This is a genomic window from Hamadaea sp. NPDC051192 (assembly GCF_040682475.1).
In the GTDB taxonomy this organism is placed as follows: domain Bacteria; phylum Actinomycetota; class Actinomycetes; order Mycobacteriales; family Micromonosporaceae; genus Hamadaea; species Hamadaea flava.
This window is the reverse complement of the sequence record NZ_JBFBAZ010000009.1, coordinates 1-108,975: the sequence shown is the minus strand read 5'-3', so window position 1 is coordinate 108,975 and position 108,975 is coordinate 1. Positions and strand designations below refer to the sequence as shown.

The window sequence follows — 108,975 nt, the reverse complement described above, 5'->3', positions numbered from 1 at the left end:
GTGTCACGGACGGCCGAGGCGCTGAGGGACTGGGATCTGCTGTGCGGTGACCTGGCCGCCGCTACTCCGATGTGGACACCGGGTGAGGTGGCCGCCGAGCACGCGCTGACCTACGGCCACCTCCTCGGCGAGCTGGTACGCCGCATCGACGGGCGTACGCTCGGCGCGTTCCTGCGGCAGGAGGTCGCCGGACCCTGGGAGCTGGATCTGGGGTTCGGGCTTTCCCCCGCCGACGAGGCCCGGTGCGCCGATCTCGCGTACGGCGATCCGGACTGGCCCGTGACGATCCTCGGCGAGCCCGGTTCCCTGAAGGCGCAGGCGCTCGGCAACCCGGCGGGCTGCCTCGATCTGGCCGTGCTGAACGGAGAACTCTGGCGGAGCACCGAGGTTCCGGCGGTCAACCTCCACGCGACGGCGCTCGGCGTGGCCCGGTTCTACGCCGAGCTGATGCGCAGCACGAAGGAGGTCGTCGCCGAGGCCGTCCGGGTGCAACACGACGGTGTCGACCGGGTGCTGGACCGGCCCGTGCTGTGGGGGCTGGGCGTACAGGTGGAGGACGACGGCAGCTGGGGCATGGGCGGCATCGGCGGGAACTGCGGGTTCGCCGACCCCGTGCGCGGGTACGCCTTCGGCTACGTGACGAGGCACCTGGCCGGGTTCGAACGGGTCGACCGCCTGGTCGACGTCCTCAACGACTGCCTGTGAGCCGACTACCGGTGAAACGACTCCCCGTGAGACCGCTCCCGGTGGGATCGCGCTCGGTGAGACCGCTCCCCGTGAGCCGGCTGCCCGTGGGACCAGTACCGGTAAGGGTCGCGTACACGATCACGTTGTCCAAATAGGACCGAGTCGCGCCGTCGAACCGGCCGCCGCACGTGATCAGCCGTAGCAACGCCGTCGACGCCACCCGATGCACCTCCGGGGCCGGGAACTCGTCCTTGGCGACGAGGCGTACGCCGTCCACCGTGAACACGGCAGTCGTCCCGTCTCCCCGATCCACGAAGACGTCGTCCCCTTTGCGCAGTTCGCCGAGCCGGAAGAAGACGGCCGGCCCGGACGCGCGGGAGTCGACGTGGCCGACGAGCACCGCGCTACCTGCCTCCCCGGGGCTCGGCCCGTAGCGGTACCAGCCCGCGAGGTCGGGCGTGTGCAGCGGCGGCACTTCGATCGAGCCGTTGGCCGCGACACCCGTCTCGACGATCCGCGCGTCCACCCCGATCACCGGTACGCGCACCGCCACCGGCGAGGACCGGCTCAGCAACCGGCCCGACCCGTCGACGGTGTATCCGCCCGGAATCTGCGCCGGGCTCGGCAGCGGCGGCCGGGCGGGCATGACGACGAAGGCGGCGGCCAGCGTGCCGACGCCGGTGAGCGCGAACAGCCAGGCGAGCAGCGGGAGGAGCCGTCTCATCGACGGGCCAGCCGCCACACGGCCACCGACGCCGCGAGCAGGAGGATGCCGACGACCAGCAGGGTGTCGGACGGGCCGCCCATCGTCGAACCGCCGCCGCCCATCGGGCCGAGGACGGTGGCGACGACCACGGAGGCCGTGAAGCCGGTGCCGTCGCCGCACGTGCCGCCGAGCGCGTACGTGCCGGGCTGGGTCTCGGCCGGAATGGTCAGCGTCACCGACCACTCCCTCGGATTCTTCGCTGAGGCGAGCATCGGCATGTTGGACGCCCCGTCGAGGGTCGTCGCCGAGATCGACGCGCTGGTGGCGGCGGCTGGGCAGGTCGCGACCACGTCGACCTGCGCGCCCGGCCGCACCGGATTCGGATCGACCTGCGCCTCCGCCGCCGACCCCGCCGACCCCGCCAAAGCCGTCGAGCCCACGGACCCCGCCGAGCCCGCGCGCGCCGACAAAGACGACGCCGACGCCGCGGTCCCAGCCGACGAAGCCGACAACGACCCCGCTGAACGGGCAGGAGAAGCGGCCGCGGGAAACGCGTACGCGAGGAACAGACCGAACAAGGCGGCCGCGACGAGCCGGAAAGGCAGCCCAGCGCTCATAGCGGTCCCCTTCGCCATGGACACGTCGGCCCCGAACGAGCTGGCACATCCGACAGTAAGCGCAACAACCGCGCCAATACCGCGTTTCGCGAGAAATCCTCGACGGTGACAGCGACTACGATCATCTACGTGCCCCGTACAGTGACGCTGGCCCTCCTGGACGCCGACGGTGCCCTGCTGGGCGCTCTGCCGCCGGTCGAGGTCGAGGTGCCGTGGTGGCAGGAGACCGCGAGCGTGATCGCGGCCGTCCAGGAGCGCTTCGGCCTCGACGTCTCGGTCCTCCGGCTGCTGCACGCCCCGGAGCACTTCCCGGGCGGCGAGGTCACCTATCTGGCCCAGACGACCGACCAGCCGGCCGACCTGCCCGCCACCAGGGCTGTCGACGTCGATCTGAGCGATCACCCGTTGCGGCCGGACTACGCCAAGCCCGGCGGGCCGGACCGCAGTCTCGACTGGGCCGCCGAGCGGCTGCACGAGCTGGAGTTCGGGCCGATCGGCGCCGCGACCCAGATGCGTACCTGGAATCTGAGCGCGATCTGGCGGCTGGAGGCGGCCGCCGGGACGGTCTGGCTCAAGCAGGTCCCGGCGTTCTTCGCGCACGAGCCCGTGGTGCTGCGCTGGCTCGCGGCTGAGGGCTTCGGGCTGTCCGTGCCCATCCAGCTCGCCACCGACGGCAGCCGGATGCTGCTCGCCGAGCTGCCCGGGGTGGATCTCTACGCGGCCGGCCTCGGCGTCCGCGCGTCGATCGCCGCGACCCACCACCACATCCAGATCGAGGCGGCGGCGGAGGTCACCCGGCTCATCGGCCTCGGGGTCCCCGACCTCCGCGGCCCGCGCCTGACCGAGGTCGTCACCCGGGTCACCGACTGGTACGCCGAAAGCGATCCGGCGCTCGAAGCGCTCGTCGCGGGTCTGCCCGAGCGGTGGGCCGCGATCGACGAGTGCGGGCTGCCCGACACCCTCGTCCACGGGGATCTGCACCCCGGCAACGCCCGCGGCGACGAGGTCCACCAGGCGATCCTGGACTGGGGCGACTCGTTCGTCGGCCATCCGGGCTTCGACATCCTCCGGATGACCGAGCGCGTGACCGAGCCCGACGCGGCCGCGCTGATCGAGGCGTGGGCGACGCGCTGGCAGCACGCCGTGCCCGGCTGCGACCCGGTGAAGGCGATCGACCTGCTGCGCCCGGTGGCCGCGCTGCGCAACGCCGCCACGTACGCCCGGTTCCTGGCCAACATCGAGCCGTCCGAGCACCCGTACCACGCGGGGGACGTGCCGTTCTGGCTCGGGCAGGCGGCTCTCGCGGCTTGACCGATCCAGCTGCTATGGTTGATCACATGGACTCTCGCGTCCTCATTCTGTATCGATGGCGGCTGTCGACGTTCTCCAGCTGATCCGTCCGTACCACCCTTTTCTCTTTTTCCTTTTCCCGCGTGGCCCCACTGCGCCCGCGTGCCTCCGAAAGGCTTCTGCCATGTCTGAGAACGTCATGCCCGAAATCGTCATGCCCGCGAACGTCATGCTCACCGGCGACCGCCCGACCGGCAAACTCCACCTCGGGCACTACGTCGGCTCCATCGCCAACCGAGTCCGCCTGCAGCACGCGTACAACAGCTTCTTCATCATCGCGGACCTGCACATGCTGACGACCAAGAACAGCCGCGCGGACATCGAGCGGTCGGCCGGCAACGCGCGGGACATGGTGCTGGACATGCTCGCGGCGGGGATCGAGCCGGAGAGCGCGACCTTCTACCTGCAGTCGGCCATCCCCGAGGTCGGTGACCTGAACACGCTGTTCCAGAACCTCGTGACGGTGCCCCGGTTGGAGCGGGTGCCGTCGCTGAAGGACATGGCGCGCGACTCTGGCAAGGACGAGATGCCCTACGGCCTGCTCGGCTACCCGGTCCTCCAGGCGGCCGACATCCTATGTGTCAAGGCGACCGCCGTCCCGGTGGGCAAGGACAACGCGGCGCACGTCGAGGTCACCCGGGAGATCGCCCGGCGGTTCAACCACCTCTACGGCGACACGTTCCCGGTGCCGGAGCTGATCCACGCCGACGTCCCGACCCTGGTGGGCACGGACGGGCAGGCGAAGATGAGCAAGAGCATCGGCAACACGATCCTGCTGTCCGACGACGCCGCAGCGGTACGCCGTCGCGTCATGGGCATGTACACCGACCCGGATCGGGTGCGAGCCGACGTCCCGGGCAAGGTCGAGGGCAACCCGGTGTTCATCTACCACGACGCCTTCAACGACGACAAGGCGCAGGTCGAAGACCTGAAGGAGCGGTACCGCACCGGCCGGGTGGGCGACGTGGAGGTGAAGGAGAAGCTGGCCGCCGCGCTCAACCGGTTCCTGGACCCGATGCGCGAACGCCGCGCCAAGTACGCCGCCGAACCCGGCCTGGTCGACCAGTTGATCGTCGAGGGCACCGAGCGTACGCGGGAAGTGGTGCGGCAGACCGTCTTCGACGCGCGTAAGGCGATGGGGCTGACCTCCACGTTCCAGGCGATCCGCCGCAAGGCGCAGGCGACCACGAAGTCACGGTGACCTTGACGGTTCGGGGCGTGGCGAGTTCACGCCCCGAACCGGTGCCGCTGTTCTCCACCGTCAGCTTCACGCGCTGTTCATGTGGCTGTGAACCGTCGGTACCCCGGGTGCCGAGTCGCTGCTGGAACGTGACGGACGTGACTTCCTCCGTATCCCGCCGCGGCGTACTGCGGGCCTCCGCCGCGGGCGGCCTCGGGATCGCCCTGGCCGGCAGCATCCCCGCCATCGCCGGTCCGGCCGCGGCGCACGCACCCGCCGCGGGCTACGGACCTCTCGTACCCGACCCGGCCGGCCTGCTGGCGCTGCCCGCCGGATTCGCTTACACCGTCGTCGCGTACGCCGGCCAGACGCGGCTGGAGACCGGCCAGCTCACTCCGAGCGACGCCGATGGGACGGCGTTCTTCCGGGGTCATCGGGGTGCGGGCGCGCTGGTCAACAACCACGAGATCGGCGGCAGCGAACCGTTCCGCGTACCGGCGCTGGCCGGGCTCGCCTATGACCCCGGCGCGGGCGGCGGGACGACCACCATCGACGTCGACCACGACGGCAACCGGATCGGCGATTACGTCTCCCTCGCCGGGACGCACAACAACTGCGCCGGCGGGCGTACGCCCTGGAACACCTGGCTGACCTGCGAGGAGACCGAGCAGCGCAAGGGCGGGATCTTCCTGCGGGATCACGGCTACGTCTTCGAGGTCGACCCGTTCGACCGGGAGGCGAACTACGATCCGGTGCCGCTGAAGTTCCTCGGCCGCTACTCGCACGAGGCGGTCGCGGTGAACCCGCGCAACAACGAGATCTACCTGACCGAGGACGCCTCCGGCCCGCTCGGGCTCTACTTCCGCTGGAGGCCGCCGCGCGGATTCCGGGGCCGCAAAGGCGCGCTGCGCGAGCTGGCCCTCAGCGAGGGCGGTGCGACCGCGGGCCGGCTCCAGGCGATGCGGGCCCGCCACGGCAAGACGCACATCACCGATCTCTCCGCCGCGACCAGACCCGGTACGCGATACCAGGTGGACTGGGTGGACGTGCCGGACCGCGACGCCCGCACGACCTCGGTACGCCAGCAGTTCACCGACGACGAGGTGACCCGCAGCCGCAAGCTGGAAGGCGCGTGGTGGGGCGACGGCGGCGCGTATTTCGTCGCGAGCTACGCCCGGGCCGCCGACGGCAGCGTCAACGAGCACGACGGCCAGGTCTGGTTCTACGACCCCGAGGACGAGACGATCACGCTCAAGACGATCTTCGGCGTGAACCCCGATCCCAGTGCCGAGGGGAACTTCGACGGGCCGGACAACATCACGGTCTCCCCCTACGGCGGGGTCATCCTCGCCGAGGACGGCGAAGGTCTGTCGCACCTGGTCGGGGTGGACGAGCACGGCGCCGCCTTCGCGCTCGCCCGCAACGAGCTGAACGACAGCGAGTTCACCGGACCGACGTTCAGCCCGGACGGCCGGATCCTGTTCGCCAACATCCAGTCGCCCGGGATCGTCTTCGCCATCACCGGCCCGTGGGGCCGCGTCCGCTAAACCGGCTGCCGCTCCACGTCGGCGTCCTCGGCGAGGTCGGCGAAGGCCAGCTTCATCGGCGGACCGAGCTTCGCCGGCTGCCAACCGCGGGCCAGGGCTTCGCGGATGCTCGCGGCCACCATCGCCGGGCGTACCGCGCCGGTGGGATGGCCGAGCCAGTTACCGGGATGCGCCCACGGCATGGACACGACCAGGAGACCACCCGGTCCGGCGGCCGGCTCCGCCACGAAGATCAGCGGCGTCCAGCCGTTGCCCTGGCAGTAGGTGGGCCGACGGCGGACCGTCCAGCGGAACTGGACGCCGTCGACGACGATGCGCCGGGATCCCTTGCGGGCCACCGTCATTGCGCCTCCTACCAGCATGACCTAGGGACGATCAGCACCGTACGCGGCCGCCCGGCCGACCGCGACGGAATTCCGCGCCCTACAGGGCTGCTTGGCAGTCGTGGCGCGGCTCGACGCGGGTGGCCAGGCCGCGCAATCCGTTGGCGGCGGCCCGCCGGAGCCCGCCGAACCGGGGCTGCCGGGGCGTACGGATCCGTTGTGGACGGTCGGGGACGACGGGCGCGTCGGGCCGCGCCGAGGCGAGGTGTTCTTCGGTCTGCTGACGGGCGAGAATGAACGCAGCGGGGAACTGCATCAGGACCTCCTGGAAGAGACCGGGCCGGTCGAGGCCCGGACGATCAGTTCGGTGGGCAGCACGACCTGCCCGGTGGGCGGCGCGGATTCGGGGTCGAGCAACAGCTCCCCCGCGATCCGGCCGCGGTCGGCGGCGGGCTGGCGTACGGTCGTCAGCCCGGCGGTGGCGGCCTCGGGGATGTCGTCGAACCCGATCACCGAGATGTCCCGGCCCGGCACGAGCCCGCGCTGGGTCAGGGCGTCGAGCACGCCGAGCGCCAGCAGGTCGGTCAGCGCCACGATCGCCGTCGGCCGCTCTTCGCGATCCAACGTGTACGCAGCCGCAGCGGCCCCGTCCGCACGGGCGTTTCCGGCCGCGTTGATCGTGATGATCTCGTCGAACGGGACCCCGGCCTGGCCGAGCGCTTCGGCGTAGCCGCGCAGGCGTTCGCGGCTGACGTAGTAGGGCACCGCATCTGGATCGGTCAAGGAAACCGGATGATTCTCCCGTTCGGGGATCAACCAGTCGCTGACCACGGCGATCCGGCGGTGGCCGAGGCGGACCAGGTGCTCGCCGGCCGCCCGGGTCGCGGCGGCCTCGTCGATGCCGACGAACAGCCGGCCCTCGTCCCGGTGCTCACCGGTGACGATGGGCAGCCCCCGCGCCTCCGCCGCCGCCCAGGCGGCATGCCAGTCGGGGATGCAGTAGGAGCAGAAGCCGTCCACGACCGCGCTCTGCACCATCGACGCGGCAGTCTCCTCATTGCTCGCCGACAACGGGAGCAGCAGCAGCCCGGTGTCATGGCGTTGGGCCGCAGCGGCCAATCCGGCCAGGAACTGCACGGCGAACGGGTCGGTGAAGGCGAACCGCAGGTCGTCGGTGAACAGCACGCCGATCGCGCCCACCGTCCCGGTACGCAACGAGCGCGCGCCCGGGTGCGGGCCGGCGTACCCGAGGCGACGGGCGGTCGCCAGGATCTTGTCGCGCAGATGCGGGGACAGCTGATCCGGGCGGCTGTACGCGTTCGACACCGTGCTGCGGGAGACCCCCAGCTCGTCGGCGATCGTCTGCAACGTCGGCTTCACCACGGCTGCCCTTCTGCGATGCCTTCTGTATCGATCCAGTGCTCTCTGAATCGATACAGTACGCTCACCGCCGAAGCTTGGCAACCACCCAGGTCAATGCGGCCGAGGCCGCCACCGCGCAGAGCACGCCGATCCCGTCGTTGCTCAGATCGCCGACGGTCAAGGCGGCGATCTCGGCGATCGGCGGCACCAGGGCCACCAGCGCGAACGCCCCGGCCGAGGCGGCGAGCAGCCCGACCTTCCAGCCGTTCAAGGGGCGGGCGACGAGCAGCAGCACCCACCAGGCGACCAGGAACAGCGTCAGCGTCGCCGTCGACCGGTCGGCCTCCAGCGAGGTCCCGCCGACCGCCCGGGCGAGGGCGTACGCCACGAAGGTGGCCGTCGCGCAGGCGATCCCGGCCGGGATGGCGAACCGCAGTACGCGCGGCACGAAGCCGGGCCGGGCGCGTTCGTTCGACGGCGCCAGGGCCAGGAAGAAGCCGGGGATGCCGATGGTCAGCGACGCCACGAGGGTGACGTGCCGGGGCAGGAACGGAAAGGGCAGCTGAGCCACCCCGACCGCCAGCGCCAGCAGGATCGAGTACGCCGTCTTCGTGAGGAACAGGTTGGCGACGCGCTCGATGTTGGCCAGCACCCGGCGGCCCTCCCCGAGGACCGACGGCAGCACCGAGAAGTCGTCGTCGAGCAGCACCACCTTGGCCACCGCCCGGGTCGCGCCGCTGCCGGAGCCCATGCCGATGCCGAGGTCTGCCTCCTTCAGCGCGAGCGCGTCGTTGACCCCGTCACCGGTCATCGCGACGACGTGGCCCCGGCCTCGCAGCGCCTCGACGAACTCCCGCTTCTGTTGCGGCGTGACCCGGCCGAAGACCGCGTGCTGCTCGACGGCGGCCACCAGGTCGTCCCCGCCGGCCGGCAGCGTCCGGGCGTCGCAGGGATCCCCCGACCCCGGTACGCCCACCTGCCCGGCGATGGCCCCGACCGCCGCCGCATTGTCCCCGGAGATGACCTTCACGGTGACGTCCTGCTCGGCGAAGTACTTCAGCGTCGCCGGGGCGGCCGCCCGCAGTTTCTGTTCCAGCACGATCAGCGCCGCCGGCGTACGCCCGTCCGAAGAGGACAGCGACGGCGCGGTGGTCAGCACGAGCACCCGCAACCCCTGCGCGGCCAGCTCGCCGGCTCGCTCCGCAGTCGAGGAACCGGCCGGGAGCAGCACCTCCGGCGCACCGAGCAACCAGGCGCCCTGACCGTCGAAGTCCGCCCCCGAATATTTGCGCGCCGACGAGAAGGCCTGCTTCTCGCGTACCCGCCAGGACGGAGCTTGACCCACCGCCTCGCCGACGGCCTGCAGCGTGGCGTTGGGCCGTTCGTCCGCCTGGACCAGCGCGGACAGGACGGTACGCAGCCGGCCCTCGTCCTGGCCGTCGATCGGCTCGATGGTGCTCAGCCGCATGCCGGGCTCGGTGAGCGTGCCGGTCTTGTCGAGGCAGAGGGTGTCGACGCGCGCGAGCACCTCGACGGCGGGCAGTTCCTGGACCAGGCAGCGGCGGCGGCCCAGCCGGATCACCCCGACCGCGAACGCGACGCTGGTCATCAGCACGAGGCCTTCGGGAATCATCGGCACGACCCCGGCGACCGAGCCGATGACGGCCTCGGAGACGCTCGACCCCCGGGTGAACTGGGCGATCACCAGCAGCGCGCCCACCGGGATGATCACCCAGGTCAGCAGGCCCAGGAACCGGTTGATGCCCTGATACAGCTCCGACCGAGCCAGGCTGAACCGGCCCGCGTCGGCCGCGATCTTCGCCGCGTACGCGTCGTCGCCGACCTTCGTCGCCCGGAACGCGCCGGACCCGGCGACCGCGAAGCTGCCGGACAGGACGCGATCGCCGGTCGCCTTGTCCACGGGGTCCGACTCGCCGGTGAGCAGCGATTCGTCGATCTCCAGATGGTCGCTCTCGACCACCTCGCCGTCGACCGGGGCCTTCTCCCCCGTCGCGAGGAGCACGACGTCGTCCAGCACGACCTGCTCCGGCGGGACCTCGGCCTCCTTGCCGTCCCGGCGTACGCGCACCGGCGCCCGCCCGACGAGGGCCAGCTGGTCGAGGGTGCGCTTGGCCCGCAGCTCCTGGATCACGCCGACCGCGCTGTTGACCACGATGATGAGGCCGAACAGCGCGTCGATCGGCGACCCGAAGACCAGCACCAACGCGCACAACGCGCCGATCAGCGCGTTGAACCGGGTCAGGACGTTCGCCCGGACGATCTGCCCGACCGTGCGGCTGCCGCGACCCGCGACCCGGTTCACCCGGCCGTCAGCGGTCCGCTCAGCCACCTCCCGCCCCGTCAGCCCCGTCAGCCCCGTCAGCCCACCCAGCCCACTCCGCCCATCCTGCCCCGTCAGCCCACCCTGCCCACTCCGCCCATCCACGCCCCCATCCTGCGGCATCCCCGCCCCGATTCCGTTGATCATGGAGTTAACTGCGGTGTCGGCGGTGTGTCGCGACCGGAAACTCCATGATCAACGGTAGATCGGATCTCCCTGCGGCTCGGCGCTCGTCCGGTAGACCGGCTCCTCCCCGGGCTCGCGGAAGATCGGCGTGGCGGCGTCGGGCGTATCCCCGTCCGGCGGGGCCAGCGCGGCGACGGGCGCCTCGTCGTCCACCGCCTCCGCGGTGTTCTCGTCTTCTTCGATCGGCTCGATGGCATCGCGGCTCATGGCATACATCCCTTCTGCCGTCCTTCACCTCAATCTTGCACAGGTCCGGCCGCCTCGCGACCGACGTTGACCATGCTCGGCCGGGGCGCTTGACCTCAACCTTGGTTGAGAAGGCAGGCTGGGGAACCATGAGAGCAGTCGTCTTCGACCAGTTCGGCCCGCCTGATGTGCTCCGCATCGTGGAGTTGCCCGATCCGTCGGCCGGACCCGGCCAGCTGCGCGTACGCGTGCAGGCCGCCGGGGTGCAGCCGTTCGACGTCGGCGTGCGTACCGGGACGATGCCCTGGGTGCAGGCCGGCTTCCCGCAGCAGATCGGCCAGGAGTACGCCGGCATCGTCGACCAGGTTGGCGAAGGGGTCACCGGCTGGGCTGAGGGAGACGCAGTCCTCGGGTCGACCATGCTCAACGGCGTCGCCGAGTACGTCGTCGTCCCGGCGGAGAACGCCGTCCGCAAGCCCGCCGAGCTGGACTTCCCTAGCGCGGCCGCACTGGTCGCCGCGTCGCAGACCGCCTCCGGGGCGCTGCTGGAACTCAAGGTCGCCGCGGGCGAGACTCTGCTCGTGCACGCCGCCGCCGGATCGGTCGGCACCATCGCCGTCCAGCTGGCCCGGCTGGCCGGGGCGACCGTGGTCGGCACCGCCGGCCCCGCCAACCACGACTATCTGCGTACGCTCGGCGCGCTGCCCGTCGCGTACGGGGAGGGGTTGGTGGAGCGAGTCCGGGCGGTCGCACCGCAGGGCGTCGACGTGGCGCTCGACGCCGCCGGGCGAGGGGCGATCGCGGCCTCCGTCGAACTGGTCTCCGACCGGGATCGAATCGGCACCATCGTGGACGACGCGGCGGCGGCCGAATTCGGCACCCGGGTGGTCCGGGCCGGTCGCTCCCCACAACGGCTGGCCGAGGTGGTCGCCCTCGCCGCGGCGGGCAAGATCGTGCTGCCCGTCCGCGCGTACTCAGTGGACGATGTGGTCGCCGCCCACGAAGCGGTGGAGTCCGGCCACGGCCGAGGCAAGGTCGTGGTCACCCTCTAGCACCGGCCCCCGCAGCCCACACGAGCCACCGCTGCCCCGCCGACCTCACGAGCCGCTGCCCTGCTGACCTCGAAAGCCGCCGCCGGCCCACGCCGACCTCACGAGCCGCCGCCCCTGCAGATCACGGTTATGCATGCTTCCGACGCCGTAGATGGCATGCGTAACCGTGATCTGCATGAGGCAGCCGGCGCGAGCCTGCGAGCCGACGAGCAAGCGAGCCGGCGAGCCGACCAATGAGCCGACCTAGCAGCGTCACACTCGCGGCAGGCCGATCGGGTTGATCGCCGGGATGGACCGCGCCGCCGCCCGGGCGAGCGGGGTGAGCAGTTCGACGAGCCGGTCGGTCGAGCCGAGCGCGTGCCAGGGCCGCATCGCGGCCTCGTCGGTGAGCGCCTCGATCCGCCGGTACGCCTCGACCGCAGTGGTCGTAGCAGTCCCCGCCGACGTCAGCCAGCCCCGCTGATGCAGGCGGCCGATGGCGGACGCCCATTCCTCATCGGTCCAGCCTCGAGCCGGTTGCAGCGTCTCGCGGGACAGGTCGAGCCCGGAACGCCAGGCGAGCGCCTCGCAGCCGTCGAGTCCGGCCGTCACCAGGGCGGCCACGTGCCCGTCGCCGCGGTGCTCGCGCAGCACCGTCGCGGCCTGCCAGAGTCGGGCGTACGGGTCGTCCGGCATCGGCAGGGCGAGGTTGGCCGCGCCGAGGACGCGTCCGGCGGTGTCGGCTGCGAGCGCGGCCTGGCTGAGCAGCTCGGCCGCCTCGGCGATGTGCTCGGTGCCGACACCGGCCAGCAGGCCCCGAAGTGCCGCGACCGCTCCGGCCTGCCGTGCCTGCAGGGCGGCGGCCGGAGTGGCCCGGCTCCACACGTCGGGCAGAGCGCGGGCCACCGTCGTCGGGGCGAACCCGAAGAACGCCGCCACCACGGGGGCGGGGCCGACCGGGCCGAGCACGGCGGCCCGCCCGGCGAAGTAGCCCCGCCAGAATCCGCGCAGGCCGGCCGCCTCGAAGTGCTCGCGCGCCTCGGGCGCGAAGTAGGTCACCGCGTGGAGCGGTTCGAACAGTGTCCACATGCGACGCGCGAGATGCATGGCGCCGGCCCTAGTCGGCGTCCAGGGCGTGCTTGCGCCGCAGGTACTTCTCCCGGAACTCCAGCGGCACGAAGACCAGCGTGATCACGACGTCGGCGACGATCGCCCACAGGATGACCGTCCACGGGTCGAGGTGCGGCAGGCCGGCGCTCTCAGCCCAGCTCGTCTTGAGGCCGAGCGGCGGGAAGCCCTCCCAGAACAGGAACCACAGCAGCGGGCCGAGGCCGACGGCGAGCCCGTACGCCGTGTAGTGCCCGGCGTGCGAGAACCCGATGCCGAGCAGGACCGCCAGGATCAGGAAGACCACGACGGCGACGCGCTGGCCGCTCTGCGACGGGAAGCCGTCGGTGATCACCTCGCCGAGCGACTTGCCACTGTTGAGCACCTGCCGCCAGAAGACGGCGAGAAGCACGATCGCCCCGACGATGACGACGGCGAAGAGCAACCCCCGGAATATCTTCGCGCCGCCGCTGGTCTCTGTTTCGGACATGCCTTTGTTCTCCTCCCCTTGGGGGCCGGCACGAGGGTCCCGGCCCCGAACGCCGACACGGTACTGGAAAGAGTCCACTCAGGCAGCGCGTCGCTGAGTGCCGCCGCGGCGGGCCGCCGATGCGCCCACAGATCGTCTCATCGAAGTAGATGCGTTGCGACGCCCGGCCGAACCGAAGTCGGCGACCGAAGGGGTGACGTCGGCGTCGCACCCGGACGAGACCACATGCAGCTCATACGCGGTGTCGTCGAGTTCGGCCGCGCACTCGTGCCGCGTCGCCGCGAGGTCGTCGACCTCGCCCACGCCGGCCGCCGTGCGAACCGCGTACGCCGCGAGCCGCTGGGCGCTGTCGTTGATCCGATCCTGCCGGGCGCGGATCGCCGTGGCCTGGGCCGCCAGCGCCGCCCGCTCCCGGCGGCGTCCTTCCAGCCGCAGGTGCTCCGCCCGGCGACGCGCTTCGGCGGCGATGCCCCGTGCCCCGGAGACCAGGGCGGCGTCGGGGTTGATCGGCCGCGCCGCGACCTCCGCCCAGGCCGCGTGCGCGGCCCGCTGCCGCTCGTGCATCCGGTCGCGGCGGCGGGCCGCCTGCTGCGAGATGGACGCCAACGGCTGCCCGTCGGCATCGCACCACGCGGCCAGCAGGTTGAGGACCCGCTGCTCGACGCGAGCGGGCAGGTCGCCCGCGAGCGGTACGCCCCGCGCCGAACTGCCGTCCGGGTCGTGGTCGAGGGCGTGGACGACGTCCAGCGGAGTCCACCCGGCCTCGAAGAACCGGCTGAGGCGGCGGCGCAGCTCGGGCGGCTGCAACTCGCGCAGGCTCACCAATTCGTAGAGCAGCCAACGGACGGCCTGCTCCTGCGCGGCCCGCCCGACCGGCACCCGCGCGGGATCGATCGAGGAGTGGCCGAACGCCCAGTAGGGGTGGCACTCGGGACAGCGGCGTTCGCTGTCGCCCAGGTCGAACCTGCGCGTCTGCTGATCGCATCGGCCGCACCAAGGCGGCATCTCCATCGCCATGACCGGAACTCCCTGCTGTCTGTGGCAGCGGCTAGGGGTGAAGCACCTGTCATGGCCGACGATAACGGTGAGGTACGACAAAAACTCCGAGCGTTACCCGAACACGTGTCCCAACTGGACGTTCCGGCTGGTCAGAGATTCGCGAGCAGATCGGCCAGATCCGTCGGGCGGCTGTACATCGGCCAGTGGTCCCCCATCAGTTCGACCACATCGGCCCCCTGCAGCCGGGCGAAGAACGGATGGCCCGCCGCGACCATCCCGCGTACCTGATCGGCCGGGAAGGAACAGGTGACCAAGGTCTGCGGGAGGGTCGCGTACTCCGGCGTGTAGTGGACGCCTTGCGTCACCGAGGCGAACGGGTGCGGCCGCCCTTCGGCGCGCACCGCCTCCGGCACTCCGGCGGGCACCGGCACCAGGCCGTCGACCACCGACGCCCGGGTCTGCTCCTGCTCCTCCGGCGCGGTGGTGTCGAACTGCGACACCCCTTCCGGCAGCGGCCCACTGTCCACATAGACCACGCGGCCGATCCGGTCCGCGGCCTGCCCGGCCGCCGTCGACACCACCATGCCGCCGTAGCTGTGGCCGACCAGCACCACGTCCCGCAGATCGTTCTTCTCCAGGACCGCGATCACCTCGGCCACGTGCGCGTCCAGATCCGTGCCCGGCTCCAGGCTCAGATCCAACGGGTACGCCGAATGCCCGAGCGCGGTCAGCCGGCTCACCACGTCCCGCCAGGCCGAAGCGCCGAGCCACATGCCGGGGACCAGTACGAATGTCGTCATGTCTGCCACGCTAACCCCCATTGCGGACAGCTCCTGTCCCCATTAGGCGAGCAAAGTCCGTTCGAGATCGCTGTGGCGACGGCCGCGCGGCGCGATCCGCAGGTCCCCGAGCCAGCCCTGCAACCGGCCGACCGCCTGCTCGATCTCGGCGATCTTGGCCGCGCCCACGTCTTCGAGGAGCCGGAACACGATCTCGCCGTCCGACCGCTGCGCCCAGCCGCCGACGATGCGCCCGTCGCTCCACACCGTCGGGCCGACGTTGCCCGTCCGGTCGAACACCGCCCCGGAGTGCTCGCCGAGGTACCACTCCCGCGCCGACCAGCCCATCGGCGTCGGGTCGAGCGCGGGCAGCAGGGCGACCCACGGCTCCGGATCCGCGACCGGATCGACGTCCTCCGGCAGCACGAAACCGGCCTCGCCGTCGAGGTCCACTTCGACCGCGCCGATCGCGGCCAGCGTCTTGCGGGCCTGAGTGAGCGTCCAGCCGGCCCACCATTTGAGGTCGGCCGCGGGTGCCGGGCCGAACGCGGCCAGCCAGGTCCGGGCCAGCTCGGCGCGGGCCTGCTCCTCGGACACCTCCGGTACGCCGCCCGGCAGCCACTGCTGGATGGGCGACCAGGTCCACTGCGTGTTCGTCCACGTGCCCCCGCTGGGGCGGCCCCGAACGATCCGGCCCTCGGCGGCGAGCAGGAACAGGATCCAGGCAGTGATCGTCTGCTTGGCCTCATACGGTTTGCCGGGCGCGACGGTGATCTGCGTACGCAGTCTCGGCTCGTCGACGGACAGCTGCGCCGCCGTCGCCTCGCCGCGCGCGGCCAGCGCCGTCTCCGCGGCCCGTTCGAGTTCCGCCAGCCAAGCGGCGTCCCCCGCGCCCGCCTCGGTGATCAGCTTGACGTAGGTCTTCCGCGACTGCGCCGCCACCGCCAGCGCACAGGACCGCTGGATCGCCGGGACGAGGTCGACCGGGGCGACGAACAACGTACGCCGCATGCCGTGCAGGCGTAGAAGGGTGCGATCGGCGTACAACGCCTTGTCGAGGGCTTCCACGGTCAGGCCGGGATATCGGGCGAAGACCGACAGATACACCGTCGCCGGATCGGTGGCGTGCAGTACGCCCACCGCCCGCACCGCCTCGTCGATCGACGCCGCCGGGGTGCTGAGCCGGTGCCGCCGAGCCAGTCTCGCCCGCCGCTCGGCCACGGTGATCTTCCGCATGCCCCCGTTGATACCAGACGCCACCGACACCACCCCCGATTCGCCGTTGATCATGGGCTTTCCGGTCATGACACACCGACGACACCACAGTTAACTCCATGATCAACGGGGCGAGGTGCAGTAAAGACGGAGCGGAAGGGGGTATGCAGGAGGAATGGCGAAGGAAGAGAAGTCCGCCGCGCTCGACCGCCTCCTCGACCGCGCGTACCGCGACGGCGGCGAGAAGAGCACGGCCGAGCTGCGGGCGGAGGCGGAGCGGCAGCACGCCCCGTCCGGCCTGCTGGCCCGGCTCGACCTCGTGCCGGAGGGCCGGTACACCCGGGAGGGCCTGCTCATGGCGCTGCCGGAGGAGGACGCCGACCTGTGGCGCGATCCCGAGTCGTTGCCGTTGTCCGAGCTGGACCGGGCGCTCGCGACCTACTCCTCGGACGGTCAGGCCGACGATGTGACCGGGGAGGACGCCGGGGCCGAGGAGGAGTTCGGCGAGACGCCCTGGGCGCTGCAGGATCACGAGAAGGGCGATCCCGACCCCACCTCGGTGGAGGGCCGCCGGTTGCGTCCGTCGCCGGAGGGCCGCACCGGTCCGGGCTGATCGGGCGCATACCCTCGGACGCATGCGCACAGCGTTCGAGCAGGCGTGGACGGCGCTCGGCGGCGGGCCGGCGCCCGCGTACCGCGTCGCGGATCAGCCGGTGCTGGCGGCCGCGCTCCCGGTCGCCGACCTCGCGTTGGCGACCGTGACCGCGTGCGCCTGCGCGGCCGCCGAGTTGGCGCAAGCCCGTGGCGCGAGGACACCCGAGGTGGAGATCGACGCCGCACGCGTCGCGACCGCCTTCACCAGCGACCGGCACCTGCGCCGCGCCGGGCACGGCTTCGAGTCGTTCGCGCCGGACTCGGCGTTCTTCCGCGCCGCCGACGGCTGGGTGCGTACCCACGCGAACTATCCGCATCACCGCGAACGGCTCCACCGGGTCCTCGGCCCCGACGTCCGCGCGGCCATCGCCGAACGGTCCGCGCAGGAGGTGGAGACGCAGGTGCTCGCCGCTGGCGGGCTCGCGTTCGCCGTGCGTACGGCCCAGGAATGGGCAGCCTCCGCGCCGGGCCAGGCCGTCGCCCGGTCGCCGCTGATCGTCCATTCCGATCCAGGTCCAGCGATACGCCGAAAGCAGCGACCTGCGCTCACCGGTGATCGCCCGGCGGCCGGATACAAGGTGCTGGACCTGACGAGGGTGATCGCCGGTCCGGTCGCCACCCGGACGCTCGCTTTCCTGGGCGCCGACGTCCTCCGGATCGATCCGCCGCAGTTGCCCGAGCTGGAAGGCCAGTGGCTCGACACCGGGCTCGGCAAGCGGTCCACGCAGCTCGACCTGGCCCGCCCCACCGATCACGCCGCCTTCGCGGAGTTGCTGGCCGACACCGACGTGGTGGTGACCGGCTACCGGCCGGGTGCCCTGGACCGGTTCGGCCTGTCCCCCGCCGCCCTCCTCGATCGGCGCCCGGGCCTGGTCGTCGCGCGGCTCTCAGCCTGGGGCGTCGACGGGCCCTGGTCCGGCCGGCGCGGCTTCGACAGCCTGGTCCAGGCGGCCACCGGCATCGCGCTCATCGAGGGCGCCACCGAGGACACTGTGGACCGACCGGGGGTGCTGCCGGCACAGGCGCTCGACCACGGCACCGGCTACCTGCTCGCCGCTGCCGTGTTGCGCGCGTTGGCCGCCCAGCTCAGCACGGACGCCGGTCACGTCGCCGAGTTGTGCCTTGCGCGTACCGGTAAATGGCTCTTGGACCTGCCCCCGCGCGAACACCTGGCGGGCCGCGAGCCGGAACCGACGCTGACCACGGTGGGTGACTTGACCGTGGCCCAGCCCGCGTTCGGTTCCGGCTCGTGGCCCGCGACGCCCTAGCCGGGAGATCTAGCCCTGGTATTGGGCGACGATCTTGGTGAAGTCGTAGGGCTGTTGGGAGATGCCGCTGCACGCGTCGGCGTCGGTCCCGCTGCCGCAGGCGCGGTCGCGGTTGATCGACCAGTACGCGAACCGGCCGAGGTGCTTGCTCTTGGCGTAGGCGAGCATCTGCTGGAAGTCGGCGATGGTGACGGTCTCGCCGGCCTCGTCCGTCTTGCCGTTCATCGACGAGAACCCGACGTGCGAGTACGCGACCGCGTCCGAATACCCGTACGCGTTCTTGACGGCGTTCTTGAGCCCGTCGGTGGCGGCGATGGTCGCGTCGCCCATGTCGCCGGAGAAGCCGCCGTAGTCGAAGGGCATGATCGCCCACACGTCGTTGGCGAGCCCGGAGTTCGCGCCCCGGGCGATCATGTCGAGTCCGGTGCTGTCCGGGCCGGTCGGCGTCGTGCCGAAGGTGATGATCGTCTTGACGCCCGGGTTGTTCGTCTTGACGATCTTCAGAGCGTCGATCACCCGCTGCCGGACGGTCGCGCTCGACCACTCCGTGGCCTCGATGTCGATGTCGATCGCCTTCAGCGCGTACGCGTTGATCACCTTCTGGTACGCCCCGGCGAGCGCCGACGCGCTGGTGCACTTCTCCCCGAGTTTGTCGCCGGACCAGCCGCCGATGGAGACCATGACGTCGCCGCCGTTGGCCCGGATGCGGTTGATCTGGGTCTGGTCGTTGCCGCCGGTCAGCGGCCGGCTGCCGTCCCAGGCCGGGTTGCAGGTGCCGTCGGACAGGATGAAGGCGAGGGTGAACCACTTGATCCCGGTGGTGTTCATGACGGTGACCGGGTCCTGCGGGCTGCCCCAGCCGAGGTACTCGTAGGGCGCGGCGGCCATCGGGTTCGCCGGCGGCGTCGTGCCTCCACTGGAGACGGTGATCTTGTCGAGGTTGGGTCCGCCGTTGGCCGTCGTCGCCATGGCGCGTACGACGTTGGCCCCGGCGGTCAGGGTCACCGTCTGAGGCACGTCGGCCCAGGTGTCCCAGTTCGTCGTGGACGCGAAGGCCAGCGAGCCGTTGACGGTCGAGCCGTTCACGGCCACCGACAGCGGCCGGCCGGCCGTGGTGCCGTTCGACGCCCGGAAGGTCAGCGTGTAGGTCCCGGCGCTCGCCACGCTCACCGAGCACTCCACATAAGAACCGGTCGCGTTGTCGTAGTTCACGAACCCGGCGCCGGTGTACCCGACGTGGTTGGCCTCGACGACGCCCTGCGCGATCGTGCAGTCCTCGGCCTGGTAGACGGTCGCGATGGGGGCCGGCGTGACCTCGACGTCGAGATAGTCGACGTTGGCGTCGCCGGTGGCGGTGGTCGCCGCCAGCTGGATCGTGTTCGACCCGGCGACGACGGGGACGGTCACGGTCTTGGTGACCCACGTCGTCCACGCGCCGGTGCCGGGGAAGGAGACGGCGGACGCCGCTGTCGCACCGTTGACGACGACGTTCGCCGGACGGTCGGTGGTCGTGCCGTTGGCGTACCGGAGGCCGAGGGTCGCGGTGCCGGCGGCGGTCGCGGTCACCGTCCAGGTCACCGAGCCGCCGACGGCGTTGGCCGTGTTGCAGAACCCGGTCCCGGAGTACCCGGCCCAGTTCGAGTCGATCGTGCCGTCGCAGACGCCGTTCTCCGCCTCGTACCGGGTCGGGGCGGCCGACGCGCCGGGCGCCCAGATCGCGGTGGCCAGCAGCGCGGAGGTGAGGACGGCCGCCCGCACGAGGGCGTGTCTCTTCATGCGCTTCCCTTCTAGTTTCTGTTAGGTAATCTGACTAACCGTCGCATCACGATAGAGCAGTTCCGTTTTCTTCGAAAGACCGGAATAGAGCGATGGATCGTTGACGTGCGCTTAATACCGTGGATATCTTCACGTGAACCACGGACGCCTGAGCAACATCCGTCCACATACGTGAATCGAATCCCGCGCCCCGAACACTTCCCCCTCAAGGAGTGACCGTGAAGAGACTCCGGTACGCCGTCGCGCTCCTCGCCGTGATGGCCACCGCGCTGTCGGCCACCGCGTGCGGCGGCGACGACGGCACCCAGCAGAACGCCAAGGGAGAGCTGGAGATCTGGATCCGGCAGGCGGCCGGTTCCGACTCGGCCAAGACCGCCGAGCGCCTGGCGCAGGCGTTCACGCAGGCGAGCGGCGTCCCCACCAAGGTGGTGGCGATCTTCGACGACTTCGAGACCAAGCTTCAGCAGCAGGGCGCCCAGCACAAGCTGCCCGACATCGTCATCAACGACACCGCGCAGCTGGGCAACATGCAGTCGCAGGGCTGGCTGCGCCAGGTCGACAAGTCCACTTTCGCCGGCGCGGACAAGATCTCCGAGCGAGCCTGGAAGGCGGCGACCGCCACCGACGGCAAGTACTACGGCGTACCGTTCTCGGCGCAGGCGTTCCTGCTCCTGGTCCGGGCGGACTGGCGCAAGAAGCTGAACCTGCCGGAGCCGAAGACCTGGGCCGATCTGGCCGCTCTCGGCGCGGCGTTCACGAAGAACGACCCGGACGGCAACGGCAAGGCCGACACCGCCGGGTTCGACATCCCCGGCACCACGCAGCGCGGCTACATGTCCTGGTACGCCTCCTCGTACATCTGGGGCAACGGCGGCGACTTCGTGGCGCCGGCCGGAACCGGCAAGTGGAAGCCGGCCGTCGGCGACGCGAAGTCCGTCGAGGCCGTGAAGTGGCTGCAGGACCGGTTCTGTGTGGACAAGTCCGTGAACCCGGGCGCGGTGAACGTCAACACCACCACCGCGCACGAGGTCTTCGAGAAGAACCAGGCGGGCATCTACCTGGTCGGCCCGTACGTGCTGGCCCGGTTCGTGAAGAGCCTCGGCAGCGACAAGGTCGAGGCGATCGCGTTGCCGGCCGGCCCGTCCGGCGGCCCCGGCGCGCTGGCCGAGGGCGAGAACGTCTACCTGATGGCCGGTTCGGATCACGAGGCCGGGCAGCAGAAGTTCGCCGAGTTCGCGACCTCGGTCGACGGGCAGAAGGTGGGCATGAACGCCGACAACCCCGGCGCGATCGTCCGGCTGCCCGTCAACACCGGCGTCGACATGGCCTCGGTCCGTCAGGACCCCCGGTGGCTCGCCTTCCAGAAGGTCTACGACGAGGCCGGGGTGTACAGCCCGCCGGTGCCCAACTGGGCCCCGTTCCGGCAGACCGCGGCCGACGCCATCAACGCCGTGATGGCCGACTGCGGCGCCGACGTGCAGGCGGCCATGGACAAGCTGGCCGGCCAGCTCGGTGACCTGCTCTCGAAGCAGAACGCACTCGCCTGATGGTTCTTCGCACCGCGGAGTCCCGCCGCGCCATCGGGACCACCGAGGACCGCCGCACGATCCTGGAGCGCCGCCGGCCGCGGCGGCGCTCCCCCGTCGTGCCCTGGCTGTTCCTGGCTCCGGCCCTGATCCTGCTGTTCTACTTCAAGTACCTGCCGATGGCCGACGGGCTGCGGATGAGCTTCTACGAGATCCGCGGCTATCTCGGCGACCGGTGGGTGGGCGGCCAGAACTATCAGGAGATCGTCACCGACGACCAGTTCACCGCCGCGCTCTGGCACAGCGCGGTGCTGGCTGTCGGCACGACCGCGGGGTCGATGTTCTTCGGGCTGATCCTCGCACTGCTGCTGGAGGGCAGTTCCCGCGTGCTGTGGTTCGTCCGCACCGCCGCCTTCCTGCCGGTCGTCACCACCATCGCGGTGGTGGCCGAGGTGTGGCGGATCCTCTATCACCCGGCCGCGAACGGCCCGCTCAACACGATCCTCGGCTGGTTGGCGATCTCGCCCCAGCCGTTCCTCGCCGACGAGCACAGCTCACTGCTGTCCATCATGGCGGTGGGCGTCTGGCGGGGCGCACCCTACGACATGATGATCTTCCTGGCCGGGCTGGCCGGGGTGGACCGATCGCTCTACGAGTCGTCCGCGGTGGACGGCGCGGGCACCTGGCGGCGGTTCCGCCACGTCACCGTGCCCGCGCTGCGCCCGGTCTTCGTCATCCTGATCACGCTCGCCGCGATCCGGGGCATCCGCGTGTTCACCGAGGTCTTCCTGCTCACCAACGGCGCGCCGAACGGCTCGACCGAGGTGCTCATGACCCTCATCTACAAGCTCGGCCTGCAACAGGGCGAACTCGGCATCGCGGCGGCCGGGTCGATCGTGCTCTTCGCCGCGACCGTCATCCTCACAGTCGCGGTCCGCGCGCTGCGCCGCCGGGAGGCCTGAATGAGCGCCGAACGCTTCGACACCGTCCTCGGGCTCGCGCATCGCCGCGGGATCGGCGCCCGGATCGGCGTCTTCGTCTTGTACGCGTTGATGGTGGTGGTCTTCGCTGGACCGCTGGTGGCCCTGATGATCGGCGCCTTCTCCAAGGTCGTCGACCCGACCGGGTTCTCCCTCGTCCCCGACGGCGGCTTCACCGTCCGCAACTTCGTGGCCGCCGCGGACCGCGACGTCTACCGCTACCTGATCAACTCGTTCGTCGTGGTGGGCTTCGGGCTGCTGCTGCAGATGCTGGTCAGCGTCTTCGCCGCGTACGCCCTGGCCCGGCATCGGATGCGGTTCGCCGCGCTGATCATGCTGGCGATCCTGGCGACGATGATGCTGCCGGAGGAGGTCATCGCGATCCCGCTGTCGGTGGTGCTGGCCGACGTGCCGCCGTTCGACGTCAACCTGATCGGCACGTACGCCGGGATGATCCTGCCGGTCGGCGCGTGGGGCTTCTCGATCCTCGTCATGACGGAGTTCATGAAGGAGGTCCCGGTCGAGTTGGAGGAGGCGGCCCGCATCGACGGGGCGGGCGAGCTGCGTACCTTCTTCTCGATCATCCTGCCGTTGTGCCGTCCGGCCCTGGGCGTCATCGGCGTCTTCGGCTTCACGATGATCTGGGACCAGTATCTGCTGCCCCTCATCGTGGCGACCGAGCCGTCGCAGTACACGCTGCCGATCGCGCTGCGTACGCTGCGGTCGGACGAGGAGGTCGGGATCGGAGTGCTGCTGGCCGCCGCGATGCTGGCCCTGCTGCCCTCGGTGATCGCCTTCCTGGCCTTCCAGCGCCAGTTCGTCCGTGGCCTGACCAGCGGAGCGATCAAGGGATAGCGTCGTAGCGCACCCGTGCGTGCGCGATGTCCTCCGCGTGCCGCTCCGCCCAGTCGATCAGCTCCCAGGCCGTCTTGAGCAGGGTCTGCCCCATCTCAGTCAGCTCGTAATCGACGCGGGGCGGCACGACGGCGTGCACCGTACGCTCGACCAGGCCGTCCCGTTCCAGGTTGCGCAGCGTCACGGTGAGCATCCGCTGGCTGATCCCCTCGATGGAGCGTTTGAGGTCGGTGAACCGGCGGCTGCCGTCGCGCAGCTGGTAGACGACGTTGAGCGTCCACTTGTCACCGACCCGGTCGAGCACGTCCCGGACCTGGCAGGTCAGGTCGTCCCGGACGGACAGGTCCATGGTTACCTCCAGGTCACTGAGGCAGGGGTTCGTCACTGAGGCAGAAAATAGTGCCTTCTTCCGCTTCCGTCCAGAGTTCCCGACGATGGGGTCAGTTACTTCGGAGAACCACCCGGAAGGAAAACCCAGATGTCTCAGGAAGCACCCGCCCTCGACGAGGCCTTCGGCGTACCGGCGTCGGCGGAGCAGCTCGATCGCGCGGCCGAAGCCTTGCGTACCAACGGTTTCGTCGTCCACGTCGTCGACACCGCCGAGGACGCCCGCAAACTCGTCGTCGGCGAACTCGTCCCCCGGGACCAGGCCGTCTTCACCGCCAGCAGCGAGACTCTGCGGCTGTCGGGCATCCTCGCCGACCTCGACGAGTCCGGCGGCTTCCAGTCCGTCCGCGCCGAGGCGGGCGAACTGGGCGACGACATGTGGGCGCGGATCCGCCTCGGCGCGCTGCCCGACGTCGTCGTCGGCAGCGTGCACGCCGTCACGGAGGAAGGTCACCTCGTCATCGGCTCGGCCAGCGGCAGCCAGTTCGCCCCGTACGCCTCCGGCGCGAAGAAAGCGGTGTGGATCGTCGGCGCGCAGAAGGTCGTCCCCGATCTCGCGACCGGCCTGCGGCGACTGCGTACGCACAGCCTGCCGAAGGAGTGGCGGCGGCTGAACGAACTGGCCGGGCAGACCTCGTTCCTCAGCCGCATCCTCGTCATCGAGCACGAGTGGTTGCCCGAACGCGGTGTGGTGGTGCTCGTCCGGGAGCCGATCGGGTTCTGAGTTCCAGGCGGTGTTCTACGCGGTCGGGAGGATGAGGAAGCCGGTGTCCCCCACCGGGTCTTCCTCCTCCACCGTGAAGGTCTTCACCACGGCGTCCTCCGGTCCTCGCCGCGCCCAGCGCAGCAACCGGTCGACGTCGTCGGGCGCCCCCTCGAAGGCCGCCTCGACCGCGCCGTCCCGGCGATTGCGGACCCAGCCTGCGACATTGTGCGCGAGTGCCTTGCGACGGCAGGTGTCCCGGAAGTAGACGCCTTGGACGAGGCCGGCGACCACGACCCGCCTGCGGATGATCTCACTCATCAGCCGAGGTCCACCACGATCGGGGCGTGGTCGGACGGGCCCTTGCCCTTGCGGGCCTCCCGGTCGATGTAGGCCCCGGTCACCCGGTCGGCCAGCGGCTTGGTCGCGTACACGAGGTCGATGCGCATTCCCTTGTCCTGGTGGAACATCCCGGCCCGGTAGTCCCAGTAGGTGAACGGATTCGGTCCCTTCATCGGCTTGGGCACGATGTCGTGCAGGCCGAGGTCGAGCAGATGCCGCAAGGCCTCCCGCTCCGGCGGCGTCACGTGGGTCGCGCCGACGAACTGCGCCGGATCCCAGACGTCCGCGTCGGTCGGCGCCACGTTGAAGTCGCCGCACACCGCGAGCTCCGCGTGCCCGCCCAGCTCGTCGCCGAGCGCGGTCCGCAGCGCCGCCAGCCAGTCCAGCTTGTACGCGTAATGCGGGTCGTCGGGGGTCCGCCCGTTCGGCACGTACACCGACCACACCCGTACGCCGCCGCAGGTCGCGCCGAGCGCCCGCGCCTCCGGGCCGGGGAAGCCCGGCTCGCCGGGGAAGCCAGGCGACACGTCCGCCAGGCCGACCCGGGACAACAGGGCGACCCCGTTCCATCGGTTGAGCCCGTGCGCGGCCGTCTCGTAACCGAGCTTGTCCACCTCGGCGACCGGGAAGTCGGCCGTCTTCGTCTCCTGCAGGCAGACCACGTCGGGCCGGACGGTCTCCAGCCAGTCGAGCAGCCGCGGCAGGCGGGCATTGACCGAATTGACATTCCAGGTCGCCAGTCGCATGACCCCACCGTAGGCCATAGGGCTGACACCCGGTGGTCGTGGGATGATCGCGTCATGGCGAAGTTCGGGGTTCTCCTGCGAGGCATCAACGTCGGCGGCAGCAACAAGGTCTCCATGGCCGACCTGCGGACGCTCCTCGAAGGCCTCGGCTTCACGAACGTGAAGACGCTGCTCCAGAGCGGCAACGCCGTCTTCGACGCCCCGAAGGGCACGCCGGCGCAGCTCGCCGCGCAGATCGAGCAGGCCTTGGAGGACCGCTACGGCCGGGTGATCGGCTGCGTCGTCGTGACGCGCGCCGATCTCGACCGGATCGTTGCCGCCAATCCGCTGGCCGGAATCGCCGACAAGCCGTCCTACCAACTCGTCACTTTCCTCAACGGCGAACCCGACCCGAAGCTCTTCACCGCCGACGACACCACGGCGTACGCGCCGGAGGTGGTGCTCGCCGGCGATCGCGAGATCCACTCGTGGCACCCGAACGGGCAGGCGAACACCAAGCTCACTCCGGGCTGGTGGAAGAAGCGGCTGCCCGGCCTGGTCGCGACCGCCCGGAACTGGAACACCGTCCTGAAACTGCGCGACCTGCTGGACTGACGGCCCTGCTGGACTGACGGCCCTGCTGGACTGGCCGCACTGCTGGACCGACCGCGCGACTACCCGCGCGGGTGCCGGGCGACGAAGTCCGCGACGTACTCGTCGAGCTTCACCGTCGGCTCCCAGCCGAGGGTGGCCGCCTTGCTGGTGTCGGCCCGGCCGCGCGTACGCTCGCCGCGCAGCGCGGGCACCATCTCGATCTCGGCGCCGAACATCCGCGCGACCTCGAGGAGCGGCCACTCCCGGCCGGTGCCCAGCAGATAGCCGTCGCCGGAGCCCTTCGTGGCGGCCAGGACGACGCCCCGGACGATGTCACTCACGTGCGTGAAGTCGCGGGTCTGCGTACCGGGGTCGACGACGGTCAGCGGCTCGCCCGCGAGGTACTGGCGCTCGAAGATGCCGATGACGGTCGCGTAGCGGCCCTCGGTGATGTGCCACGGCCCGTACGCGTTGTAGAAGTACGTGATCGCGTAGTCCAGCCCGTACCAGGACGCGAAGTTCTTGATGTATTCGATGTTCTTCGCCTTGGTCCAGGCGTACGGGTTGAGGTTCTCGTCCGCCCCGTCGTTGCCGAACTTCGAGCTGGACCCGGCGTACACCAGCTTCGCGCCGTGCTCGTGGGCGAACTTCACGACCTCCTTGGTCCCGTGGAGGTTGAACTCCCAGGTGAGGTCGACGTCGTCGAAGGACTGCACGATCCGCGAGTACTCGCCGAGGTGGAAGACCGTGTCCGGGGAGCCCAGGCCGTGCTCCGCCCAGATCTTGCGGATGTCGACGGTCGACCCGGTCAGGTAGCGGACCCGGGGGTCGGTGACGTGCTTCTCGACCGACCCCGTGAAGTAGTTGTCCACGGAGATGATCTGGGCGTCGGGGCGCTCGGTCAGCAAGAGCTTGATCAGGTTGCCGCCGACGAACCCGGCACCGCCGGTCACAAGGATCGTAGAAGTCACCCGGCTACTTTAGTTGCGGACGCCGCCGACCAGGCAACCGGCCCGGCGGCCGCGCGTGGGCCTTCCCGAGAAGGCGTCTCCTCACTACCATGGCGTGCTGTCGACAAAGCGGTCAGACGGAGGGTACCGGTGCAAGACGCAGAAGTAATCGCGTTCACGCAGGGCGAGGACAAGCACTGGTGGTACCGCGAACGCCGGGCCATCATCGCCAAGGAGGTCCGGGGCCTGCGCCCCGGCAAGGCGGTGGAGATCGGCGCGGGCGGCGGCGGCAACTCCCTCGTGCTGAAGGAACTGGGCTGGGACGTGCTGGCCACCGAGTACACCGAGGCGGGCGTACGCATCGCCAAGGAACGCGGGCTGAACGCCATGCAGGCCGACGCCACCCAGCTCCCGCTCGACGACGGATCGCAGGATCTGTTCCTGGCGTTCGACGTCCTCGAGCACATCGAGGACGACCAGCGGGCCGCCGCCGAGATCTTCCGCGTCCTGCGCCCGGGCGGCACGGCACTGATCGCCGTACCCTGCGACATGGCGCTCTGGTCCGCCTACGACGAGGCCAGCCATCACTTCCGGCGGTACACCCGGGAGACGCTCACCGAGCTGATCTCCGGCGCCGGCCTGACCATCGACTCCCTGCGCAGCTGGAACGTGCTGCTGCGGCCGGTCGTGAAGATGCGCCGCAAGACCGCCGCGGTCGACGACACCGTCGGCGACGTGACGGCGGTGTCTCCGGTGGTGAATCTCGGCCTCGGGGTGATCATCAAGGCGGAGCGCTTCCTGCCGGTGAGTTCGCTCCCGGGCGTCTCCCTGATGATGCGGGCGCACCGCCCCGCCTGACGACCTGTGCGCGCCGCCCCGCCTGATCCGGCGGGGCGGGCCGGCGCGGTCAGCGCCGGACTTCGAAGACCAGGGTGTCGTGGTCGGTGTACTTGAGGTCGGCGACCGCGGCCAACCCGGTGACGTCGGCGGGGACGCGGCGGTCCACCGCCAGCCACCGGACTCCGTACTTGTCTCGCAGTACGGCGACCGATTCGGCGCTGGGCGCGGTGAAGACCCGGTCGTTCGCGGCCAGGATCTCGGGCTCCCAGTAGGGCGTCCATTGATAGTCCTTACGCGTACCGGCCGCCTTCATCGCCGAGTCCGTGTAGACCCAGCCTTCGACCAGCACCCGGCGCTCGGCGTACGCCGACACCCAGAAGCTGCGGCTGTCGCAGATCGGGACGGTCGGCCGCAGGCAGTGGACGTTGGTCGCGACCAGATCGTCCGGCGACGAGTGGTCCCGCAGCCAGCGCATCGCGTCGATGCCGCCGCGCGGGATCTGCCCGGTCGTGCCGCGCGGGTAGCCCCGGAGACCGGTCTTCGTGGCGTTCTCGATCGGCTTCGTGTACGCGTCCAGGTTCGTCAGGGCACCGCCGAGCATCACTGCGACGAGCACGAACGCGAGCCCGCGACGCCACTGCCGCACCGGTTCGCCCAGGAGCCCGGCGATGCCGGCCACCGCGGCGATCACCAGGTAGGGCTTGGCCGACGACAGGAAGTACATCTGGCTGCCGCCGGGCTGGGAGGTCAGTAACACGACCCCGATGGCGGCCGCGCCCAGTCCCAGGCAGAACAGCACGGCCTGATTCAGCGCCCGCCGGCCCGCCACGACCAGTCCGAGCACGCCGGCCCAGACGCCGAGCCAGCCGACGACGATCCGGAGCGCCATCTCGGCGTAGGACTCCGCCGGGTCGCGCATCGCGAACGGCACGATCCGCATCCCGGCCGAGCCGCCCCGGAACAGCAGCAGCATCGCCCCCACGAAGACCACCGCGGTCAGCACGGTCGCGATCAGGGCGGTGCGATCGAGCCGGCGGCGGAAGACCAGGCCGACCGCGGCGACGAAGGCCGCCGCGGCGAGCAGCATCGGCACGAACGTCGCCTTCGCCCCGGCGACGCCGGCCGCGAGCAGCACGAACAGCAGCCACTCGCCCTTCGTCGCGGTCCGGGGCAGGAGGTCGACGACCAGGTACGCCAACGCGCCGAAGATCATCGCGGCGAAGATCTGGGTGGGGCTGATCCAGAGGTTGATCAGCATCCACCCGGTGCCGACGGTGTTGAACCAGGACACGCCGACCAGCGTGAAGAACACCGCGACCGGCCCGGACCACCAGGTCTTGACCACCGCCTTGGCGGTGTACGCCGTCAGCACGACGAAGCCGGCCAGCACGGGCATGAGGCCCAGCCGGAACAGCAGAGTCTGCAGCTCGACGCCGCTGCCCCAGCTCGCCGCGGCCAGGTGGGCGTGGTAGTACCAGTGATAGTGCAGGGGCTCGTCGATGACGTACGGGATCATCGCCGGGAAGTGGTGCTTGAACTCGGCGGCCAGCGCGAGGTGGAAGACCATGTCCTGGTAGGGCTGGCTGTTGCCGGGCCAGCTGGTCCCGTTGCGCCGGAAGAAGTCGATCGCGGTCCAGCAGAACAGGGCGACGACGAACCCGGCCAGGATCCAGGACCACCACATCGGCGCGCGCTCGCCCGATCCCCGCCAATGCCGGCGCAGCCCGGGCACGAGCGCGAAGGCCGCCACCACCAGGATCGACGGCACGACCGCCAGCTGCGGTACGCCGATCGCCCGGAATCCGATGTAGACGAACACGCTCAGCGGGTAGCCCAGCGCGAGCCCGGCGGCGATGTCGAGGGCGATCGGGCCGGCCTTGCGGCGCAGCGCCCGCCACAGCAGCAGGCCGGGCAGCGCCACGACGACGAGAATGTAGCCGCTGTACAGGGCGAGGTCGGTCAGCCCGACCCCGTACGCCTTGAGCAGCAGCACGGCGAAGAGCGCCGTCAACCCGGCGGGAACCCAGCCGGAGGCCAGCAGACGCCACGCGGATCGCGGGGCGTCGGTGGACACCGGGCTCACCGGCGGCGGGCCGATCTGGAGTCGGCATGCATCTCGGTGACCACGGCCTGGTGCGTCACGCCGTCGACCTCTCGTTCGAAGACCGGACTCTCGGTGAAGCCGAATCGCTTGTGCAACTGACGGACCACCGAGTTGTCGATCAGCGTCTCGCCGCGCAGCCAGGTCAGCCCGAGCACGTCGAAGGCGTGGTCCACGGCTTCCTGCTCCATTTGCAGCCAAGCGCCCAGCAGTTCCCGGCGCTCCTCCAGGCCCTCGATGTCCAGGAAGAAGCCCCAATGGGCCGAGCCTTCCGCCTGATCGAATTGCCCGAAATGAACGACTCCGGCGGGCCGGTCGCGATAGTGGAAGATCAATACCTTGCGCTCGCCGCGCTCGACCGTGGCCCACCAGCCGAGATGTTGCTCCGGCGTGATCTCGCGCGTGTAGAAGTGGGTGTCCCGGACGCGAGGATGATTACGCCATGTCCGGATCAAGGCGAGGTCGGCCTTGGTCGCTTCCAATAACATGATCATCTCCCCATCAGGTCAAACATCGCAGGATGCTACCTCTCACTTCGCCAAGATTGTTGCTAGGGTCCATACCCGTGCAGGACAACCCTTTGCCCATCCCGTTCAACCGGCCCTTCATCACCGGTCAAGAGACGGCGTACATGACCGAGGCGATGACCAACGGGCCATTGTCCGGCGACGGGCCGTTCACCAAGCGGGCGTCGGCCTTACTGACCGAGATCGTCGGGGCGCCCTCGGCCTTGCTGACCACGTCGTGCACACACGCGCTGGAGATGTCGGCCATCCTGCTCGATCTGCAGCCGGGCGACGAGGTGATCCTGCCCTCGTTCACGTTCTGCTCGACCGCCAACGCGTACGCCCTGCGCGGCGCGATCCCCGTGTTCGTGGACTGCCGCCCGGACACCCTCAACATCGACGAGCGCCTGATCGAGGCGGCGATCACCGAGCGGACGAAGGCGATCGTCGTCGTGCACTACGCCGGGGTGGCCTGCGAGATGGACGCCATCGGCGACATCGCGCGGCGGCACGGGCTGGTCGTGATCGAGGACAACGCGCACGGCCTGGGCGGCTTTTACCACGGTCAGCCGCTCGGCTCGATCGGCGCGATGGCCACCCAGAGCTTCCACGAGACCAAGAACGTCCACTGCGGCGAGGGCGGCGCTCTGGTCTTCGGCGACGCCGAGTTCCACGACCGCGCGGAGATCATCCGGGAGAAGGGCACCAACCGGGGCCAGTTCTTCCGCGGCATGGTCGACAAGTACCGCTGGATCGACGTCGGCTCCAGCTACCTGCCCTCCGACCTGCTCGCGGCATTCCTGTGCGCGCAGCTGGAGGAGTTCAAGGAGATCCAAGCGCAGCGCATGGCGGTCTGGAACCACTACCACGCCGAGCTGGCCGGCTGGGCCCGCGAACAGGGCGTCACCCAGCCGACGGTCCCGGCCGACCGGGTGCACCCGGCGCACCTCTACTACCTGCTGCTCCCGGACCTGGGCAACCGGCAGGCCATGCTCGCCCACCTGAAGGAGCGGGGCGTCCAGGCGACGTTCCACTACCAGCCGCTGCACTCGGCCCCGGCCGGCGTGCAGTACGGCCGGGCGCCGGAGGAAGGCTGCCCGGTCACCGACGCGACCGCCGACCGACTGCTTCGCCTGCCGCTGTTCGCCGGGTTGCGGCCGGAGGAGCTGACCCGGATCACCGAGGCGGTCCTGGAGTTCCGGGTCCGCTGAGGACACTCCGGCGGGTCGTGCGATCATTTCGCGCGACCCGCCACCTGGGAGTAGGGTGGGCGCGCTGCGCCGCGAAAGGTTGTTGCATGTCCGTTTCCGTCGTCATTCCCTGCTACCGGTCGGAGAAGACGCTCCCCGCGTTGGTCGAGCGGCTCCACCCGGTCCTGGCGCAACAGCCGGGCGACTACGAGATCATCCTCGTCGTGGACGGCAGCCCCGACAACACCTGGCAGGTCGCGGCCGACCTCGCCCAGCTTCACGAGCGCACCCGCGCGATCCGGCTCGCCCGCAACTACGGCCAGCACAACGCGATCGTGGCCGGCGTACGCGCCGCGCGGTTCGACGTGATCGTCACGATGGACGACGACCTCCAGCACCCGCCGGAGGAGATCCCGCGCCTGCTCACGGCGCTGGAAGACGACGTCGACCTGGTCTACGGCGTCTCCGTCGAGGAGGAGCACAAGGTCGGGCGCAACATCGGCTCCCGTGGTCTCAAGGCGGCCCTCACGCTCGGGCTCGGCGTACCGGACGCCCGCAACCTCAGCGCCTTCCGTGCTTTCCGCTCCTTCCTGCGCGGCGGGTTCGACCTCATCACCGGTCCGCACCTGTCGATCGACGTAGCGCTGTCCTGGACGACGACGCGGATCGTGGGCGTCGCGGTCCGGATGGAGCACCGCCAGGAAGGCGAGTCCGGCTACACGCTGCGTACGCTGATCGCCCGGGCCGTCGACATCGCGGTGGGCTACTCGGTGCGGCCGTTGCGGATCGTCACCTATGTCGGATTCCTCGTCGGCCTCGCCGGCCTGGTCCTCGTCGGCCGTCTGCTCTGGCTCTACTTCACGGGGAACACGACGGTCGCCGGATTCACCACGATCGCCACGGTGGTCGCCATCTTCGCCTCGGTCCAGATGATCGCCATCGGCGTACTCGGCGAGTACGTCGGGCGCATCCACTCGCACGGCATGGGCCGGCCCACCTACGTGATCCGCGACCGGGTCAGCCTCGCCGCGACGCCCGCGCAGCGCGAGGCCGAGCAGCAGACGGTCGTCCGCTGAGCGAGGATCAGGTGACTCAGACCAGCCCTCCGATGGAGGCCGCGCCACCAGCTCAGGAACGCCATCCCTGGATTCCGGCGTGGCTCGACGACGTGCCCGGCGTCGGCCGGCTCGCCGTCACGCTGCTCAACGACTCGCGAGTGCGCTACCTGCTCGCGGGTGGGATCACCGCCGTCATCTCGTACGCGTACTTCTCGGTGCTGTTCCTGCTGGTCGGCCACCACGTCCACTACCTGGTGACGCTGACGATCGCGAACTTCCTCACGACGGTCACGGCATACCCGATCTATCAGCACGGCGTCTACCAGGCCGGGCAGGGCGGGTTCGCCCAGTTCCTGCGGTTCTACGCGACCTGCCTCTGGGCGCTGGTCTTCGGCCTGGTCACCATGCCACTGCTCGTCGAACTGGTCTCGGTGCCGGTGCTGCTGGCCCAGGCCATCGTGATCGTCGTGTTCCCGTTGATCAACTACCCGCTGCAACGGCGCTGGGCATTCGGCGGCGGGCGCCGCTGAGCGCGGCGTAGCTTCGCCGAAACCGGGTACGCACCACGAGTGCTCCTCATCGGCACGTCCGGCTGGCAGTACCGGGACTGGCGCGGCCCGTTCTATCCGGACGACCTCGCCCAGGCGCGCTGGCTGGAGTACTACGCCGAGCGCTTCGCGACCGTCGAGGTCAACAACGCGTTCTATCGCCTGCCCGAGCGGTCGACCTTCGAGCAGTGGCGGGCGCGTACGCCGGACGGGTTCTGCGTGGCGGTGAAGATGAGCCGCTATCTGACCCACATCAAGCGGCTGGCCGACCCCGCCGAGCCGGTCGCGAGGTTCCTGAGCCGGGCGGACGCGCTGGGCGACCGGCTCGGACCGGTGCTGCTGCAGCTGCCGCCGACCCTGCGGGCCGATCCTGAGGCGCTCACCGAGACGCTGCGCCGCTTCCCGCAGGACGTGCGGGTCGCCGTCGAGCCTCGGCACGCGTCGTGGTGGACCGACGACGTCCGGCGTGTCCTGGAGAAGTACAACGCCGCGCTGAGCTGGGCGGATCGCGGTGGACGCCCGGTCACGCCGCTGTGGCGTACGGCGGACTTCGGCTATCTGCGCCTGCACGAGGGGACGGCCCGGCCTCGACCACGCTACGGGCGTACCGCGTTGACATCGTGGCTGGACCGCGTCCAGGACGCGTTCAGCCGGCAGTGCGTCTACGTGTACTTCAACAACGATCACGGCGCGGCCGCGATCGACAACGCGCGCACGCTGGAGCGCATGGCTAGAAGGTGAGCACGACCTTGCCCGGCAGGCCGCCCGTCGCCATGATGCGATGTGCCTCGGCAGCCCGCTCGAACGGGATCGTCGCCGCCACCCGCGTACGCAGCCGCCCGACCGCTGCGGCCGTCACCAGATCCCGCAGGACGCGCTGGTCCGGCCGGATGAGCACGACCTGCTGGCGTACGCCTCGCGCCGGGTCGACCGGATCGGTCGGCCGGGTCGTGACGAGCACTCCGCCGTCCTTCGTCGCGTTCGCCGCCGCCGCGCCGATTGGAACGGCGTCGAACACCGCGGGCACCTGACCCAGCGCGGCCGGCCCCGCCGACCGCGTGACGACCTCGTCCGCGCCGATCTCGCGTACCCAATCCTGATCATGATCGTTGGCCACGGCCAGAACGCGCTGGCCGGCCTGGCGGGCGAGCTGGACCGCGAAGCCGCCCACTCCCCCGCTCGCGCCCACGACCAGCAGCGGGCCGTCGCCCGCGAGCATGCGCACGGCCTGGCTCGCGGTCTGGCCGTTGAGCGGAAGGGTCGCCGCGGTCGCGTAGTCGAGCGCGGTGGGCAGTTCGGTGAGCCAGTCGACGTCAACCGCCACGAGCTGGGCGTATGAGCCGGGCGCGCCGCGGGTGAGGTGCCACGGCACGAGCCCCACGACGCGGTCGCCGACGTGGAACCGGCTGTCCGTCGCGCCGACGGCGACCACGTCGCCGGCGAAGTCCCAGCCCGGCTGGAACGGCGGCGGAACCGGACCGCCCGGGAGCCGGCCGACCCGGGCCGCCGCGTCGGCCGGTTGTACGCACGCCGCCCGCACCCGAACCAGCACCTGGCCTGGCCCGGCGGCCGGATCGGGCAGGTCCACGACGTGCAGAACCTCCGGTCCGCCCAGCGCAGTCACCGCGATCGCGCGCATCTCCCACCTCCGAAGCGTCCAGTGTGGACGGGCCCACCCGGTGGCGCAAGCATCGACCTCCATCGCAGGAACGTGACCTACGTCGCACTTCACTGGGCGATCCGGACCGCAGTCCGTTACAGTCGGACAGGTAATCGGACTGCGGTCCGAATCTGAGGAGGGTTTCCGTGAGCAAGCTTCTGCACATCTCCGCCTCGCCCCGGGGCGACCAGTCCGAGTCGCTCGCCCTCGGCGAGACGTTCCTGGCGACTTATCGCGAGGTGAATCCGGGGGCCGCGGTCGACACCTGGGACCTCTGGGACGGCACGCTGCCGCAGTTCGGTCCGGCCGCCGCGCACGCCAAGATGACGATCTTCGCCGGCGGTACGCCCACCGGCGCCCAGGCCGAAGCCTGGGACGCCGCCCGCGCCGCGTTCCAGCGCTTCGACGCCTACGACCGGTACCTGTTCACCGTTCCGATGTGGAACAGCGGGGTGCCGTACATCCTCAAGCAGTTCATCGACGTCGTGAGCCAGCCGGGCATGGTCTTCTCCTTCGACCCCGAGGCCGGCTACACCGGCCTGCTGCGCTGGAAGAAGGCCGCCGTGATCTACACCGGCGCGGTGTACGGCGACGACCGCGGGCGTGCCTTCGGCACCGACCACCAGCAGCCGTTCTTCCACGACTGGCTCGAGTGGGCCGGGATCACCGACATCACCGAGGTCGCCTTCCGCCCCAACCTGGCCACCGCCGACCCCACCACCGGCCGAACCCAAGCCCGCGCCACCACCACCGACCTAGCCAAAACCTTCTAACCCCACCCGGCGCCGCCCACCCCGCGGCCCGCAGCGGATCAGGGTTCTAAGTCGAATCTTGTCCCAAGATTCGACTTAGAACCCTGATCCGCCCCAAACCAACCAGCACCGCGGAGCCAGACCACCAGACTGCCCATCCAGTCGAACCATGCCAACCCAGTCCAACCCCACTAGCCCCAACCCCCCACGCCCGATACCAACCCAGGCCGGACACTGGCTGACCCACGTCGGGATCAAGCCTGACCGCCCAGAGTGGGTCAGCCAGTGTCCGGCCGCCCTTGACACGAAGACCAAACGCATCGATGATCGTGCCAACGAAACGGCTCGGCGCGGCGCAAAAAACAGCGTGACGCGCTCAGTGATGAACTGACCCGGCCGGTGATCCTCCCGTACCCCTAGGAGCCCACCGTGCCCACAAAACGACATCTCGCCGCCCTAGCCGCCGTCCTGCTCGCCTCGTCGATAGCGATAGTCGCCCAGCAGGCCGATGCCGCCGACATCTTGCTCTCCCGGAACAAGCCCGTGACCGCCTCGTCCGTCGAGTCGTCCGCGTACGCCGCACAGTTCGCGGTCGACGGGGACGCCGCCTCCCGGTGGGCCAGCGTCGAAGGTTCGGATCCGCAGTGGATCCGAGTCGATCTCGGGTCAGCCGTCCCGATCTCCCGTATCCGGCTCGTCTGGGAGGCCGCGTACGCGTCGGCGTACCGGTTGGAGGGGTCGGCCGATGCCTCCACGTGGACCACGATCAAGTCGGCGTCCGGGGAGAACGGTGGCACCGACGATCACTCCGGTCTGACCGCCACCACACGGTACGTCCGGGTGTATGGAACTCAGCGCGGCACCGCGTACGGGTATTCGCTGTTCGAGTTCGAGGTTTACGGGCCCGGTGGCCAGTCCGCCACGGACTATCAGGCCGAGGACGCCTCGTTGGCGCAGGCCGCCGTCGCCACCAACCACACCGGGTTCACCGGCACCGGTTTCGTGGATTACGTGAACGTCGCCGGTGGCTGGATACAGTGGACGATCACCGCCACCTCGGCCGGTCCCGCGACCCTCACCGTCCGGTACGCCAACGGCACCACCGCGAACCGCCCGCTCGACGTCACGGTCAACGGGGCGGCCGCCGCGACCGGTGTGGCCTTCGCCCCGACGGCGACGTGGGACACCTGGGCGACGCAGACGATTCAGGTCACCCTGGTCGCCGGGAGCAACACCGTTCGCGCGACCGCCACGGCGAGCACCGGCGGACCGAACGTCGACAGACTCACGGTCGGAGCCGCCGGAAGCCCGGGCCCGACCAGCAGCCCGAGTCCGACGGGCGGCACGGGAACCCAGTTCACCGTGGCCGCCGCCGGTGACATCGCCGAGCAGTGCACGGCGTCGACCAGCTCGTGTCAGCACCCGAAGACGGCCGCCCTGGTGACGGCGATGAACCCGGCGTTCGTCATCACCATGGGCGACAACCAGTACGACGACGCCCGGCTGTCGGACTTCCAGAACTACTTCGACAAGTCGTGGGGCGCGTTCAAGGCCAAGATGCACCCGGCGCCGGGCAACCACGAGACCTACGACCCCGCTGGGTCCATGGCCGGCTACAAGTCCTACTTCGGGAGTATCGCGTACCCGCAGGGCAAGTCGTACTACAGCTACGACTACGGCAACTGGCATTTCCTCGTGCTGGACTCGAACACGCTGACCGATTCGGCCCAGTTGACCTGGCTCCAGAACGATCTGGCCGGCACTACGAAGGGGTGCGTGGCGGCGTACTGGCATCATCCGCTGTTCAGCTCCGGTGACCATGGCAACGACCCGGTCAGCCGGCAGGCCTGGCAACTCCTGTACGCCGCCCACGCCGACCTGGTCCTCAACGGGCACGATCACCACTACGAGCGGTTCGGCCCGCAGAGCCCGACCGCGGCCGCCGATCCGAACGGGCTCGTCGAGGTGCTCGGCGGCATGGGCGGGGCGTCCCCGTACGACATCGTCAACGTGCAGCCGAACAGCCAGAAGCGGCTGTCCGGGACGTTCGGCGTGCTGAAGCTCTCGTTCACCGACACGACGTTCTCGTGGCAGCTGATCGGGACCGACGGCACGGTCAAGGACACCAGCCCGACGTACACCTGCCACTGATGTACGTAACCGTCGACCGGGATCTCCCGGCACCGGGACGGCGTGCGCTGCGCGCCGTCCCGGCCACCGTGTTCGCCCTCGGCGCGGTCAGCCTGGTCACCGATGTCTCCTCGGAGATGGTCACCGCCGTGCTGCCGCTCTATCTCGCGCTCACGCTCGGCCTCACCCCGCTGCAACTCGGCCTCGCCGACGCGCTCTCCTTCGGGGTCACGGCGGTGCTCCGGCCGATCGGCGGCCGGATCTCCGACCGGTGGCGGGCCAAACCGGTGGCCGTCTTCGGCTACGCGCTCTCGGCGGTGGCGAAGGTCGGCGTACTGCTGGCGGGGGCGGCGATCGGGCCGCTGGCCGCTGCCATCGTCGCCGACCGCACCGGGAAAGGCCTGCGTACCGCGCCTCGGGACGCGATGATCGCCGCCGCGGTGCCGGCCGGGCGGCAGGGGACGGCGTTCGGCGTACACCGGGCGATGGACACGCTGGGGGCGTTGCTCGGCCCGCTGGCCGCGCTCGCCGTCCTGGCCGCGACGGGTGGCGCGTACCGGGCGGTGTTCGGCGTGAGCTTCTGCGTCGCCGTGTTCGGCGTCGGCGTACTGCTCCTGCATGTCCGAGACAGTCCACGGCGGACCGAGGCTCCGCGTCCGATGTGGGCGATCCTGCGCGACCGGTCGCTGCGGCGAATCTGCCTGGCCGCGGCCGGGCTCGGGCTGTTCACCGTCAGCGACTTCTTCGTCTACCTCCTCCTGCAACGCTCCGGCGCGGTGCCGATCCACCTCTTCCCGCTGCTCCCGCTGGGCACGGCCGCGATCTACCTGCTGTTCGCGGTACCGCTCGGCAAGCTGGCCGACACCCGTCGCGTGCGGGTCCTGCTCGGCGGCCATCTCGCCCTGGTCGCCGCCACTGTCCTTCTTGCGGGTACGCCCAGCGCAGCGGTCGCGCTGGTCGGTGTGCTCGCCCTCCATGGGCTCTTCTACGCCGCCACCGACGGAGTGCTCATGGCGTTGGCGGCTCCACAGTTGCCCGCCGATGGGCGTACCACTGGACTGGCGATGATCCAGACGGTGCAGGCGGCCGCCCGGTTCCTCTCGTCGCTCGCGGTCGGCGCGTTGTGGACCGCGTGGGGCGAGCGGACGGCGCTGCTGGTGATGGCGGTCGGACTGATCGGCGCGATCGCGGGCGCGGCGCGGGTGCTGCGATGAGGCGGGCCTGGATCACGGCGGCCGTCGCGCTCGTCCTCACGGGCGGAGCGACCGCGTATGCCGTGAGCGTCCGGCAGCCCGCCGCCCCGACTGGGTCCACCACGTTGGCCGACGACCGGATCTACTTCCGGGACTCGGCGGGCCAGGTCGCCTCGGTACGCGCGACCGACCCGAGCGGCCCAAGGCAACCGCTCGGCTTGCGGTGCGACCGCTTCGCCGTCGCCGCGTCCAGCGCGATCTGCCTGACCGGGGATGTCGGCGCGAGCCTGCCGACGGCGACCGCGCTGATCCTCGACCGCGACCTGCACGAGACCCGGCGGATTCGGCTGGCGGGCGTGCCGAGCCGGGCGCAGGTGTCGCGCAGCGGGCGGATGCTCTCGTGGACGGTGTTCGTGACGGGTGACTCCTACCGCACGAGCGGCTTCTCCACCTGGACCGGCATCCTCGACACCCGCACCGGGTACGCCGTGATCAACATGGAGAACATCCAGCTCTATGTCGACGGCCGCCGGTACTACTCCCCCGACGTGAACTACTGGGGCGTGACGTTCGCCGCCGACGACTCGACCTTCTACGCGACCGTCTCGACGCGTGGCCGGACGTACCTGGTCCGGGGCGACTACGCGAAGTGGGAGGCGCACACCGTGACCACCGGCGTCGAGTGCCCGTCGCTGTCGCCGGACGGCACCCGGATCGTCTACAAACGACGGGACGACGCCGCGCCGGGAGCGCCGTGGCGGCTGGCGGTCCTGGAGTTGGCCGGGCTGCGGTCGGTCGACCTGGCCGAGACGCAGGGCGTGGACGACCAGGCGGTCTGGCTCGACCCCGCGACCGTGGCGTACGCCCGCAATGGCCGGATCTTCACCGTCCCCGCCGACGGCACTGGTACGCCGCGCGAGCTGATCAGTGGCGGGACGTCTCCGGTACTGCTCCGAGCACCCGGGTGATCCCCTCCGCCTCGACCCGGCTCGCCACCACGGCCGGGTCGAGATTCGCGCACAGGACGACGGACGCGCCGACGGTCATCGGGGCCAGCAGCCACTTCACCGGGTGGTCGTGCTCGGCCGCGTCGATCAGGACCCGGTCGCCGGGCTGGATGCCCATCGCCGTCGCCGTTCCCCGGGCCAGCTGTTCCCAGGCCCCGTACGTCGTGCCGTCGACGCTCGCGGCGTCGCTGCCGAGGATCTCCTGATAGGCCGGCGTCACCGCGTCGCGCTGCTCGACGAGCGCGACGAAGTCCAGGTAGCCCTCCGGCACGGGCGATCCCACGACGAACTGCCAGTTCGCCTCGGGCACATCCTCCAGGATGCTGCGTACGCGATCCGGGGCGGCGAAGACGACGTCGTAGGGACCGCCGGGATCACCGAGCCCGGCGGTCGCGTACCCGCGATAGTCCACGCTGACCCCGACCGACCAGGCGCCCAGCAGCACGGCGGCGGTCAGCCAGTGCGGTGGGAGCAGTACGCCGGCCCGGTCGCCCCGGCGCAACCGGCACTCGCCGGTGAGCAGATCCGCCGTACGCCCGGCCCAGACCCCGAGGTCGGCCGCCGACAGCGAGACCCGCTCACCGGACTTGTCGTCGTAATACGTCAGCACATCAGACATCGTCCCACTTGAAGAGCAGGGCGGCCGCGCCGGTCACCACCACGGTGAAGCCGAGCAGGATGCCGATCGCGGGCAGCGTCACCGACGGGGACTGCCCGCGGACCATCACGTCCTGCATCGAGGTGACCAGGTGCTTCAACGGCAGCAGGTTCGAGACCGTCTTCAGCCAGCCGGGCGCGGAGTCGAGCGGGAAGAAGGAGCCGGACAGGAACGCCATCGGCAGCACGACCAGGTTGGCGATGGCGCTGGCCGACTCCGGGGTCTTGGACACCGCCCCGGCGAGCAACCCGATCGAGAGGAACGCCAGCGTGCCCGCGATCATGATCGGAATGAAGGCCCACCAGTAGGACGACAGTTGTAACCCGAAGACCGGTAGCAGGGCGACGCCGATGAAGATGGCCGACTGGAGCAGCGCGATGCCGATGCTGACGCCGACCCGGGCGGTGACGATCGACGCGACCGAGACCGGCGACAGGCGCAGCCGCCGCAGGATCTTCTTCTGCCGCCAGGACACCAGCGTCAGCGCCGCGCCGAAGGTCGCGCCGCTGGCGATCGCCCAGCCCAACAGGCCCGGCGTCATGTACTGGATGGTCTTCATCGACTTGTCCTCGACCGGTTCGGCCGACAACGACAGCGCGGGCGTCGAGACCCCGGCCGCCGCCAGGTTGCCCTGCTGGACGATGCTCTCCATGATCCCGCGTACGGTGGCCGCCTTGACCTGGTCGGCCGCCGAGAAGTGCACGACGATCTTGCCGCCCTGCTGCTCGATGGCGGCGTCGGAGTCGCCGGCCCGGACCTTCTCGAGCGCGCCCGCCAGGTCGTCCGTCTTCGTGATCTTGAGAACCTGCTCCACGTCGCCGCGGGCGTCCGCCGGGATCTGGTCCAGCACCGCGACCGAGCCGACCTGGAGCACCTCGGTCTTCGACGTCCCGGTGTCCTTGAACAGCGCGCCGAAGACGATGAGGAACATCAGCGGGAAGAGGATGGTGAAGAAGGTGGCCGTCTTGTCGCGCACGAAGCCGAGCGCCATCGCCTTGGAGAGGCTGACGAAACTGGTCACGCGCGGTACTCCCGTCCGGTCAGGTTGAGGAAGACGTCTTCGAGGGTCGCGCCGCGGACGGACAGCCCGCGCAGGGCGTCGCGCTCGGCGAGCGCCGCGAGGATCGGGGCGGGCTGCCGGGTGGCGAAGGTCAGCGAGACGCCGTCGTCGTCCAGTTCGGCCCCGTTGGCCAGCGCCTGCGCCTCGGCCAGCGTGATGGTGCCGCTCTCGATGGCGATGCGGGTCGGCGCGTCCAGCTCGCGTACCAGCACCGCGGGCGGCCCCGACTGGAGGATCTGGCCGTGGTCCATGATCGCGACCCGGTCGCAGAGCGACTCGGCCTCGTCGAGGTAGTGCGTGGTCAGCACGACCGTCCGGCCCTGCTCGTTGATGCCGCGCAGGACGTCCCACAGATTGCGGCGCGCCTGCGGATCGAGGCCGGAGGTCGGCTCGTCGAGGAACACCACGTCGGGACTGTGGGCCAGCGCGCACGCGATCGACAGCCGCTGCTGCTGGCCGCCCGAGAGCTTCTCGTGCGGCAGGTTGCCCATGTCTTCGAGGCCCACGATCGCCAGCCACTCGTCGGCCTGCTTCGCCGATACGCCGTACAGCGACGCGAAGGTCCGGATCTGCTCCCGCGCGGTCAGCCGCTCGAAGAACGCGCTCGCCTGGAGCTGTACGCCGATGCGGGGCAGCAGCTTCGGGTTGCGCGGCCAGGGGCTCTCGCCGAGGACGGCGATCCGGCCGGAGTCAGGCTCCCGGAGACCCTCGATCATCTCCAGGGTGGTGGTCTTGCCAGCGCCGTTCGGGCCGAGGATGCCGAAGAACTCCCCCGACTGGACCTCGAAGGAGACCCCGTCGACGGCTTTCACCTCGCCGTACGCCTTTCGCAGGTCGCTGACCTCGATGGTGGGTGTTGACATGCGGTGCACTCTACTGACTTTGAGCAAACGTTGATCTTTACAGTGATGCGGTGCACCTTGAGCTGATCGCCCTCATCGTGGCCGAGTACGACCCGGCCATCGCCTTCTTCGTGAACGTGCTCGGATTCGACCTCGTGGAGGACGTTCCATCGACCACAAACGACGGTCGGCCGAAGCGCTGGGTCGTGGTACGCCCGCCCGGTGCGCGTACCGGGATCCTGCTCGCGCAGGCCGACGGCGAACGGCAGGCCGCCGCCGTCGGCGATCAGGTCGCCGGGCGCGTGGGGTTCTTCCTGCGCGTCGACGACTTCGACTCGGCGTACGCCCGCATGGCGGCGGCCGGCGTCGAGTTCGTGACGGTGCCGCGCGACGAGGCGTACGGGCGGATCGCGGTGTTCCTCGACATCGCCGGGAACCGCTGGGACCTCCTCGGTCCTAGCTCCCCGAACGGAGCGTCAGCAGGGTGATCTCGCTCGGCGCGAACACCCGGAACGGCGGTCCCCAGAATCCGGTGCCCCGGCTGGTGTAGAGCTGCGTACGCTCGCCGTGCCGGCTCAGCCCCGCGACGGCGGGCTGGTCGACCCGGACGAGGTAGTGGAACGGCCAGATCTGGCCGCCGTGCGTGTGCCCGGACAGCTGCAGGTCGACACCGTGCTCGACGGCGTGCCGGATCTGCTTCGGCTGGTGGGCGAGCAGCAGCACCGGCAGCGCCGGGTCGGCCCCGGTGAGGGCGGCGCCGAGGTCCTCGCCGTGGCCGGGCAGCCCCGAACCGGCGGCGGTCACGTCGTCGACGCCCGCGATCACCAGCCGGTCGCCGTTGCGCTCGACGACGACGTGGCGGTTGCGCAGCGCCTCCCAGCCCAGCTCCCGCATCCGCTCGACCCAGCCCTGGGCCTGGCTGTAGTACTCGTGGTTGCCGGTGACGTAGGTGCGGGCCAGCGCCGCGCGGATGCGGCCGAGCGGCTCGGACTGCTCCCGGCGCGCCTCGGCGGTGCCGTCGGCGATGTCGCCGGTGTGGCAGACGACGTCCGCGTCCAGCGCGTTGACCGCCTCGGTCACCCAGCTGGACCAGCGCGCCCGGTCGATCGGGCCGTAGTGCGTGTCGGTGATCAGGACGACCTTGGCCCCGTCGAACCCGGCGCCGAGCCGCGGGATCGCCACGTCGACGCGGCGCACTCGGGGCACGCGCATCGCCTCGGCGTACCCGTAGAGGAGAAGCAGGAGCGCGACGGCCGCGACCGACCCGGCGACCACCCGCGCGCCCGTCTGGCTCTCGATCCCACCGAGCGCGAGTGCCCCGCGCAGCAGCGTGCCGACCACGGACCAGGTGAACAGCACCCAGATCACGCCGAGCATGACGTCGCCGGCGCGGGCGGCCCAGTCGCGGCCGCGGCCGTGCCCGAGGAACATGAAGCCGGGGAACGCCGCGAGCGCGACGACGAAGACGACGCTGCCCAGCACCTCGACCGGGGTCGACCAGCCGGGCGCGGCGACCAGGGTCCACCACGGTACGCCGAACAGCAGGGCGAGCACGACGACCAGGGCGGACACGAAGAAGAGGGCGCGCGAGGACCGGCGGGGCTCGACGGCGGCTTCGCCTGCGGTCATGAGGGCAGCTCCTTAGCGATCAGGTCCCTCGATTGTGGCCGCCTTCGGCGCGATCGCCCACTCCGCCGTCGCCCGGTTTCCGCCGGAAGCGCGGATGGTTCGAGCCATCCGCGCTTCACCGGGGAGGCCTAGCAGCGGTTCGGGCTGCCGTTGTCCTTCAAGTGGTTGTCCCAGATCCAGCCGGACAGGTCCCGGCCCTTCACCTTGACGTGGGTCCACGTGTTGCCGTAGCTGTTCGTGATGAAGCAGTGGTAATTGAGTGCTGTCGACGTCGGGAGCGTCGTGATGGCAGAGCAGTCCTCGTACGGGCCCGTACGCAACGGCGCGGACTCTTCGGTGTACTCGTTCGCGCCCGCGGGGTCCTTGTCAGACCACGAGTGGGTGCTACAGGCGGCGGCAGCCGGCGAGCTCACGGCGAACACGACTGCCGTGACGACGGCGGGCACCACGGCCAGGGCGGCGCCGAGCTTTCTTCCGAGCATCGATCCTCCTCGTCAGTGTGGGCGATCTGCGACCACACTCACAGCTCGGAGTACATACCACCTACACGAGACATACATATCGACATGTCTGATCTTGAATCGAGGCGTGGTTCACGGTGACACGGCCAGGACCAGGTACGCCGCCAGGATGGACAGGTGCACCCCGCCCTGCAACGGCGTCGCCCGGCCGGGGATGACGGTCAACGTCCCGACGACGACCGTCAGCGCCAGCAGCACGATGTGCGTCGAGCCGAGCCCGAGCAGCAGCCGGTCGTTCAGCCAGAACGAGGCGACCGCGACCGCCGGGATGGTCAGGCCGATGCTGGCCATCGCCGAGCCGAGGGCCAGATTGAGACTGGTCTGTACGCGATCCCGCCGGGCGGCGCGTACGGCGGCGATGCTCTCGGGCAGCAGGACGAGCATGGCGATGACGACGCCGACGACCGACGCGGGCAGCCCGGCCTCGGCGACGCCGGACTCGATCGCGGGCGAGATGGACTTGGCCAGGCCGACCACCGCCACCAGGGCGACCAGCAGCAGACCCAGGCTCACCCAGGTCTGGCGGACGGTCGGCGGCTCGGCGTGGCTCTCCTCGTCGATGACCTCGCCCTTGGAGGTGATCGGGAGGAAGTAGTCGCGGTGGCGGACCGTCTGCGTGGTGACGAACAAGGCGTACAGGATGAGGGCCGAGCCCGCGGCGAAGACGAGCTGCGCGGTCGAGAACTGCGGCCCGGGAGCGCTCGTGGTGAACGTCGGCTCGACCAGGCTCAGCGTGGCCACGGTCGCGACGCTGGCCAGGGCGGCGCCGGTGCCCTCGGGGTTGAAGACCGCGACCCGCCGCCGCAGCGCCCCGACCAGGAGACACAGCCCGAAGATGCCGTTGCAGGTAATCATCACGGCGGCGAAGACGGTGTCCCGGGCCAGCGCGGCGTTCTTCTCGCCGCCCCCGATCATCAGCGAGATGATCAGCCCGACCTCGATGATCGTGACCGCGACGGCGAGGACGAGCGACCCGAACGGCTCCCCGACCCGGTGCGCGATCACCTCGGCGTGATGCACCGCGGCGAGGACGGCGCCGGCCAGCACCAGCCCGGCGAGCGCCACGGCGAACCCCGGCAGGTCCCGGTGCCACACTCCGACCAGGACGACGATCGCCACTGGCGGCATGAGCAGCGTCCAGTACTCCATCAGCCGGGTGAACATGTTTCCGAGTCTGACGGATGATCTGCGGCAATTGTGGCAGAAAGGCCGGTAAAGAGCAGGTCAAGCCCGCCCGCGAAGGCCTCCCGGGCGATCGCCTCCAGCGAATAGGGCTGGGCGTCGCGCGTACTCAGCCAGACCGACTCGGGGAACCGGGCGGCGAAGTCGGGCACCTCCGCCAGGAGGCGGGCACTGCGGGCGGACCACCACTGCTCGTCGGGCGTACCGGTGACCTCGGCGGCCTTGCGGCCCTCCGTGATCGTCTGCGCGCTGCCGCGGACGAGGTGGTAGAGCGCGGTCACCAGCGGGCGGCACCGATCGGCCGGCAGCCCGGTGGCGCGCAGGATCGTCGCCAGGTTCTCCAGCACGACCTGCTCGTTCGGCCCGAGCACCGGCCGCGCGAACGAGACCTGCACGGTCCACGGATGACGGAGATGGAACTCCAGCAGGTCGCCGGCCCAGGCCGTGATCGCGGTACGCCAGCCGCCGGCGAGGTCGTAGGCGACCGGCAGTTCCGCGTGCGCTCCGTCGTACATGACGTCGATCAGCTCGTTCTTGCCGGGGACATAGGTGTACAGCGACATCGCCGTCCGGCCGAGCCGCTCCCCCACGGCGCGCATCGACAGCCCGGTGAGGCCGTCCCGATCGGCGATCGCGGTCGCGGCTCGCACGATCTCGTCCAGGCTGATCGCCCGCTTCGGACCTGGCTGCGTACGCGCTACCGGCCGTTCCCGCCACAGCGCCGAGATCGACCAAGCCGGATCGCCCTGGCCCGCGTACACACCCACTTGCATCTCCTTACGCCGTAAACTAATCTGGAACACCTTACAGGATAAGGAGATCTTGCCATGGTCGCGTACGAGGTGCACGGAACCGGCCCGGCCGTGCTGATGCCGGTGAATCCGCAGCCCGTCGAGGGAACGCAGGCTGACGAGATGCGCGCCTGGGGCGTGAACCCGGCCAACGGCCGCGATCTCATCGCCGGGCTGACCGACGCCTACCGGGTGGTCGCGTTCGACTACGAGGGGCACCGGCTCGCGCATCCCGTACCCCTGACGCCCGATCGCCTGGCCGAGGACATCTTGGCGGTCGCCGACGCGGCCGGGGTGGAGCGGTTCGCGTACTACGGCTATTCGTGGCTCGCCCTCGCCGGCCTCCAGCTGGCCCTGCGCACCGACCGGCTCACCGCGCTGGCCATGGGCGGTTTCCCACCCCTCGACGGCCCGTACGCGTCGATGCTGGCCGTCACGAAGGCGACCCACGACCTGGCCGTCGACCCGTCCTCCCAGCCACCCTCGTCGGAGTCGGACTCGGTCTGGGACTCGGCCGAGCTGACCTTGTCGCCCGAGCAGACGGGCCAGTTCGTCGTGCTCTACGTGGCGTTGCAGTCGTTCTCCGACGCCGCCGCCTCACTGTCGGTGCCCCGGCTGTGCTTCGCGGGCTCGAAGGACATCATCGAATACGGCCCGAAGTGGGGCGGGGTGACCGTCGACATCGCCGGGCCGCTGCTGCGCCGGGGCGACGACCTCGCGGCCGCCGGTTGGGGCGTACGCGTCCTCGACGGGCTCGACCACACCGGAGCGATGCAGGCCACCAACGTCCTGCCGGTGCTGCGCCCGTGGCTCGACTCCGTCCACCTCGCCTGACGAAGCCGTCGGACGGATCAGCGGTCGTTCGATCGCTTCCAGGGCAGCCGGCCCTCGATCTCGACCTGGAGGGAGAAGCTGAGGAAGGTCCGGATCAGCACGATGATCCCGAGCACCGCCACGTTCTCCACCGTCGGCGACACCGCGACGGTCCGGATGAGGTCGGCGGCGACCAGGATCTCCAGGCCGAGCAACAGCACACCGCCGAAGGTCGCCCGCACCTTCTGGTACGCCGCCGCCCCGCCCTCGCGCCGCCAGGCGTCCACGGCCACCACGACCGACCACAGCAGACCGGCGCAGAGCACCCCGACGCCGATGTACTCGAAGATCTGGGCGACCAGCTCCATCCGGGTCAGCCCAGCAGACGGGCTTTCGCCGTGGCGAACTCCTCATCGGTCAGCGCACCGGCGGTATGCAGGTCGGCCAGCTTCTTCAGCTCCGCCGTGAGGTCGACGCCCGGTTGAGGAGCCGCCGGCATCGCGGCAGCCGCCTGTTGCTGCTGCATCTCGGCGACCGCCTGCTGGGTCGCCGCCTGGTCGGCGGCCGCCTGCGCCTTGGCGGCCTGCCGGTTCCGGATGCCCCCGGAGACGGCGGTCGCGGTTCCGGCGACGACAGCGGTTCGGGCCACTGTGCCCAGCAGCCCGGGGCGGCGGCGGACGACGGCGGGACGGAGCAGCATGGCGACCTCCGCGGACTGAGTCGGAATGAGTCGGAATGAGTCGGGATGAGCGTCAGACGGTTTCGAGAGCCTCGACGACGTCGGCCGGAATGCGTTCGGCCAGCGCGATCCGCCCGCCCGCCGCTTGGACCTCGCTGCGCAACTCGGCGGCCCAGAGGTTCTCCCACAGCAGTACGCCCGCCGTCGAACCAGGACTGAGTTCGGCCCCGATGGCCGCTAGATCGTCCTCGCCGATCAGCCCGTCGACGGCTTGGATCGTGCTGTCGAAGGCCTCGTACGCCGCCTCCCCCTCGCGCTCGGTGAGTTCGAAGGAGCCGACATTCCCCTCGGCGTCCTTGCGGACGAAGGCGACGTCGATGATCCGGATCGCACCCTGGTCGACCAGGCGGGCGATCTTCGGCGCGAGCGTACCGGGCAGGTCGTCCGGGAACTCGACGACGACGAGGTCCAGCGGTCCTCTGCTCATCTCGGTCCTTCCCGGTCAGGCGGTCGGGCGCGGCGCGACGGTCAGCGCCCAGATCACGAAGACGTCGAGCGCGATGATGACCAGCGCCCAGATCGGGTAGTACGGGAGGAAGAAGAACTGCGCGATGGCGGAGAGCACCGCGAGGCCGATGCCCACGCCGCGCGCCCAGGCCGCCCCGGTGAACAGGAAGAAACCGGTGACCGCGACCAGGGCGCCCAGGATCAGGTGGATCCAGCCCCAGGCGGTGGTGTCGATCTCGTACACATAGTTCGGCGCGACCACGTAGAACGAGTCCTTGATGATCGCGGCCAGGCCCTGGAAGAACTGCATGACGCCCAGCAGGACCATCATGCAGGCGGCGAACACCATGCCACCTTCCGACCAGGCCCGCTTGCTAGAGGACATTTCCGTCATTGGCCCACCGTACGGAAATATCTCTCGGGTCGTCGGCGGTTTCGCCAAGATCTGCCAGCCTCGCCACCCGTGACATCCCCGGCCGCACACGTGACGCGCCCGCGACGCCGGAGTGAGTGAAAGCGCCACGATTCACAGTCGCGATGCTATTCACCGGCGCGCGCCAATGGTCTACTTACAGTCAGTAAGGCGCGACGGTCGGTGATTTACATCGGCGCGGGGACTCTGACAGGGGCGCTTGCGATGACCGATTACGACGGACCACCGGTCCCGGCCTGGGACCTCGACGGCACCTGGCTGTTCGTCGGCGACGAAGTCGTGCTCGCCGGCCATGGCGCGGAGGCGTACGGCCGCATCGTCGGGGTGGACCCCGACGGTTCGGGCCTGCCGATCGTGCTGATCCTGGCGGGGCAGGGCCGGGGCGGACAGGCCCCGCTGCCGCTGGCCCGGATCAACGGCAAGCGGGTCCCGGCCGACGCCGCCGCGCGGGCGGGCGGCGGCCGGGAGGATCGACTGTGGAGCAGCAGCCTGCGCGACAACGAGGGTCGCGGCTGGCTGTGAGTCAGTCTTCGTCCGGCTCGACCAGCAGCCGGGCGTAGTTGGCCATGGACCGCTGATAGCGCGGCAGGTGCTTGGCGAGCGCGCCGACCGCGAGCGACACCGCCTCGCGTTCCCGGCCGACGCTGGTCAGCGCGAGGGCCAGGGTGGCGCTGAGCGCGTCGTCCAGTTCGTCGGAGCCCTGCGTACGCTCAGCGGTCAGCAGCCGCACGCTCTCCTCGGCCTGCCCCATGTTGCGCAGGGAACTCGACATCTGGATCACCGAGCGCCGCCGCCGGATGCCGTCGATGCCCAGCTCCAAGGCCTCGCGATACGACGGGATGGCCCGGTCGGAGTGCCCGGTCGAGTCCCACGCGCAGGCCCGTTCGAACGCGGCGACCGGGTGGCCGGGTCCGAGTTCGTCGGCGAGGTCGCCGACCCGGGCGCGGAACTCCTCCTCGTCCCACTTGTCCGGCGCGGCGTTGAAGTCCGCCCAGAGGGCGTCGCTGCGCTGCTCCCAGTCCCGATTCATCTTCGTTCTCCTCGCTGTCGTTCGTGCGGTGATCACTGTGCGGGCCGGGCTAGAGTGGGCGCCAGTGATTCGGCGATCACCGAATGTCTGCCCGATGTCTGGAGGTCAGAGTGGCGGTCACGCTCCGGTTCAGCCCGGACGACCTACTGCGCTGCCGCTTCGCCGCCTCGCCCATGCTGGAGACGGTCTCCGCGGTCCGGCTGCTCTCTGCGTCCGAGGACCCCGGGCCGCATCGGCGGTGGCTCAGTACCGTCGACCGCCAAGGCCTCGACCTTCGCCCGCTCCACCTGCTCCTGCCCCGCCGCGGCTACGCGCCGGACTTCCTCTCCCCGCCGCCGGGCGGGCGGGCGGCGCGATTCGCCGACGAGCTGCGGGCCGTGGCCGCCACTGATCATCAACAGATACGCCGAGAGCTGCGCCGGTCGCTGGCCGACACCCCGGGCGCGGTGGAGTCGCCGACCGGACGACTGCTGCTGGGCGACCCGGCTCGCGTACTGGCGATGCTGGTCGAGCTGATCCGGCGGGCCTGGGAGGTGCTGGTCGAACCGGTGTGGCCCCAGGTACGCGGGCTGCTCGACGCCGACGTGAGCTTCCAGTCCCGGCGGCTGGCCGAGGGCGGACTCGACCGGCTGTTCGCCGAGCTGCATCCCCGGCTGCGCTGGGGCAACGGCGTACTGACCCGCGAGTATGGCGACGACGACCACCGCGATCTGCGGGGCGAGGGCCTGATCCTGGTCCCGAGCGCGTTCAAATGGGACCAGGTCGTCGTCATCGTCGATCCGCCGTGGCAGCCCGCCGTCGTCTACCCCGCCCGCGGGCTCGGCACCTTGTGGCAGCCCCCGGCCTCGGATCGGCAGGCCGCGCTCGGGCGGCTGATGGGCAAGACCCGGGCCGCGCTGCTCGCCGATCTGGGCTCACCCACGAGCACGACTGTGCTGGCCCACCGGCACGCGCTGGCCGCCGGGACCGTCTCCGAGCATCTGACGGTGCTCCGCGACGCCGGATTCGTCATCGGCGAGCGGCACCGGCACGAGATCCGCTATCGACGTACGCCGCTCGGCGAAGCCTCGATCGGCTGACGTCCGGTGACGAGGCCGACCGCCTCGGCCAGACTCCTGGGCCGGCGGACCGCCTCCGGCAGGCGTACGCCGTCCCAGCCCGGTCCACCGGCGAGCACCAGCTTGGCCGCGGGCCGGGCGGCGAGGACGTCGGTGAGCTGGCCGACGTGGGCCGTCTCCCGGGTCTGCGACCACAGCACGACGATGTCGGGCCCGGCTCGGCGGACGGCCTCCCGGAGCGCCTCCGGCGGCACCCGGGCACCGAGCAGCCGGGTCGCGACACCGGTTTCGGCGAGGGCCGCCGCCAGCGCTTCCAGTGCCAGGCTGTGCTGCTCCTCGTCGGTGCACGCGAGCAGGATCTGGGCCGCCGACGACGGCCACTCGGTCGCCGCGAGTCCCACCGAGATCTCTTTCGAGATCAGGTGTTCCACCTCGACCAGCGCGCCGGTCGCCGCATGCTTGCGTCCGATGTGGATGAGCGCGGGCGCCAGCAGCTCGGTCCACGTCGCGACGACGCCGTCCTGGGCGAGCGCGCCGCCGATGATCCGGCGCAGTTCGGCCGCGTCGAGCCGCAGCGCGGCCCGGGTCAGCCCGCGCACGGCCGGGCCGGCGGAGCCGACCGCCACCGCGTGCCCGCCGCCGTCGCGCCGAGCCGCCGGGATCGGCCGGCCGAGGACCCAGGCGGCGGCCTGCGCCGGCGCCACACCCTGCCCGACGAGGCGCTGCATCTCGGCCAGCCGCCGCAGGTCCGCCGGCCCGTACCGGCGGTGTTTCCCGGTTTGACGGCTCTCCGGCCCGAGTCCGTAGCGGCGATCCCAGGTACGCAACGTGGTGACGGCGACGCCGACGAGCCGGGCGGCCTCGCTCGCCGTCAGGGCCTCCTCTGCCACCACGATTTCCCCTCTTCAGCCGATCTTCCTGCCGTCCGGTCGGCGGCCGATCGGGTCGGCGGCCGTGCGCGCACGGAGGAAGCCTAGTTGCCCGCCCGCCGCCGGAATTCCGCTCCCCCGTCCCCTTTTTATGATGCGGATTTCGATGCAACTGCTACCGTTAAGAGTATGCGATGCCTGGTCACAGGGGCTACCGGATACATCGGCGGCCGACTGGCACCCCGGCTGCTGGAGGCCGGGCACGAGGTCCGCTGCCTGACCCGATCGGCGACCCGACTACGCGACGTTCCATGGGCCCGGTACGCCGAGGTGGTCGAGGGCGACCTGCTCGCCGCCGAGTCGCTGACGGACGTCTTCGCCGGCGTCGACGTCGCGTACTACTTGGTGCACTCGCTCGGGACGCCGGACTTCGAGGACCGCGACCGCCGGGCGGCGCGCGCCTTCGCGGAGGCGGCCGCGGCGGCGGGCGTACGCCGGATCGTGTATCTCGGCGGCCCGGCCGTCACCGGCGACTCCGCGGCGTCGGCGCATCTGCGATCGCGATCCGAGGTCGCCACGGTATTGGCCTCGACCGGTGTGCCGACCGTGACGCTGCGCGCCGCCATCATCCTCGGCTCCGGCTCCGCCTCCTTCGAGATGCTGCGCTACCTGACCGAGCGGCTGCCGGTCATGGTGACCCCGCGCTGGGTCGGCAACCGCATCCAGCCGATCGCCGTCCGGGACGTGCTGCACTATCTGACCGGCTGGGCGACCGTTCCCGACGAGGTCAGCCGGTCCTTCGACATCGGCGGCCCGGACATCCTCACGTACGCCGAGATGATGCGCCGGTACGCCCGGGTCGCGCAGCTGCCGCCCCGGGTCATCCTGCCGGTGCGTACGCTGTCGCCCTGGCTCAGCTCGCAATGGGTCGGCCTGGTGACCCCCGTTCCCGGGGCGATCGCGAAGCCGCTGGTGGAGAGCCTGATCCACGAGGCGGTCCGCCACGATCACGACATCGCCGACTACGTGCCCGACCCGCCGGGCGGCCTCAAGGGGTTCGACGAGGCGGTACGCCTGGCGCTGGCGAAGATCCGCGACGCCGACGTCGAGACGCGCTGGTCCACGGCGGAGTGGACGCGGGCGCCGGCCGACCCGTTGCCGACCGACCCGGACTGGTCGGGCGGTACGGCGTACGTCGATCGGCGCGAACGCCCGGTGCAGGCGTCGTCCGGCTCGTTGTGGCGGGTCGTCACCGGCATCGGCGGCGAGACCGGGTGGTACTCGTTCCCGCTGGCCTGGTCCGTCCGGGGCTGGCTCGACCGGGCCCTCGGCGGGGTCGGGCTGCGCCGGGGCCGCCGCGACCCCGAGGAGCTTTTCGTCGGCGAAGCGCTGGACTTCTGGCGGGTCGAGGAGATCGAACCGGGCCGGCTGCTGCGGCTGCGCGCCGAGATGTTGTTGCCCGGCCGGGCCTGGCTGGAGATGGCGGTCGACGGCGACGGGCCCGACAGCGTCTACCGCCAGCGCGCGATCTTCCTGCCCCGAGGCCTGTCCGGCCACCTCTACTGGCGGGCGATCTCCCCGTTCCACGCGGTGATCTTCGGCGGGATGGCGCGCAACATCGCGAGCACCGCCGAACGGGCCGATCATCCGGACTGAGCCCGGGGACCGGTGATCCGCTGGGCGGCGAGCTTGCCGGAGATCAACACCATCGGTACGCCGACCCCGGGGGTCGTCCCCGACCCGGCGAACACCACGTTCGCCAGGCTCGGATGGCGATTCGGGGACCGGAACGGGCCGGTCTGCGCCAGCGTGTGCGCGGCGGCGAACGGCGTTCCCGCAGCCATTCCGTCAGCCGCCCAGTCCGCCGGCGTGACGACCTGCCGGGTGACGATCGAGTCGCCGAGTCCGGCGTACCCCCGGGTTTCGAGCACCTTCACCAGCTCGTCGGCGTAGCGCTCGGCCAGGCCGCCCCGCCAGTCCAGCGGGCCGGCGGTCAGGTTGGGCACCGGGGCGAGCACGTAGTACGCCTGCCGAGCGGCGGGCGCGACGGTGGGATCGGTCCGGCTCGGGTTCGTGACCAGCAGCGACGGGTCGCTCATCAGCTCGCCGCGCCGGATCACCTCGGTGAAGGTACGCCGCCAGGCGTGCCCGAAGTGGATGTTGTGGTGCGCCGTGTGCGCGTACGCCCGGGTGGAGCCGATGTGCAGCACGACGCACGACGGCGAGTACCGCTGGACGCGCCGCGGACCCGGTCCGGGCAGCAGCCGGTACGCCGCCTCGGTGTCCGGGTTGAGGACGACCGCGTCGGCGGGGAAGCGGCGCCCGTCGGCGGTGTGCACGGCGACCGCCCGGCCCGCCCGGACCTCCACCTCCGTCGCCTCGGCCTGGTAGTGGAACTCGACTCCGTGCTTGTCGGCCGCGCCCGCGAGCGCGATCGGCACGGCGTGCATCCCGCCGGCCGGGTAGTACACGCCCGCGATGGTGTCCAGGTACGCGATGACGGCGTACAGCGCCCGGGCGTCCTGCGGGGCGAGCCCGGCGTACATCGCCTGGAAGGAGAAGACTCGGCGGGTGCGCTCGTCGCGGAAGAACCGGTCGACCCGGCGCTGCAGGCCGCCGAACGCGCCCTGTCCGAGCAGCCGCAACAGGTTGAGCGTCACCAGATCGCGTGGCCGGTCGAAGTTCCGGTCGATGAAGTCGGCCCGTTCCAGCTCCCACAGGCGCTGGGCGTACGCGGCGAAGCGGCGGTAGCCGTCGGCCTCCCGTGGTCCGCAGAGCCGGGCGATCTCGGCCGCCATGCGATCGGGCTCGGCGGTCACGTCGAGCTGGGAGCCGTCGGCGAACCATGCCCGGTACGCCGGGTCGAGCTGTGTCAGGGAGAGCCAGTCCGCCAGGTTCTCGCCGACCGCTGCCAGCGCCTCGGCGATCAGGTCGGGCATGGTGAGCACGGTCGGCCCGCTGTCGAAGTCGAACCCGGCCGCCGACCGCCGTCCCGCCCGGCCGCCGGGCTGGTTCGCCTTCTCCAGCACGGTCACCTGGCGACCGGCTCCGGCCAGATGCAGCGCGGCGGCCAGGCCGCCGAGCCCGGCTCCGATGACGACCACGCGATCGGTGGGACCGGTGATCCGCGGGGCGCTCATGCCGACCGCCAGGCGGCCGCGTACGCCAGCGAGGTGAGCGCGGACCGGGCGTCATCGGTGATCGGGGCCGTGGCCAGCGCCTCGACGCCAGCCGTCACCCGCTCGGTGATCATCTCGCGGACCCGCTCGGGCGCCCCGGTGGACTCGATCAGTTCGGTCAGCCGCCGGAGCTGATCGGGGTCCGGCGGAGCTTCGCCTCGGCAGCGGTCGAGCAGGGCGTCGATCTCGATCCGGCTCGGGCCGCTAGCGGCCGTGCGGGCGAGCTGGATCAGCACCGTGGGCTTGCCCTGGGCCAGGTCGTCCCCGGCGGGTTTGCCGGTCCGCGCCGGCTCCCCGAACACGCCGAGCAGGTCGTCGCGCAACTGGAACGCCTCGCCGACGCTGACGCCGTACCGGGTGAACGCGGCCGCCGCCGACGAGTCGAGCCGCCCGGCCAGTGCCCCGCCGAAGTGCAGCGGGCGGACGACGGTGTAGCCGGCGGTCTTGAGCCGGGCGACCCGCAACGCCCGGTCCACCGTCCACTCCGGAGAGTGCTCGCCGAGGACGTCCAGGAACTGCCCGGCGATCGCCTCGACCCGCATCACGTCGTACGCCTGCCGCGCGGCGGCCAGCGCGGTCGCGGGCACCAGCGCCTGAGCCATCAACCGGTCGGCCCAGACGAGGCAGAGGTCGCCGACGAGCACGGCGGTCGAATCGCCGAACCGCTCCGACGCCCCGGTCAGCCCGGACCGCTCGTGAGCCGCAGCCAGCGCGCGATGGGCGGTCGGCCGGCCGCGCCGGGTCGCCGACCGATCCATGACGTCGTCGTGCACGAGGGCGAACGCGTGCAGCAGCTCGAGCGCGGACAGCGCCGGGAGCACCCGCTCGGTGGGCTCCTGTCCGCCGCAGGCCCGCCACCCCCAGTACGCGAACACCGGCCGCAGCCGTTTGCCGCCGCCCAGCACCGCGTCACGGGCCGTCGAGGCCAGCAGATCGAGCCGCGGATCCAGCGCGACGAGCGCCGCCGACTCAGTCGCGACGAAGGATGCGAGCCGCTCATCGACGGCTTCGGCGAGCGTCGCGAGCCAGGTCGGACCGGCCGGTCGGGCGACGGTCAGCGTGAGAGTCTCTTCGGCCACCCTCCGAGATTAGCCGATGTCGCGAGTTGCGTCGATTGCTGCGTCGAATTAGCATGAGCGGACGCCTGCGAGAGGGGAAGATCGTGGACGAGCGCCTGGCTGCCGCGTACGAGGAGTGCCGAAAGCTCCACCGCCGCCACGGCCGGACCTACTACCTCGCGACCCGGCTGCTGCCGGCCGAGCTGCGCCCGCACGTGCACGCGCTCTACGGCTTCACCCGCTACGCCGACGAGATCGTCGACTCGACGCCGGACCTGACCGTCGCGCAGCGGGCGGCGCGCCTGCGGGCCTGGGGCGCCTCGTTCGCCCTCGGCTTGTCCGGCGTGCCGGTCGACGATCCGATCCTGCCCGCCGTCCTGCACACGATCGCCGTCCAGGACCTGGACCGCGCGGACTTCACGGCGTTCCTGCGCAGCATGGAGATGGATCTCGACGTGGCGTCCTACGCCACCTACGCCGACCTGCTGGAGTACATGGAGGGGTCGGCCGCCGTGATCGGCACGATGATGCTGCCGATCCTCGGTCCGGCCGACCCGGCGGCGGCCCGGGAACCAGCCCGTCAGCTGGGCCTGGCCTTCCAGCTCACCAACTTCCTGCGGGACGTCGGCGAAGATCTCGATCGCGGCCGGATCTACCTGCCGAAGGACGACCTCGACCGGTTCGGCGTCACCGAGGCCGACCTCGACCGCGCCCGCGAGACCGGTCGCAGCGACGACCGCCTCCGCGCGCTCATCCGGTTCGAGGCTGAGCGCGCCCGGCGCCACTACGCCCTCGCCGCGCCCGGCGTACCGATGCTCGCGCCGGCCGCTCAGGCCTGTATCCGCACGGCGTTCCACCTCTACTCCGGCATCCTCGGCGAGATCGAACGCCAGGCGTACGACGTGTTCGCCCGGCGGGCGGTGGTACCCCGGCGTACGCGGGTAATGGTCACCGCACGGAGTCTGCTGACGCCGACCGGCCGGGGCGTCGCCCTGGCACCCCACTCGATCGCCCTGGGGGCCTGATGCGTACCGCCGTCGTGCTGTTCACCCGGGACCTGCGGGTCGCCGACAACCCGGCGCTGCACGCCGCGTGCGAGATCGCCGACCGGGTCGTGCCCCTGTTCGTGGCCGATCCGAGCGTGCCCAGCTCGCCCTATCGGCAGCGGTTCCTCGCCGAGAGCCTGGCCGACCTCCGGGAATCGTTGCGCCATCTGGGCGGCGAGCTGGTGATCCGGGAAGGCGATCCGGTCACCGAGGCTGTCAAGCTCGCCCGGGAGACGGGTGCGTTCGGCATCGGGCTCGCGACCGACGTCAGCGGCTTCGCCGCCGCCCGCGAACGCCGGTTGCGCCGGGCCTGTGCCGACGAACGGCTGGCGCTGAAGCTCTTCGACTCCGTCACCGTCGTCCCGCCCGGCGCCCTGCGTCCGTCCAGCGGCGGCGATCACTATCGCGTCTTCACGCCGTATTGGCGCGCCTGGCAAGGATTCCGGCACCGGCCGGAGCTGCCCGTCCCTCGAAAGGTATGCATGCCCGGCGGCATCGCGCCCGGGCGGCTGCCCGCAGGCGGCTCGGCGACCGGGCTGCTCCCCGGCGGCGAGACCGAAGGGCGCGCCCGGCTGTCGGCCTGGCGCAAGACCAGCGCCGAGTACGCCGAGATCCACGACGATCTGGCCGCCGACCGGACCAGCCGGATGAGCCCCTATCTGCACTTCGGCTGCGTGTCCCCGGTCGAGGTGGCGCGCCAGATCGGCGACGTCGAGGCGTACGTGCGGCAGGTGTGCTGGCGGGACTTCTATCACCAGGTACTGGCCTGCTTTCCCGACCTGCCCCACAAGGCGTATCGCCGGAACGCGGACGAGAAGTGGGCCGACGACCAGAGTGCGCTGGACGCGTGGCGCGAGGGGCAGACCGGCGTGCCGATCGTGGACGCGGGGATGCGGCAGCTCGCGGCCGAGGGCTGGATGCACAATCGCGCGCGGCTGATCACGGCGTCCTTCCTGACCAAGCACCTGGGTCTGGACTGGCGCGCCGGCGCCGCCTGGTACGCGAGCCTGTTGCTGGACGCCGACGTGGCCAACAACAACGGGAACTGGCAGTGGGTGGCCGGGACCGGCAACGACACCAAGCCCTATCGGCGGTTCAACCCGGTGCGCCAGGCCGAGCGGTTCGACCCGACTGGCGGCTACGTCCGGCGCTGGGTGCCCGAGCTGGCCGGCCTGCCCGGCAAGGCGGTGCATCAGCCGTGGCTGCTGCCGGAGCCCGAGCGGCGGGCGCTGCGCTATGCGGACACGCTCGCACCCGATCCGGGGCGGACGTGATGGACCGCTGGCAGTACGCCGCCGTCCTAGCCGCTTGCGTGGTGATCACGCTGCCGCTGGAGGTGATCCTGGGCGCGCGGGTCTATCGGCGACCCGCCCGGCTGGCGCTCACCCTGGTTCCGGTCGTCGTCGTGTTCGCCGTCTGGGATCTGCTGGCGGCGCGACGCGGCCACTGGTGGTGGAGCCCGGACCAGGTCGTGGGGGTACACCTTGCCGGCCTGCCGATCGAGGAGTTGCTCTTCTTCCTGGTCGTGCCGATCTGCGCCGTCCTGACCTATGAGGTCCTCGGCTCTCGGCGGGAGACCCAGCGTGGCCGCTGAGTACACCATCGCCGCAGTCGCCGCGCCGGCCGCCGTCGTCGCGCTCGAACTGCTGATCTTCCGGACCGGCCTGTTCCGGCAGGCGCGCTACTGGATCACGCTCGCGATCGCCCTGGCCTTCCAGATCCCGGTCGACGGCTGGCTCACCCGCGCCGGCCGGCCCATCGTGCGGTACAGCGCCGCCGCGACCTCCGGGCTCCGGTTCCCGTGGCACATCCCGGTCGAGGACTTCGGCTTCGGGTTCGCGCTGGTCACCCTGACCTTGCTGCTGTGGCGGCGGCAGGCGGTCCGAGCGGAGCACGACCGTGGCTGATCCGGTCGCCGGCGTCCTGACCACGGGCTTCGACCGGCTGGTCCGCGGCGGCCTGCGCGGCGTCTGGCTGCGCGGCCGCCTGCCCGCCGGGCCGTTCGTCTGGGCCGCGAACCACCACAGCTGGTGGGACCCGTTCGTGGCCGCCGCGCTGCTGCGGCACGCCCGGCGAACCGCCTGCCTCGTGATGCTCCAGGACAACATCCAGTGGTACGCCTTCACACGGCGACTGGGCGTCTTCGGATCGGGCGAGGTACGCACGGGACTGCGGTACCTCGCCGAGGGCCGGGCGCTGGTGGTCTACCCCGAGGGCGGACTGCGTCCAGCGGGACCGCCCGGCCCGCTCGCCGACGGAGCAGCCTGGTACGCCCACCGCGCCGGAGTGCCCTTGGCCGCCGTCGCGGTCCGGGTGGTGCTGCGCGGCCAGCAGTTCCCGGAGGCGTACGTGTCGATCCGCTCGCTTGGATCGGCGGTCCCCACGGCGGCTTCCGGCTTGGCTTCCCCGGTTTCCGGCGGGGCTTCATCGGCGGCTGCCACGGCCGGTGACGTGGGTGTGCTGACTGGCGTGCTCGCTCGGACGCTCCGGGACGAGCTTTCTACAATGGACCTAGAGCTGGCAATGGCCGATCCGCGTACCGGGCCGACGGGATTCCGCCTCGTCCTGCCCGGCCGGCGCAGCTGGGACGAACGCATCGACGCGCTGGGGAGGCGGCTGCCATGGCGGTCCTGAGCGCGGTCGTCGCCGCCTATCACGTCGTCAAGACGGCGGGTCTCGTGGTCAACGCGGCCACCTTCCCGGTGCTCCGTCCGCAGCGCGGGGAACAGACCCCGCCTCGGGTGTCGGTGTTGGTGCCGGCCCGGGACGAGGCGCTGCGGTTGCCGAAGCTGCTTCCCGGACTGCTGGCCCAGCCCGCCGACGAGATCCTCGTCCTCGACGACCAGTCGTCCGACGGCACCGCCGACGTCGTCCGCGCCTACGCCGACCCACGGCTGCGACTGATCCGGGGCAAGCCCCGGCCGGACGGCTGGATCGGCAAGAACTGGGCCTGCCACCAGCTCGCCGAGGCGGCCACCGGTGAACTGCTCGTGTTCTGCGATGCCGACGTGGTGCTCCGGCCGGGCGCGCTGGACGCGATCCTGCACGAGGCGAGGCGGCAACGGGCCGACGTCTTCTCCGTCTTCCCCCGGCAGCTCACCGGGAGCCCTGGGCTGGGTGAGCGGCTGCTGGTGCCGTTGATCGACGAGACGCTGCTGGCCTTCCTGCCGCATCGGCTGCTCGACCTGCCCGTTCCCTCGGCGGCCGCCGCCAACGGCCAGCTGCTCGCGTTCTGGCGGAAGGCGTACGCGACCGTCGGCGGCCACGAGGCGGTCCACGATCGGATCGTCGAGGACGTGGCCCTGGCCCGGCGCGCCCGACGGCTGGGGCTGAAGCTCGGCCTGGCCCTGGGCGGCGATCTGGTCCAGACCCGGATGTACGACGACTATCGGCAGACGGTGGCCGGGCTGGGCAAGAGCCTACGGGCGGCCCATCTCGGCAACGACGCGGTGTTGCTCGCGAGCGCCGCGTTCCACGTCACGGCGTACACGGTGCCGTGGTTGCGCTGGCGACACGGGCGCGCCTGGCGGATCGCCGCGGTGCTCGGGCTGGCCGAACGGATCCTCACCAACGCCAAGACCGGTCGCGGTGCGTACGCCGAGGCCGCGTTGGTGCCGATCACGCCGCTCGCGGCGCTGCCGGTGTACGCGACCGCGCTGCGCCGGAAGGCACGCTGGAAGGGCCGGGTCTATCCGTGATCCGCGACCTGTGGCGGTGGGTACGCGACCCGGTCGCCCTGCTGACCGAGCGAGCCGCAGTCGCTCCGGTGTTCGAGCTGAGCCTCTGGCGGCGCGCCGTCGTCGGCTACTGTCCAGAGTGGAATCGGACGGTCCTCGGCGACCTCGCCACGTTCCGGGCGGCCGGGAGTCTGAGCGGGCTGACCCCCTATCTGGCGGGCGGCGTGGTGCACTCCGACGTCCCCGAGCACGACGAGCGACGGCGCGACCTCAACCCGAGTTTCCACAATCGATCGCTCGCCGTTCTGCTCGACCGGCTGGACGAAGTGGCCGCCCGGCGGGCTCCCGCCGCCGAGTTCGAGGCACTGGAGTGGGCGAGCGACATCGTCCGGCACCTGCTCAACGCCGCCTTCTTCGGGGGACGGCTGCCCGACCGGCTGCTGCGTGCGTTCCTGAGCCCGTTGCACCGGCCGATGCCACATCCGCTGCTGCCCCGCCCCCGGTTGTTCCACCGGATCGACCGCCACATCGAAGCCGTCCTGGCCGACCCGCCACCCGGTACGCTCGCCGCCGCTCTCTCGGGGATGCCCGGCGCGGCGGAGGAGATCCGGGTCGCCCTCGCGGCCGGCTACGACACCACGGCGCACACCTTGGCCTGGGCCGCTTGGCATCTCGCGGGCGCACCCGAGTGGCGTACGCCGGATGCCCTGCCAGCGGTGCTGGACGAGGTGCTCCGGCTCTATCCGGCGGGCTGGATCGGCAGCCGGGTCGCCGCGGCCGACGTCACCGTCGCGGGGACGGACATTCCCGCCGGGACGCTGGTGCTCTACTCCCCCTACCTGACCCATCGCGATCCCGGACTATGGCCCGATCCCGGCGTGTTCCGTCCCGAACGGTTCACCGCCGCCGGGCCGGGCCGGCCGTCCTGGGGGTTCCTGCCGTTCAGCGCTGGACGGCGTACGTGTCTCGGGGCGCACTTGGCCCGCGCGATGCTGCGCTCCGCTCTGTTGCCCTGCCTGGACGGCCGACTCACCCAGCTCGACGGCGATCCGACGCCGCGAGCCGGGCTGACCCTGCAACCGCGCGGCCCATTGGGGATAGCTCGCCACCGGGCCTAGGCGGACCTCACGGCAGCCCGACTATCTCGGTACGCGAGATGGCCGGTAGCTGCGGTTATAGTGATCCGCGTGACGGACAGCGTGTTCCAGCGGGCCGACGACCCCCGGGCCAGGCTGATCAGCGAAATCATCAGCGAGCTTCGGCTCTACTCGGCGCACTCGCAGCACATCGGGGACGCCTTCGCGGCGCGAAACCAGCTCGGTCCAGCCGACCTGCACGCGCTGATCCTGATCATGGAGGCGGAACTCGCCGGGCAGCCGATCACTCCGGGCACCCTGCGGGAGGAGCTGAACTTCTCGTCCGGCTCGGTCACCGGCGTGATCGACCGGCTGGAAGCGGCGGGCCACGTCTACCGCGATCGCGACACCGCCGACCGCCGCAAGATCTTCCTCCGGTACGCCGAACCCGGCGCCGCCGTGGCCCGCGAGTTCTTCCGTCCGCTCGCCGGGCGTACGCAGGACGTCATGAAGCAGTTCACCGACGAGGAACTGGCGACGGTGCATCGCTTCCTCGCCGGGATGGTCGCCGAGATGCGGGAACACCGCGACGAACTGCGCGCCGGTTAGTTCGTCGGCTCTCAGTCCGTCGCTTCTCAGTCCGTCGCTTCTCAGTCCGTCGCTTCTCAGTCCGTCGCTTCTCAGTCCGTCGCTTCTCAGTCCGTCGTGCGCGGCCAGTTCTGCAGCAGGTAGTGCAGCGAGTCGACGATGCGCCCCCACGAGTCGTCGAGCCCTCGCGGGTGGTGGAACGCCCCGGACGCCTCCAGATCGGCGAAACCGTGGAAGAAGCTGCGCAGCAGCCGGACCGCGTCGGTCTGGTCCGGCTCCGGCAACGCGTACGCCCGGAGGACGGCGGCGGTCGCCTCAATGAGCCGGCGAGGGCCGGACGACCGTTCGAGGACGGCCGGTTCGAGCGGCATCTGCGAAGCGGCGTACCGGCCGGGGTGGTGCACCGCGAAGTCCCGGTACGCCCCGGCGAACGCGGCCAGCGCATCGCGCCCGGCCCGGCCGGCGACCGCCGCCGCGATCCGGTCGGCGAACTCCTCGCTGGCCTTCAAGGCGACTCGTTCCCGCAGGTCCTGCAGGTTCTTGACATGCGAGTAGAGGCTGGCGTCCTTGACTCCGAAGCCCCGGGCCAACGCCGAGACCGACACGGCGTCGAAGCCGACCTGGTCGGCCAGGTCGGCGGCGGCCAGGACGACCCGTTCGGTGCTCAGACCAGCTCTTGGCACTCGGTGCTCCGTTCCTCGGCCGCGATTCGGCCACTGTTGGGCCACCGTTGGCCCGCCGTCGGTCAACCTAGAGGGATAAGTCAGTTGCCTAGTATCATACGGTAGGGGCATGAGATCCCTAGCCGAGGCCGAGATCCGGTCGTCCTTCGTCAACTGCACCAAAGGCGAGACCGTACGCCTCTCCCTCCCCCGCGACCTCGGCGACCGGCCCTGGGCCGACCTCGACTTCCTCGCCTGGCCCGACATCTCCGCTCCCGATCGGGCGTACCTGGTCACCGAGTCCGTCCCGACCGAGCCGACTGAGCCGACTGAGCCGACTGAGCAGGCCGCGCCGTCCTCGGCGACGACGCCGGACGGGCAGCTCGTCGGGGTGGCTCTGCGGCTCGCCGCGCAGAAACGCGGGCTGCTGCATCGCAGCATGTGCTCGCTGTGCCTGACGACGCATCCGGGCAATGGAGTCTCCCTCATGACCGCGCGCAAGGCCGGCGTCGCCGGGCGGCAAGGGAATTCCGTCGGTGTCTACATCTGCACCGACCTGGCCTGCTCCCTCTACGTGCGCGGACTCAAGAAGCCGCACACCGGCGGGCGGCTGGACGAGACGCTCAGCGTGGACGAACAGGTCGACCGGTTGCGCGGCAAGCTCGACGGCTTCCTAGCCAAAGTCCTCACCTGACCCCACCGACCCTTCGTTGATCATGGACTTCGCACCCTCGACACGCCGTCGACGCCACAGTTAACTCCATGATCAACGGGGAGAGCACGGGGCGAGCGGCGAGCGCGAGCGAGCAGCGGCGGGGCGGGGGCGGGGGCGGAGGGGCGCGAGCGAGCAGCGACGGGGTCAGGCGAGGAAGGTGCGGAGGGCTTCCTGCGTCGCCTGGATCAGCGCCACCAGTTCCGGTGTCACCCGCGTCGGGTCCCAGACCAGGGCGTACGTGAGGTGCAGCCGCGTTTCGAAGGGCACGAAGACCACGTCGGGCCGGCGTACGGTCTCGGCCAGCAGTCGCGGGACCGGCAGCACTCCGCGTCCGGCCGCGACCAGGTCGCAGCCCGCGTACAGGTCGTCGTCGACGACGGTCACCCGGGGCTGGTGGGGTCCGGGGAACGCCGCGAGCATCGCCGACCACAGCATGCGGGGGATGAGCATCTCGTGACCGAACAGCTGCTCTGTGCGTATCGCTGACGCTGTCGCGAGGCGCTCCCCCGCGCGGACCGCGACGTGGGTCACGGGCATCCGAAAGCGGGCGGCGGACGCGAGGCCGGGCGGGAACGGTGTGGTCATGAGAGCCGCGCCGACGGATCCGCCGGTGAGCGCGGTGGTGGCGGGCTCCCAGTGCGCCGGGACCAGGGTGACCGGTACGCCAGGCTTGCGGTCCCGCAGCCGCCGGGCGATCTTCGCCGCGAGGCCGCCGACGAGCGGCGCATAAGCGAGGCGAATAGCGTCCGCGTCCGGAATCGCGAGCCGGGCGGCGTCGGAGACGAGCAGGTCGGCCTGTTCGAGCAGGGCCTCGGCCCGGGTGAGCAACGCCCGGCCCGCCTCGGTGAGCGCGACCCCGTTGGCGCGGGTCAGCAGGGTCACGCCGAGTGCGCTTTCCAGCCGGGCGATGGCTTGGCTCACCGCCGGTTGGGAGATTCCCAGCTCGGCGGCGGCGGCCGAGAACCCCGCGCGGCGCGCGACCACGGTGAAGCACCGGATGTCGCGGAGCGTGGGGTCGGTGCGCACGCCCCAGTATCACTGACCGTGCTCTGGCTGCTCGGGCAAGCCCTCCCAGTGCCGGAGAACATAAGCCCAGCGAATAGCGCCGACACCACCGGCCGTGACGCCGTTATCACTGTCGGCATGACTGATTTCCCGGCCTCGACCGTCCTCGGCTATCCCCGCATCGGCCCCCGGCGCGAGCTCAAACGCGCCCTGGAGTCCTATTGGGACGGATCATCCGATCGTCTGCAGGACACGGCGGCGCAGCTCCGGGCGCAGACCTGGCTGCGGCTGCGGGAGCTGGGGTTGGCGGGCATCCCGTCCAACACCTTCTCGCTCTACGACCACGTGCTGGACACGGCGGTGCTCGTGGACGCCGTGCCGGACCGCTACCGGCACCTGCCGGAGCTGGACCGGTACTTCGCGATGGCCCGGGGGACGCAGGAGCTGCCGCCGCTGCGGATGACGAAGTGGTTCGACACCAACTATCACTATCTCGTGCCGGAGATCGACGCGACCAGCCCGTTCCGGCTCGCCTCCGATAAGCCGCTGGCCGAGTACCGCGAGGCACTCGCGCTCGGCGTCGACACCCGCCCGGTCCTGCTCGGCCCGATCACGTTCCTGCTGCTCGCGCAGGCCGCGCCCGGCTCGCCGGAGGGGTTCACGCCACTGTCCCGGTTGGACGATCTGCTGCCGGTCTACGCGGCCGTCCTGGCCCAGCTGGCCGAGGCGGGGGCCGCCTGGGTCCAGCTCGACGAGCCCGCGCTGGTCACCGACCTGACTCCCGACCAGCTCGCGGCGGTGCGGCGGGCGTACGAGCGGCTCGCGTCGGCCGGGCCGAAGATCCTGGTCGCGGGCTACTTCGGCGACCTGGGCGAGGCGCTGCCCGCGTTGTCCGCCGTCCACGGGATCGCGCTCGACCTCGTCCGGGGCGGCCTGCCCGACCTGTCGCTGCTGCACGGCAAGACGGTCGTCGCGGGCGTCGTGTCCGGGCGGGACGTGTGGCGTACCTCGCCGGACGTGCTCACCCTCGTCGACCGGCTGCGCCCGCACGCCGCCGAGGTCGTCATCGGCAGTTCGTGCCCGCTGCTCCACGTCCCGTACGACGTCGAGCAGGAGACGGACCTCGATCCGGATCTGCGCGATCGGCTCGCCTTCGCCGAGCAGAAGGTCCGTGAGATCGTCGCCCTGTCACGCGGGTCGCTCCTCGCGGGCCCGATCTCCGCGCCGGTCCCGTCCGGTTTCGGGGTCACGGCCACCGCCACCCGGTCTCCCTATGCGGTACGCGCAAAGGCGCAGGCGCGGCTCGGACTGCCGCCGGTGCCCACCACGACGATCGGATCGTTCCCGCAGACGGGTGATCTCCGGGAGGCTCGGGCGGCGCTGGCCGCCGGCACGGTGGACGTGGCCGAGTACGAGACCCGGGTACGCGCCGAGATCGAGCACGTCATCCGGCTGCAGGAACGGCTCGGGCTGGACGTCCTCGTCCACGGCGAACCGGAACGCAACGACATGGTGCAGTACTTCGCCGAGCACCTCGACGGCTGCGCGGTGACCCGGCACGGCTGGGTTCAGTCGTACGGCTCCCGCTGCACCCGGCCGCCGATCATCCACGCCGACGTCAAGCGCGCCGAGCCGATCACCGTACGCTGGGCGACCCACGCCCAGTCGCTGACCGACCGCCCGGTCAAGGGCATGCTCACTGGTCCGGTGACCATCGTGGCCTGGTCCTTCGTCCGCCGGGACATCCCGCTGCGGGACGTCGTCTGGCAGCTCGCCGACGCGTTGCGGGGCGAGGTCGAGGACCTGGAGGCGGCCGGGATCGGGATCATCCAGGTGGACGAGCCCGCCCTGCGGGAACTGCTGCCGCTGCGGCAGGCCGCCCAGCCCGAGTACCTCGAATGGTCGGTCGGGGCGTACCGGTGGGCGACGTCCGGAGCGTCGGACGCCACGCAGATCCACACGCACCTGTGCTACTCGAACGCGGGCGAGGTGCTGGCGGCGATCGACGCCCTCGACGCCGACGTCACCACGATCGAGTCGGCCCGGTCGGGCGGGACGCTGCTGACGGCCCCCGGAATCGCCGACTACGGCCGGGGACTGGGGCCTGGGGTGTACGACATCCACTCGCCCCGCGTCCCGGACGTCGCCGAGATCGAGGAGCACCTGCGGAAGATCCTGCGGGTCCTGCCGGCCGACCGCGTCTGGGCCAACCCCGACTGCGGGCTCAAGACCCGGGCGTACGCCCAGGTGGAGGCGGCATTGTCCAACCTGGTCGCGGCGGCCGAGCGAGTACGCGGCTGATCAGCGGGCGGCGCGGGCGTGCTCGGCGTACGCCCGCGCCGCCGGATCACCCGACGCCGCTGCCTCCACCGACGCGTACGCCGGGACGTAGTCGAGCAGCCCGACGATCAGCAACAGCCGCCGCAGCGCGTCGTCGGCTCCGGCGAGCCGGAGGAACCCGCCCCTAGCAAGGCACGCCTGCTGCGTCGTGATCAGACTGGACAACCCGATGGAGTCGCAGAACCGGAGTCTGTGCGCGTCCACCACGATCCGGGTCGCGCCGTCGCGGACCACCCCGGTCAGGCATTCCCGGAACGCGGGCGCGCTGTCGATGTCGAGCTCCCCGGCGATCTCGACCACGGTCACCCCGAGGTCGGGGCGCGGCACGATCTGCACGCTCATCCGGACAGTCTAGGGAGGACCGGTCGAACCCGCCCGGCTACCGTGTGCTCCATGACCGCTGATCAACGGCTCGACCAGGCTCGTTCCGCGTACGAAAAAGGCACCTTCGGCGGCGATGTCGGCGACCTCGACGCCGCCGAGCGAGGCCTCGACGCGCTGGAGGCCGACACCGCGCTGGCGCGTGGCCGCCTGCTGAACGTGCGATTCTTCGCCGACCGGGTCGAGGACCCCCGGGAGCTGGAATTGTTCGAGCGGGCCGCCTCCCTGTACGCCGGTCTCGGCGACCAGCGGGGCGAAGGCGAGGCGTTGTTCTGGATCGGCATCGTCCACCAGGTCGTCCGCGACGACCGCGCGGCGGCGCTCCCCTGGTTCGAGCGATCGTTGGCGCTGGCCACCGCGACCGGCGACACGCTGACCCAGTCGTACGCCCTGCGCCACCTCGGCGTGGTGGCACACGCCGACGGCAGGTTGGAGCAGGCGCGGGAGTTCCTGGAGCAGTCCTCCGCGCTGCGCCGCGAACTCGGCTTCCTGTCCGGCGTCGCGGCGAACCAGGTCGGGCTGGCCTACCTCGCGTTCGGCGACGGCCGCCGCGACGACGCGCTGTCCATCCTGGACGAAGCTGCGGCGCTGGCGCGGGATTCGGGCGCCGACGCCATCGCCCGTCAGGTCGCCGAAGCCCGGGCAGTCATCGCCCCCTAGCCTGGCACCGACGCTTTGCGCGCTGGATCAGGGTTCTGGGTCGAATCTTGAGGAAAGATTCGACCTGGAACCCTGATCCAATCGGGGTTCGGCCTCGGGTCGACGTGCCCGGGGTGCGCGCGGTGCACGCGGTGGGCGAGGGGGTCGGGGTGGGCGGGGCGTGGTCCGGCGACGGCTCGGACCGATGAACACGCCGACCGCCACGAAGAGGTAGCCGGCCCCGGCCAGCCCGGCGCCGATCCCGGGCCGGCCGATCTCGGCGACCGCTGTGAGGAGCGCGCTGACCGCGACGGCGCACGCCATCGTGGCCAGCGTCCGATGCACCCGCCGCCGCTGGCCGTAGCGCGACGGCCAGGTTCCGCGTACGCCGAAGATCGCGACCAGCATCATCAGCAGCAGCCCCAGGACCGAGAAGTACAGGTCGGCGAAGGTCTGTGCGGCGACGTCGATCGCCTGGGACATGAGGTCGGCGTACGTGACCGGCGCGGCCGACTCCGCCGAGGCCACCGGGGCCGCCCACGGCAGGGCGAACGTGCCGATCGCCACGAGCAGCAATCCGGTGAGGACGAAGATCAGCCCGATGGGCGGATCACGGCGAGCCTCGGGCATCGTTCCCTTATACCATCAGGCGGCCGGTGCATTCACAGTGAGGAATTCGGCGATCTTCGCGCGCAGCGGCTGGACGCCCACCGTCGGGTCGCTCAACCAGAGCCCGTGGTTCGCCGAGGCCTCCCCGAGCAGCAGCGTACGCGGAACGCTCTTGGGCGTGGCGTCGTAGAGCTGCTTGGCGGCGTCGGCGAAGGTGCTCTCGTACTCGCCCGCGCTGTAGAACACCGGGCTGGCGAGCTTGCCCGCGCCCGCCAACGCATTGTCGGTGGCGAACGTCGTCGGGGCGGACAGGCTCACCACGGCCTTCGGCGGCGGGGTCAACTGCGGGGCGGCGGCCACCGAGGCGGTCGCGCCCATCGACCCGCCGATGAGGACGATATTGGCCGCGCCGTCCTTGCGCAGGAAGGTGGCGGCCGCGACGACCTGGCGCGCCTGCGGGACGGCGGCCGACCCCGGCGACGCCCCGAACCCCGCGAAGTCGAAGACCATCGCCCGGTAGCCGCGTCCGGCCAGCTCCTTCGCGTACGGCATGCCCTGGCAGACGTCGCCGCCGTTCATGTGGGCGATGACGATGCCGGTCGCACCCTCGCCGAAGACCAGCCCGTACAGGTCGGCGCTCTCCTCGGCGCCGAAGTGGACGGCCCGCCCGGCGGCGGCCGCCTCCTCGCAGTTGGCCCCGGCGCGGGGACCGGACGGTTCGGCCGCGGGCTTCGCGCCGCCGCCGCAGGCCGTAGCCGCCAGCACCGACAACAGGGCGGCGCAAGAGAACACTTTCGTGAGCTTCATGAGCGAAGGACGCTGGAAGCGCTCCCAGAAGTTGCGTCCACTGCGGAGAATCCCACCATCCGGTACGTCAGGCGTTGGCGTGAGCGCGGATGTCGGGCGCCTTGGGCGCGGGCAGTCCCGCCGCGGCCGAGACGAACAGCCGCAACGCCGGGTGGAACGTCCAGCCGTGCTCCCGCCACAGGCGCTGGAACACCGGCGTGTGCAGCTGCCGGATCAGCATGTTCGTCCACTGCTCGGCGGTCGCCGGGGCGATCCCGCCGGACTGCTCATGCAGCAGCACCGACTCGTGCCAGGTCAGCAGGATCGTCCACGCCTGCGTCACCCGTACGCGGGAATCATCGTCGAGCGCGTCCAGGTCTTCGCCTTCGAAGAGCACCCGTTGGATGTACGGATACCGGGCGACCAGCTCGTGGTACGGCTCCCGCGACCGCAGCACCGCCTGATGATTCGCCGTCCGCAACGCGCGGCGTACGCCCCGCACATGCAGCGCGAGCAGCACGAGTGCGGTGCTGACCAGCACGACCCAGGTCAGCATCAGGAACACGGCCTCTGTCGTCAGCCTCATGCCGGCGTCACCCCCATCGGTGCCACACGATACGACGACTGCACAACGCACCGCGCGGGCGGAGCGTACTGTCGGCACTCATGACGGACGTGTGGTCGGCGGGCGACGCGTACGAGGCTTATGTGGGCCGCTGGAGCCGGGCGGTCGCGGCGATCTTCGTGCCCTGGCTGGGCGTACGCCCGAACGCCCGATGGCTCGATGTCGGCTGCGGAACCGGCGCGCTGACGGCGGCGGTGCTGATCCTGGCGGAGCCGGCGAGCATCGTCGGAGTGGACTCGTCGGCGGGGTTCCTGGGGACCGCCCGGAATCGGGTCGCCGACCCCCGGGCGGAGTTCTACCTGGGCGACGCGCGCGAGCTGCGGCTGGCGAGTTCGGCGTACGACGCGGTGGTCAGCGGGCTCGCGATCAACTTCGTGCCCGAGCCGGGCGCGGCGCTGACCGAGTTCGCCCGGGTCGCCAAGCCCGGCGGGGTCGTGGCGGCGTACGTCTGGGACTACGCCGAGGGCATGGAGCTGATGCGGCACTTCTGGGCGGCCGCGACCACGGTCGATCCCGGCGCCGAGCGGTTCCACGAGGGCTCCCGGTTCGCGCTGTGCCATCCCGATCCGCTGCGGGCACTGTGGACCGGCGCGGGCCTGAGCGACGTCGTGGTCGACTCCATCGAGATCCCGACCGTGTTCCCGACCTTCGCCGACTACTGGCAGCCCTTCCTCGGCGGCCAGGGCCCCGGTCCGGCGTACGCCATGTCCCTGGACGAACCGCGCCGAGCCGTTCTGCGCGACGAGCTGCGCAGCCGGCTCGGCGAGGGTCCGATCGAACTCACCGCCCGGGCCTGGGCGGTCCGCGGAACCCGCTAGTCCGCGCCTACTCCTCCCAGTCGCACTGGATGCGGCGGACGCTCGGCGCGGAGACGAGCTGGGTGCCCGGCCGCCCCGGCACACGCACGTTGACGAACCCGCCCTCGACCGCGAACCGGATGTCCGCCAGCCGGTCCACCGGCTGCCCGGCCTTGTCGAGCAGGGCGTACCCGCCGACCAGTTCGATGCTGCCCCGTCGCCATTGCCGCTTCATCGCGCGACCTCCTCAACCGACTTCTCTAGCGAAGGGGCCGCCGGGAAGTCCAGCTCCGGCTGCGCCAGGTGGTTGAAGTAGTTCGACAGGACGTTGAGCGCGACGTGGGCGACGACTTCGGCCACCTCGGCGTCGGTCACCCCGGCCGCCCGGACCTCGGCAAGGGTCGCGTCGTCCACCTTGCCCCGCGTACGCATGACGTCCCGAGCCAGGAGCAGCACCGCTTCCGCGTGTGGGTCGGCGTCCTCGGCCACCCGGGTGGCCAGTAGTTCGTCGTCGGTCAGCTTCATCAGCTTGCCGCGGAAGGTGTGCGCGGCGACGCAGTAGTCACAGCCGTTCTCCTCCGCGACCAGGAGGGCGAGCTGTTCCCGGAGCCGGGCGGTGAGCTTGCCCTTGACCAGGTGACTCCGTAAGGCGAGGTAGCCGTCGAGCGCCGCCGGGCCGTTGGCCATGGTGGCGTACAGGTTGGGAACCCGGCCGAGCTGCTGACGGACCTTGTCGAGCAGGCCGGTCGGGTCGTCGGTGACTTGAGTCAGACGCGGCATCACGTGCCTCCAAAACGGTACTGAATGGTTCCGTTTGCAAGACGGTACCGATCGGTTCCGTTTTCGTCAAGATCGGGTTATGCTCGTCTCATGGCGACCCGAGCCCGCGAACGCCTCCTCGACACCGCGGAGGACCTCTTCTACGCCGACGGCATCCGCGCGGTCGGGCTGGAACGCATCCTGACCACGTCGGGCGTCGGCCGGGCGTCGTTCTATCGGCACTTCAGCGGCAAGGACGAGCTGGTCGTCGCGGTGCTCCGGCGCCGGGACGAACGATGGCGGCAGTGGCTGACCGAACGGGTGGCGGCCTTGGGGGGCGACCCGCTCGCGGTCTTCGACGCGCTCGCCGAACGGTTCGCCCGCGCGGACTTCCGCGGCTGCGCCTTCATCAACACCATGATCGAGACCGCCGACCCGGACAGCCCGGCGCATCAGGTCGCCGCCGAGCACAAGGCGAAGGTGACCGCGTACGTCGAGGGGCTGCTGCGCGAGCACGGCGTGGCCGACGCGAAGACCAAGGCGCCGCAGTTCGTACTGCTCATGGACGGGGCGACGGTGACCGCCCTCCGCGAACGCACGGCCGAGCCCGCGGACCAGGCTCGCGCGCTGGCCCGCGGGCTCGTGCCGGACCTCAGCAGGTCCCGTTGACCGTCCCGTTGCTGCCGGTCCAGATGAAGGCGTCGCTGATCCAGGTGCCGTCGGTGAGCTTGTTCCAGAGGCTGGTCGTGCCCCACCGTCCGGTGTGGCTGGTGCCCGACGCCGAGCACGCGATCGACACGGTCGCGCCGTCGGCCACGCTGCCCACCACGCCGTAGCCCGTGCCAGGCCCGGAGCGCTTGTTGACCGTGCCGCCGCCGTTGGCGTCGATCACGCCCTGGGTCAGGCCGAGCGCGCCGTAGTTGTACAGCGCCCCGCCGACGCCGACCTGCGCGCTGCCGTGCAACGCCGATCCCTGGTAGACCGCGCCGCCCACGCGGATCACCCACTTGCCGAAGTTGTGGTCCGCGATCGGCACGTAGGCGCTGTTCTGCCGCAGGGCGAAGTGCACGTGCGCGCCGGTCGCCGAGCCGCCGCAGGAGACGTCGGTGCCGATGTTGCCGAGGAACGTGCCCTCGCTCACCGACAGCCCGTTGGCCGAGATGTTGTTGAACAGGTGGTAGTAGTCGGTCGAGTAGCCGCGATCGTGGATCACGCGGATCCAGCCCCGGCCGCTGCTGCACATCGTGTAGGCCAGCCCGGCCCGCGGGGCCAGCACCCGCCCGTCGCCGCCGGACAGGTCGACCGAACTCCACGGGGCCTCACTGCCGCCCCACCCGTGCGGACCGCCGGTCAGGCTCCAGGACTGGCCGACCGCGTACGGCAGGCGCATGCCCGTCCGGAAGTCGCCACCTGCGTACTCCACTCTGGACGGAGTGGTGAAGACCTGGCGCTCGGAGGTCGAGAGCACGGCCGCGCCGCCCGCGAGGTCGGTGAAACCCTGGTCGCCCTCCAGCTCCACGCGCCAGCCGCCGGCTTCGCGGTGCGCCAGGAAGAGCCAGCCCAACGGGTACGCGTCGGGCTGCGCGGACGCCGTCAAGACGGCGCTGCCGAAGGCCCAGCCGGAGCCGTCCCGCCGTTGGACGGTGACCTGCGCGCGGCTCCGGGCGGTGGCCGCCAGGGTCGCGGGCGCATGTCCGAGTAGGACAGTCGTAACGGCATCCGACAGCGACGGCGCGCTCGCCGGCGCGGCCGCGGCCGGCGCGCCGGACAGCACGCCGCCCAGGACGATCGCGATGAGCAGGGGGTACGCCTTTGCCATGTGCGCTCCTCGGGGACGACCGCCGCAGCCTGGGGTCGGTCGCCCCGGCGGTCTTCTCAGCATCCAGCCCGGATCACGGGGCTGGCCAGGGCGCCGATGTCCATGGACAATCTCGATACCTCGATCTTTGCTGCACGCATCTGGCGGAGGAGCCATGGGACGCGCCGAACGCCCGCTGGACCCGGGCAGCGGCCTGCTCGGCCGGTTCGCCGCCGAACTACGGGAGTTGCGTACCGCCGCCGGCCGCCCGAGCTACCGGACGATGGCCGGACGCGTGCACTTCTCCCGGTCCGCGCTCGCGCAGGCGGCCGGGGGCCGGGTGCTGCCGACGCTGCCGGTGCTGCTCGGCTACGTCCAGGCGTGCGACGGCGACCCGCAGGCCTGGCGTACGCGCTGGGCCGAGGTGCGGGCCGGACTGGAGGTCACGGCGCGGCCGGTGACACCGGAACGAGCCGCTTCACCGTGGCCCTATCAGCCGCCCGATGACGGGGTCGATCCCGACGCGGCCGGCTGCGGGCCGGACGCCGTCACCGCGCACGCGCGCAAGATCGCCCTCGTCGGCACGCGGACGATTCTCGGCCGGGTCGAGTTGCGGTACTCCCCCACCTTCGGTGCGGCGTGGTCGCGGTTCTGGGGCTTCGGTCCGCTCGACCACCTGGCGTCCGAGCGTACGGTCGAGGTCGAGGTGGTGGCCTGCCGGGTCAGCGACGGTGTGGCGGTGTCGTTCCGCACCGAGTACTGCTACGACTACCACTGGAGCGATCTGCTGCGCACCGGCGCGGGCCCGGTGTACGCCCAGGCCCGGCTCTACTGCGACGGCGGGCTGGTCGCCGCCGGCGAGAGCGACCGCATGCCGCTACCGTGACCAGTCGCGCCGACGCCGCCCGACGACCAGGAACGCCGCTCCGGCCAGGAGCAGGCCCAGACTCGTTGCTCCGATGTAGACGATCGGCTGCCCGGTATCGGGCAGGGTCGGCCCGGTCGGCGACGGGACCGGTGTGGTCGGCGCCCCGGTCGTGGGATGCGTCGTGCCCGTGCTGGCCGACGGCGACGGAGTGAGGTCGCCGCAGGTGACCTGCCCGAAGAACGGGAACATGTGCACCTCGCCGCCGTCCACCATGCCGCTGCCCATGACCATCGACTTCACCACCACCGCGCCCTCGATGTTGGTCGGGTTGAGGTCGACGAAATCGGCGCGGGGCGCGTACAGGGTGCCCTCGAGCGAGTCCCCGCCGACGTGCTGCAGCGCCGTCGCGTCCGGGAAGTTCCACAGCATGTACGGAGCTTGCCCGCTGCCGACCCCGGCCAGGTTCGGCGAGTCCCAAGCGAAGTTCCCACCTACGCCGGTGGTGTCCACATTGACGATCAGCGGCATGCTCGCCGACGGCTGGTTGGTGAAGGTGATCTCCGCGAGGTTGTTGAGATCCGCCGCCGTGATGTTCAAGATGTTCGTCTGGCCGGGCGTCAGCGTCAGGAACGCGTGGGTGTCCGGCGCGTAGGGCTTGGTCAGCGGATTGCCCGCCGAGTCGCGCAGGACGACGTTGTTCGGGCACGCCAGGGCCATCTCCGACGAGATGGTCCGGTAGGTCGGGAACAGCCCGGCGACGTCCAGCGGAACGGTCGGCCCGACCGACACCGCGTCCTGGTGGATGGCCACTTCGAGGTTCGGCGTGGCGGTGTAGTCATTGATCGGGACGAGCCGGGTCAACGTCGGCGCGTTGTTGTTGTCGGCGTCTTTCACGACCACGCCGGTCAGGTCGCCGATCTTCATGTAGCCGCCGCCGGTCACCCGGAATTGGCCGCCTGCGGCGCTGCCGGCGAGGTCGACCCGGCCGTTGACGATCAGGGCCGTCGGCGCGGCGTCGCCCGGCACGGTGAACGGCTCGGTGCTCTGGGTCAGCGTGGTGAACCCGTTGCCGAACCGGAGATTCCCGCCGATCGCGACGGTCCCCTCGATCTCGTGGGCGATCAGGTCGGCGTCCTGTTCGACCAGGACCAGGAAACCCTTGTTGCCGACCAATGGATCGAAGACACCGGCCGCCTGACTGCCGGTAGCCGTCAGGCCCAGCATCAGACCGGCGGTCGCCACGACGACCAGCCGTCTACTTACGCGCATAGGTCCTTATTAGCAAAGCGGGCATATCGGGTACTCAAGGCGCGCCGCCGGAATACTCGGTTGTCACTCGCGTACGCCGTCTGATTCGCTGATCGGCGTACCCGTTGCCGAGATTTCTGGAGATCCGATGCGAGCTGCGTTCATGTCCATTCAGCTGCCCTTGCCGTTCCCGCAGAAGGACATGCCAGTTCGTGCCTACTCTTCGTCCAACTCTCAATCTCGGAATCCTGGCGCATGTCGACGCCGGTAAGACCAGCCTGACCGAACGGCTGTTGCTGTCGGCCGGGGTGATCGACGTGCTCGGCAGTGTCGACTCCGGCAGTACGCAGACCGACTCCCTGGAGTTGGAACGCCGCCGGGGCATCACGATCAAGTCGGCGGTGGTGTCGTTCGAGCTGGACGGCACGGTCGTGAATCTGATCGACACTCCGGGGCATCCGGATTTCATCGCCGAGGTCGAACGGGTCCTCGGTGTCCTCGACGGTGTCGTGCTGGTCGTGTCGGCGGTCGAGGGGGTGCAGGCGCAGACGCGGGTGTTGTTTCGCACCGTACGCCGTCTCGGTCTGCCGGTGATCGTGTTCGTGAACAAGACCGACCGGACGGGCGCGGACGTGCCGGGGGTGCTGGCGCAGATCCGTGCCCGGCTCGGTGCGCCGGTCGTGCCGATGCCCATAGGCGATTCCGCTGTGGATGTGCTCACCGGCCAGGACGACGACCTGCTACAGGCGTTCGTCGACGGCACCTTGTCCGATGCCGCGGTGGAGGCCTCGCTGCGGCGGCAGTCGCAAGCCGGGATGGTGCTGGCGGCGTACGCGGGGTCGGCGATCACCGGCGACGGCGTGGACGCCCTGCTCGCGGCGTTGCCGGGGTTGTTGCCGTCGCGGTGCCCGACCGTGGACGCCCCGTTGTCGGGGGTGGTGTTCAAGGTCGAGCGCGGCGGCAACGGCGAGAAGATCGCGTACACGCAGATCCTCGCGGGAAGCTTGCGGGTCCGCGACCGGATCCCGGTGCGCGGAACCGAAGCGAAAGTGACCGCGATCCAGGTGTTCGACGACGGCGCCGCAGTCCCACAGAACTCGGTCGAGGCCGGACGCATCGCGAAAGTCTGGGGCCTGACCGACGTCCGCATCGGCGACACCCTGGGCGCGGAGCCGGCATCGAGCGGCGGCCATTTCGCGCCGCCGACCCTGGAGACGGTGGTCGTGCCGGTGGATCCGGCCCAGCAAGGCCGCCTCCACACCGCGCTGACCCAGCTCGCCGAGCAGGACCCGTTGATCAACCTCCGCAAGGACGACGTACGCCAGGAGTTCTTCCTGTCGCTGTACGGCGAGGTGCAGAAGGAGGTCATCCAGACCACCCTGGCCGAGCAGTACGCCCTGGACGTGGCGTTCCGCGAGACCACCACGCTGTGCATCGAGCGGCCGGTGGCGAGCGGAGAATCGGTGGAGTTCATCGCCAAGGACCCGAACCCGTTCCTGGCGACCGTCGGCCTCCGCGTCGACCCCGGCAAGCCCGGCAGCGGCGTGACCTTCCAGCTCGGCGTCGAACTCGGCTCGATGCCCTACTCGTTCTTCAAGGCGGTCGAGGAGACCGTCCACGAGACCCTCGAACAGGGCGTCCACGGCTGGCCGGTGACCGACATCGTCGTGACGATGACGCACTCGGGCTACTGGGCGCGCCAGAGCCACGCCCACGGGTCGTTCGACAAGAGCATGTCGAGCACGGCCGGGGACTTCCGCAACCTCACCCCGCTGATCCTCATGGCAGCCTTGCGGCAGGCGGGAACCGAAGTCCTCGAACCGGTGCACCAGTTCGACCTGGAGTTCCCGGTGGACGTGCTCACCGCGGTCCCGGCCACACTGGCCCGGCTCGGCGCGACCCCCGGTACGCCGTCCCTCCGCGGCGACACCTGTGCGCTCGACGGCGAGATCCCCGCCGCACGAGTGCACGAACTACAGCTCGCGCTGCCCGGCCTCACCCGCGGCGAAGGCGTGCTGGAGTTCGCGTTCTCCCACTACGAGCCGGTACGCGGCCCGGTACCCGACCGGCAACGAATCGACCACAATCCGCTCGACCGCAAGGAGTACCTGCTGCACGTCCAGCGCCGTGTCTGACGCCTGTCGGCGGCGCTCCGCCGCACCGGGCCGAGCCCCGCCGCCTCGCTTGCCAGCAGTGCGCCCGTGGTCTGCGAACTTCGGCCGCCTTTTACGCGACGGGATAGCCCATTGCCGTGACTTCGTCGGCTATCTCCGCCAGCGTGGTGTCCGTGTTGAGCGACGCCACCATCGTTTCGGTCAAAGGTCGGCCCGCGTAGATCTGCGCGATCGTCGCCAGGTCGAATCGGCGCTCGTAGTAGTCCTCCGCGAACTTCTGGTACGCCTGGCCGGTCCCGTCGCAGAGGATCTCGACCATCTCCGAGCCGTCCCGCAACAGGACGGCCGGGTCGTCGACCACCTCGCCGGTCCGCCACTGAACGTCGGCGTGCTCGCGCCAAGCGCAGAAGGTCGCCTCAAGGTGCCCCTCGTAGCTGAACGCGGGCTCGCTGGCCTGCGCCTGAAAGACGCCGGGCAGTCCGTCGAGAAGGCCGGGCCACAATTCTTCGTCGTTGGCGGCTGGGCTCATATTCGACTCGTGCGCGAAGCCACGAAGGAAGACGCCCGCGCCGGTGAAGACGATGGAGTACTCGTCGCCGCTGCCGTTCCGCATCGACGCCATCTGCTCACCGTCCGCCCATCGCGGGTCGAACGAGTAGTACCGGGACTGCCACTCGGGGCTGGCCACCGCCTCCAGCGTCGCCAAGGCGAGGCAGCGCTGCCGCAAGGTTTCGATATCGGGGAGTCGCGGGAGCAGGTCGCGGATCACGGTTCGCACCATACCGCCCATGAGCGGGGTTCATGGGCGGGTGCGATGCATGAGCGCGCGGGGATGGGATCGGCCGCCCGCACGGCCTTAGCGTGGCCGCATGCGAGCGATTCACGTACGCCGGTTCGGCGGTCCCGAGGTGCTCACGGCCACGGAGCTGCCGGACCCGGTGGCCGGACCGGGGCAGCTGTTGGTGCGAGTGCTGGCGGCGGGGGTCAACTATGCGGACACGCATCGGACCGACGGGTCGTATCGGGCGCAGCAGGCGTTGCCGTTCGTGCCGGGGACCGAGGTCGTCGGGCTCGACGCGGGCGGGCGGCGGCTGCTGGCGCCGGTGTTCCCGGGCGGCGCGTACGCTGAGCTGGCGGTGGTCGCCCAGGACCAGGCAGTCGAGGTGCCGCCGGAGGTGTCCGACGGGGCGGCGCTGGCTCTGCTGGTGCAGGGGATGACCGCGTGGCACGTGCTGCGGTCGTCCGCGCGGCTGGCTGAGGGTGAATCGGTGGTCGTGACCGCCGCGGCGGGCGGCGTCGGCTCGCTTGCCGTGCAGTTGGCCCGCCGGTTCGGGGCCGGGCGGATCATCGCTGCGGCGTCCACAGCGGACAAGCGAGCGCTCGCGGCCGAATTCGGGGCGGACGCCACGGTGGACAGCTCGCCGGACGGCTTCGCCGATCGCGTGATCGCGGCCAACGGCGGGCGGCCGGTGGACGTCGTCCTGGAGTCGACCGGTGGCCCGCTGTTCACGGAGGCGCTGGCCGCGCTTGGGGCGTTCGGCCGGCTGGTGACCTTCGGCAACGCGTCCCGGCAGGGCCGGCCGGCCGTGGACCCGGCGGCGCTGGCCGAGCACAACCGCGCGGTCGCCGGGTTCTGGCTGCGGCCGGTCCTCGACGACCGGCGTCCGCTGGACGAGCTGCTGACCCTGGCCGCGGACGGAGCGATCCGTCCGCTGGTCGGCGGCGAGTACGCCCTCGCCGATGCCCGTCAGGCGCACGAAGACCTGCTCGCCCGCCGGACGATGGGCAAGCTCGTCCTGCGCCCCTAGCTTTGTCAGCCGACCCCATTCGGCCCCGTGGTCGGCACGGCGAGCAAGTCGCGCATGATCTCGACGGGCAGGCTCGAACGGCCGCACACGACCCTGAGGACGTTCGGGTCGGATTCCGTGAAGGCCATGGTCGCCACAACGTCGGGCGGACAACTTGGGTTGCCGGCCACCGCGAGCCGGGTCGGAACGTCTGGGTCGGCGGCCAGCCCGGCGAGCGTACGCGGTGGAGTGGCGGGGTCTGCGGCGATGTGCCGGGCCGTGCCGGGCAACGTCGCGAGGACGTCGATCGGCGTACGCGGGTTGGCCATCAGCGCTAGGACCCAAGGCTCCGGCCAGCCGGCCACCAGCCGAAGGACGTCGGGCGAAGTGCTCCGGCAAAGCTCGAAGGCACTGTGGACGGCAGGATCCGGATCGGCGGCGAGCCGTAGCGCGAGATCCTCGGGCAGAGCCTTCACATCGGCCACCAAACGCCGCAGCACCGGGTACGCCGAGTCAGCACATTGCCGGAGCAGTTCCTCGGAAGCTCCGGCCAGCGCCGTCGGGCCAAGCCCATTCAGACCGTAAGGCGCCCGGCCGGCCAGCCATTCCAGCTCGGTGAGCGTGAGCTGCCGTTTGCCGTACAGGTCAACGGATGGCGCGCCGTGAGAATCCCAGAGGTTCCATTCGTCGGTCGGGCGATCGGCCGGATGCCACCCGAGCCGTGCCTTCGCCGCTCCCCGGACCGTCGGATCGTCGTCCACGGTGAGCCGAGTGAGCAGCTCCGCGTCACTGAGATCGAGACGCCGGACGATCGCGAACCGCACCTGGGGATCTGGATCGTCCACCAACCGCTGCTGCCACTCGGGTCGCGCCGACAATGGGCTGAGCGACCACGACCTCCACCCTGCGAACGCCGCCGCCCAGCGAGGCTCGGGCGACTCGTCGACCGCCAACCGGGCGAGGAGTTCATCGGCGACCTGCGGATGTTCCGCTACAGCCGCCCGGACTCGCGGATGGGAGTCGGCCATCGCCACGGGAAGCAGCTCGGGCTCAAGATGGGTGACGACACCCACCCGCACGCTCCACTCGGGATCCCGGAGCTGGATCTCGGCCTGATAGCTCGGCGGGTCGGCGACGATGCCCCCCAACGCGATGCGGACCTCGACGTCCGGATCGGCGGCGAGCAGCTCCACGAGCGGGCGGCCCAGCCCGGGCCGGCAGGCGACCATGTATCGCACGGAGGAATCGGCGTCCACGGCCAATCGTTCCAGCAGTCCGTCCGGCGGGTCCGCGATGAACGCGAGCGACGACAGGACTTCCGGGAACCCCGAGTCCATCAGCGCCCAGATCTCGTCGTCCGTCAGGTACCGCTGCTCCGCCAGGGCCGCCACGAGGCCGGGGTCTCTGGTCTCGATGGCGATCGTGGCGAGCCGTCGCGCGATCGCAGGTGGCAGCAGCCACCGGTAGGCCAGCACGATCCGGGCCAACCGGCTCTCCGTCGCGACGAGGTCGAGCAGAATCTCGTCGGGAGTGGCCTGATTCTCGGCCAGCCCAGCCCAGCGAGCCTCGGCGGGGCCGAGTTCGACGCCCTCCAGCACGGGCGCGTACTTGCTGGCGCTGCCATCGGGCGCCACTCGGCAATTGTCCACGTACGCCCATTCGGCCATGGAATGGAGGCTACCTTTCGATCTTGGCCGCCACGGTCCGGCCGACGACGACCTCTTGTCCGATTGGGAACATCGGCGTACCGTCGCGAACATGATTGTTCCGACTCGGACGTTGCTCGACATCGCGGCCGAAGTTCTGGTGACTGATCCGGCGGCTTCCCTCGCGCAGGTCGCACGGGCGGCCGGGATCGGGCGGACGACGCTGCACAAGCACTATGCCACCCGGGACGACCTTCTCTACGCGGTCGCGCATCGGGCGCTGGAGCTGTGGGAGGGCGCCGTCTCGTCCATTCCGGACGGTCCTGACGGCGGACTGCGTACGCTCGCCGAGGCGATGATCCCGATCGGCCCGCAGCTGGAGTTCCTGTGGCGTACGCCGGCCTTCGATCACGTCGTCGAGATCAACGACCGGTGGAAGGCCGTCGAGGCCAGGGGGCTGGCGGTGCTCCAGCGCGCCCAGACGCACGGCGTGCTGCGTACGGCGCCGCCGTGGTGGCTGCTGCAGACGTTCTACTCCCTGATCTACGTGGCCGCCGAGAGCGTCCTGAATGGCAAGCTCGCCCCGGCGGACGCTCCCGACCTCGTCCTGTCCACCTTCCTGACCGGTCTCGGAAAGGATCCCGCGTGAGTGCCCTCGCCTTCGCCGCTCAGCTGTGGCGGCAACGGGCCGACCTGGTGGCCGCCGGATACGTCCGGCGCGATCCGCTGGCCCGGCTTCGGTTACGACCCGGCCGGGAGGACCCGTACGCGATCTACGAGCAGATGCGGGCGGCCGGTCCGCTGCTGCCGACCCGGTTCGGCAACCTGTCGACGACCAGCCATCGGCTCTGCGACTCGGTGTTGCGGGACCGGCGGTTCGGCGTACGCCCGGTCGAGCGGGTCAACCGCTACGACGACTTCGATCTGTCGTTCCTCGACATGAATCCGCCGGACCACACCCGGCTTCGGCGGCTCGCCCAGCCCGCGTTCAGCCCGAAGGCGACCGCCGGGTATCGCGAGCGCGTCGAGCGCACCGTCCATACCCTGCTGGATCGGGCGGGCGACGAGTTCGACCTCGTCTCGGCGTACGCCGCTCCCCTGCCGATCGCGGTGATCACCGACCTGCTCGGGGTGCCGGACGCGAACGCCGAGGAGTTCGCCCGGTACGGGATGGTCATCGGCAGCGCCCTCGACGGCATCCGCGGACTGCGGCACGCGGCCCGGCTGGAGGCCAACGACGCCAGACTCCGGGCGCTCTTCGAGCACCTGATCGAGCTGCGCCGCCGCGAACCCGCCGACGACATCGTGAGCCGGCTCGTCGCCGTGGAGGGCGATCAGATCAAACCAGCGGAGGTTCTGCCGATGTGCGTACTCTTGCTGATCGCCGGTTTCGAGACCACGACGAATCTGATCGGGAACGCGGTGCTCGCGCTGCAACGGAATCCGGACCAGTGGCGCGCGTTGTGCGAGGACCCCGCGGGCCTGGCGCCGACGGCGGTCGAGGAGGCGCTGCGCTACGACCCGCCGGTGCAGCGGACCTCGCGGGTCGCGCTGGAGCCGGTCGACCTGGACGGCCAGGTCATCCACAAGGGACAGTGGGTGTTCACGCTGATCGGCGGGGCGAACCGGGATCCCGAGGTGTACGACCGGCCGGGCGAGTTCGACCTGGAACGCGAGCGATCCGTCGACCACCTCGCGTTCTCCAGCGGCATCCACTACTGCGTCGGCCAGCCGCTGGCCCGGCTGGAGGCCACGATCGCATTGCAGGTCCTGGCGGAACGCCGTCCCGGGCTGCGCCTGGCCGGGCGGGTACGCCGCCGCAACGCGACGACGATCCGCGGACCGCTGCGGCTGCCAGTGGCGGGCTGAGGCTCAGCCGATGGAATGGGCGCGCAGCTCGTCCATGACCTCGGCGGGCGGCCAGCCGTCGACGCGGAACCGCACCGGTGCGAGCAGCGGCTCGGGTTCGAGGCCGACGCGGTCGACGACCACGTCCCACGGCACCAGCGGTCCGGGTTCGTCGGCCCGCTGGAACAGCACGTAGTGCGCACGGGGCAGCAGTTGGGCGATGCCGTCCGACCAGGTCGCCACCGTGATCGCGGGCGACTCCGGGCGTACGTCGGCGAGCAGGCCGCTGACGAAGACCTCGATGCCGGCGTTCGCGTACTGCGAACCCAGCCAGGCCGTCTGGGCGGCGTACTCGGTGACGGCGAGGATCACCTCGGCCCGCCGGGCGGGCAGGTGATCCGGCTCGTCCGGCGCGGGCGCGTACGGCACGACCCGGCCGTAGTCGTCGGCGACGTAGCCCACCGGCGACAGGCTGCGGACGGCGTCGCCGTACTCCTGCTCGACGATCTCGTAGAGCTGGCCGATGGCCCCGCTGCCGACCGGGCACAGCACCATGTTCGTGTAGTTCGGCACGAACGCCACGACCTTGTCCCCGGCTCGGCGGGTGATCTCGGCGAGCCAGCCCGGCGACAGGAGCAGCGAGGTGAAGTAGCCGTCGCCGCTGTCCACCATCCGGATCAGCGCGCCCGCCTCGAACTCGCTGCGCAGCGTACGCTCGGCCAGCGCGGCCAGGTTCTCGTGGGCGGCGCGGAAGATCTCCTCGACCGAGACACCCCAGCGTTCGACGCTCGCGGGCGACACGTACGCCATCGAGTCGGGCATGTCGACGACGATCAGCTCCCGCAGATGCGGCAGCGCCGCGCGCGAGATCGGCGGCTGCATCCCCGGCGTACCGGCCTGGCCGAAGGTGGCCGCTCGCAACACCGGGCGCAACCGCGGCCGCACCGCTTCCCAGGTGTCGGGCACCTCGGGCGCTCCTGTGACACTGCGGACGACCATGAGCAGCGCCCGACGGCGTTCGGCCCGGGTCGCGCCCTGCGTCTCGGCGTACACGTTGGTGAGGTAGATCCAGGTCGGGGTGCGCCGGGCGGGACGCTCGACGACCACGGCGAACTGCGCCCGGTCGTACCGCACGCGGGTGACGCCAGGCACTCGCCGCGCGATCCGCACCGCCTTGGCGGCGAACCTGTCCCGCGGCGCTCCGACGAGCCGGTCCAGCAGTCCCATGGGCTCACACCGTAACTCATCTCGCTCACGGCGCGACCCGGGAGAACCCCCGAGCTTCAGACGCACGGGTGCGGGGTCGTCACGGCCGCCGTGCTGGCGGTGCGGCCGTCGGCGCTGGTCACCGTGACCCACCAGGTGATCGGGGCGCGTGGCTTCGCCGACCACACCTCGGTGTACGCGGTGGCCTGGTCGACCGACATCGCCGCGATCCGGGTGTCCCCCGACCGCCAGGTCAACGTCGCCGACCGGAGATCGGCGTCGGCCGCCACGGTGACGGACAACACGAACCGGCCCTTGTCTCCGCAGGTGGCGCTCTCGGCGGCGCCGACCGTCAGGGGCGGCCGCACGATCGTCGGCGACGGGGACGAGGTCGGCTCCCGCTGCGGCTGCCCGCCGGCCGAAGCACCGGGTGACGGGCTGCCCGGCAGATACGGCGCGATCGTCGGCGAGCCCGTCACGGAGCCCGTCGGCGACATCGTGGCCGACGGTGACGCGGAACCGGCCGGGCTCGGTGTCGCCGTCCCGTTCGGCGAGGAGGACGCCGTCGGCAACGGAGTCTGCTGCGCGGTCGCGCCGGCCGGCGGACCCCCGGTGAGCCGCAGCGCGCCACCGGCCAGCCCGATCGCGACAGCCAACGCCGTCGTCGCGACCAGCACGCGCCGGGTCCGGTTGACCGGCGGCTGAGGAAAACCGGTGCTCCGGCTCCACCGCGGCTCCCAGTCCGGCGTCGCACGGAGCGCCAGCCAGGTCGACGCGTTCACGAACGGCAGGCTCGCGTACTTGGCGAGCAGATTCGCGCCCGACGGCAGCTCCCGGCGGAGCGCCCGGCAGGCGCCACAGTCCGCCACGTGTTCGGCCACCCGGCGGATCCGGTGCCGGCTGAGCGGGCCCGACCAGCCCGACAGGCTGTGCAGCAGGCGGCACCGGCCGTCGGACACCGCGATCAGCGCGTCCACGGCGTCTTCCAGGTGCGCCCGCGCCTCTTTCGCCCGGTCGTACGCCCGGGTCGGCGAGATGGACAAGACCGCGCCGATCTCGGCCGCCGCGAGTCCGTGCCGCACCGACAACTCCACGACCTCGTGCTCCCGGCCGGTCAGCGTCGCCATCGCCGTCCGGACGAGTTCCACCGCGTACGCCGATCGCGTGGCCGCGGCCGGGTCGATCCCGTCCGCTTCCAGCGGCCGCAGCTCGCCCCCGGCCTGATGAGGCAGCGTACGCACGCGCCGCCGGCACTCCAGCCGGACGATGGCGTAGAGCCAGGCCCGCAGCCGATGCGGGTCGCGCAGCTCGTCGGCATGCCAGCCGACCTGGTCGAACGTGTCCTGGACGACGGCGTCCACGGCCTCGGTGTCGCCGAGCAGGCGCCAGGCGTACGCCTGCAGGCGGCCGGCGTACTTCCGGTACGCGGAACTCAGCGCCTCCCGGTCACCCCGCGACAATGCTGTGACCAGCGCAGATTCGTCCACAGCGAGCACGGTAGGCCGGGGCCGCCGATGATCGGTACCGCCGTGCGGCCACGCAGGGAGTCGGGTTCCAGCATCGTCCGGATACCCTTCCCCGAATGGGGGACCCGCCGACGCCGATCCTCAGCCCCGCCCGGACCCGGCTGATCCTGGTACGCCACGCGATGCCGGCGTACGGGCCGGAGCAGCCGGCCGAGGAGTGGCCGTTGGACCCGGCCGGGCAGACGGCTGCGATCGACCTCCGGCGACGGCTCCCACCTGGGGCTCTGCTCGTCGCGAGTACGGAACCGAAGGCCCGCCAGACGCTGGAGCCGAGCGGCGACGTCAGGGTGGACGACCGCTTCGGCGAGGTACGCCGGGACGAGCCCTACGACGGAGACTTCCGGGCGCGGCGGCTCGCGTACGTTAAGGGCGTCGCGCATCCGGGCTGGGAATCGCCCGCCGACGTCGTCACCCGATTCGGTGACGCCGTGGCGGACTGGCGAGCCCGGGCGGGTTCTCGGCCGCTAGTCGTGGCGAGCCACGGCATGGCGCTGACGCTCTGGCTCACCGCCGCGATCGGGCTCGCCGACCCCGGCGGTTTCTGGTCGGCGCTCCAGTTGCCGGACGCGTTCTCGGTGGACCTCACGACACGGCGGGCGGACCGACTCCCGCCGGCGCCGTAGCCGGGTATGACGCGGCGGGCGGACCGTCTTCCGCCGGAGCAGTAGCCGGGCGTCAGGCGAGTTCGGCGAGGTCGGCGTCGGTGAGGCGGACCCCGGCCACGGCGACGTTCTGCTCCAGATGCGTCAGGTCGGAGGTACCCGGGATCGCCAGCACGTTCTTGCCCTGGTGGAGGGTCCACGCCAGGCGTACCTGATGAGGTGAGAGACCGTGGCGCGCCGCGACCGCCGCCACCGCCGCGCTGTGCTCGGAGGTCGCGCCGCTTTCTCGCGCGGAGCCGGCGATGGCGAAGAACGGCACGTACGCGACACCGCGCGAGCCGCAGACCCGCAACAGTTCGTCGTCACCGTGATTGTCGATCGCGTAGTTGTTCTGGACGCAGACCACCGGCGCGATCGCCTGGGCCTCGTCGAGGTGATCCACGCGGACGTTGGAGATGCCCAGCTCGCCGATCAGGCCTTCGGCCCGCAGCTCGGCCAGGGCGCCGAAGGACTCCGCGATCGAGTCGCGGCCCGGACGCCGGATGATGCGCAGGTTGACCACGTCCAGCCGGTCGCGGCCGAGGCGGCGCAGGTTGTCCTCGACCTGCTCCCGCAGCGCCGCTGGGCTGTTCGCCTCGTGCCAGTCGCCGGCGTCGTCGCGGAAGAAGCCGACCTTCGTCGTGATGACCAGCTCGTCCGGGTACGGCGAGAGCGCGGCCCGGATCAGTTCCGTCGCGTAGTGAGCGTCGAAGTAGTACGCGGCCGTGTCGATGTGGTTGACGCCCAGCTCGATCGCCCGCCGCAGGAGGCCGATCGCCGTCTGCGGATCCGGGTCGGCGGTCAGCCGCATCGAGCCGAAGCCGAGCCGGTTCACGACCCGGTCCCCGAGGGTCCAGGTGCCCGCGTCCGCCGCGTTCAGCGCTGACCTATCCACCATGCCGTGCCTCCCCGTGGCTTCCCTGACATGATCGCCAGTCAATCACGCCGGACCTGTCCGATGTTGCCCCGGCGTCATCGCGGACGCTTACGGCCAGGCAACATCACCTCCGGTCGAATGGCCGCATGGCAACCTTTCCCATCGTGGCGGCGTACGCGCCGAGCGGGCCGCACGGCTGGCCGGTTACCCCCACGCAGACCGTCGGCGGGCACGTCACCCAGGCCGGCGGAGCCGGACTGGCCGAGCTGGCGTACTCGCAGATCCCGGACGACGACTTCCGCGCGACGCTGGACCGGGCCTTCCCCGACTTCTCGTTCTTCTACCTCGGCGGGCTGCTCGGCCACTACCGGTTCAAGGTCCGGTCGCACAGCGTCGCCGCGGACGGGCGGGCCGACCTCTACGTGGCGCTCGACGCCGACAAGGAGACCCTCGACCCGGCCACCCTGCGCTGGGTGCAGATCGCCGACGGGACCGTGGACAACGCCGGGCGGTCGCATCCGTTCTACGCCAGCGGCGGACTCGCTTCCGACGGGCTGGTCAGCTTCTACGCGAGCTGGTCCGGCGTACGCACAGCGAAGGCGTACCTGGCGCATGACACCGGGCATCGCGACCGGATCGGCCGGGACATCGTGACCGTGCTGGGCGGCTTCACCTACGGTTCAACCGCCGCAGGCGCGAGACCGGCCGGCTCAACCGTGGCGGGCGTACGAGACACCGGCTCGGCGATTGTCGGGGCCGGCTCGGCCTAGTCCACGGGTCCCGAAAACCGTCACGACCAGTGGCGACGGCCGCTCAGCCAGCGCAGCGCCACCTCTCCTTGAGCGCGCTGGAAGTCGCGCAGCGTCGGCAGCAGCGGCACCGGCGGCTCGGCCGCACGGGCCAGGAAGTACCCCGCGAGCCCGGCGAGGACCGCGTCGACCGCCGCCGGATCGGGTTCGCGGCTCAGCGGATGCGCCGACCACAGCGCCTCGGGGTCGCCGCCGCCGTGCATGGCGACGCTGGGCAGGCTCACGATCAGGTCGAGCCAGCGTGCGCCCAGGCACGCGGCGGGCCAGTCGACCACCACGAACCCGGTGGTCGTGAGCAGGAAGTTGTCGGCACGCAGGTCGCCGTGCAGCAACGCGTCGCCTTCGGTCGCCGCGGCCCAGCCGAACTCCAGCTCGGCCAGTTCGGCCTGCCGGGGATGGGTCAGGTCCGCCCAGTTCTCGGCGAAGTCGGCGTCCTCGGCGAGCGCGGGGGCGTGGAACGGCGCCGGGGTGAGCGAGTCCGCGAGCACGGTCGCCGCGTCGAGGAATCGGCGCAGCTCGTCCGGCTGCCACGGCTGCGCGGGCGTCCAGCCGTCGACCGCCTCGGTGACCATGATCGCCCAGTCGCCGGCCTCGTCGATGTGGTCGCCGCCCCAGATCAGCGCGGGCGAGGGCACCTGCGGCGGCAGTCCGGCGAGGATGTCGGCCTCGCGGCGGATCGCGGCGGCGGCGTACTCGCTGCGCTCCTCGGTCACCGCCTTGGCGAACACCGTGTGCCCGTCCGCCAGCGTCAGCACCGACGCCATCGCCGGGGAGAATCCGCCCGGCTGGCTGACCGCCCCGATCACCCGCGCGCCCGCCGCCTGCTCGATCACGGCATGCACGCTCTGCGGCAGGTCCTCCCAGCGGGCGCGATTGCCGCCCACGGCCAGCGGTGACGTCATGCGACGATCATGCCCGACTGCTGCGGAAGGGTCAGCTCGTTTTCGCCGTGAGGCCGCCCGCCTGGGCCGCTCGCGCCACGCTCTTCCGCTGCCCGCGCAACGTCAGCAGGTACGCCAGAAGCACGAGCGCGGTGCTCCACGCGGCGGTCAGCAGATGCTCCGCCTCCCCGTACGCCACCGCGGTGATGACGCCCGCGCCGAACCCGGCCGCCGCGATGATCGGGACGAACGCCTTCGCGGCCGCGTACGCCGAGCGGGCCCGGGTGGGGGACGCCCCGGCGGTCAGCCCGATCGCCGCCCAGGCGAGGACGGCGAAGCCGACCGCGCCGATCCCGCACACGAGCAGGGGCGCGATGAGGCCGCCGGGTTTGACGTCGGCGTACGCCGAGGAATCGGTCGCGCCGGTGATGGCGGTGCCGCCGAGGAGCACGACGAAGATCACGGCGACGATGCCGCGCAGGATGTCGCGCATCAGCGCACCCACGCAGGCGAGCCGGCCGGGAAGTCGGCTGGGAAGTCGTGACGGAGGCCGCCGTAGATATCGAAGAACTGCGCCATGCGTGCGACCGTAGGCGACCTCGGCCACCGCCGGTACCCCCTGTGGACAACTCAGCCCGAAGGCCGATGATCAGCGCGCGACACCACGACCGAATCCCGCCAGCCATCCGGCCGAGGCAGCCATAACGTTGAAGCATGACGAAGACGCAGAGCACGATGGACAGCCCGCTCGGACCGCTGACCGTCACCACCGAGGACGGCGCGCTGACCCGGATCGGCTTCGGCGACCACGGCGGGGCCGCGACCGCGGGCGCCCACGCCACCGAACCACCGGACGAAGTACTCCGGCAGCTCACGGCGTACTTCGCGGGCGACCGGACGACGTTCGACCTGCCGCTCGCCCCGGCCGGAACGGAGTTCCAGCAACGGGTGTGGGCCGCGCTCGACGAGATCGCGTACGGGGAGACGATCAGCTATGGGGAGCTGACCGAGCGGGTCGGCGTACCCCGGGACCGCGTCCGCGCGGTCGCCGCCGCCGTCGGGGCGAATCCGCTGCTGGTCGTACGCCCCTGCCACCGCGTCATCGGCGCGGACGGCTCGCTCACCGGGTACGCCGGCGGCCTGGACCGCAAACGGGAGTTGCTGACGCTGGAGGGGGCGCTGCAGCCGGCCCTGCTGTGAGAGATCATGCGGGCATGGACGATCGGCTCACCCCGGCCCCGCTCGTGCCGAGCTTCGGCGACCGCGTACGCGACCTCGCCGGAGTCGTCGGCCTCTACGTCGGCGGTTCGCTGGCGTTCGGGGACTACCGCCCCGGCGTCAGCGACCTCGACGTGATCGCCGTCGTCGACCGGGACCTCGACCGGACTCGCCGCCGTCAGGTGACCGAGCTGCACGAGGCGATCGACGACGAGCGGCTCCACTGCGCGTACCTGGTCCGGGACAAGGCCGCCGACCTGGACCGGAAGCACCACTACTGGGCGTACGGGGAACTGTATCGGCGGGCGGTCAGCGGGATCGCCCGGGCCGAACTGCTTCGCGGCGGGATCACCGTCTACGGTCCCCCGCCGGCCGAGGTGATCCCGCCGGTCGACGACGCCGCGCTCCGGGCGGCCGCCCGCGCCGAACTCACCGGCTACTGGAGCCGGGCGGTCGCCAAACCGAGACTGTGGCGGGAAGACCTCTACGTCGACCTCGGGCTGATCACCCTCGCCCGGGTCGACGCGACGGTCACGGAGACCCGGTTGATCACCAAGAGCGAGGCGATCGAGCGGCTCACTGCTTTCGGCGTACCAGATGATCTGCGCGAGGAGATCGCGCGGCGGCGCGCAGGCGAACCGGTGACCCTGACCGAGGACGAGCGTGCCGCCCGCGCGGAACTCGCGCGTGGCCTCATGACCGCCGGCATAGCGAGATTGACCGGCTAGGCGGCCTTGCGCTGCTGGCCGATCGCGTTCTCCAGCTCCTGCCGGTTCATCGACGAGCGACCGGAGATGTCCAGGTCACGGGCGATGTCGAGCAGCTCGGCCTTGCTCATGTCCGCCAGCGGCACCTCCGTCGACGCGTCGGGCTCGGCCGAGCCGGAGCGGTCCTTGCGCGCCTTCTCGACGCTGCGCCGCAACGCGTCCATGAGGTCGATGACGTTGGTCGCCTCCGGCGCCTTGGCCTCGGAGACCACCTCGGCCCCGGATCGCTTGGCCTCGACGAGGTCTTTCACCCGATCGGTGTACGTGTCGCGGAAGTCGCCGGCCTGCCACTCGCCGGTCATCGAGTCGATGAGCTGACCGGCCATCCGCAGCTCCTGCGACGTGCTGCGGACCTTGCCGGGCAGCCGTTCGATCACCTCGGCCGGGGCGCGGACCTCGTCGGCGAAGTACATCGTCTCCAGGACCAGCAGATCCTTGTCGACCCGGATCGCGGCCAGGTACTCCTTGCTGCGCATGACGAGGGTGGCGATCGCCGCCCGATTCGTCTCGGCCATCGCATCCCTGAGCAGGGCGTACGTCTTGATCGTCTCGTCGCTGCCCGGCCCGAGGTAGTAGGTCTTCTGGAAGAAGATCGGGTCGATCTCGTCGAGGTCGACGAACTGGTGGATGTCCAGGATCTTCGACCGGCCGGGCGCGATCTCGTCCAGCTCCTTCTTCTCGATCAGGACGTGCTCGCCCTCGCCGACGTCCGCGCCCTTGACGATGTCGCCGTAGGGCACCTCCTCGCCGGTCCGCTCGTTGACGCGCAGGTAGCGGATCCGGTCGTTGGTGCCCCGCTGGAACTGGTGGAACGAGACCTCGTGCTCCTTGGTCGCCGAGAACAACTCGACCGGGACGGAGACCAGGCCAAAGCTGATGACACCGGTCCAGATGGCACGCGCCACATCGATCACCCCCACGCCCATTGTGACCATGATCCTGCGACGATGGACAGCATGAAATCCTGCCCGTGCGGCCTCGGCCCGGCCTACGCCGACTGCTGCGGGCGCTGGCAGCACGCCGACGCGCCGACCGCCGAGCTGCTGATGCGGTCCCGGTTCACCGCCTTCGTCCGCGGCGACACCGCGTATCTGCTGCGTACCTGGCATGCGAGCAGCCGGCCGCGACGCTTGGACCTGACCGGCGGCCCGCGCTACACCCGCCTGGAGATCCTCGGGCAGACCGGCGGATCGCTGTTCGAGACCACCGCGACCGTGCACTTCAAGGCGCACTACGCCGGCGGGGTTCTGGAGGAGAACAGCGAGTTCCGGCGGGAAGGCGGACAATGGTTCTACCTTTCTGAGCTTCCTTTGAGGTAGAAGGCACAGGTTTCTGACATGACCGCCCCTGAAGAACCCACCCCGGCCGCCGCCGAACCGCCGGCTCAGCCCGCATCACCGGCTCAGCCCGCACCGCCGGCCGCACCCACTCGCTCGCCGCTGCTCGCCAGCCGTCCACTGCAATTCGCCGCGATCGGCGTCGCCGGGCTCGTCCTCGGCGGGGTGATCGGCGTCGGCGTCGGCTTCGCCGCCGGTCATCACCTCGGCGGCCGCGACGACCGGTTCGACCGGCACCACTCCAAGTTCGACGACCGCCACGACCGGCACGACCGCCAGCGCCAGCGGCGCGACCAGCCGCGTAACGAGCAGCGCCAGTGGCCGCCTGCCCAGCCGACCCAGCCGGCCTCGCCGACCCTTCCCGCGCCGTCGGCTTCCGCGTCCTGACCACCCCGGGCGGGCCGCGCCGATAGGCTCGGCTACGTGGCTGACCAGGTCGAGAATGCCTCGGCGGTACGCACAACGAGCGACTGGATGGCGGTGATCCGTCACCGGGAGTCCACCGAACCCGACGCTTACCTGGTCGACCCGTACGCCGAACGGCTGGGCGGCTCCGAGGCGCTCGTGGCGTACCTGGCGAAGCTGGGCGGCCCGAACGAGGTGGTGATCACCCGGGGGCGCTTCGGCGACGCCGTGATCGCCGAGGCGCTCGGCTCGGGCGTCGACCAGGTCGCGATCCTCGCCTCCGGCTCGGACACCCGGCCGTGGCGGCTGCCGATGCCGGGCGCCACGGTGTACGAGGCCGACCTGCCGGGCCAGGTCGAGACGAAGATCGCGACCCTGGCCCGGGCCGGCGTCAGCCCGGCCGGGCAGGTTGCGGTCGACGTCGATCTGCGTACGCCGTGGGCGGAGCGGCTCACCGCAGCCGGGCTCGACCCGCACCGCCCGGCGGTGTTCCTGGTGGAGGGCCTGTTCTACTACTTCCCGGCCGACGAGGCGGATCTGCTGCTCGACCGGCTCGGCTCGATCGCCGCCGAAGGTTCACGGCTGGCCCTCGACATCCCCGACTCGGCGTACGCCGACGAACCGGCCAACGCGGAGTTCCTCGCGTACATGCAGGACCGGGGTTCGCCGTTCGTCGGGGCCAGCGCCGATCCGGTGCGCTGGCTGGCCGGGCACGGCTGGGACGCGTCGGCGTACCTGGCCGCCGACCTCGGTTCGAGCGGGCTCGTCCCGGCACCGCCGGCTCGGCTGGTCCGGCCCGACCGTCCGATCTGGCACGTCGCCGCCCGCCGCCGGTGATCGTCCCGGGGTCCGTGATGACCTCCGGAGGGCTGGATACCTCACAGCCGCAAGATCAGGTATCGGCCACTCCGGAGATCCGCACCGCACCTGCGGCACGAACTCACCGATTCGCCGGACAAATCGGCAAGTGGCCGAGACACTCGACAGCATGCGGCTGATCTTCGACAACGTCCGTGTCTTCGACGGCGTGCAGGAGAACCTGTCGGCGCCGGCACGGGTGGTCGTCGAGGACGGCCTCATCGCCGAGGTCACCGGCCTCGACGCCGCCGACGCCGGCAGCGGTCCGGCCGGGGCGGCCGGTCCGGCCGGGAAGGCCGGGGCGGCGGGGGCGGCGGGGGCGGCGGGGGCGGCCGGGACGGTGATCGACGGCGGCGGCCGGGTGCTCATGCCCGGCCTGATCGACGCCCACTGGCACGCCATGATGGCGAGCCTGCCGATGGCACAGCTGGCCACGGCCGACCTCGGCTACATCTACCTGGCGGCGGGCCGGGAAGCCGAGCGTACGCTGCTGCGGGGGTTCACCACGGTCCGCGACGCGGGCGGGCCGAGCTTCGGCCTCAAGCAGGCCATCGACGACGGGCTGATCCACGGCCCCCGGATCTATCCCAGCGGCGCGTTCATCAGCCAGACCTCCGGGCACGGCGACTTCCGTACCCCGCACGACCTGCCCAAGCAGGGGCTGACCTTCATCGAGACGGCCGGTGTCACGGCGATCGCCGACGGCGTCGACGATGTGCTGCGAGCGACCCGGGAACAGCTGATGCGAGGCGCCAGCCAGATCAAGCTGATGGCGGGCGGCGGCGTCGCCTCCCCGCACGATCCGCTCGACGTCACGCAGTTCACGGAGGCAGAACTGCGGGCGGCGGTGGAGGCCGCCGAGAACTGGGGCACCTACGTCATGGTGCACGCGTACACGCCGCGCTCGGTGCAGCAGGCGATCCGGGCCGGGGTGCGGTGCATCGAACACGGGCACCTGCTGGACGACGAGACCGCCGCGCAGATGGCGACCCAAGAGGTCTGGTGGTGCCTGCAACCGTTCCTGGACGACGAGGACGCCATTCCGATGGCCGACCCGGTGAACCGCGCCAAGCAGCTCACCATGGTGCAGGGCACCGACACCGCCTACGAACTCGCGCGCAGGCACGGCGTACGCGTCGCCTGGGGCACCGACACGTTGTTCGACCCGAAGCTGGCCACCCGGCAGGGCGCGCAACTGGCCAAGATGGGGCGCTGGTTCACCCCGGCCGAAGTGCTGCGCATGGCGACCTCCGGCAACGCCGAGCTGCTGGCGCTGTCGGGCGAGCGCGATCCCTATCCCCGGCCGCTGGGCGTGATCGAGCCCGGGGCGTACGCCGATCTGCTGCTCGTCGACGGCGATCCGCTCGCCGATCTCGCCGTGCTCGCCGATCCGGCCAACCTCACCGTGATCATGAAGAACGGGGAGATCATCCGCGACGCGCGTACGCCCTGAGTGTCGTAGTCCCGGCAGCACTGTCGCGACTGGACACCGCGGGCGATAGCATCCCACGCGGCGGTTCGCCGCCGACCCCGTGAACCACAACGTAAGGAGAGATCCCTTGCTGGGACTCGAGAAGAAGCTCATGAAGCAGTGGGAGGGCAAGAGCGCGCAGGAGCTCGCCGACGCCCCCGTCACCGCGCTGGAGGGTCTGACCAAGGAGGACGCCGAGTACCTCGACAAGGCGTTCGGCATCAAGACGGTCCGCGACCTGGCCAAGCAGAAGCACTTCAAGTGGGCGCAGGCGATCGTCACCCTCGCCGACTGAGGTTGTAGATAGCTCATGCAGCAGGCCCCGCCGATCGGCGGGGCCTGCTGTGTCGTGCGGTGGATGCAGTGTCCGGTGGATGCGGTGTCAGCGCGCCCCGGCGGGCACCGCCTCGGCGGGTTCCCGCTGGCCGCCGACGGCCGGGGCGAGCGCGCGCAGGATGTCGTCGACCCGTTGCTTGGCATCGCCGAACAGCATCTGCGTGTTCTCCCGGAAGAACAGCGGGTTCTGCACGCCCGCGTACCCGGTGGCCATCGAGCGCTTGAAGACCACGACGTTGGCCGCCTCCCACACCCGCAGCACCGGCATCCCCGCGATCGGGCTGCCCGGGTCGGCCGCGGCCGGGTTGACCGTGTCGTTCGCGCCGATCACGAGGACCACCGTGGTGTCGGCGAGGTCGTCGTTGATCTCGTCCATCTCCAGCACGATGTCGTACGGGACATGGGCCTCGGCGAGCAGCACGTTCATGTGGCCGGGCAGGCGGCCGGCGACCGGGTGGATGCCGAAGCGCACCTCGACGCCGTGCGACCGCAGAATCCGGGTCAGCTCCGCGATCGGGTACTGGGCCTGCGCCACCGCCATGCCGTACCCAGGCGTGATGACCACGGAGGACGCGTTACGCAGCAGCTCGGCGACCTCCTCGGCGTTCGTCTCGCGGTACTCCCCCAGATCCTCGTCGCCGCCGGTGGCCGCCTCGACGCCGAAGCCGCCCGCGATCACCGAGATGAACGAGCGGTTCATCGCCTGGCACATGATGTAGGACAGGTACGCACCCGACGAGCCGACCAGCGCCCCGGTCACGATCAGGAGGTTGTTGTTGAGCAGGAAGCCCGAGGCGGCCGCGGCCCAGCCGGAGTAACTGTTCAGCATCGAGACCACCACCGGCATGTCCCCGCCGCCGATGGAGGCGACGAGGTGCCAGCCGAGCGCGAGCGCGAGGACGGTCACCGCGGTCAGCAGCCACACGTCCGGGCGTACCACGAAGACGACGGTGAGGACCGCGAACGCGACCAGCGCGCCCAGATTGAGCACGTTGCGGGCCGGGAGCATGAGCGGCGCGGACTTGATGCGGGCCGACAGCTTGAGGTACGCCACGATCGAGCCGGTGAAGGTGACCGCGCCGATGAACACCCCGATGAAGACCTCGCCGTGGTGGATGCGCAGCAGCGCGCCGGTCATCCCCTCGTGGCCCTCGCCGGACTCGACGCCGAGGTAGCCGTTCCAGCCGACGAGGACAGCGGCCAGGCCGACGAAGCTGTGCATCACGGCGATCAGCTCAGGCATGCCGGTCATCTCGACGACCCGGGCTCGCCAGATGCCGAGGCCGCCGCCGACGAGCAGGGCGACCGCCAGCAGCGCGACGCCCATGGCGCTGATGCTGCGGGAGGCGAGGCCGACGGTGGCGACGAGCGCGATGGTCATCCCGGCGATGCCGAACGCGACGCCGTTGCGTGACGTCTCGTGCTTGGACAGTCCGGCGAGGCTCAACACGAAGAGCAGCGCCGCGACGATGTACGCCGCCTGCGCGGCGGTGACAGCATTCATCTCGATCAGCCCTTCGAGAACATGCTCAGCATGCGCCGGGTGACGGCGAAGCCGCCGAGGATGTTGACGCTGGCCAGCAGGACGGCGACGAACGACAGCCCGGTGACGACGGCGTCACCCTGGCCGATCTGGAGCAGCGCGCCGACCACGATGATGCCGGAGATCGCGTTCGTGACCGACATCAGCGGGGTGTGCAGCGCGTGGTGGACCTTGCCGACGACGTAGTACCCGATGACGACGGCGAGCGAGAAGACGGTGAAGTTGCCGATCAGCTGGTTCGGCGCGAATGCCGTGACCAGGAACAGCGCGGCGGCCGCCACCCCGACGAGGGTGTAGACGCGACCGGTCGAGACAGGCTTCTTCTCGGGAGCCGCGACCACGGCCACCGGCGCGGCGACCGGGGCCGCCGAGACCTGGACCGGGGGCGGCGGCCACAGCTTCTCACCGTCGCGCACGACCGTCATGTTCCGCTGCACGACGTCGTCGAAGTCGAGGGTGAACTGGCCGTCCTTGCCGGGCGTCACGAGCTTGAGCAGGTTGACGAGGTTGGTCCCGTACAGCTGGGAGGCCTGCGCGGGCAGCCGGCCCGGCAGGTCGGTGTAGCCGATGATGGTCACGCCGTTCTCGGTCACGACGACCTCGCCAGCCTTCGTCCCGGCGACGTTGCCGCCCTGGGCCGCCGCCATGTCGACGACGACGCTGCCCGGCTTCATGCTCGCCACGTGCTCCTCGGTGAGCAGCTTCGGCGCGGGACGGCCGGGGATCAGCGCGGTGGTGATGACGATGTCGACCTCGGCGGCCTGCTCACCGTAGATCTCGGCAGCGCGGCGGTCGTAGTCGGCCGAGGTCGCCTTCGCGTACCCGTCCGAGCTGATCTCCTGCTCCACGGTGACCTCGAGGAACTCCCCGCCCAGCGACCGGACCTGCTCGGCGACCTCTGGTCGCGGGTCGGTCGCGCGCACGATCGCGCCAAGGCTCTTGGCGGCCCCGATCGCAGCGAGGCCGGCGACTCCGGCGCCGGCCACGAGGACTTTCGCGGGCGGAACCTTGCCGGCGGCGGTCACCTGCCCGGCGAAGAACCGCCCGAAGGCGTGCGCGGCCTCGACGACCGCGCGGTAGCCCGCGATGTTGGCCATCGAGCTGAGCACGTCCATGGACTGCGCCCGGGAGATCCGCGGCACGGCGTCCATCGCCAACGCGGTCACCGGACGGGCCGCGAGCGCCTCCACCAGCTCCGGCCGCAATGCCGGGCTGAGCAGGCCGATCAGCGTCGCACCGTCCCGCAGTTCGGCGATCTCCGTCTCGGACGGGGCGTTCACCTTCACCACGATGTCGGACTGCCAGCAGTCGTCGTGGCTGCCGATCTTCGCGCCCGCCTCGGCGTACGCGTCATCGGGAAAGCTGGCGCGCGCGCCCGCTCCGGCCTCGACCATGACCTCGTAGCCGAGGTTCACGAGCTGGCGCACAGTCGCCGGCGTCGCGGCGACCCGGGTTTCCCCGGCGTCCGCCTCCGCCACCACACCGAGCCGTTGACCCATGTCCGCTCCTGTCTGTCACGCGAAGGTGACCCTTCCGCGAAAGTTACAACAGGTTAGGTCAATCACGCTCGATCGTGAAGCGGGTCGGTGCAAGGTCCACGGCCTGAGAACGCGCAGCTCACGTTGCCATCAGGCGGGGGGCGTCAGGGTGAAATTGCCCACACGTGCCACGGACGGCTAACATCAACCTCCGGCGATGCCTCCTCAGTGGAGCGGGTTCGAGGCGTCGCCGGCGACACCTGTCAAGCAGGTGCAACCGCACTGGGCAGCGGGCTGCCCCTGCGTGCCCTGCGAAAGGACCCGCATGTCCCGACCCGCCCCGCGCGCGGCGATCGCCGCCGCGCTGGCCGCGCTCGTCGCGCTCCTCGCCGCGATGCTGCTGCATCCGGCCGTCTCCCAGGCCGCCACCCCGGTACGCGTCATGCCGCTCGGCGACTCCATCACCGGTTCACCGGGCTGCTGGCGCGCGCTGCTGTGGAATCGCCTGCAGTCCACCGGATACACCAACATCGACTTCGTCGGAACGCTGCCGCCGCAGGGCTGCGGAGTGGCGTACGACGGCGACAACGAAGGGCACGGCGGCTATCTCGCCACCAACATCGCCAACCAGAGCCTGCTCCCCGGCTGGCTCAGCGCGACCCAGCCGGACGTCGTCCTGATGCACCTCGGCACCAACGACGTCTGGAGCAACATCCCGCCCGCCACCATCCTGGCCGCGTTCAGCACGCTGGTCGACCAGATGCGGGCGAGCAACGCCTCGATGCGCATCCTGGTCGCGAAGATCATCCCGATGAACCCGTCGAGCTGCACCGAGTGCGCCCAGCGGGCGATCGACTTCAACGCCGCGATTCCGGCCTGGGCGGCCGGGAAGACGACGGCCCAGTCGCCGATCGTCGTGGTGGACCAGTGGACCGGCTTCAGCACCGCGACGGACACCTACGACGGCGTCCACCCGAACTCGGCCGGCGACCAGAAGATGTCCGACAAGTGGTACCCGCCGCTGATCGCCCAGCTGGGCGGTGCGACGTCGTCGCCGTCGGCGAGCGCGTCGGCGTCGGCCAGCACCTCGCCTTCCGCGAGCACGTCACCGTCGGCGAGCACGTCGCCGTCGGCCAGTGTTTCGCCGACCGCGTCCAGCGGGAAGAAGTGCACCGCGACCTACCGCGTGTCCAGTCAGTGGCCGGGCGGCTTCGGCGCCGAGGTCACCGTCGCGAACACCGGGACCGTCGCCCTCACCGGATGGACGGTCGTGCTGGTGTTCCCTAACGGCCAAATCGTGACGCAACTCTGGAATGGGACATTCACCCAGAGCGGTGGCACGGCGACGGTGAAGAACGTGAGCTACAACGGCTCCGTCGCTCCCGGTGGCACCGCCGGGTTCGGCTTCAACGCCAGCTGGAACAACAGCGTGAACTCTGCGCCAACGGTGAGCTGCACGCCGGCCTGACGCTCGGGATCGCCCGGCTGCCGACGGTACGGTGGCCGGGCGACACGTCCGCCGACCTGCACCTTTACTTGATCGGGCGGGGCGAATAGTACGCTCGGGTGTCCGAGAGCAGCCGCCCATCGGCGATGACCGACCAGACGAAGGTGGACATGACCAGCGCGCCCAAGATCACTGTCGTCGTGCCGACGTACAACGAGCGCGACAACCTGCCCAAGCTCGTCAGCCTGCTCGCCGGCCTGAACCTCCCCGAGCTGCACGTCCTGGTGGTCGACGACAACTCCCCCGACGGCACCGGCGAGGTCGCCGAGAAGCTCGCGGTCGAGGCCCCGATCCCGGTCGGCGTGCTGCACCGCACGGTCAAGGACGGGCTCGGCCGGGCGTACGTCGCCGGCATGACGCGCGCGCTCGACGAGGGCGCCGACATCGTGGTGCAGATGGACGCCGACCTGTCGCACCCGGTGACTGCCATCCCAGTGATGATCGACAAGCTGGCGACCACGGACGCGGCCGTCGTCCTCGGCTCCCGCTACGTCACGGGCGGCGCTACGGCCAGCGAATGGCCCTGGCACCGCAAGGCGCTGTCGGCCTGGGCCAACTTCTACGTCAACGCGATCCTGCAGTTGCACGTCAAGGACGCCACCGCTGGCTTCAAGGCCTGGCGCGCCGAGACCCTGCGGGCCATCGACGTCGCGTCGGTGCAGAGCAACGGGTACGCCTTCCAGGTCGAGATGAACTATCGCGTGGTCAGCCGGAAGATGCGGATCGCGGAGGTGCCGATCCGGTTCGAGGAGCGGGTCGAGGGCGCGTCGAAGATGAGCCTCGGCGTGCAGCTCGAATCGGCACTCGTGCCGTGGAAGCTGCGCTTCGGCAAGCGCTGAGCCCGCTCAGCCATTCCACTATAGCAGAATTCCGCTATAGTGGATTCCATGATCGCCGACTTGGGCGTACGCGTCCGCGAGGAACGCCGCCTTCGTAACCTCACGCTGGACGAGCTGGCCACCGCCAGCGGCGTCAGCCGGAGCATGCTGTCCGAGGTGGAACGCGGCAGCCGTACGCCGACCGTGCTGGTCCTCGACCGCATCGCCACCGGCCTGGGCACGAGCGTCGCCCGGCTGCTGCGGCCGGAGTCCCCCGAGCGCCGGATCCTGCTGCGACACGAGAGGCAGGACGTCGCCCAGGCCGACGGCTGGCAGCGCCGCATCCTCAGCCCGGTGGTGCCCGGCGTCGAGTTCGAGTTCATGCGTACGGTGATCGAGCCGGGCGTGGACGCCGGAGTCTTCACCCCGCACGGACCCGGCACCCGGGAGTACCTCGCGGTCGAGTCCGGGACGCTGCGCCTGTCGCTGGACGACGAGGTCACCGAGCTGCACGCCGGGGACAGCGTCTACTACGCCGGCGACTGCCACCACGGGTTCGCCAATCCCGGCGCCGAGCCCTGCGTCTACTACCTGGTCATGGACGTCCGATGAGCGAGCCGATCGCACAGAGCGAGCCGGGCGAGCCGATCGCAGCCGCCTGGGAGTGGGACGCCGACGAGGTACGCCGCATCGGCCACCGCGTCGCCGATCTCGTCGCCGACCACCTGACGACCTTGCCGGGCAAACCGGTGTGGCAGCCTTATGCGGCCACGGTTCCGCCGGCCGACGGCGGCCCGGTCGGGCTGGACGACGTGCTGGACGAGATCGCCGAACGCGTCCTGCCGTACCCGTTCGGCAACGGTCATCCCCGGTACGCCGCCTGGGTCAACTCACCGCCGCACGTGCTCGGCGCGTACGCCGAGGCGCTGGCCGCCACCCTGAACCCGAGCGTCGCCGGGGGCGACCACGCGGCGGTCCACGTCGAGCGTGAGGTGATCCGGGTCTTCCGCGAGCTGGCGGGGTTCCCCGACACCGGCATGGGTCTCCTGGTGAGTGGCGGTTCGATGGCGACGCTCACCGCGCTCGCGGTCGCCCGGCACCGCGCCGCCGAGCGCCACGGCCTCGACGTCCGGGCGCACGGCCTCGCCGGACGGACGTTCGTCCTCTACTTGGGAACCGAGGGCCACGGGTCCGCCCGCAAGGCCGCGGAGCTGCTCGGCATCGGCTCGGCGAACATCCGCCTGATTCCCGCCGACGCCGATCACCGGATGCGCTCGGACCTGCTGCGGCAGCAGGTCGAGGCCGACAAGGCGGCTGGCGTCGTCCCCGTCGCCGTGATGGCGAGCGCCGGAACGGTCAACACCGGCGCGATCGACCCGCTGGCCGAGATCGCCGAGATCTGCGCCGAGCACGACCTGTGGCTTCACGTCGACGGGTCCTACGGCGGCCCGGCGGTGCTGCTCCTCGACGACCACGCACCGGTCCGGGCAGCTCTGTCCGCAGTGGACAGCATCGCCCTCGATCCCCACAAATGGCTGTACGCCCCGGTCGACGTGGGCCTCGTCCTGCTGCGCGACGCCCGGCTCGCCCGGGACGCGTTCAGCCTCGTCCCGCCGTATCTGCGTACCGACGACGAGCCGTGGTTCAGCGAGTTCGGCTTCGACCAGACCCGCCCGTTCCGGGCGCTGAAGGTCTGGGCGCAGCTGCGGCATCTCGGCCTCGACGGCTACCGGCGGCTGATCGCGCGGGACATCGCGGTCGCCGGGCGGCTCGCGGCGGCCGTGGACGCCGACCCCGAGCTGGAACTGCTCGCCCACGGGCTGAGCGTGGTCTGCTTCCGCGGCGCCGGGTTGACCGACGAGCAGAACCGCGAGGTGCTGACCGACGTGCAGCGCTCCGGGCGGGCCTTCCTGGCCGGGACCACGGTGAACGGCGTCTTCGCCCTGCGGGCCTGCGTCGTGAACCCGCGCATGGGCAGTGCCGACGCCGAGGCGATCGTCGCCGAGGTTTGCCGCGCCGCCGGCCTCATCCGGCGGCGAGCGCCACACTGACCTCCTCCTCCACCAGATCCCCGTTGATCACCATGGCGGCCGCGGCCCCTGCGGCCGCCGCCATCACCACCGAGGCCATCGGCAGCACCACGTTCCCCGCGGCCCACACCCCAGCCACACTGGTACGCCCGAACGAGTCGACCTGGACCAGCCCGTTCTCGACCGCGCACCCCAGATCGCGAAGCAGCCCGTCGATCGGGACGAAGCGGGGCGCGACGAACAAGGCCGACCGCTCCACGATCCGGCCGCTGCGCAGTTCCACGCCCCGCAGCCGGCCGGCGTCGATCGCGAGACCGGCGGCCGGTCCTTCGACGACGGCGACCTTCCGTGCGTCGAGCTTCCGCCGATCCTCCGCCGTCGGGGCGTACGCGTGCGCGAAGAGAACGACGTCGTCGCTCCACTGCTTGACCAGCAACGCCTGGTGCACCGCGCGCTCATCCGTCGCCAGTACGCCGATCGCCTGATCGCGTACCTCCCAGCCGTGGCAGTAGGGGCAGTGGAGGACGTCGCGGCCCCACACCTCCGGCAGGCCGGGCAGTTCCGGGAGCTCGTCGGTCAGCCCGGTCGCGACCAGGACGCGGCGGGCCGACAGCGCTGCCCCGTTTGTGAGCCGCACGGTGAAGCCCGGCTCGCGGTGAGCCCTGTCGATCCCGGCTACCCGGCCGGGGATGACCTCCCCGCCGTATCCCGCGACCTCGGCTCGACCCGCCGTCAGCAGCTCGGCCGGGGGCATCCCGTCCCGCGAGAGAAATCCCTGCATGTGAGCGGCGGGAGCGTTGCGGGGCTCGCCCGCGTCCACCACCGCCACCCGGCGGCGGGCCCGGCCCAGCACCAGCGCGGCGTTCAGCCCGGCCGCCCCGCCTCCGATCACCACCACGTCGTACGCGTCCATCGCGCTCACCTCCGCCTCCGATGGTGCGGAGGCCCGTGCGATCTCGACAACCTTTGTTGCCGAAACCGGGATGTCGAGCTGCAATGGACGGGTGGACGAGATCTCGAAGACCCTGGCCCAGGTCGGCCCCCGTCTCCAAGAGGTACGCAAGAAGCGCGGGGTGACGCTGTCCGCCCTCGCCGAGGCGACCGGGATCTCCAAGAGCACCCTGTCACGCCTGGAGACGGGGCAGCGCAAGCCGAGCCTGGAACTGCTGCTGCCGATCGCCCAGGCGCACAACGTCCCGCTCGACGAACTGGTCGGTGCGCCGGCCGTCGGCGATCCCCGGATCCGGCCCACGCCCATCCGGCAGGGCGGCCGCACCATGATCCCGCTGACCCGGCAACCGGGCGGGCTCCAGGCGTACAAGCTGGTGCTGCCGCCGGGCGAGGAGCCGGACCTGAAGACGCACGAGGGCTACGAGTGGCTCTACGTGCTGTCCGGGCGCGCGCGGCTCTGCCTGGCCGAGCACGACCTCGTGCTGCCCGCGGGCGAGGCGGCCGAGTTCGACACCCGGCTGCCGCACTGGTTCGGCAGCGCCACCGACCGGCCGGTGGAACTGCTCAGCCTCTTCGGCCGCCAAGGCGAACGGTTGCACGTCCGCGCGCGCAGCGTGCGAAAGTGAGGGCATGCCGAAGACGCAGTACTACACGGCGACGACGATCGACGGCTTCATCGCCGATCCGGACGACTCGCTCGACTGGCTGTTCGCGGTGGCGGAGGGCGAGAACAGGTTCGCCGAGTTCTTCGCCGGGGTCGGCGCGTTCGCGATGGGCGCGACGACCTACGAGTGGGTCCTCGCACACGACGACCTCCTCGATCACCCCGAGAAGTGGAAGTCGTACTACGCCGACGTTCCCTGCTGGGTCTTCACTCATCGCGAGCTGCCGCCGATCCCCGGCGTGGATCTGCGGTTCGTCCAGGGCGACGTACGCCCGGTGCACGAGCAGATGAGCCAGGCCGCCGGGCAGAAGAACATCTGGCTCGTCGGCGGGGGTGAACTGGTCGGCGCCTTCGCCGACGCCGGTCTCCTGGACGAGCTGATCCTCGGCCAGGCCCCGGCGACCCTCGGCGCGGGCAAGCCGCTGCTCCCCCGTCGTCTCGGACCCGACCGGCTCGAACTCGTCTCGGCCGCCCAGAACGGTCAGTTCGTGCAGATCACCTACCGGGTGAAGAGCTGACGTCGACCGGCGGGCGACGGCCGAATGCCCCGATTCCGGCGTGGAACAGTCCCATCAGGAGTACGCCCGTCGCCGCGGCGGCGAAGGCCGCGACCGGATGGTCGGCCACGTGTGCGGCGTACGCCACGACGCCGGCGAGGACGAACATGATCCAGCCGCTGAGCAGGTTGACCACAGGGCCATAGCCGAACACCGATGGATAGGTGCTCTTCGTGATCCCCCGGACGAAGTGCGGTACGCCGTTCGCACCGAACACCCCGGCGAGGAGACTCAACAAGACCGTCGATACCACGGGAACTCCTAAGCGGACAGACCTCGGACGACGAGGTCGACGAGTTGACGCAGGCGACGCCGAGCCGTTTCGGCGTCCGGCTCCTGGGCGATACCGGGCAGTGCGTCGGTCAGCACCAGCGCCACGTCGCGCGGGCTGATCGTGCGGCCGAGCCCCGGCAGACCGGATTCGGCGAGGACGCGTTCCACGAGGTCGGCGTACCGGTCGTGGAAGCTCGCGATGACGTCCCCGGCGAGCTGCCCGGCCTCGGCGAACAATTCGGCCTTGAAGCCGGCCCCGATGGCGCCGCCGAACAGGTCGAGTTTCTGGGCCAGCGCCTCGGTGAGCCGGTCGGCGACGTCTCCGGAACGGGTCGCACCCGCTCTGGCCGCCGCGGCGAGCACCTCGTCGGCGATCTTCTGCCCGACCGCCCGGAAGACGGCTTCCTTGCCGGGGAAGTACTGGTACACGGCCGGTCGGGAGATGCGGGCGGCCTGCGCGATCAGGTCCATCGAACTGCGGCGGTAGCCGTAGCGTCCGAACACCTCCAGCGCGGCCGTGACGATCTGGTCGCGGCGATCTTCTGACACGCTGACAATCTAGGCGCATTTTGTCAGGACGTCAACGGTTAGGGTGAGCGCGTGGACGAGATCTGGGGCGAGCTTGCCGTGCCGGGCGCCGCGTCGGCTCCCCCGGCCGGGGTCTGTCACCTCTGGCCCATTCCGGTCGCTGGGCGTACCAGGTGGATCTCCGATTGGATCTCCGACGAGGAGTGGGCCCAGGCGGACCGGTTCGTGGCCGAGCACGCCCGCCGGACGTTCCTCACCTCCCGCAGCGCGCAGCGCGAGGTGGCCGCGCGATATCTGGGCGTGACGCCGGACGCGGTGCCGATCGACCGGACCTGTCGCCGGTGCGGCGGCCCGCACGGGCGCCCGACCGTCCCCGGGCCGATCGACCTGTCCGTGAGCCACACGCGGGAATGGGTCGTGCTCGCCGTCGTGGGCGCGGGCCGGGTCGGAGTGGACCTGGAGCACGAGGCCACCACCCGCGACCTCGACTCCCTGACCGGTACGCTCACCGCCGCCGAGCGGGCCGAGTTCGCCGAGGTGCCGCCGCCGGACCAAGTGGGATGGTTCTTACGCCGGTGGACCCGCAAAGAGGCGGCCGTCAAACTGACCGGACACGGCTTGGCCGTACGCTTCGACGCCCTCGACACTCGCGGGCCGCTCGCGATCGCCGACGGCGTGGCACCGGACTGGCCCACAGAGGACATTCACCTGACCGACGTACGCGCCGGCGGCGGCCTCGTCGTCGCGCTCGCGACGACCGTCCCCCTGCGCTCCGTTCTCCTCTGTGGCCTTTCCGCGCGATCATGAACTATCGGCCATGATCGATCGGCGTGTCGTGTCCCGAGCGCCCTGATCGACTCCGCGACGGCATGATCACTTGACGGCGGGCTAGCGATGGGTACCCGCCGGCGGACCGGGATCGGACGCGACGGCGACGAACGCCGCCACGCTGATCCCGGCCGCGAGGACGAGCGCCACCGCCGCGACGACCAGGATGGCGACGCGGCGGTGGTTGTACGGCGGCTCAGGGCTGCGGTGCCGGCCCGGAGCGGGTGGTGCGACGGTCGAGGTGGGTGGGGTCACCGGGGTCCCGCCCGGTGACGCCCGGCGCGGGCGTACCCCTCGATGACGTCGAGGTGACCGCGCCGGGACGGCACCGTGGTCGTGGCAGGACGCCACGGGATGGTCTGCAGGACCTGGGTCACCTCGAACCGCAGAGCCTCGGCCGTCAGGATGTCGTCGGTCATCCGGGGCAGGACGGCCGTCTCGGTCAGATCCTCCTTGGACGGCGTCCACCAGGCGTACACGACCGGCGCCTCGGGCACCTCCTCGAAGCCGTCGGGCAGCGGGTTCAGCGTCGGCAGGGCCCGCCGTTCGGGCCGCGCGTCGGCCCAGCGCCGGATGTGCTCGGCCTGCCGCCGGATCTCGCGGTGACGAATGTGGACGACGAACGACGTGGTCACCACCGTCACCAGCGCGGCCGCACCACCGGACAGGCACAACAGGCCGACCGTCACGTTGTCATGCAAGCTCACCGGGTTCTCCTTCGCGGGGCGGTGCGGAAATTGGGTACGCGAGCCGCCCGCGCGATCGCGACGACCCGGCTGGGCGAGAGGTCGCCGAGGGCGGCGACACCGTGCGTACGGAGTGCTTTGACCTCGCCGGCCGGCAGTTGCACCGCCTGCCGGTAGGGGCCTCGGTCCGGCGGCGGGATCACCGCCCACCCCGGCCGGGGCCCGCCGCCGATCAGCGGTCCGATGGCACGCAACATGACGCTCACCTCGCCAGGGCGGTGCGTTCGACGCCGACGCTCAGCCGACGGGCCATGGTCCGGCGGGCGCGCATGTTGAGCGCCTTCACCGCGTCCTCGGTGACGCCCATCCGGACAGCCGCCTCGGGACAGGTCAGCCCGGCGAAGTAGGTCAGGGTGATGGCCTGTCGCTGGGCGGATGACAACTCCTGGACCGCCTGGAGCACGATGGCGGACTCCAAGCGGGTGACGGCGATCTGCTCGATGTCGGCGGAGTCGTCGATCTGACCCATGTCCCGGGTCGCGTCGCTGAGCACCTCCATCCGGAATCGGCCCGACCGGAAGTGGTCGATCGCCCGGTTGCGGGCGATCGTCATCAGCCAGGCCAATGGGGGCGCGCCGCGGTAGTTCAGCCGGCCGATGCCGCGCAACGCCCGTTCCCAGACGTCGCCGGCCAGGTCCTGGGCCAGCTGTACGTGGCCGCAACGCTGCCACAGGTAGCGGAAGACCTCGGCGTTGTAGCGCGCGTACAGCTCGCCGAATGCGCTGAGGTCGCCCTGTTGGGCCCGCTCGATCAGCGACCACGGGTCGCCGTCGGAATCGGGCTGGGCCGCCCGGTCGCGTACGCGGCCGGAACCGGAGGGGTGATCGACGGTGCGGGGTGCGGGGTGACGAATGTTCCGCAAGGTCACCTCGTCACCACCGGGCTCAGAAGAGCGTTCTTGTGTTCACGCACGCATGCATAGTAAAGTCATGCATGCATGGATCATATCCACCGTTCGAGTGATACCAGTCCGGGATAACCCGAAATGTCCTGCACACGTGCAAGAAATACGTCACGCTGTCGTGACGAGCGTCTGACCTGGGGCGTAGGATCTTGCATGTGAGCAAGAAGCGCCGTGACCCGCAGACACCCTTCGGGTGGTACCTCCGGGCCCTCATGGAGGCCCATGGTTTCGCCTCCGACGGTGAATTGGCCGCGGCGACGGGCGTCTCCGCTTCGCTCATCTCTCGTTACCAGTCCGGCGACATCGAGCCGAGCGTGCAGAATCTGCGGCGGCTCGCCCCCTATCTCGGGGTCAGCCTGGGCGAGTTGATGGTCGAGGCCACGCTCGCCACCTCCGAGGAACTCGGGATGGTGCCGCGGGCGACGGCGACGACCAAACTGGACGCCAGCCTCGCGGAGGCGCAGCGCCTGCTGTCCGACCCCACGCGGCCGGACTCCGCCAAGGAATACCTGCGCGACACCCTGCGGGGGGCTATCGCGTTCTGGCGTCAGCAGACCGGTCTCAAGGCGCCGGCCGAGCCGTGCGCGGCCGACCGCGCCGCCGGCACTGGCTCAACCAGGGCGCGGACTACGTCAACGACGC

General features: G+C 70.9%; 123 protein-coding genes (1 of these 123 only partly in view). 61 read left to right on the top strand and 62 right to left on the bottom strand.

Annotation, left to right across the window (positions count from 1 at the left end):
- Nucleotides 1-705 carry the 3' portion of a serine hydrolase domain-containing protein gene (locus tag AB0M47_RS06475; RefSeq protein ID WP_363409369.1) on the top strand. It extends 321 nt beyond the left edge of the window, so only the last 705 of its 1,026 coding nucleotides appear in the window; its start codon lies off the left edge, out of view; its stop codon occupies nt 703-705.
- Here AB0M47_RS06475 and AB0M47_RS06470 read toward each other — a convergent pair.
- A complete protein-coding gene (locus tag AB0M47_RS06470; RefSeq protein WP_363409366.1) occupies nt 689-1,411 on the bottom strand; it encodes a class F sortase in 723 nt (240 codons plus the stop codon). The genes AB0M47_RS06475 and AB0M47_RS06470 overlap by 17 nt on opposite strands.
- The gene (locus AB0M47_RS06465; RefSeq protein WP_363409363.1) at nt 1,408-2,010 is read right to left on the bottom strand and encodes a hypothetical protein; all 603 of its coding nucleotides are present in this window, start codon (nt 2,008-2,010) and stop codon (nt 1,408-1,410) included. The genes AB0M47_RS06470 and AB0M47_RS06465 overlap by 4 nt, the downstream gene beginning before the upstream one ends.
- A gap of 129 nt (nt 2,011-2,139) precedes the next feature.
- Here AB0M47_RS06465 and AB0M47_RS06460 point away from each other — a divergent pair, with 129 nt between their 5' ends.
- The 3 genes from AB0M47_RS06460 to AB0M47_RS06450 all read left to right on the top strand — a co-directional run bounded on the left by AB0M47_RS06460 (nt 2,140) and on the right by AB0M47_RS06450 (nt 6,087).
- Nucleotides 2,140-3,321 carry a phosphotransferase gene (locus AB0M47_RS06460; RefSeq protein ID WP_363409360.1) on the top strand — a complete coding sequence of 394 codons (1,182 nt, stop codon included), beginning with the start codon at nt 2,140-2,142 and terminating at the stop codon, nt 3,319-3,321.
- A 193-nt stretch (nt 3,322-3,514) separates the two neighbouring features.
- A complete protein-coding gene (gene trpS, locus AB0M47_RS06455) occupies nt 3,515-4,561 on the top strand; it encodes a tryptophan--tRNA ligase (RefSeq protein WP_363409427.1) in 1,047 nt (348 codons plus the stop codon).
- A 137-nt stretch (nt 4,562-4,698) separates the two neighbouring features.
- Nucleotides 4,699-6,087, top strand: coding sequence for an alkaline phosphatase PhoX (locus AB0M47_RS06450; protein ID WP_363409357.1), 1,389 nt, complete (start codon nt 4,699-4,701; stop codon nt 6,085-6,087).
- On the opposite strand, the gene AB0M47_RS06445 is transcribed toward AB0M47_RS06450, so the two are convergent.
- The 5 genes from AB0M47_RS06445 to AB0M47_RS06425 form a co-directional block, all read right to left on the bottom strand.
- A complete protein-coding gene (locus AB0M47_RS06445) occupies nt 6,084-6,431 on the bottom strand; it encodes a hypothetical protein (RefSeq protein WP_363409354.1) in 348 nt (115 codons plus the stop codon). The genes AB0M47_RS06450 and AB0M47_RS06445 overlap by 4 nt on opposite strands.
- Before the next feature lie 79 nt (nt 6,432-6,510).
- A complete protein-coding gene (locus AB0M47_RS06440; RefSeq protein WP_363409351.1) occupies nt 6,511-6,726 on the bottom strand; it encodes a hypothetical protein in 216 nt (71 codons plus the stop codon).
- Nucleotides 6,726-7,793 (bottom strand): LacI family DNA-binding transcriptional regulator, encoded by a 1,068-nt coding sequence (locus tag AB0M47_RS06435; protein ID WP_363409348.1) that lies wholly within the window; start codon nt 7,791-7,793, stop codon nt 6,726-6,728. The genes AB0M47_RS06440 and AB0M47_RS06435 overlap by 1 nt, the downstream gene beginning before the upstream one ends.
- A gap of 61 nt (nt 7,794-7,854) precedes the next feature.
- Nucleotides 7,855-10,122, bottom strand: coding sequence for an HAD-IC family P-type ATPase (locus tag AB0M47_RS06430; protein ID WP_363409345.1), 2,268 nt, complete (start codon nt 10,120-10,122; stop codon nt 7,855-7,857).
- Nucleotides 10,123-10,308: 186 nt separating this feature from the next.
- Nucleotides 10,309-10,506, bottom strand: coding sequence for a hypothetical protein (locus AB0M47_RS06425; RefSeq protein WP_363409342.1), 198 nt, complete (start codon nt 10,504-10,506; stop codon nt 10,309-10,311).
- Between the two features lie 128 nt (nt 10,507-10,634).
- On the opposite strand from AB0M47_RS06425, the gene AB0M47_RS06420 reads away from it, so the two are divergent.
- Nucleotides 10,635-11,537 carry an NADP-dependent oxidoreductase gene (locus AB0M47_RS06420; RefSeq protein WP_363409340.1) on the top strand — a complete coding sequence of 301 codons (903 nt, stop codon included), beginning with the start codon at nt 10,635-10,637 and terminating at the stop codon, nt 11,535-11,537.
- 252 nt (nt 11,538-11,789) lie between these two features.
- Here AB0M47_RS06420 and AB0M47_RS06415 read toward each other — a convergent pair whose 3' ends face one another.
- The 5 genes from AB0M47_RS06415 to AB0M47_RS06395 all read right to left on the bottom strand — a co-directional run bounded on the left by AB0M47_RS06415 (nt 11,790) and on the right by AB0M47_RS06395 (nt 16,127).
- Nucleotides 11,790-12,605: a hypothetical protein gene (locus tag AB0M47_RS06415; RefSeq protein ID WP_363409424.1), complete on the bottom strand. Its 816-nt coding sequence runs from the start codon at nt 12,603-12,605 to the stop codon at nt 11,790-11,792.
- Between the two features lie 28 nt (nt 12,606-12,633).
- On the bottom strand, nt 12,634-13,113 hold the full coding sequence (locus AB0M47_RS06410; RefSeq protein ID WP_253752511.1) for a hypothetical protein: 480 nt from the start codon (nt 13,111-13,113) through the stop codon (nt 12,634-12,636).
- A 78-nt stretch (nt 13,114-13,191) separates the two neighbouring features.
- Nucleotides 13,192-14,130 (bottom strand): hypothetical protein, encoded by a 939-nt coding sequence (locus AB0M47_RS06405; RefSeq protein ID WP_363409337.1) that lies wholly within the window; start codon nt 14,128-14,130, stop codon nt 13,192-13,194.
- Between the two features lie 131 nt (nt 14,131-14,261).
- Nucleotides 14,262-14,912, bottom strand: coding sequence for an alpha/beta hydrolase (locus AB0M47_RS06400; RefSeq protein WP_363409334.1), 651 nt, complete (start codon nt 14,910-14,912; stop codon nt 14,262-14,264).
- A gap of 42 nt (nt 14,913-14,954) precedes the next feature.
- Nucleotides 14,955-16,127 carry a winged helix DNA-binding domain-containing protein gene (locus tag AB0M47_RS06395; RefSeq protein WP_363409331.1) on the bottom strand — a complete coding sequence of 391 codons (1,173 nt, stop codon included), beginning with the start codon at nt 16,125-16,127 and terminating at the stop codon, nt 14,955-14,957.
- Between the two features lie 334 nt (nt 16,128-16,461).
- Here AB0M47_RS06395 and AB0M47_RS06390 point away from each other — a divergent pair, with 334 nt between their 5' ends.
- Both AB0M47_RS06390 and AB0M47_RS06385 read left to right on the top strand, forming a co-directional pair.
- Nucleotides 16,462-16,719: a hypothetical protein gene (locus tag AB0M47_RS06390; protein WP_308197818.1), complete on the top strand. Its 258-nt coding sequence runs from the start codon at nt 16,462-16,464 to the stop codon at nt 16,717-16,719.
- A gap of 22 nt (nt 16,720-16,741) precedes the next feature.
- Nucleotides 16,742-18,028 (top strand): CoA transferase, encoded by a 1,287-nt coding sequence (locus AB0M47_RS06385; RefSeq protein WP_363409328.1) that lies wholly within the window; start codon nt 16,742-16,744, stop codon nt 18,026-18,028.
- 9 nt (nt 18,029-18,037) lie between these two features.
- Here AB0M47_RS06385 and AB0M47_RS06380 read toward each other — a convergent pair whose 3' ends face one another.
- On the bottom strand, nt 18,038-19,804 hold the full coding sequence (locus tag AB0M47_RS06380) for a carbohydrate-binding protein (protein ID WP_363409322.1): 1,767 nt from the start codon (nt 19,802-19,804) through the stop codon (nt 18,038-18,040).
- A 218-nt stretch (nt 19,805-20,022) separates the two neighbouring features.
- On the opposite strand from AB0M47_RS06380, the gene AB0M47_RS06375 reads away from it, so the two are divergent.
- The 3 genes from AB0M47_RS06375 to AB0M47_RS06365 are packed head-to-tail and all read left to right on the top strand — an operon-like array spanning nt 20,023 to nt 23,165.
- The gene (locus tag AB0M47_RS06375; protein ID WP_363409319.1) at nt 20,023-21,351 is read left to right on the top strand and encodes an extracellular solute-binding protein; all 1,329 of its coding nucleotides are present in this window, start codon (nt 20,023-20,025) and stop codon (nt 21,349-21,351) included.
- Complete coding sequence (locus tag AB0M47_RS06370) at nt 21,351-22,292, top strand: sugar ABC transporter permease (protein ID WP_363409316.1); 942 nt, start codon at nt 21,351-21,353, stop codon at nt 22,290-22,292. Before AB0M47_RS06375 ends, AB0M47_RS06370 begins: the two co-directional genes overlap by 1 nt.
- Entirely contained in the window at nt 22,293-23,165 is an 873-nt protein-coding gene (locus tag AB0M47_RS06365) for a carbohydrate ABC transporter permease (RefSeq protein ID WP_363409313.1), read from the top strand.
- Here AB0M47_RS06365 and AB0M47_RS06360 read toward each other — a convergent pair.
- Nucleotides 23,155-23,514, bottom strand: a complete 360-nt coding sequence (locus AB0M47_RS06360; RefSeq protein WP_363409310.1) for a helix-turn-helix domain-containing protein — start codon at nt 23,512-23,514, stop codon at nt 23,155-23,157. The two genes, AB0M47_RS06365 and AB0M47_RS06360, sit on opposite strands and share 11 nt — an antisense overlap.
- Nucleotides 23,515-23,643: 129 nt before the next feature.
- Between AB0M47_RS06360 and AB0M47_RS06355 the strand changes: the two genes are divergently transcribed.
- Nucleotides 23,644-24,276, top strand: coding sequence for an LUD domain-containing protein (locus AB0M47_RS06355; RefSeq protein WP_363409307.1), 633 nt, complete (start codon nt 23,644-23,646; stop codon nt 24,274-24,276).
- A gap of 15 nt (nt 24,277-24,291) precedes the next feature.
- Here AB0M47_RS06355 and AB0M47_RS06350 read toward each other — a convergent pair whose 3' ends face one another.
- Entirely contained in the window at nt 24,292-24,576 is a 285-nt protein-coding gene (locus AB0M47_RS06350; protein ID WP_363409304.1) for an acylphosphatase, read from the bottom strand.
- Nucleotides 24,576-25,343, bottom strand: a complete 768-nt coding sequence (locus AB0M47_RS06345; protein ID WP_363409301.1) for an exodeoxyribonuclease III — start codon at nt 25,341-25,343, stop codon at nt 24,576-24,578. Before AB0M47_RS06345 ends, AB0M47_RS06350 begins: the two co-directional genes overlap by 1 nt.
- Before the next feature lie 54 nt (nt 25,344-25,397).
- Here AB0M47_RS06345 and AB0M47_RS06340 point away from each other — a divergent pair, with 54 nt between their 5' ends.
- Entirely contained in the window at nt 25,398-25,937 is a 540-nt protein-coding gene (locus AB0M47_RS06340; RefSeq protein WP_363409298.1) for a DUF1697 domain-containing protein, read from the top strand.
- A gap of 59 nt (nt 25,938-25,996) precedes the next feature.
- Here AB0M47_RS06340 and AB0M47_RS06335 read toward each other — a convergent pair whose 3' ends face one another.
- The gene (locus tag AB0M47_RS06335) at nt 25,997-26,887 is read right to left on the bottom strand and encodes an NAD-dependent epimerase/dehydratase family protein (protein ID WP_363409295.1); all 891 of its coding nucleotides are present in this window, start codon (nt 26,885-26,887) and stop codon (nt 25,997-25,999) included.
- A 129-nt stretch (nt 26,888-27,016) separates the two neighbouring features.
- Between AB0M47_RS06335 and AB0M47_RS06330 the strand changes: the two genes are divergently transcribed.
- A complete protein-coding gene (locus AB0M47_RS06330) occupies nt 27,017-27,724 on the top strand; it encodes a class I SAM-dependent methyltransferase (RefSeq protein WP_253752559.1) in 708 nt (235 codons plus the stop codon).
- 49 nt (nt 27,725-27,773) lie between these two features.
- Here the strand turns inward: AB0M47_RS06330 and AB0M47_RS06325 are convergent, their stop codons facing one another.
- Together AB0M47_RS06325 and AB0M47_RS06320 are read right to left on the bottom strand one after the other, a co-directional pair.
- The gene (locus AB0M47_RS06325; RefSeq protein WP_363409291.1) at nt 27,774-29,780 is read right to left on the bottom strand and encodes a hypothetical protein; all 2,007 of its coding nucleotides are present in this window, start codon (nt 29,778-29,780) and stop codon (nt 27,774-27,776) included.
- Between the two features lie 5 nt (nt 29,781-29,785).
- On the bottom strand, nt 29,786-30,295 hold the full coding sequence (locus tag AB0M47_RS06320) for a GNAT family N-acetyltransferase (RefSeq protein WP_363409288.1): 510 nt from the start codon (nt 30,293-30,295) through the stop codon (nt 29,786-29,788).
- A 77-nt stretch (nt 30,296-30,372) separates the two neighbouring features.
- Between AB0M47_RS06320 and rffA the strand changes: the two genes are divergently transcribed.
- The 4 genes from rffA to AB0M47_RS06300 all read left to right on the top strand — a co-directional run bounded on the left by rffA (nt 30,373) and on the right by AB0M47_RS06300 (nt 33,850).
- Complete coding sequence (gene rffA, locus AB0M47_RS06315) at nt 30,373-31,524, top strand: dTDP-4-amino-4,6-dideoxygalactose transaminase (protein WP_363409285.1); 1,152 nt, start codon at nt 30,373-30,375, stop codon at nt 31,522-31,524.
- 86 nt (nt 31,525-31,610) lie between these two features.
- A complete protein-coding gene (locus tag AB0M47_RS06310; protein ID WP_363409282.1) occupies nt 31,611-32,579 on the top strand; it encodes a glycosyltransferase family 2 protein in 969 nt (322 codons plus the stop codon).
- An 11-nt stretch (nt 32,580-32,590) separates the two neighbouring features.
- Complete coding sequence (locus tag AB0M47_RS06305) at nt 32,591-33,091, top strand: GtrA family protein (protein ID WP_363409279.1); 501 nt, start codon at nt 32,591-32,593, stop codon at nt 33,089-33,091.
- 39 nt (nt 33,092-33,130) lie between these two features.
- Entirely contained in the window at nt 33,131-33,850 is a 720-nt protein-coding gene (locus AB0M47_RS06300) for a DUF72 domain-containing protein (protein ID WP_363409277.1), read from the top strand.
- On the opposite strand, the gene AB0M47_RS06295 is transcribed toward AB0M47_RS06300, so the two are convergent.
- A complete protein-coding gene (locus tag AB0M47_RS06295; RefSeq protein ID WP_363409274.1) occupies nt 33,840-34,748 on the bottom strand; it encodes an NADP-dependent oxidoreductase in 909 nt (302 codons plus the stop codon). The genes AB0M47_RS06300 and AB0M47_RS06295 overlap by 11 nt on opposite strands.
- Nucleotides 34,749-34,915: 167 nt before the next feature.
- On the opposite strand from AB0M47_RS06295, the gene AB0M47_RS06290 reads away from it, so the two are divergent.
- The 4 genes from AB0M47_RS06290 to AB0M47_RS06275 all read left to right on the top strand — a co-directional run bounded on the left by AB0M47_RS06290 (nt 34,916) and on the right by AB0M47_RS06275 (nt 39,812).
- Nucleotides 34,916-35,542, top strand: a complete 627-nt coding sequence (locus AB0M47_RS06290; protein ID WP_363409271.1) for an NAD(P)H-dependent oxidoreductase — start codon at nt 34,916-34,918, stop codon at nt 35,540-35,542.
- 408 nt (nt 35,543-35,950) lie between these two features.
- Nucleotides 35,951-37,672 (top strand): discoidin domain-containing protein, encoded by a 1,722-nt coding sequence (locus AB0M47_RS06285; RefSeq protein ID WP_363409268.1) that lies wholly within the window; start codon nt 35,951-35,953, stop codon nt 37,670-37,672.
- On the top strand, nt 37,672-38,865 hold the full coding sequence (locus tag AB0M47_RS06280) for an MFS transporter (protein ID WP_363409265.1): 1,194 nt from the start codon (nt 37,672-37,674) through the stop codon (nt 38,863-38,865). The genes AB0M47_RS06285 and AB0M47_RS06280 overlap by 1 nt, the downstream gene beginning before the upstream one ends.
- A complete protein-coding gene (locus AB0M47_RS06275; protein ID WP_363409262.1) occupies nt 38,862-39,812 on the top strand; it encodes a hypothetical protein in 951 nt (316 codons plus the stop codon). Before AB0M47_RS06280 ends, AB0M47_RS06275 begins: the two co-directional genes overlap by 4 nt.
- On the opposite strand, the gene AB0M47_RS06270 is transcribed toward AB0M47_RS06275, so the two are convergent.
- Genes AB0M47_RS06270 through AB0M47_RS06260 form a run of 3 tightly spaced genes read right to left on the bottom strand, consistent with a single transcriptional unit; the run spans nt 39,769 to nt 42,432 of the window.
- Complete coding sequence (locus tag AB0M47_RS06270) at nt 39,769-40,470, bottom strand: TIGR03089 family protein (RefSeq protein WP_363409259.1); 702 nt, start codon at nt 40,468-40,470, stop codon at nt 39,769-39,771. The two genes, AB0M47_RS06275 and AB0M47_RS06270, sit on opposite strands and share 44 nt — an antisense overlap.
- Nucleotides 40,463-41,530, bottom strand: a complete 1,068-nt coding sequence (locus tag AB0M47_RS06265; RefSeq protein ID WP_363409256.1) for an ABC transporter permease — start codon at nt 41,528-41,530, stop codon at nt 40,463-40,465. The genes AB0M47_RS06270 and AB0M47_RS06265 overlap by 8 nt, the downstream gene beginning before the upstream one ends.
- Nucleotides 41,527-42,432, bottom strand: a complete 906-nt coding sequence (locus tag AB0M47_RS06260; RefSeq protein WP_363409253.1) for an ABC transporter ATP-binding protein — start codon at nt 42,430-42,432, stop codon at nt 41,527-41,529. Before AB0M47_RS06260 ends, AB0M47_RS06265 begins: the two co-directional genes overlap by 4 nt.
- A 50-nt stretch (nt 42,433-42,482) precedes the next feature.
- Here AB0M47_RS06260 and AB0M47_RS06255 point away from each other — a divergent pair, with 50 nt between their 5' ends.
- On the top strand, nt 42,483-42,899 hold the full coding sequence (locus AB0M47_RS06255; protein ID WP_363409250.1) for a VOC family protein: 417 nt from the start codon (nt 42,483-42,485) through the stop codon (nt 42,897-42,899).
- On the opposite strand, the gene AB0M47_RS06250 is transcribed toward AB0M47_RS06255, so the two are convergent.
- The 4 genes from AB0M47_RS06250 to AB0M47_RS06235 form a co-directional block, all read right to left on the bottom strand.
- Nucleotides 42,868-44,040, bottom strand: coding sequence for a metallophosphoesterase (locus AB0M47_RS06250; RefSeq protein ID WP_363409247.1), 1,173 nt, complete (start codon nt 44,038-44,040; stop codon nt 42,868-42,870). The genes AB0M47_RS06255 and AB0M47_RS06250 overlap by 32 nt on opposite strands.
- Before the next feature lie 128 nt (nt 44,041-44,168).
- A complete protein-coding gene (locus AB0M47_RS06245; protein ID WP_363409244.1) occupies nt 44,169-44,522 on the bottom strand; it encodes a hypothetical protein in 354 nt (117 codons plus the stop codon).
- Between the two features lie 111 nt (nt 44,523-44,633).
- The gene (locus tag AB0M47_RS06240; protein ID WP_363409241.1) at nt 44,634-45,725 is read right to left on the bottom strand and encodes an ionic transporter y4hA; all 1,092 of its coding nucleotides are present in this window, start codon (nt 45,723-45,725) and stop codon (nt 44,634-44,636) included.
- Nucleotides 45,710-46,510, bottom strand: coding sequence for a TetR/AcrR family transcriptional regulator C-terminal domain-containing protein (locus AB0M47_RS06235; protein ID WP_363409238.1), 801 nt, complete (start codon nt 46,508-46,510; stop codon nt 45,710-45,712). Before AB0M47_RS06235 ends, AB0M47_RS06240 begins: the two co-directional genes overlap by 16 nt.
- Nucleotides 46,511-46,570: 60 nt before the next feature.
- On the opposite strand from AB0M47_RS06235, the gene AB0M47_RS06230 reads away from it, so the two are divergent.
- On the top strand, nt 46,571-47,368 hold the full coding sequence (locus AB0M47_RS06230; protein WP_363409235.1) for an alpha/beta hydrolase: 798 nt from the start codon (nt 46,571-46,573) through the stop codon (nt 47,366-47,368).
- Between the two features lie 17 nt (nt 47,369-47,385).
- On the opposite strand, the gene AB0M47_RS06225 is transcribed toward AB0M47_RS06230, so the two are convergent.
- The 4 genes from AB0M47_RS06225 to AB0M47_RS06210 are packed head-to-tail and all read right to left on the bottom strand — an operon-like array spanning nt 47,386 to nt 48,927.
- On the bottom strand, nt 47,386-47,715 hold the full coding sequence (locus tag AB0M47_RS06225; protein WP_363409232.1) for a DUF1622 domain-containing protein: 330 nt from the start codon (nt 47,713-47,715) through the stop codon (nt 47,386-47,388).
- Nucleotides 47,716-47,720: 5 nt separating this feature from the next.
- Complete coding sequence (locus AB0M47_RS06220) at nt 47,721-48,047, bottom strand: SHOCT domain-containing protein (protein ID WP_363409229.1); 327 nt, start codon at nt 48,045-48,047, stop codon at nt 47,721-47,723.
- A gap of 52 nt (nt 48,048-48,099) precedes the next feature.
- Nucleotides 48,100-48,513 carry a DUF6325 family protein gene (locus AB0M47_RS06215; protein ID WP_363409226.1) on the bottom strand — a complete coding sequence of 138 codons (414 nt, stop codon included), beginning with the start codon at nt 48,511-48,513 and terminating at the stop codon, nt 48,100-48,102.
- A 15-nt stretch (nt 48,514-48,528) separates the two neighbouring features.
- Nucleotides 48,529-48,927, bottom strand: a complete 399-nt coding sequence (locus AB0M47_RS06210) for a hypothetical protein (RefSeq protein ID WP_363409223.1) — start codon at nt 48,925-48,927, stop codon at nt 48,529-48,531.
- Nucleotides 48,928-49,170: 243 nt separating this feature from the next.
- On the opposite strand from AB0M47_RS06210, the gene AB0M47_RS06205 reads away from it, so the two are divergent.
- On the top strand, nt 49,171-49,488 hold the full coding sequence (locus tag AB0M47_RS06205; RefSeq protein WP_363409220.1) for a hypothetical protein: 318 nt from the start codon (nt 49,171-49,173) through the stop codon (nt 49,486-49,488).
- A gap of 1 nt (nt 49,489) precedes the next feature.
- Here the strand turns inward: AB0M47_RS06205 and AB0M47_RS06200 are convergent, their stop codons facing one another.
- The gene (locus tag AB0M47_RS06200) at nt 49,490-49,996 is read right to left on the bottom strand and encodes a tetratricopeptide repeat protein (protein WP_363409217.1); all 507 of its coding nucleotides are present in this window, start codon (nt 49,994-49,996) and stop codon (nt 49,490-49,492) included.
- Between the two features lie 110 nt (nt 49,997-50,106).
- On the opposite strand from AB0M47_RS06200, the gene AB0M47_RS06195 reads away from it, so the two are divergent.
- Nucleotides 50,107-51,075 carry a DUF5937 family protein gene (locus tag AB0M47_RS06195; protein ID WP_363409215.1) on the top strand — a complete coding sequence of 323 codons (969 nt, stop codon included), beginning with the start codon at nt 50,107-50,109 and terminating at the stop codon, nt 51,073-51,075.
- Here the strand turns inward: AB0M47_RS06195 and AB0M47_RS06190 are convergent.
- Nucleotides 51,036-51,944 (bottom strand): MerR family transcriptional regulator, encoded by a 909-nt coding sequence (locus AB0M47_RS06190; RefSeq protein ID WP_363409420.1) that lies wholly within the window; start codon nt 51,942-51,944, stop codon nt 51,036-51,038. The genes AB0M47_RS06195 and AB0M47_RS06190 overlap by 40 nt on opposite strands.
- 168 nt (nt 51,945-52,112) lie before the next feature.
- Between AB0M47_RS06190 and AB0M47_RS06185 the strand changes: the two genes are divergently transcribed.
- Nucleotides 52,113-53,579, top strand: coding sequence for an SDR family oxidoreductase (locus AB0M47_RS06185; protein ID WP_363409212.1), 1,467 nt, complete (start codon nt 52,113-52,115; stop codon nt 53,577-53,579).
- Here AB0M47_RS06185 and crtI read toward each other — a convergent pair.
- Both crtI and AB0M47_RS06175 read right to left on the bottom strand, forming a co-directional pair.
- Complete coding sequence (gene crtI / locus AB0M47_RS06180; protein WP_363409209.1) at nt 53,567-55,063, bottom strand: phytoene desaturase family protein; 1,497 nt, start codon at nt 55,061-55,063, stop codon at nt 53,567-53,569. The two genes, AB0M47_RS06185 and crtI, sit on opposite strands and share 13 nt — an antisense overlap.
- Nucleotides 55,060-56,181, bottom strand: coding sequence for a polyprenyl synthetase family protein (locus AB0M47_RS06175; RefSeq protein ID WP_363409206.1), 1,122 nt, complete (start codon nt 56,179-56,181; stop codon nt 55,060-55,062). The genes crtI and AB0M47_RS06175 overlap by 4 nt, the downstream gene beginning before the upstream one ends.
- A gap of 83 nt (nt 56,182-56,264) precedes the next feature.
- Between AB0M47_RS06175 and AB0M47_RS06170 the strand changes: the two genes are divergently transcribed.
- The 8 genes from AB0M47_RS06170 (at nt 56,265) to AB0M47_RS06135 (ending at nt 62,568) form a co-directional block, all read left to right on the top strand.
- Nucleotides 56,265-57,185: a phytoene/squalene synthase family protein gene (locus AB0M47_RS06170; RefSeq protein ID WP_363409417.1), complete on the top strand. Its 921-nt coding sequence runs from the start codon at nt 56,265-56,267 to the stop codon at nt 57,183-57,185.
- Nucleotides 57,185-58,480: a deoxyribodipyrimidine photo-lyase gene (locus tag AB0M47_RS06165; protein ID WP_363409203.1), complete on the top strand. Its 1,296-nt coding sequence runs from the start codon at nt 57,185-57,187 to the stop codon at nt 58,478-58,480. The genes AB0M47_RS06170 and AB0M47_RS06165 overlap by 1 nt, the downstream gene beginning before the upstream one ends.
- Nucleotides 58,480-58,800 carry a lycopene cyclase domain-containing protein gene (locus AB0M47_RS06160; protein WP_363409200.1) on the top strand — a complete coding sequence of 107 codons (321 nt, stop codon included), beginning with the start codon at nt 58,480-58,482 and terminating at the stop codon, nt 58,798-58,800. The genes AB0M47_RS06165 and AB0M47_RS06160 overlap by 1 nt, the downstream gene beginning before the upstream one ends.
- On the top strand, nt 58,790-59,113 hold the full coding sequence (locus AB0M47_RS06155; protein WP_363409197.1) for a lycopene cyclase domain-containing protein: 324 nt from the start codon (nt 58,790-58,792) through the stop codon (nt 59,111-59,113). The genes AB0M47_RS06160 and AB0M47_RS06155 overlap by 11 nt, the downstream gene beginning before the upstream one ends.
- A complete protein-coding gene (locus tag AB0M47_RS06150) occupies nt 59,106-59,840 on the top strand; it encodes a lysophospholipid acyltransferase family protein (RefSeq protein WP_363409194.1) in 735 nt (244 codons plus the stop codon). Before AB0M47_RS06155 ends, AB0M47_RS06150 begins: the two co-directional genes overlap by 8 nt.
- A complete protein-coding gene (locus AB0M47_RS06145; RefSeq protein WP_363409191.1) occupies nt 59,828-60,904 on the top strand; it encodes a glycosyltransferase in 1,077 nt (358 codons plus the stop codon). The genes AB0M47_RS06150 and AB0M47_RS06145 overlap by 13 nt, the downstream gene beginning before the upstream one ends.
- The gene (locus tag AB0M47_RS06140; protein ID WP_363409188.1) at nt 60,901-62,001 is read left to right on the top strand and encodes a cytochrome P450; all 1,101 of its coding nucleotides are present in this window, start codon (nt 60,901-60,903) and stop codon (nt 61,999-62,001) included. Before AB0M47_RS06145 ends, AB0M47_RS06140 begins: the two co-directional genes overlap by 4 nt.
- An 81-nt stretch (nt 62,002-62,082) precedes the next feature.
- Nucleotides 62,083-62,568 (top strand): MarR family transcriptional regulator, encoded by a 486-nt coding sequence (locus AB0M47_RS06135; RefSeq protein WP_363409414.1) that lies wholly within the window; start codon nt 62,083-62,085, stop codon nt 62,566-62,568.
- An 86-nt stretch (nt 62,569-62,654) separates the two neighbouring features.
- On the opposite strand, the gene AB0M47_RS06130 is transcribed toward AB0M47_RS06135, so the two are convergent.
- Nucleotides 62,655-63,230: a WHG domain-containing protein gene (locus tag AB0M47_RS06130; protein ID WP_363409185.1), complete on the bottom strand. Its 576-nt coding sequence runs from the start codon at nt 63,228-63,230 to the stop codon at nt 62,655-62,657.
- 109 nt (nt 63,231-63,339) lie between these two features.
- On the opposite strand from AB0M47_RS06130, the gene AB0M47_RS06125 reads away from it, so the two are divergent.
- Entirely contained in the window at nt 63,340-63,903 is a 564-nt protein-coding gene (locus AB0M47_RS06125) for an FBP domain-containing protein (protein WP_363409182.1), read from the top strand.
- Nucleotides 63,904-64,068: 165 nt separating this feature from the next.
- Here the strand turns inward: AB0M47_RS06125 and AB0M47_RS06120 are convergent, their stop codons facing one another.
- A complete protein-coding gene (locus AB0M47_RS06120; protein ID WP_363409179.1) occupies nt 64,069-64,950 on the bottom strand; it encodes a LysR family transcriptional regulator in 882 nt (293 codons plus the stop codon).
- Between the two features lie 117 nt (nt 64,951-65,067).
- Between AB0M47_RS06120 and metE the strand changes: the two genes are divergently transcribed.
- Nucleotides 65,068-67,230, top strand: a complete 2,163-nt coding sequence (metE, locus tag AB0M47_RS06115) for a 5-methyltetrahydropteroyltriglutamate--homocysteine S-methyltransferase (RefSeq protein WP_363409176.1) — start codon at nt 65,068-65,070, stop codon at nt 67,228-67,230.
- Here metE and AB0M47_RS06110 read toward each other — a convergent pair whose 3' ends face one another.
- On the bottom strand, nt 67,231-67,611 hold the full coding sequence (locus AB0M47_RS06110) for an STAS domain-containing protein (RefSeq protein ID WP_363409174.1): 381 nt from the start codon (nt 67,609-67,611) through the stop codon (nt 67,231-67,233).
- Between the two features lie 51 nt (nt 67,612-67,662).
- Between AB0M47_RS06110 and AB0M47_RS06105 the strand changes: the two genes are divergently transcribed.
- Complete coding sequence (locus AB0M47_RS06105) at nt 67,663-68,310, top strand: tetratricopeptide repeat protein (RefSeq protein ID WP_363409171.1); 648 nt, start codon at nt 67,663-67,665, stop codon at nt 68,308-68,310.
- Nucleotides 68,311-68,337: 27 nt separating this feature from the next.
- Here the strand turns inward: AB0M47_RS06105 and AB0M47_RS06100 are convergent, their stop codons facing one another.
- From AB0M47_RS06100 to AB0M47_RS06090, 3 genes are all read right to left on the bottom strand, one after another.
- On the bottom strand, nt 68,338-68,919 hold the full coding sequence (locus AB0M47_RS06100) for a hypothetical protein (protein WP_363409168.1): 582 nt from the start codon (nt 68,917-68,919) through the stop codon (nt 68,338-68,340).
- A 15-nt stretch (nt 68,920-68,934) separates the two neighbouring features.
- On the bottom strand, nt 68,935-69,705 hold the full coding sequence (locus AB0M47_RS06095) for an alpha/beta fold hydrolase (protein WP_363409165.1): 771 nt from the start codon (nt 69,703-69,705) through the stop codon (nt 68,935-68,937).
- Nucleotides 69,706-69,772: 67 nt separating this feature from the next.
- Entirely contained in the window at nt 69,773-70,270 is a 498-nt protein-coding gene (locus AB0M47_RS06090) for a hypothetical protein (protein WP_363409162.1), read from the bottom strand.
- A gap of 80 nt (nt 70,271-70,350) precedes the next feature.
- Between AB0M47_RS06090 and AB0M47_RS06085 the strand changes: the two genes are divergently transcribed.
- Nucleotides 70,351-71,127, top strand: a complete 777-nt coding sequence (locus tag AB0M47_RS06085) for a class I SAM-dependent methyltransferase (protein WP_363409159.1) — start codon at nt 70,351-70,353, stop codon at nt 71,125-71,127.
- Between the two features lie 7 nt (nt 71,128-71,134).
- Here AB0M47_RS06085 and AB0M47_RS06080 read toward each other — a convergent pair whose 3' ends face one another.
- Both AB0M47_RS06080 and AB0M47_RS06075 read right to left on the bottom strand, forming a co-directional pair.
- Complete coding sequence (locus AB0M47_RS06080; RefSeq protein WP_363409156.1) at nt 71,135-71,341, bottom strand: hypothetical protein; 207 nt, start codon at nt 71,339-71,341, stop codon at nt 71,135-71,137.
- Complete coding sequence (locus AB0M47_RS06075) at nt 71,338-71,886, bottom strand: carboxymuconolactone decarboxylase family protein (RefSeq protein ID WP_363409153.1); 549 nt, start codon at nt 71,884-71,886, stop codon at nt 71,338-71,340. Before AB0M47_RS06075 ends, AB0M47_RS06080 begins: the two co-directional genes overlap by 4 nt.
- Before the next feature lie 90 nt (nt 71,887-71,976).
- On the opposite strand from AB0M47_RS06075, the gene AB0M47_RS06070 reads away from it, so the two are divergent.
- Complete coding sequence (locus AB0M47_RS06070; protein ID WP_363409150.1) at nt 71,977-72,534, top strand: TetR/AcrR family transcriptional regulator; 558 nt, start codon at nt 71,977-71,979, stop codon at nt 72,532-72,534.
- Here AB0M47_RS06070 and AB0M47_RS06065 read toward each other — a convergent pair.
- Nucleotides 72,518-73,684, bottom strand: coding sequence for a peptidoglycan DD-metalloendopeptidase family protein (locus AB0M47_RS06065; RefSeq protein ID WP_363409147.1), 1,167 nt, complete (start codon nt 73,682-73,684; stop codon nt 72,518-72,520). The two genes, AB0M47_RS06070 and AB0M47_RS06065, sit on opposite strands and share 17 nt — an antisense overlap.
- Nucleotides 73,685-73,838: 154 nt before the next feature.
- On the opposite strand from AB0M47_RS06065, the gene AB0M47_RS06060 reads away from it, so the two are divergent.
- A complete protein-coding gene (locus tag AB0M47_RS06060) occupies nt 73,839-74,549 on the top strand; it encodes an XRE family transcriptional regulator (protein WP_253752694.1) in 711 nt (236 codons plus the stop codon).
- On the opposite strand, the gene AB0M47_RS06055 is transcribed toward AB0M47_RS06060, so the two are convergent.
- Nucleotides 74,541-75,800, bottom strand: a complete 1,260-nt coding sequence (locus AB0M47_RS06055) for a collagen-binding domain-containing protein (RefSeq protein WP_363409144.1) — start codon at nt 75,798-75,800, stop codon at nt 74,541-74,543. The genes AB0M47_RS06060 and AB0M47_RS06055 overlap by 9 nt on opposite strands.
- A gap of 191 nt (nt 75,801-75,991) precedes the next feature.
- Between AB0M47_RS06055 and AB0M47_RS06050 the strand changes: the two genes are divergently transcribed.
- Nucleotides 75,992-77,914, top strand: coding sequence for a translation factor GTPase family protein (locus AB0M47_RS06050; RefSeq protein WP_363409141.1), 1,923 nt, complete (start codon nt 75,992-75,994; stop codon nt 77,912-77,914).
- A 91-nt stretch (nt 77,915-78,005) separates the two neighbouring features.
- On the opposite strand, the gene AB0M47_RS06045 is transcribed toward AB0M47_RS06050, so the two are convergent.
- Nucleotides 78,006-78,674: a hypothetical protein gene (locus tag AB0M47_RS06045; RefSeq protein WP_363409138.1), complete on the bottom strand. Its 669-nt coding sequence runs from the start codon at nt 78,672-78,674 to the stop codon at nt 78,006-78,008.
- An 88-nt stretch (nt 78,675-78,762) separates the two neighbouring features.
- Here AB0M47_RS06045 and AB0M47_RS06040 point away from each other — a divergent pair, with 88 nt between their 5' ends.
- Nucleotides 78,763-79,701 (top strand): zinc-binding dehydrogenase, encoded by a 939-nt coding sequence (locus tag AB0M47_RS06040; RefSeq protein WP_363409135.1) that lies wholly within the window; start codon nt 78,763-78,765, stop codon nt 79,699-79,701.
- 5 nt (nt 79,702-79,706) lie between these two features.
- Here the strand turns inward: AB0M47_RS06040 and AB0M47_RS06035 are convergent, their stop codons facing one another.
- Nucleotides 79,707-81,347 (bottom strand): hypothetical protein, encoded by a 1,641-nt coding sequence (locus AB0M47_RS06035; protein WP_363409132.1) that lies wholly within the window; start codon nt 81,345-81,347, stop codon nt 79,707-79,709.
- Between the two features lie 91 nt (nt 81,348-81,438).
- Here AB0M47_RS06035 and AB0M47_RS06030 point away from each other — a divergent pair, with 91 nt between their 5' ends.
- Together AB0M47_RS06030 and AB0M47_RS06025 are read left to right on the top strand one after the other, a co-directional pair.
- Nucleotides 81,439-81,975 (top strand): hypothetical protein, encoded by a 537-nt coding sequence (locus AB0M47_RS06030; RefSeq protein ID WP_363409129.1) that lies wholly within the window; start codon nt 81,439-81,441, stop codon nt 81,973-81,975.
- Entirely contained in the window at nt 81,972-83,195 is a 1,224-nt protein-coding gene (locus AB0M47_RS06025) for a cytochrome P450 (RefSeq protein WP_363409126.1), read from the top strand. Before AB0M47_RS06030 ends, AB0M47_RS06025 begins: the two co-directional genes overlap by 4 nt.
- Before the next feature lie 3 nt (nt 83,196-83,198).
- On the opposite strand, the gene AB0M47_RS06020 is transcribed toward AB0M47_RS06025, so the two are convergent.
- Together AB0M47_RS06020 and AB0M47_RS06015 are read right to left on the bottom strand one after the other, a co-directional pair.
- Entirely contained in the window at nt 83,199-84,401 is a 1,203-nt protein-coding gene (locus AB0M47_RS06020) for a DUF1444 family protein (RefSeq protein ID WP_363409123.1), read from the bottom strand.
- A 56-nt stretch (nt 84,402-84,457) separates the two neighbouring features.
- Entirely contained in the window at nt 84,458-85,867 is a 1,410-nt protein-coding gene (locus AB0M47_RS06015; protein WP_363409120.1) for a sigma factor, read from the bottom strand.
- A gap of 95 nt (nt 85,868-85,962) precedes the next feature.
- Between AB0M47_RS06015 and AB0M47_RS06010 the strand changes: the two genes are divergently transcribed.
- Nucleotides 85,963-86,529 (top strand): histidine phosphatase family protein, encoded by a 567-nt coding sequence (locus AB0M47_RS06010; protein WP_363409117.1) that lies wholly within the window; start codon nt 85,963-85,965, stop codon nt 86,527-86,529.
- A 52-nt stretch (nt 86,530-86,581) separates the two neighbouring features.
- Here the strand turns inward: AB0M47_RS06010 and AB0M47_RS06005 are convergent, their stop codons facing one another.
- Nucleotides 86,582-87,445, bottom strand: a complete 864-nt coding sequence (locus AB0M47_RS06005) for an oxidoreductase (protein WP_363409114.1) — start codon at nt 87,443-87,445, stop codon at nt 86,582-86,584.
- A 125-nt stretch (nt 87,446-87,570) separates the two neighbouring features.
- Here AB0M47_RS06005 and AB0M47_RS06000 point away from each other — a divergent pair, with 125 nt between their 5' ends.
- Complete coding sequence (locus tag AB0M47_RS06000; protein WP_363409111.1) at nt 87,571-88,194, top strand: hypothetical protein; 624 nt, start codon at nt 87,571-87,573, stop codon at nt 88,192-88,194.
- Nucleotides 88,195-88,214: 20 nt separating this feature from the next.
- Here AB0M47_RS06000 and AB0M47_RS05995 read toward each other — a convergent pair whose 3' ends face one another.
- Nucleotides 88,215-89,135, bottom strand: coding sequence for a phosphotransferase (locus AB0M47_RS05995; RefSeq protein WP_363409108.1), 921 nt, complete (start codon nt 89,133-89,135; stop codon nt 88,215-88,217).
- A 31-nt stretch (nt 89,136-89,166) separates the two neighbouring features.
- Entirely contained in the window at nt 89,167-89,607 is a 441-nt protein-coding gene (locus AB0M47_RS05990) for a hypothetical protein (protein ID WP_363409105.1), read from the bottom strand.
- A gap of 221 nt (nt 89,608-89,828) precedes the next feature.
- On the opposite strand from AB0M47_RS05990, the gene AB0M47_RS05985 reads away from it, so the two are divergent.
- Both AB0M47_RS05985 and AB0M47_RS05980 read left to right on the top strand, forming a co-directional pair.
- Nucleotides 89,829-90,314 (top strand): methylated-DNA--[protein]-cysteine S-methyltransferase, encoded by a 486-nt coding sequence (locus tag AB0M47_RS05985; protein WP_363409102.1) that lies wholly within the window; start codon nt 89,829-89,831, stop codon nt 90,312-90,314.
- Nucleotides 90,315-90,328: 14 nt separating this feature from the next.
- Nucleotides 90,329-91,060 carry a nucleotidyltransferase domain-containing protein gene (locus AB0M47_RS05980; protein WP_363409099.1) on the top strand — a complete coding sequence of 244 codons (732 nt, stop codon included), beginning with the start codon at nt 90,329-90,331 and terminating at the stop codon, nt 91,058-91,060.
- On the opposite strand, the gene AB0M47_RS05975 is transcribed toward AB0M47_RS05980, so the two are convergent.
- Nucleotides 91,057-92,004 carry a Ku protein gene (locus AB0M47_RS05975; protein ID WP_363409096.1) on the bottom strand — a complete coding sequence of 316 codons (948 nt, stop codon included), beginning with the start codon at nt 92,002-92,004 and terminating at the stop codon, nt 91,057-91,059. The genes AB0M47_RS05980 and AB0M47_RS05975 overlap by 4 nt on opposite strands.
- Nucleotides 92,005-92,046: 42 nt before the next feature.
- Between AB0M47_RS05975 and AB0M47_RS05970 the strand changes: the two genes are divergently transcribed.
- From AB0M47_RS05970 to AB0M47_RS05950, 5 genes are all read left to right on the top strand, one after another.
- The gene (locus tag AB0M47_RS05970; protein ID WP_363409093.1) at nt 92,047-92,418 is read left to right on the top strand and encodes a YchJ family metal-binding protein; all 372 of its coding nucleotides are present in this window, start codon (nt 92,047-92,049) and stop codon (nt 92,416-92,418) included.
- A gap of 18 nt (nt 92,419-92,436) precedes the next feature.
- The gene (locus AB0M47_RS05965) at nt 92,437-92,823 is read left to right on the top strand and encodes a hypothetical protein (RefSeq protein WP_363409090.1); all 387 of its coding nucleotides are present in this window, start codon (nt 92,437-92,439) and stop codon (nt 92,821-92,823) included.
- Nucleotides 92,824-92,859: 36 nt separating this feature from the next.
- A complete protein-coding gene (locus tag AB0M47_RS05960; RefSeq protein WP_363409087.1) occupies nt 92,860-93,678 on the top strand; it encodes an SAM-dependent methyltransferase in 819 nt (272 codons plus the stop codon).
- 130 nt (nt 93,679-93,808) lie between these two features.
- Complete coding sequence (locus AB0M47_RS05955) at nt 93,809-95,152, top strand: amidohydrolase family protein (RefSeq protein WP_363409084.1); 1,344 nt, start codon at nt 93,809-93,811, stop codon at nt 95,150-95,152.
- Nucleotides 95,153-95,258: 106 nt separating this feature from the next.
- Nucleotides 95,259-95,465, top strand: coding sequence for a hypothetical protein (locus tag AB0M47_RS05950; RefSeq protein WP_253752733.1), 207 nt, complete (start codon nt 95,259-95,261; stop codon nt 95,463-95,465).
- Nucleotides 95,466-95,552: 87 nt separating this feature from the next.
- Here the strand turns inward: AB0M47_RS05950 and pntB are convergent, their stop codons facing one another.
- Together pntB and AB0M47_RS05940 are read right to left on the bottom strand one after the other, a co-directional pair.
- A complete protein-coding gene (gene pntB / locus AB0M47_RS05945; RefSeq protein ID WP_363409081.1) occupies nt 95,553-97,010 on the bottom strand; it encodes a Re/Si-specific NAD(P)(+) transhydrogenase subunit beta in 1,458 nt (485 codons plus the stop codon).
- 5 nt (nt 97,011-97,015) lie between these two features.
- On the bottom strand, nt 97,016-98,548 hold the full coding sequence (locus AB0M47_RS05940) for a Re/Si-specific NAD(P)(+) transhydrogenase subunit alpha (RefSeq protein WP_363409078.1): 1,533 nt from the start codon (nt 98,546-98,548) through the stop codon (nt 97,016-97,018).
- A gap of 304 nt (nt 98,549-98,852) precedes the next feature.
- Here AB0M47_RS05940 and AB0M47_RS05935 point away from each other — a divergent pair, with 304 nt between their 5' ends.
- From AB0M47_RS05935 to AB0M47_RS05920, 4 genes are all read left to right on the top strand, one after another.
- Complete coding sequence (locus AB0M47_RS05935) at nt 98,853-99,995, top strand: cellulose binding domain-containing protein (RefSeq protein ID WP_363409075.1); 1,143 nt, start codon at nt 98,853-98,855, stop codon at nt 99,993-99,995.
- Between the two features lie 125 nt (nt 99,996-100,120).
- Nucleotides 100,121-100,873: a polyprenol monophosphomannose synthase gene (locus AB0M47_RS05930; protein WP_363409411.1), complete on the top strand. Its 753-nt coding sequence runs from the start codon at nt 100,121-100,123 to the stop codon at nt 100,871-100,873.
- Nucleotides 100,874-100,921: 48 nt separating this feature from the next.
- Nucleotides 100,922-101,464: an XRE family transcriptional regulator gene (locus tag AB0M47_RS05925; RefSeq protein WP_363409072.1), complete on the top strand. Its 543-nt coding sequence runs from the start codon at nt 100,922-100,924 to the stop codon at nt 101,462-101,464.
- Entirely contained in the window at nt 101,461-102,903 is a 1,443-nt protein-coding gene (locus AB0M47_RS05920) for an aminotransferase class V-fold PLP-dependent enzyme (RefSeq protein WP_363409069.1), read from the top strand. Before AB0M47_RS05925 ends, AB0M47_RS05920 begins: the two co-directional genes overlap by 4 nt.
- Here the strand turns inward: AB0M47_RS05920 and AB0M47_RS05915 are convergent.
- The gene (locus AB0M47_RS05915; protein WP_363409066.1) at nt 102,878-103,795 is read right to left on the bottom strand and encodes an NAD(P)/FAD-dependent oxidoreductase; all 918 of its coding nucleotides are present in this window, start codon (nt 103,793-103,795) and stop codon (nt 102,878-102,880) included. The two genes, AB0M47_RS05920 and AB0M47_RS05915, sit on opposite strands and share 26 nt — an antisense overlap.
- Nucleotides 103,796-103,886: 91 nt before the next feature.
- Here AB0M47_RS05915 and AB0M47_RS05910 point away from each other — a divergent pair, with 91 nt between their 5' ends.
- Both AB0M47_RS05910 and AB0M47_RS05905 read left to right on the top strand, forming a co-directional pair.
- On the top strand, nt 103,887-104,459 hold the full coding sequence (locus tag AB0M47_RS05910; protein WP_363409063.1) for a helix-turn-helix transcriptional regulator: 573 nt from the start codon (nt 103,887-103,889) through the stop codon (nt 104,457-104,459).
- A 4-nt stretch (nt 104,460-104,463) separates the two neighbouring features.
- Entirely contained in the window at nt 104,464-105,015 is a 552-nt protein-coding gene (locus AB0M47_RS05905) for a dihydrofolate reductase family protein (RefSeq protein ID WP_363409060.1), read from the top strand.
- Here AB0M47_RS05905 and AB0M47_RS05900 read toward each other — a convergent pair.
- Together AB0M47_RS05900 and AB0M47_RS05895 are read right to left on the bottom strand one after the other, a co-directional pair.
- Nucleotides 104,993-105,307, bottom strand: coding sequence for a hypothetical protein (locus AB0M47_RS05900; RefSeq protein WP_363409057.1), 315 nt, complete (start codon nt 105,305-105,307; stop codon nt 104,993-104,995). The two genes, AB0M47_RS05905 and AB0M47_RS05900, sit on opposite strands and share 23 nt — an antisense overlap.
- Before the next feature lie 8 nt (nt 105,308-105,315).
- Nucleotides 105,316-105,876, bottom strand: coding sequence for a TetR/AcrR family transcriptional regulator (locus tag AB0M47_RS05895; protein WP_363409054.1), 561 nt, complete (start codon nt 105,874-105,876; stop codon nt 105,316-105,318).
- A 51-nt stretch (nt 105,877-105,927) separates the two neighbouring features.
- On the opposite strand from AB0M47_RS05895, the gene AB0M47_RS05890 reads away from it, so the two are divergent.
- Nucleotides 105,928-106,662 carry a 4'-phosphopantetheinyl transferase superfamily protein gene (locus AB0M47_RS05890; protein ID WP_363409051.1) on the top strand — a complete coding sequence of 245 codons (735 nt, stop codon included), beginning with the start codon at nt 105,928-105,930 and terminating at the stop codon, nt 106,660-106,662.
- 81 nt (nt 106,663-106,743) lie between these two features.
- Here AB0M47_RS05890 and AB0M47_RS05885 read toward each other — a convergent pair whose 3' ends face one another.
- Genes AB0M47_RS05885 through AB0M47_RS05870 form a run of 4 tightly spaced genes read right to left on the bottom strand, consistent with a single transcriptional unit; the run spans nt 106,744 to nt 108,297 of the window.
- Nucleotides 106,744-106,938 carry a hypothetical protein gene (locus AB0M47_RS05885; protein WP_363409048.1) on the bottom strand — a complete coding sequence of 65 codons (195 nt, stop codon included), beginning with the start codon at nt 106,936-106,938 and terminating at the stop codon, nt 106,744-106,746.
- The gene (locus AB0M47_RS05880; protein WP_253752754.1) at nt 106,935-107,390 is read right to left on the bottom strand and encodes a hypothetical protein; all 456 of its coding nucleotides are present in this window, start codon (nt 107,388-107,390) and stop codon (nt 106,935-106,937) included. The genes AB0M47_RS05885 and AB0M47_RS05880 overlap by 4 nt, the downstream gene beginning before the upstream one ends.
- Nucleotides 107,387-107,626, bottom strand: a complete 240-nt coding sequence (locus AB0M47_RS05875; protein WP_363409045.1) for a hypothetical protein — start codon at nt 107,624-107,626, stop codon at nt 107,387-107,389. Before AB0M47_RS05875 ends, AB0M47_RS05880 begins: the two co-directional genes overlap by 4 nt.
- A gap of 5 nt (nt 107,627-107,631) precedes the next feature.
- Nucleotides 107,632-108,297 (bottom strand): sigma-70 family RNA polymerase sigma factor, encoded by a 666-nt coding sequence (locus AB0M47_RS05870; protein WP_363409042.1) that lies wholly within the window; start codon nt 108,295-108,297, stop codon nt 107,632-107,634.
- Nucleotides 108,298-108,488: 191 nt separating this feature from the next.
- Here AB0M47_RS05870 and AB0M47_RS05865 point away from each other — a divergent pair.
- The coding region (locus AB0M47_RS05865; RefSeq protein ID WP_363409039.1) for a helix-turn-helix transcriptional regulator at nt 108,489-108,975 on the top strand (487 nt) is incomplete at its 3' end.

Bases quoted from the DNA above. Each gene is read 5' to 3' on its own strand.
- AB0M47_RS06470 (WP_363409366.1), bottom strand. From the start codon at position 1,411: ATGAGACGGCTCCTCCCGCTGCTCGCCTGGCTGTTCGCGCTCACCGGC.
- AB0M47_RS06465 (WP_363409363.1), bottom strand. From the start codon at position 2,010: ATGAGCGCTGGGCTGCCTTTCCGGCTCGTCGCGGCCGCCTTGTTCGGT.
- trpS (WP_363409427.1), top strand. From the start codon at position 3,515: ATGCCCGCGAACGTCATGCTCACCGGCGACCGCCCGACCGGCAAACTC.
- AB0M47_RS06445 (WP_363409354.1), bottom strand. From the start codon at position 6,431: ATGACGGTGGCCCGCAAGGGATCCCGGCGCATCGTCGTCGACGGCGTC.
- AB0M47_RS06440 (WP_363409351.1), bottom strand. From the start codon at position 6,726: ATGCAGTTCCCCGCTGCGTTCATTCTCGCCCGTCAGCAGACCGAAGAA.
- AB0M47_RS06425 (WP_363409342.1), bottom strand. From the start codon at position 10,506: ATGAGCCGCGATGCCATCGAGCCGATCGAAGAAGACGAGAACACCGCG.
- AB0M47_RS06420 (WP_363409340.1), top strand. From the start codon at position 10,635: ATGAGAGCAGTCGTCTTCGACCAGTTCGGCCCGCCTGATGTGCTCCGC.
- AB0M47_RS06415 (WP_363409424.1), bottom strand. From the start codon at position 12,605: ATGTGGACACTGTTCGAACCGCTCCACGCGGTGACCTACTTCGCGCCC.
- AB0M47_RS06410 (WP_253752511.1), bottom strand. From the start codon at position 13,113: ATGTCCGAAACAGAGACCAGCGGCGGCGCGAAGATATTCCGGGGGTTG.
- AB0M47_RS06405 (WP_363409337.1), bottom strand. From the start codon at position 14,130: ATGGCGATGGAGATGCCGCCTTGGTGCGGCCGATGCGATCAGCAGACG.
- AB0M47_RS06400 (WP_363409334.1), bottom strand. From the start codon at position 14,912: ATGACGACATTCGTACTGGTCCCCGGCATGTGGCTCGGCGCTTCGGCC.
- AB0M47_RS06395 (WP_363409331.1), bottom strand. From the start codon at position 16,127: ATGCGGAAGATCACCGTGGCCGAGCGGCGGGCGAGACTGGCTCGGCGG.
- AB0M47_RS06390 (WP_308197818.1), top strand. From the start codon at position 16,462: ATGGCGCTGCCGGAGGAGGACGCCGACCTGTGGCGCGATCCCGAGTCG.
- AB0M47_RS06385 (WP_363409328.1), top strand. From the start codon at position 16,742: ATGCGCACAGCGTTCGAGCAGGCGTGGACGGCGCTCGGCGGCGGGCCG.
- AB0M47_RS06380 (WP_363409322.1), bottom strand. From the start codon at position 19,804: ATGAAGAGACACGCCCTCGTGCGGGCGGCCGTCCTCACCTCCGCGCTG.
- AB0M47_RS06370 (WP_363409316.1), top strand. From the start codon at position 21,351: ATGGTTCTTCGCACCGCGGAGTCCCGCCGCGCCATCGGGACCACCGAG.
- AB0M47_RS06365 (WP_363409313.1), top strand. From the start codon at position 22,293: ATGAGCGCCGAACGCTTCGACACCGTCCTCGGGCTCGCGCATCGCCGC.
- AB0M47_RS06360 (WP_363409310.1), bottom strand. From the start codon at position 23,514: ATGGACCTGTCCGTCCGGGACGACCTGACCTGCCAGGTCCGGGACGTG.
- AB0M47_RS06355 (WP_363409307.1), top strand. From the start codon at position 23,644: ATGTCTCAGGAAGCACCCGCCCTCGACGAGGCCTTCGGCGTACCGGCG.
- AB0M47_RS06350 (WP_363409304.1), bottom strand. From the start codon at position 24,576: ATGAGTGAGATCATCCGCAGGCGGGTCGTGGTCGCCGGCCTCGTCCAA.
- AB0M47_RS06345 (WP_363409301.1), bottom strand. From the start codon at position 25,343: ATGCGACTGGCGACCTGGAATGTCAATTCGGTCAATGCCCGCCTGCCG.
- AB0M47_RS06340 (WP_363409298.1), top strand. From the start codon at position 25,398: ATGGCGAAGTTCGGGGTTCTCCTGCGAGGCATCAACGTCGGCGGCAGC.
- AB0M47_RS06320 (WP_363409288.1), bottom strand. From the start codon at position 30,295: ATGTTATTGGAAGCGACCAAGGCCGACCTCGCCTTGATCCGGACATGG.
- AB0M47_RS06310 (WP_363409282.1), top strand. From the start codon at position 31,611: ATGTCCGTTTCCGTCGTCATTCCCTGCTACCGGTCGGAGAAGACGCTC.
- AB0M47_RS06295 (WP_363409274.1), bottom strand. From the start codon at position 34,748: ATGCGCGCGATCGCGGTGACTGCGCTGGGCGGACCGGAGGTTCTGCAC.
- AB0M47_RS06280 (WP_363409265.1), top strand. From the start codon at position 37,672: ATGTACGTAACCGTCGACCGGGATCTCCCGGCACCGGGACGGCGTGCG.
- AB0M47_RS06275 (WP_363409262.1), top strand. From the start codon at position 38,862: ATGAGGCGGGCCTGGATCACGGCGGCCGTCGCGCTCGTCCTCACGGGC.
- AB0M47_RS06270 (WP_363409259.1), bottom strand. From the start codon at position 40,470: ATGTCTGATGTGCTGACGTATTACGACGACAAGTCCGGTGAGCGGGTC.
- AB0M47_RS06260 (WP_363409253.1), bottom strand. From the start codon at position 42,432: ATGTCAACACCCACCATCGAGGTCAGCGACCTGCGAAAGGCGTACGGC.
- AB0M47_RS06250 (WP_363409247.1), bottom strand. From the start codon at position 44,040: ATGACCGCAGGCGAAGCCGCCGTCGAGCCCCGCCGGTCCTCGCGCGCC.
- AB0M47_RS06245 (WP_363409244.1), bottom strand. From the start codon at position 44,522: ATGCTCGGAAGAAAGCTCGGCGCCGCCCTGGCCGTGGTGCCCGCCGTC.
- AB0M47_RS06240 (WP_363409241.1), bottom strand. From the start codon at position 45,725: ATGTTCACCCGGCTGATGGAGTACTGGACGCTGCTCATGCCGCCAGTG.
- AB0M47_RS06230 (WP_363409235.1), top strand. From the start codon at position 46,571: ATGGTCGCGTACGAGGTGCACGGAACCGGCCCGGCCGTGCTGATGCCG.
- AB0M47_RS06225 (WP_363409232.1), bottom strand. From the start codon at position 47,715: ATGGAGCTGGTCGCCCAGATCTTCGAGTACATCGGCGTCGGGGTGCTC.
- AB0M47_RS06220 (WP_363409229.1), bottom strand. From the start codon at position 48,047: ATGCTGCTCCGTCCCGCCGTCGTCCGCCGCCGCCCCGGGCTGCTGGGC.
- AB0M47_RS06215 (WP_363409226.1), bottom strand. From the start codon at position 48,513: ATGAGCAGAGGACCGCTGGACCTCGTCGTCGTCGAGTTCCCGGACGAC.
- AB0M47_RS06210 (WP_363409223.1), bottom strand. From the start codon at position 48,927: ATGACGGAAATGTCCTCTAGCAAGCGGGCCTGGTCGGAAGGTGGCATG.
- AB0M47_RS06205 (WP_363409220.1), top strand. From the start codon at position 49,171: ATGACCGATTACGACGGACCACCGGTCCCGGCCTGGGACCTCGACGGC.
- AB0M47_RS06200 (WP_363409217.1), bottom strand. From the start codon at position 49,996: ATGAATCGGGACTGGGAGCAGCGCAGCGACGCCCTCTGGGCGGACTTC.
- AB0M47_RS06185 (WP_363409212.1), top strand. From the start codon at position 52,113: ATGCGATGCCTGGTCACAGGGGCTACCGGATACATCGGCGGCCGACTG.
- crtI (WP_363409209.1), bottom strand. From the start codon at position 55,063: ATGAGCGCCCCGCGGATCACCGGTCCCACCGATCGCGTGGTCGTCATC.
- AB0M47_RS06165 (WP_363409203.1), top strand. From the start codon at position 57,185: ATGCGTACCGCCGTCGTGCTGTTCACCCGGGACCTGCGGGTCGCCGAC.
- AB0M47_RS06160 (WP_363409200.1), top strand. From the start codon at position 58,480: ATGGACCGCTGGCAGTACGCCGCCGTCCTAGCCGCTTGCGTGGTGATC.
- AB0M47_RS06145 (WP_363409191.1), top strand. From the start codon at position 59,828: ATGGCGGTCCTGAGCGCGGTCGTCGCCGCCTATCACGTCGTCAAGACG.
- AB0M47_RS06125 (WP_363409182.1), top strand. From the start codon at position 63,340: ATGAGATCCCTAGCCGAGGCCGAGATCCGGTCGTCCTTCGTCAACTGC.
- metE (WP_363409176.1), top strand. From the start codon at position 65,068: ATGACTGATTTCCCGGCCTCGACCGTCCTCGGCTATCCCCGCATCGGC.
- AB0M47_RS06110 (WP_363409174.1), bottom strand. From the start codon at position 67,611: ATGAGCGTGCAGATCGTGCCGCGCCCCGACCTCGGGGTGACCGTGGTC.
- AB0M47_RS06105 (WP_363409171.1), top strand. From the start codon at position 67,663: ATGACCGCTGATCAACGGCTCGACCAGGCTCGTTCCGCGTACGAAAAA.
- AB0M47_RS06100 (WP_363409168.1), bottom strand. From the start codon at position 68,919: ATGCCCGAGGCTCGCCGTGATCCGCCCATCGGGCTGATCTTCGTCCTC.
- AB0M47_RS06095 (WP_363409165.1), bottom strand. From the start codon at position 69,705: ATGAAGCTCACGAAAGTGTTCTCTTGCGCCGCCCTGTTGTCGGTGCTG.
- AB0M47_RS06090 (WP_363409162.1), bottom strand. From the start codon at position 70,270: ATGAGGCTGACGACAGAGGCCGTGTTCCTGATGCTGACCTGGGTCGTG.
- AB0M47_RS06085 (WP_363409159.1), top strand. From the start codon at position 70,351: ATGACGGACGTGTGGTCGGCGGGCGACGCGTACGAGGCTTATGTGGGC.
- AB0M47_RS06080 (WP_363409156.1), bottom strand. From the start codon at position 71,341: ATGAAGCGGCAATGGCGACGGGGCAGCATCGAACTGGTCGGCGGGTAC.
- AB0M47_RS06075 (WP_363409153.1), bottom strand. From the start codon at position 71,886: ATGCCGCGTCTGACTCAAGTCACCGACGACCCGACCGGCCTGCTCGAC.
- AB0M47_RS06070 (WP_363409150.1), top strand. From the start codon at position 71,977: ATGGCGACCCGAGCCCGCGAACGCCTCCTCGACACCGCGGAGGACCTC.
- AB0M47_RS06065 (WP_363409147.1), bottom strand. From the start codon at position 73,684: ATGGCAAAGGCGTACCCCCTGCTCATCGCGATCGTCCTGGGCGGCGTG.
- AB0M47_RS06060 (WP_253752694.1), top strand. From the start codon at position 73,839: ATGGGACGCGCCGAACGCCCGCTGGACCCGGGCAGCGGCCTGCTCGGC.
- AB0M47_RS06055 (WP_363409144.1), bottom strand. From the start codon at position 75,800: ATGCGCGTAAGTAGACGGCTGGTCGTCGTGGCGACCGCCGGTCTGATG.
- AB0M47_RS06045 (WP_363409138.1), bottom strand. From the start codon at position 78,674: ATGGTGCGAACCGTGATCCGCGACCTGCTCCCGCGACTCCCCGATATC.
- AB0M47_RS06040 (WP_363409135.1), top strand. From the start codon at position 78,763: ATGCGAGCGATTCACGTACGCCGGTTCGGCGGTCCCGAGGTGCTCACG.
- AB0M47_RS06035 (WP_363409132.1), bottom strand. From the start codon at position 81,347: ATGGCCGAATGGGCGTACGTGGACAATTGCCGAGTGGCGCCCGATGGC.
- AB0M47_RS06030 (WP_363409129.1), top strand. From the start codon at position 81,439: ATGATTGTTCCGACTCGGACGTTGCTCGACATCGCGGCCGAAGTTCTG.
- AB0M47_RS06020 (WP_363409123.1), bottom strand. From the start codon at position 84,401: ATGGGACTGCTGGACCGGCTCGTCGGAGCGCCGCGGGACAGGTTCGCC.
- AB0M47_RS06010 (WP_363409117.1), top strand. From the start codon at position 85,963: ATGGGGGACCCGCCGACGCCGATCCTCAGCCCCGCCCGGACCCGGCTG.
- AB0M47_RS06005 (WP_363409114.1), bottom strand. From the start codon at position 87,445: ATGGTGGATAGGTCAGCGCTGAACGCGGCGGACGCGGGCACCTGGACC.
- AB0M47_RS06000 (WP_363409111.1), top strand. From the start codon at position 87,571: ATGGCAACCTTTCCCATCGTGGCGGCGTACGCGCCGAGCGGGCCGCAC.
- AB0M47_RS05995 (WP_363409108.1), bottom strand. From the start codon at position 89,135: ATGACGTCACCGCTGGCCGTGGGCGGCAATCGCGCCCGCTGGGAGGAC.
- AB0M47_RS05990 (WP_363409105.1), bottom strand. From the start codon at position 89,607: ATGCGCGACATCCTGCGCGGCATCGTCGCCGTGATCTTCGTCGTGCTC.
- AB0M47_RS05985 (WP_363409102.1), top strand. From the start codon at position 89,829: ATGACGAAGACGCAGAGCACGATGGACAGCCCGCTCGGACCGCTGACC.
- AB0M47_RS05980 (WP_363409099.1), top strand. From the start codon at position 90,329: ATGGACGATCGGCTCACCCCGGCCCCGCTCGTGCCGAGCTTCGGCGAC.
- AB0M47_RS05970 (WP_363409093.1), top strand. From the start codon at position 92,047: ATGGACAGCATGAAATCCTGCCCGTGCGGCCTCGGCCCGGCCTACGCC.
- AB0M47_RS05965 (WP_363409090.1), top strand. From the start codon at position 92,437: ATGACCGCCCCTGAAGAACCCACCCCGGCCGCCGCCGAACCGCCGGCT.
- pntB (WP_363409081.1), bottom strand. From the start codon at position 97,010: ATGAATGCTGTCACCGCCGCGCAGGCGGCGTACATCGTCGCGGCGCTG.
- AB0M47_RS05940 (WP_363409078.1), bottom strand. From the start codon at position 98,548: ATGGGTCAACGGCTCGGTGTGGTGGCGGAGGCGGACGCCGGGGAAACC.
- AB0M47_RS05935 (WP_363409075.1), top strand. From the start codon at position 98,853: ATGTCCCGACCCGCCCCGCGCGCGGCGATCGCCGCCGCGCTGGCCGCG.
- AB0M47_RS05930 (WP_363409411.1), top strand. From the start codon at position 100,121: ATGACCGACCAGACGAAGGTGGACATGACCAGCGCGCCCAAGATCACT.
- AB0M47_RS05925 (WP_363409072.1), top strand. From the start codon at position 100,922: ATGATCGCCGACTTGGGCGTACGCGTCCGCGAGGAACGCCGCCTTCGT.
- AB0M47_RS05920 (WP_363409069.1), top strand. From the start codon at position 101,461: ATGAGCGAGCCGATCGCACAGAGCGAGCCGGGCGAGCCGATCGCAGCC.
- AB0M47_RS05915 (WP_363409066.1), bottom strand. From the start codon at position 103,795: ATGGACGCGTACGACGTGGTGGTGATCGGAGGCGGGGCGGCCGGGCTG.
- AB0M47_RS05905 (WP_363409060.1), top strand. From the start codon at position 104,464: ATGCCGAAGACGCAGTACTACACGGCGACGACGATCGACGGCTTCATC.
- AB0M47_RS05875 (WP_363409045.1), bottom strand. From the start codon at position 107,626: ATGTTGCGTGCCATCGGACCGCTGATCGGCGGCGGGCCCCGGCCGGGG.